Raw genomic sequence first — 99,943 nt, 5'->3', positions numbered from 1 at the left:
CGAGCGTGACTTCTGGATCACGGTTCTCCGCAACGCGGATCACGTCGTCGCGGAACTCCTTGGGGAACGGCTTGGGCATGATGACATCCTTCCAGGCCAGCCCTCTCGGCTAGCCACGTTCGATGTCACCTGTTCCTGCATCAGACCCTTCCTCCGGTGTCAACGATGTCGTGTCTGACTTGCCAGGTGTCTGACTTGCCAGGTGTCTGACTTGCCGGGTGTCTGGTGAGTCTGGCCGTGTGGGTGCGGCCTTCGGGATCAGGGTGTACGCGAATTCTGGGGTTCTTCTCGCGATCGCGCGGTGGGGTGGAAGGCATTGTGGAACCTGCGCAGCAGGCTGCAGGAAGCCAGGTCAAATTCAGGCCAGTCCCAATGGCGGACCACTCATCTCAAACGTGGGGAAAAGCCTCTAGCCTGCCCGGTGGTGCGCGAGCTCAAGCTCGATAAACGCCGCAATCATCGCACGGTACGCCTGTTCGACGACCTCTGGCGATGCGCCAGCCTGTTCCGCGAGGCCGCGAACCTTGAGGATGACCTGCTCCACGCGATCCGGGGCGCGCACCGCCCGCTCATCCTTCTTGAGGGAACCTGCAGCGAGTACCCATTGTTGACGCTCGGCGATGAGCTCCACGATCCGGGTATCGAGTGCGTCGATCTCATTCCGAACTTCTTCGATGCTCGGCGTTGCAGCTTCGGTCATGCGGTCGAGCTTAGCGATTACCTGGGAAGTGATTCCTGCGATGTTGGAGAACCAAATCGAGTCGAGGGCTGATCGGCACCCCTCAGTACGGCCCCAACCGGCAAGGGGGTGCTCAGGTCTCCCGAATTGAATCCGGAGCCCCGCCGGTCAACGCGGACTGGTACCGGGGCTTCGGGACTGCGGGACGACGCGTCGCCGACGTGGCGTGCCTGATCGCGCGGCTCGAGGTTGCGGGGGCGATCGCCGAGGTGGTTCAGCCCCAGTGGGCGATCGATCAGATCCTGGACACCGCATTCACGCACTTCGGCTTGATCATGGGGCACACGCCATGCTTGACCAGGTCAGGGGCGACGCGTCCAAGCTTTCCCCCTACGCGCAGGCCTTCGCGGCGCTCGGGAGCGAGTACGCGGGGCGGGGTACCCTGGTGGACTCGCTCGTCAAGGACGGCGCGATTCAACGTGAGCTTGACCGCACCATGTCCGGCTATGACGCGCTGATCACCCCCACGACGGGCCTGGAGATGTTCGCCGCGGAGGAGAACTACCTCGACGGATTTAGCGTCGATGGGACGCACTTTGCGCACTACCTCGCCGGGACGCTCCGGACGCCGTTCAACATTGCAAACCGGTGCCCTGTGGTGGCGGTGCCCACGGGGGTCTCCGACACGGGCGTGCCGACGAGTGTGCAAGTCGTTGGAGCGCCATTCGATGAGGCGACCGTGTTCGAGGTCTCATCGATCGTTGAAGAGCTGACGGATCCTATGCGGTACCCGTTCGAGTGATCCCCGCTCGGGGGAGCGGTGGGGTGCCGCGCGGCTTGCGCGGCACCCCACCGCTGTCCCGCCGAGGCCTCAGCGTCGACGGCACGCGACGCGTGGCCCGTCGTTCTGTGCGGGTGTCATGAGGGACAGGGCGGAGCGCTAGGCGTCTGGAGTCCGTCGCCGCCGGGCGCTCATAGCGGCACCCGTGCCGGCCGCGGTGAGGAGCGTACCGAGCGTCACCAGGCCAACGAGCGCGGGAGCGCCGGTCTGCGCGAGTGTCGGCTGCGCCGGAACTGTGGTGCCCGCCGGTGGCGAGGTGAGAATGGGCTGGGTCGTGTCCTCTTTTTTGTCTTTGTCTTTGTCTTTGTCTTTGTCTTTGTCTTTGTCTTTGTCTTTGTCTTTGTCCTCGTCGTCGTCCGCGTCGTCATCATCATCGTCATCGGGGTCCGTGCTCTGCGCGAGAACCGGAACTTCAATGCGCGCGTGACCCGTGACGGTGTAGTCCGCAAAGGGGCCCGCAAGGAGGTACCCCTCCGGAACTACCAACTGGTTTGAGACGATTGTTGACTCCGGTTCGAGTCCGGGGAAGGACTGCGTGGCTACCGGGACACCGTTTTCGGTGTAGGCAACGGTCACGTCGTAGAGTGCGCGGACAAGCTCAAGCGTGAGTGAGAGATCGCTCGTGACCTCTACCGGTTCGAACGGCTCGGCGAGCTGGTAGTTCGTGGGGACTGTGAGCTGGGGCTCATCGATGGTTGCCCGATGCTCAACTTCGGGGAAGGCCTGCGTAGCGACCTCGGTGCCGGAGAATACGTAGGAGATGGTTACCTGATGGGGGAGATATTCCAGCGGGATGTCGTTCCTGTAGAGCCCCGACTTGGTGATGTCCACGTAGATTTCCTGGTCCCAAGTTCGAGAAAATCGAAACCCTTCCGGGGGTTTAAGGAGTGCCTGGAAGTCGACGGAGCTCCCTTTCTCCAGGTGCTCACACTGGATCTTTTTCAGTGTGCCTTCAAAGGTGAAGTTGAACTGGACGTCGACATCGATGGGAGGACACGTGTATTCAGGGTCCAGGGGCTCCTCAGCTCGGAGTTCAGGGGGTGCGGCCTGCGCCGCAGCCGGGAGGAGCCCCCACAGTGACCCCACGAGCACCACCAGGGACGACGCTAATACTGCGAGTCTCATCGTGAACGAACGAGGGTGATTTCGGCCCAGCACTGTCATGCTTCTCCTTCGAGGTGTTGCAATGCCCCGGCCCGTTTGCCCCTCCGGGAATGCGCGTAGCCCGCAGCAACTCGTGCTTCCGAATGCAGAGTAATATTGCGGACGCCTTGGTCCCCGATTGTGTGCGCGAACTTGGCACCAGATTTGAGTGGACACTCATGGTCTGCAGAACTTGATACCCGGGTTTTCATATTTGAGGCTGAGCAGTCAGCCCGGGTCTCGTGGTCATCTCCAGGCCGAGGCTTGAGTAGGGTTCGCTCGAATGTACTCAGCACACGCTGTGCGCGCCGGTGGTCGCAGGCAAGGTGAAGCGTGTTCTCGCGCTCGCTTTGGTGATCCCGCCCCGTCTCACCACACGAGTGTCCCGGGGGTCCCGCTGCCGAGAGTCGATCAGCCCCGCCGGGGAAGGGTGAGCATCCGTCCGGTCTCTCGGCGCAAAAGATGCCTCGACCAGGCAACGCCCGGTAACCTGGGATGATCCCGGAGCACATCCGCAGCCGGGACGGTCGCGCACCCGCCGGTCGGGGGATCACCTGGCGCGGGGCCCGGCCCAACTCGCTGGCCGACAACGGCCATTTTGGGGAGACGCACGTGAGTGAACTAGCAGCCTTCGACCGCCGCGAATCTGAGGTCCGGGGGTACATCCGCTCGTTCCCCGTGCTTTTTGAACGCGCGAACGGCTCGGTGCTCAGCACTGCGGACGGCCGCGACTATCTCGACTTCTTCGCGGGTGCCGGCGTGCTCAACTACGGGCACAACAACCCCAAGCTGACCGAGCCGCTGATCGACTACCTCCGCGACGGCGGGATCCTGCACGGGCTCGACATGGCGACCTCGGCGAAGCGGGACTTCATCGAGGCATTCGAGCGCCGGATCCTGGAACCTCGCGGCCTGGACTACAAAATGCAGTTCACAGGGCCGACCGGAGCGAATGCGGTGGAGGCGGCGCTCAAGGTTGCGCGCCAGGCTACCGGCCGCTCCAACGTCGTCGCCTTCACGAACGGCTTCCACGGGCTGAGTCTCGGGGCGCTCGCCGCCACGGGCAACGCCAAGTATCGACGCGCCGGGGGCATCGACCTCGGTGGGGTCACGCGACTGCCCTACGACGGCTATCTCGGTGCGGACCTCGACACCCTTGACCTGTTCGAGAAGATGCTCACCGATCCGGGATCCGGGTTGGACCTGCCCGCCGCCGTGATCGTGGAGACCGTGCAGGGCGAGGGCGGCATCAACGTGGCGAGCCCCGCGTGGCTGCAGCGCCTCCGCGAGCTGACGGCCGCCCACGGCATCCTGCTGATCGTCGACGATATTCAGGCGGGCGTGGGCCGCACCGGAGCGTTCTTCAGCTTCGAGGAATCGGGCATCGTCCCCGACCTCGTCACCGTCTCCAAGTCGATTTCCGCCTCCGGACTGCCGATGTCGCTGCTGCTCATGCGCCCCGAGGTGGACGTGTGGGAGCCCGGCGCGCACACCGGCACCTTCCGCGGCAACAGCCTGGCCTTCGTGAGCGCCCGGGCCGCCCTGGACACCTACTGGGCGGACACCGCATTCGTGGAGCAGATCGCGGAGCGCAGCACGCAGCTGCGCACGGCGCTCGACGCCATCGCCACAGAGTTCCCGGAGGCAGGCTTCGTGGTCCGTGGGCGCGGCCTCATGTACGGCCTGGCCTCGGTGAGTCGCCCCGAGCTCGCGGGTGCGGTCTCCGCTGCGGCGTTCGAGCACGGTCTCGTCATTGAGACCTCCGGTGGTTCCGACGAGGTATTGAAGTTCCTCCCGGCACTGACGATCACGGCCGAAGAACTCGACGCAGGACTCGCGATTGTTCGGGAGTCGCTGCGCGCGGTCGGCGCGTAGCTCGCGCTCAGAGCGACGCCCTCGCCTCACTGTGGCGAGGGCGTTGCGGCGCAGTGCCGCTCACCTGAGCGGCCAGGGTCGGGAGCTCAGCTGCAGCTGAGCTCCCGACGGAGCGGCGACTACTTGTAGCCGATCATGTGGGCGATCGCGATGACCAGGACCGCGACGATTGTCTGGGCGAGTAGCAGCGGCCACACCCACTTCACCCATTTGCTCCAGGAGATCCGCGCTACGGCAAGCGACGCCATGAAGAATCCGGCTGTGGGGAACACCATGTTCCCGATCCCGTCCGCGAGCTGGTAGGCCAGGACCGCGGTTTGGCGAGTGACTCCCACCATGTCCGCAAGCGGTGCGAGGATGGGCATCGTGAGCGCAGCTTGGCCACTTCCCGAGGGGACAAGGAAGCTGATGAGTCCTTGAACGAAGAACATCCCGACTGCCGCGACAGTCCCGGGGAGCGCGCTGATGGCGCTAGCGAGGCCCACGAGTAGTGTGTCGAGGATCCGGCCGTCCTGAAACACAACAAGAATGCCATACGCCAGCCCGACGACAAGCGCGCCCATCACCATTTCTCTCGCACCGGAAATGAACGCTTCGGCGGTGCCGTTTGCACCCAGCCGGGCGATCACGCCCACCAAGATTCCCATCAAAATGAAGAGTGCTGAGAGCTCGGGCAGGAACCATCCGAACGCGGTGACTCCGACAGCGAGAGTCACGAGCGTCGCGGCCAAGACAAGCAGCACGGTCTTGTGGCGCGTGGTGAATACAGGGGCGACCCCAACGGACTGCGTCCGAATTTCTTCGGCGAGCGTATCTGCGCCCCAGAGCACGCTCCGGGCGGGGTCCTTCTTGATTCGGCGGGCATACAGCATCACAAACGTCGTAGACAGCGTGAGAAGAACGGCCCACAACGTGATCCGGAGCCCGATACCCGAGAAAATGGGCAGACCCGCGAGGCCCTGCGCGATACCGACAGTGAACGGGTTCATGAATGCCGCAGTGAAGCCCGCGCTACCGCCCAGGAGCACCACGGCAGCACCAACGATCGAGTCGTAGCCCAGCGCGACCGCGATTGGCACCAGAATGGCGATGTACATGATGGACTCTTCCGCGAGGCCAAGCATGGCACCGCCGAGCGAGAACAGTGTCATGAACACGGGGATAAAGAGGATCTCACGCCCCCGGAGCTTCTGCGCGATCGCGCTGACCCCCGCATCGATTGCGCCCGTCGCGCGAAGCACGCCGAACGACGCTCCAATGATGAAGATATAGAAGACGATGCCTGAGGCACCGATCATTCCGTTGTAGATGGCGGTCAGCGCCGTCCATGGCGTCGCGGGGTGTGCGTCGACCGGATGATACGTCCCCTCAACAACGGTGTCTCGGCCCGCGATCTCAACCCGATCAAACGCCCCGGCCGGGATGAAATGGGTGAGGATCGCAGCGAGCGCGATGATTCCGAGGATGATGACGTACACGTGAGGGATCTGAAGCCGACGCCTCCGAGGGGTCTGCACCTTCGCGTCTGACATCGTTGTCACTGCCTGCTCCATGATCACTCTTTCCGAGCCCCGGTCTGGCGGCTCTCCGAGACGATTCAATGCGGTTTGACCGCGACCGGCCATCCCGGAACACGTGCAGCCGTGCATAGAATCTATGCACGGCTTCGTCGTGACCGCCTGCCGGGCAGCCTGTAGTGTGAGCCGCGTGGATGATGCCGTCGGACTCAGGAACTTCCGTGCAATCGAAGCCGTGGCGCGGACCGGATCTGTGGCACGTGCCGCCGAATCCCTGGGCTGGAGCCAACCCACCGTGCATCATCACCTCGCGCGACTCGAGCGCGCTCTCGGAGCGCCTCTTGTCGAGAAAGGGCCAACGGGATCACATCTCACCCCGATGGGCATGCTGGCCCGGCAGCACGGCGCCGATATCTTGCGTATTTGGGACAGCCTGCAGCAGGAGATCGTGGCGGCTCAGCGTGAAGACCAGCTCAGCGTCAAGCTGGGTGCGTTCCCGACAATTGGATCCAGGATCCTTCCGCTGATCAGTTCACGGGTCACCCAGCGTCCCGAGTGGCAGCATGCGCAGGCTGATGGTAGCCAGCCGCGCCTGGAGATCACCGTGGACGAGTCCGCAATCATTCAGCGACGAATTCTCGAGGGCGACCTTGACCTCGCAATCGTCTTTGCGGAAAGTGACCTTCCCCCACACGATGCGCCTGACATTGATGTTTCGCTTTTGTACTTGGAGCCTGTCTGGCTGTGCCTACCCGCCACTCACAGGCTCGCGCAGCAGACACTCACCGTCGACGAATTGTTCGCCGAGCTCCGGGATGAGCCGTGGGTGTTCGGCGGCGACCCGCTCGACTACTTCGATCTCCAGACTCGGAAGCTGTGCGCGGAGTTCGGCTTTGAACCTATTGTCGGCGCGCGCACGAGTCAGTATGCCGCGGTGATCCGCATGATCGAATCCGGTATGGGCGTCGCGGTGCTCCCGGAAAGCGCCATTGACCGGTCGGCTGGGGTATTCAGGGCTCGCATTGATCCCTCCCGACTCACACGGAAAATCTACCTGTTGAGCCGCCGGCGATCCTCCGCGATGCTGCCATCAGAGGTGCAAACTCCGCGGCAGCTGCGAGAACGGGAACGGCTCGCCTTTGCCGTGAAACACGTGATCGAAGAGATCCGCCTCAGCATGAGTGAGCTGAAGGATCTCGACGAGCATTGAGGACAGTCTGCTCCAGAGACGGTGGTGTCGCACCGTCTCTGGAGCCCCATGGTGTCGTCTCTAGCGAACCCGGCGCGGATTGGCGGCGGTCCACAGCACTTCTGTGAGCAGCGTTGTCGCGGGAACAATGTCCTCGATGTCTGTCCACTCCTCAGGGCTATGGCTGATGCCTCCGCGACTCGGGGTGAAGATCATGCCCGTCGGCACTTCACGCGCCGTGATCTGCGAATCATGGCCGGCGCCGCTGTGGAGGGTGGCGGTCGGTATTCCGAGATCGGTTGCCAGCCCTTGGATGAGCGTGACGACCGATTCATCCATATCCGTGGCGTTGTCAATGAACTCTTCGGCGAAGGCGTGGTGAACCCCACGCGTGACGGCAACGGACGCGATTTCCTGTTGGATCTCCGTCCAGAGCGCGCGAAGTGCGCTCGACTGGGGGTGACGAACATCGCACGTGAGCCGAACGTGGCCGGGGATCACGTTCGCTGAACCCGTGCATTCGAGAGTTCCGACGGTCACGACGGCGAGTGGATCGCGCAGCGCGAGCTGCTCCAGCCGCACCATCACCTCCGCGGCGGCAGCGAGCGCGTCCTTTCGCTTCAGCATGGTTGTTGTTCCGGCATGATTCTGTTCCCCGGAAATTGTTACGGATGCGGTGACCTGGCCGACGATGCTGGAAACAACCCCCACAGGTATTCCGAGGTCTTCGAGGGTGCCTCCCTGTTCCACGTGCAGTTCGATGAACATCCCCACGTCGTCGCGAGTATTGGCGAGCACCCCGTCGAGAGACATGCCGTGTCGGTTCCACACATCGGTCAGGAGTTCACCGTCCTCATCGCGGAGCCCCGCCGCGTCCTCACGCGCGAGCTTTCCAAACATCGACCGAGAACCGAGCATCGAGAGCGGGAACCGGCTGCCCTCCTCTTCGCAAAATGCCACCACCTCGATCGAGTGTTCCGGGCGTTGGTTCTGATCTCGGATCAGGGCCTTCACCGCCGAGATCGCGGCCACAACCCCGAGTGCGCCGTCAAACATGCCGGCGTTTCGGACGGTATCAAAATGGGATCCGGTGAGGACAACCGGAGCGGAAGAATCTGCGCCCTTGAGCGTACCGATGAGGTTCCCCACCGCGTCAATTCGCGTTTCGAGCCCGGCATCGTTCATCCACTCGGAGAGGATGTCGCGGGCTTCGAACCACCCCGCGGAGTAGACGGGCCGAAAGAGTCCGTCGTGTTCCGTTCGGCCTGCCGCGCCGAGCTGAGATACCCGGGCTTCGAGCTCCTGTGCATCTATTGTGAAACTCACGTTTCGCCTCCATTGATCTGGCTGGGCCTCTCCCCGCCGAGCGGGAGAGGGGAAAGAATTCGCGGTTGCCCTCCGGACGACTGCGAACGAAGCCAAACTAAGCGCTGTCTCGGGTGCCGGGCCATCGTGTTTTCCGTGCACGTCGGAATAGTGACTATGTTGACGTGCCGTGCGCAGCGGCCGTGCGCACCGGGCGTGCAGGATCGGCATGATGGAGATCCGTTCTTCGTTCCGGCGCGCGCAGGATCGCCGATGGGAGGGCCGCAACCCCAACATCGAGCCCCCAACATCACGAGCACAATCTCCTCCTGAATGGATACGAACACCCCGAGATGCCCGACACAATGCGGTGCACCGCAAGTGAAATAATCGCTGGAGTGGCAGCTGTGCCGCGCGGGAACCGGGGAGGCAACGTGAGCCTGGCGATCCACCCACGGCGTGGGCGACGCAGTGCGAGGTTCTGGCTTCGTGCATGGCTCGGCGGTCCGCTGTTCTGCGGCCTGCTGCTCACGGTGCTGTCGGGGTGCATGACCGGGGACGGGACCCATGCTGCGTTCACACGTGAGTTTGCGGGGGATCCCGCAGTTGTCGACCTCGATCTGTCCAGTGCGGACAACATGCCCTTCACGGGCGGCGTGGGTGGCGAGGTGACGCTGCGCAGCGATCTGGACGATGCGGAACTGCGTACGGTCGTGGATCGTGTGCGTGAGTTTGGTGCGGAGCACGGTGCAGTCGACGGCACCACCGCGGCGGATCAGGCCGTCTCGGGGGAGCCGTCGCGCGTGCGGATTACCCTGCTGCTCGATGGGTGGCGGTTCCCGGTGCTCATGGACGCGCAGGCGGGTGACGCGCTCCTGGGAGTAGTTGCGGAGCTTCGCGGGGACGCGCGCGTGGAGGCAGGCAGCTTCAGCTCGCAGAACTTCACGAATGCGGCCAGTTCAGCACGGCTCGAAGCCGCCGATAGCGGGGCGGCGTTCGCGCTGCTCGGAGAATCACCAGAGCTGTTCGCGACGCTCGGCAGGGTGCCGGAAGTGACCGTGGCGACGGCACCGAGCGCCGCGGAGCGCGTTGTGCTGACGGGTGTCCCCGGGCCGTGGCTCGAGCGAGCGGGTGCAGGATACGCGGCGCTCCGTGCGGCAGTCCCGCTCACCGCGTTCGAGGCCGATCCTTCCGCGGTGACGGTGACGCTCGCCAGCGAGGCGGACCTTGAGCGCGCCGAGGGGCTCGCCCGCGCGACGCTGCAGCACGGCGACGGCGGGAGCGTGTATTTCCAGAGCGATCTGGTGACGCTCTTTCCCGGGGCAACTGGGGGAGCGGCCCGAACGCTGCTCGCGGCTCTCCCGGCGGATGCCAGGGCAGGCATCGAATCCCTGTGGACCGACGACCGAGCACTCCAGATCGGTGCCGCCGACGCGCAGCGTCTCGCCGACATCGCCGCCGCAGTGGACGGGAGCGCCGCCACGGACGGGCTCGGCCCGGTGACGATCGCAGACGGGCTCGGCCCGGTGACGATCCGTGTGGGCCCGGCAGCCGAGCCCATGCTCGCGATTCAGGGTGACCCGGGTGCGCTCACCGAGCAGGCGGCGACCGCGATCGCGCTCGGGGAACGTGGCGAGGTGGCCCGGGTCGTACTGTCCCCGGGGTTCTCGATTGAAATTGTGACGAGCGGCACGCCAAACGATGCGGACCTTGCCGCCTACGCGCGCCAGCTGAAAGCGCTCGCGGAACCGGGGGATCGGGTCTGCGTTGATGCAGCGCAGCGGGGCTCGTTCTGCGTCACTGCAGCGGAGCAGCTGACCTCGGCGGAGCTCACCGAACGCGCGGCCCGGGACGGGCGTCCGTTTGTTGACGCGTGGAATGCGCGGCCGTGAGCGCCGGATCGCGGCATTCAGTAGGCCGCGGCGAGCCGCCTCAGCGCGCTGCGGCGGTGCCTTCGCCCTCCAAGCGGAGGCTTCCCTCGACCATGCGGAGTGCGACTCCTGCGAAGGCCCCCGCTGCGTTCGCGACGATCGCAACGCACGCGGGCGCGTCGAGCTCGGGGTGCTGATTCAGGATGTAGTAGGAGAGCGAGTCTTCCAAGGCTACGAGCGATCGGGCCGCGTCGATGACCGGAATATGCATGATGAACTGTCCTGAGCGAACGCCGTTCTCAAGCACGTCTTGGTAGAGCGACACCTGCGCGTCGAACAGCTGCTGCATGAGGCTCGCATACCCAGGATCGCGCACCGAGATCCCCTCGAGCTCGCACAACAGACGCACCGATGCGTCCGCCGGCGAGGTGGGCATGCCGCTCTCGATGAGCGTGATCAGCGCCGCAACCGGATCGCTGACCCCGTCCAAGGTATCGAGTCTGTGACGGTGCCAGCGCTGGCTCGCCTCCTCGTAGATCTCTTGCACGAGCACGTCGATATCGGGGTAGTGGTAGAGGATCGCGGCGGGGGTGACCCCCGCCGCCGACGCGATGCCCTTCAGCTTGAACGAGCGGAGCCCGTGCGCGACAAGCTCGCGCTCGGCTGTGCTCTGCAGTTGCGCTTTGCGATTCATTTCGGGGGAAACCTCAACCTCTCAGCGATGTGCTGTTGTAACTCTACGCGGACTCAGGTGCCGCTGCCCGCGCCATCACTACGTACCGAGCACGCGTGCGAACTGTTGTGCGTAGCGCGACTCCTCGTTCGAGCTGAGCGCGCGGAAAACCTTGAGGCGCGCTTGCAACTCCGCGTCCGGAAAAATCAGTGGGTTATCAACCAACGACGGATCGACGTGCTCCATAGCCTCGCGGGCACCCTCGACCGGCGTGATGTACCCGACGGTCGCAGCCACGCGTGCCGCAATCTCCGGATCGTAGTAGTAGTCGATGAGCTGCTCCACCTCGCGCACCCGCTTCGAGCCGTTGGGCACCGTGAACGAGGTCACATCGGTGTTTCCGCCCGACTCCGGCACGATGAACTCCCACTTGTCGCCGTTCTCCGCGTTTAAGACGTCGATCTCCCCGCCCCAGGCGAGCGTCGCGATCGACGCTCCGCTGACGAGATCCTGCACAAATGATCCGCCCTTCACCGCGGAAATCTTGCCGTCGCTCAGGTTGCGACTCAGCCACGTCATGGCGTTCTCGAACTCGGCGTCACCCCAGTCTGAGGACTCGATATCGACGCCCTGCTGCAACATGATGAGGCCTGCGGTGTCGCGCATCTCGGTGAGCATGCCGACGCGCCCCTCGAAGATCGGGTTCAGGAGGTCGTCAAGGGTGCGAACGTGCTTCGCGTACTCCTTGCGCACCGCGATTCCCGTCATGAAGCCCTGCCAGGGGACTGAATAGCTCCGCTCGGGGTCAAAACTCGGGGCGGCCCAGGCCGGCTTGAGATTCGCGAGGTTCGGCATGCGTGCGTGGTCGAGCGCTTGCACCTGCCCGGCGGCATGCCAGCGCGCGATCAGCCAGTCACTTACGACAACGGTGTCGTAGCCAATGTCCTGCTCGAGCTGGAGCTGATCCTTCACGACGGCGTTGAACGTGTTGTTGTCATCGATGTCCTCGAAATAGTTCACCGCGATGCCGGATGCCGCGGTGAACTCCTCGAGTGTGGGAAACGTTCCGGATTCCGGATCGTAGTCGAGGTAGTAGGTCCAGTTACCCCAGTTGAGTTCGGCGGCGTCGGATCGTGGGGCAGCGCACGATGTCAGCAGGGACGTGGCCCCCAGGCCCGCCCCGATCCCCAGGCTGTATTTCAGGAGACTACGCCGAGAAAGTGCGAATTCTGAGATCCTTCGGTGATCGGTCATGAGTGGTCCTTTGTCTCTGGGGCAGCGCTAGTCGATGATGAAAAACTCGTTGGGCGTGCTCTGCAAGAACTCCGCGCCGTCCTCCGCGACGATGAGGGTGTTGATCCCCATCGTGAGACCCGCGTTTTTCGGGAGGTAAAAGTTTGCCTCGTAGTTGAGGACCTCTCCCGCCACGAACCGGGCGGCCGAGTCAGCGTCTTCGTCATACACGAACTCCCCCACCCAGTCGGGTGGGAACGCGATTCCCAGTTCGTAGCCGCCCACCCACCAGCGGTTTTCCCAGAGGCCACGCTCCTCGTAGTGATCCTGCAACTGTGCGAGCAGTTCCGCCGCGCTCGCGCCCGACTTCAGATGCGTGCGGACAAGCTCAAGCGCGTCGAGGGAGCGATCGATGTAGTCCGCAATCTGCGGATCGGGTTCACCCACTGAGAAGGTCCGGGCCATGTTCGCGTGGTAGCGATAGAACACGCCACTGACGTCGACGTTGACGATGTCACCGGGCATGATCTTGCGCCGCGAGGCGAGCCCGTGCACACAGGCGCTCTTCGCACCCGAGGAGACCGGCATCGTGATCCCGGGGTTCTCCCCGCCCGCCTTGGCCATCGCGTAGACGATCTCCGCGTACACGTCGAGCTCGGTGACGCCCGCGCGGAGCGTGTCGCGGGCCGCCTGCATGCCGATGTCGGCGATACGCTGCGCGGTGCGCACGTGGGAGAGCTCCTGCGGGCTCTTGACTCGGCGAACGCCACGGGTCAGCGCCGTTGCATCCACAACGCGCCCTCCCGCAGCCTCGATCGCGGCCTGAAACTCGGCGCTCTGGTTCGGGTTCGGGCGATAGCTTCCCTTCTCGAGCCCGATCACCGCACCATCCGTCACCCAGCGCTCGGCGGTGAGTTCACCGATGATGCTCTCCAGCACGTCGGTGTCGCCGCTGACGCGGACGTCCTCGGAGACCGAGGTGATCCGTGTCAGGAGCAGTTCGTCTCCGGTCTCGAAGTGGATCCAGTTGTCATGATCAACATGGATCGCCACACCGCTGAACGCTGGCCAGATCGTGGGTGACTGGCCGTGATACCACTCGGCTTGATACCCGGTCGCCCAGCAGATGGCTTCGGGGGAGGACAGGTACAGGACGTCGATGCCGGCTGTGGACATTGCCTCGCGGAGCCGACGGTGCCGGGCACGGTACTCGCCGATCGAGAACCCGAGATCGGTCTCGGGATACGCGGTCGCGAGGAACTGTTCTTTGAATGAGAGCCTGTGTGCGGACATTGTTAGAACCTCCAGAATCGAGCGAGATAGCTCTGTGCAAGACGGATGTCTGCGTCGCCGTGGCGCGGATCATCGGGGAGATACCCGACGGGATCGTCGAGTTCGGGGGCGAGGCCGAGCAGCCCCTCGCAGGTGGCGTGGAGACAGTACGCGGCGTAGGAGAGGTGGTAGCCGCCCTCTTGGACGAGGACGAGGCGTCCATCGGTGAGCTCGTCGGCGAGCTCCCGCATTCGCGATCCGATCGCGTGGAACCCGTCCATCGTGAGCGCTTGCCGCCCGTTCGGGTCGACCGCGCTCGCGTCCTGTCCGGACGAGCAGATGATGAGCTCGGGATGATACTGACGAAGCACCGGGGCGATGACCTGATCGATCGCCGCGCGGTAGGCTGCGTCCCCGGCCCCCAGCGACAACTCCATATTGATGTTGAACCCCATACCGCCGTCAACTCCGATTTCCGCGGGGGATCCGGTCTGTGGGTGGGTCGCGCTCCACGTGCCGTGCCGCATGTGGAGCGAGGCGTACAGGACATCCGAACGGGTGTAGAAACACTCTTGCGTGCCATTGCCGTGGTGCGTATCCCAGTCGATGATGGCGATGCGCTTGAGGCCCGCCGCGCGGGCACGTTCCGCCATGAGCGCCGCGTGATTGAACACGCCGTAGCCTTCGGCTTGCTGGGGTTGGGCGTGATGCCCGGGCGGCCGAACGAGCGCGTAGGCGAGGGACGTGTCGCCGGTGAGCACCGCGTCGACTGCGGCGAGTGAGGTGCCAGCTGCCGCGAGGAGGGCCGGCCAGGCCTCCTCCGAGAGCACCGTGTTGGACTCGATGTACCCGCCGCCGCGCGTGATGAAGTCTGCAACCTCCCGGATGTACTCCTCGGGATGTACGGTGCGCAGCTCGTCGTGAGAGGCGAGACGGCCATCGCGCCACTCGATGCGGTCCGCGAGCGGGCCGTTGCGTAGTACAGCCCGCATGTTGCGCACTCGGTCCGCGTTTTCCACGTGCGCTTCAGTGACGTCGAGCAGGGGCGATGCCGGAACCTCTCCGAACGCGGTGCCCGTGTCGTTCAGCAGCACGCGCTCATCCCAGAAGACAGTGAGCTTTTCGGTCATAGCGTTCCCTCCACAGCGACGGACGATCTGCAGCCAAGCTACACTAAATTTAATTTAGATCAAGAGCGCGGCGAGAATTTTTTGACCCGAGCAGCCCGTGGGAGGGCTCGGGGTGTCGCCTCGGTTGCGGTAGTAGGTGATTGTGTGAAAATGCACTCTGGTCAGGTGTTTTTGAATAGGCTATGATTAAGCTAACGCATCTGGGTGGCCCGGATAGTTCGGGTTGAGTCCGCGCATGAAACGTGTCGGATTCCCTGTCTTTGTGGCTCGACTCTGGGGGCGTGCGTTCGGGGTTTCCCCTGGGCGAATTGGTCTGGTCCAGAGGGGGCCCGGGGCGCAGACCAAGCAGCGTGGGGCCCATAGGGAGAACACCATGACTCAACTTTTGGCTGACAAGGTTGCAATTGTGACCGGGGGTACGAGCGGGATCGGCCTGGCGACCGTCGAGCGTTTCCTCGAAGAGGGTGCGCAGGTGATGATCGCTGATATTCAAGACGACGCCGGTGCCGAGATTGTCGGCCGGCTCGGGGATCGTGTCGCGTACACACACACGAACGTGATGCAGGAGGCCGCGATTGAGGCAGTCGTTGCCGCGACCGTCGAGCGCTTCGGCAAGCTCGACATCATGTTTAACAACGCTGGCGCCCAGGGGGATCAGGCGCCGATCATGGAGCTGGGGCAGGAGGGCTTCGAGCAGACGCTTTCGCTCCTCGCGAGCTCCGTGATGTTTGGCCACAAGTATGCCGCGCGCCAGTTCCGCGAGCAGGGTACGGGTGGATCGATTATTTCCACGGCGTCCGCTGCGGCGTTCCAGGGCGGCTGGTCTGCCGCCGCCTATACCGTGGCAAAGCACGGCGTTGTTGGCGTCGTGAAGCAAGCCACGCCCGAGCTTGCCCCGTTTGGCATTCGCTCAAACGCGATCGCTCCGGGAATCATCATGACCCCGATCATGTCCCGCGGATTCGGGATCCCCGAGGAAAACGCCGCCGAGTTCGTGGCGTATCTCTCCGAGAAGCTCGGCCCCACACAGCCCAGTGGTCGCGTGGGTACGCCGGAGGATATTGCCAAGGCGGCGGTGTTCCTGGCGAGTGATCTCTCCGAGTTTGTGAACGGTGTGGTGCTCCCTGTGGATGGCGGCGTCACGAGCACGAACCTCGGCAGCTTTACTGATGATCTCACCGCGGCCGGCATGGCGTACCTCAACCGCTAGCCACCCGCATATCTCCGGCAGCCAGGCCCACGTTTCGTGGGCCTGGCTGCCGTGTGTTTGGGGGCCGAAACGCGACCGAAATGCGGGCGCTATTCCGACATGCGAAATTGTAGGTCCGGGATCCGAGAGAAATCGTTGACTTGTCATTCGAGTGCGTGGTACATCTGGGGTACTCCAAAGACGGAGTACCTGGATCAGCAGACAGGGAAACACTGAGCTGGCACCCACGTGGAGCCGGCAGTCGGTTCCACCGTATGGATGGAGTCAGCACATGCCACAGTCAACCGCGCGCCTCTGGATCAAGAACCCGCTCGGGATCTTCACCGGGACGGACGCCGACGCCGCCGGCGGGATCGTCATCGAGGGATCCCGGGTCAGCGAACTCGTGCCCGCCGGGGGAGCGCCCGCGACCCCGGTCGACCAGGTGTTCGACGCGAGCCGCCACGTCCTGATCCCCGGCCTGATCAACACGCACCACCACTTCTACCAAACTCTCACCCGCGCCTGGACCCCCGTCGTCAGCGCGGAGCTGTTCCCGTGGCTGAAGGGGCTCTACGGCGTGTGGGCGGGGCTCACGCCGCGAGATCTGGAACTCGCCACGACCGCGGCACTCGCCGAGCTGCTGCTGTCGGGCTGCACCACCGCGGCCGACCACCACTATCTCTTCCCGAACGGGCTCGAGGACGGCATCGACGTGCAGGTGGGGGCCGTGCGTCAGCTTGGGATGCGCGCCACGCTCACCCGAGGCTCGATGTCACTCGGCGAGAATGACGGCGGCCTGCCCCCGCAGAGCACCGTGCAGGAGGCGGACGTGATCCTGGCGGACAGCGAACGACTTGTCGGGGCCTACCATGAGCGTGGTGAGGGAGCTTTTGTCCAGATCGGGCTTGCTCCGTGCTCGCCGTTCTCGGTGACCACCGGGGTGATGCGCGACACTGCGGCCCTGGCCGAACGCCTCGACGTGCGCCTCCACACCCACCTCGCCGAAACGCTCGATGAAGAGGACTTCTGCCGCGAAGCGTTCGGGCTGCGCACAGTCGACTACCTCGAGAGCGTCGGCTGGCTCTCCGATCGCACCTGGCTCGCGCACGGGATCCACTTCGACGACGCGGAGATCGCGAGGCTCGGCGCGGCCGGAACCAGCGTGTCCCACTGCGCCACCTCGAACATGCGTCTCGCCTCGGGTATCGCACGCACCCTGGAGCTCGAACAGGCAGGCGCGCCCGTCGGACTCGGCGTTGACGGATCAGCCTCCAATGACGGATCAAACATGATCCAGGAGGTGCGCCAGGCCCTGTACCTGCAGCGGCTGCGGTACGGTGCCGCGGCGGTCACCCCGGAGCGTGCACTCGGCTGGGCGACCGCCGGATCAGCCAAGGCGCTGGGGCGCTCAGACCTGGGCACACTTGCCCCGGGGATGCAGGCCGACCTCGCAATGTTCACCCTCGATGAGCTGCGCTTCTCCGGCAGCCACGATCCCATCGCCGCGCTACTGCTGTGCGGTGCAGAGCGTGCCGACAGGGTGATGGTGGGCGGCACGTGGCGAGTCGCCGACGGCCAGATCGAGGGGCTTGACGTTGCCCAGCTCATTGCCCACCACAGCGAGGCCGCCCGCGGCCTGCTCTCCCGCCATCGCGCATAGCCGCGCCCCGAGTCCCTTCTGCACCAACCCCAACCCCAACCCCAACACGACAAAGAGGTCGATATGAACCAGAACACCGTGGCCGTCGACCGGCCAGAAGACGAAAGACTCCCGTTCGGAGCCACGCTCGCCTACGGGCTGCAGCACGTGCTCACAATGTATGGCGGCATCATCGCCCCGCCGCTCATAATCGGGTCGATGGCGGGCCTCAGCGGGGCCGAGATCGGCGTACTCATCACAGCCTGCCTGTTTATGGGCGGCCTCGCGACGATCCTGCAAACCCTGGGGGTCCCGTTCTTCGGTTCACAGCTGCCGCTTGTGCAGGGCGTATCGTTCGCTGGCGTGGCCACGATGGGGGCCATCGTCACGAGCGGCGGCGGGCTTCCCGCCGTGCTCGGCTCCGTGATCGCCGCATCGGTGATCGGGCTCCTCGTGGCGCCCGTATTCGCGAAGATCATCCGGTTCTTCCCGCCCGTTGTTACGGGAGTGGTGATCACCACAATTGGTCTGACACTGCTGCCGGTTGCGGCCGGCTGGGCAATGGGCGGGGCCAGCGATGCGCCCGACTTTGGGTCGCAACAGAACCTCTTGCTGGCGGCAATCACGCTCGTGGTCGTGCTTGTCCTGAGCAAGATGCCGATCGGGGCGATCTCGCGGCTCGCCATCCTGCTCGCGATGGTGATCGGCACGGTCATCGCGGCGTTCATGGGAATGGTGGACTTCGGCGGTGTGCTGGATGGCCCGATCTTCGCGATCCCGACCCCGTTTGCGTTTGGGATGCCGACCTTTGAGATCGCCGCAATCATCTCGATGCTGATCGTGATCCTCGTCACGCTCACGGAGACCACCGCGGACATCATTGCGGTCGGCGACATCATCGGTACAAAGGTGGACTCCAAGCGGATCGCGGCGGGCTTGCGTGCCGACATGCTCTCGAGTGCGGTGTCCCCGGTGTTCGGGTCGTTCACGCAGTCCGCATTTGCGCAGAACGTGGGCCTGGTGGCGATCACCGGCGTCAAGAGCCGCTTTGTGGTCACGGCCGGCGGTGCGGTGCTCGTGGTGCTCGGGCTGCTCCCGGTACTGGGGCGTGTGGTTGCCGCAATTCCCACACCGGTGCTCGGTGGTGCAGGTATTGTCCTCTTCGGGAGCGTCGCGGCGAGCGGGATCCGGACCCTCGCCAAAGTGGAGTATCGCGGCAACATGAACCTCATCATTGTGGCGGCCTCGCTCGGGATTGCGATGCTACCGATCGCAGCGCCCACAATCTACGATCAGATGCCCGACTGGTTCAACACGATCTTCCACTCCGGGATCAGTTCGGCGGCTGTCGCCGCAATTCTCCTGAACCTCCTGTTCAACCACCTCGGAAGCCGGGCCGGCAAGGATGCGTCCGCGCTCGCCGCAGCGCCCACACGGAGTATCCCCGTCGCGTATCTGGAAGCGTTCGAGGACGGCGACTCCGTGATCGACGGGAAGATCGTGGATCGCGAAGGCAACGAAGTGCGGCTGGATCAGCCTGCGCACTGATCACTGAAGCGCTGATACATCGCAGTGTTCCGGCGCGGGGTGCGGCAGTATGCCGTGCCCCGCGTCTGTGCTGTGCCCGGCGTCTGTGCTGTGCCCGGCGTATGTGCTGTGCCCGGATGCGATGTAATGGATGCATGCTTCGCCCCCGTCATGCCACCGCACTTGTCCTGACGTTCGCCCTCCTCCCGCTCGCGGCGTGCAGTCCGCTCTCGCTTCCCGCACCCCAGTCGGATGGCCCGAGCCCTGAGGAGCGAATCGCGCAGGAGGCAGGCGTCGAGGTCGAGCCTGGGCTGGCGCGTTGCGATTTCTCGAACGACGACGCGGGGGTCCCTGGCAATGGGACGAGCACCGGCGCCTTCGGCACGCTCGATACCGCGGAAGTGCGCGAGACCGCAGGGGCGTACGAGGTGACCTTCACGGGTGACCTCTTGGATCCGGCGCTCCTGACTCCCACCTCTGATCTCAACTTCAGACTGGACCTGGGTGAGACCAACCCCAATCAGGTCATGCTGTACACCGAGTACGTGGACGGTGCGCTCGGGATCACCGGAACTGTTGCGGCGGGGATCGCGTTCTCCCAGGACACGGCTGCAGAACTCACGCCGGGCGCATTTACGGCTAGGTACCCCAAAAGCTCCCCCGACCTCGCGGGTTTTGAACCCGTGACGTGGCGCGCGGGAGTGGAATACTCGAGCGGCGAGGCGGGCGTCGAGCCTGTCATTCTGTCCTGCGGTGACGGCCGGGAATGGAACTGGCTGCCACTGGCGGGGGCAGCGGGCGAGAGTTGATCACCGAAGGAAACTGTGCTTAGCGGGCACCGCGCTGCGCACGGCCGCGGCTGCATCAGGGCCGCTCCGCCCGCTCGCCGCAGCTGCGGCCCGGTCACCCCCAGGCGTGCGCACCACAAGGTGCAGCGTACGGGCGTGGGCCTCGGCAGGCACCTGGAGCATGACGAGCTTGCCGGATTCCAGATGCTCGTGAACGAGATATCTGGGAAGCACGCTCATGCCGGCACCATCGATCGTGAGCCGAAGCAGCGCCCGCAGATCCGGCACGGTAGCTCGGGGAGTTACACGAGTGGGTGAGCCTGCGAAGATGCTCCGCCAGTACTGACGGAGCACGGGGAGCTCGGGGCCGTAGGCGAGCACGGGGATGCGCTCAATATCCTGCGCGGCACGATCCAGCCAATGCGGCCTGCCGACAAGCACGAACTCTTCTGCGTAGAACGCCTCCGAGCGCAGCCCCTGTCCGCGCACGGGCACCGTCGCGACGAGCGCGTCAAGGTCCCCGCGCCTGAGTGCTGCGATCAGCTCGGACTCGGGGCCAGCTTTCACGACGACGCCAAGGTTCTTGCAGGAGCGCGCACATAATCCGGGGAGAAGGACCTCGGACAGGAAGGCCGCAGGTCCGCCGATTGTGAGGGGGCACGCTGCCAGCTCCGACGTAAGGTCCTTGGGGCCCAGCCCCGGAGCCTCGAGAAGGTCGGCTGCCCGGCGTGCCAGATCGGTGCCGCGGGAGGTCGCGTGCACTCCCGCTATGTGGCGATTCAGGAGCCTGGTCCCCAGCTGTCGCTCAAGCCATGCGAGCCGTTCCGAGATCGTTGCACGGGGCAGGCCGAGCTCATTGGCCGCGGCGGCGATCGATCCGGCACGGTAGACCGTGAGGAACACGCGCAGCACGCTCGCATCGATTTCGACCGGGAGGCCCAGCGAGGTTTCGCTGCCCAGCGCGCTACACATGTACACGCTGCCGGTAGCTGACAGGCGAAGTGCCCCAGTGCGCGGAGAAACGGCGACTCGCATACCCCGGGTCGTGCCACCCGACGGCCCGGCCGGCCGCGCTGACCGTGAGCTGTGTGGTACGCAGGAGGTAGGCCATGCGCTCTGCTCGCAGCCGCTGCAGGTAGCTCATGGGGCCGAGCTGGAGGTCCGCGCGAAAGGCGCGTGTGAGCTGAGACGCTGAGGTATTGAGTGCCGACGAGAGTCGCGCGAGCGTCCACGGCTGGTCGAGCTGATCGTGGAGCAGCGACACCGCGTGGCTGACGCGAGTGCTGTAGCGGAGCATGTCGCCCCCGAGTTCAGCGTGTTCGTGCGCGATCGGTGCAGTGGCGATCGTGGCTGCGGTGCCCCAGAACCGAATCAACTGATCCATGAGGGCAATGAACTCTGACAGTTGCCCGAGGAGTGTGGGTTGCGGGCGCTCGGCGATACGGGTGAGCGTATGCTGCAGTGCGGTTGCCTGGGGTGCGGTGAGTTCTCGGGCCAGTGCGGAACCACGCGTCGCGAGCGCTCCCAAGACCGGCTGCATCGTCGTGGCGAGCATCGGGTGGGCCGCGGCCATGCCTAGGAGCTCGGTCGTGAGATAGAGATTCGTGAAGTGTAGATCGGGTGAGGTGCCGTAGGAGTGCCAGCTGTCCGGGCCGAGCAGCACTAGCGTACGGGGGCGCAACGGGTGCACGCCGGTTTCCGTAAAGTGTTCGCCCGTGCCGTGAGTGATGAGTGCGAGCTCGGCAAAATCGTGGGTGTGCGCACACATCTCGCGATGCAGTGCGATGTGTTCCGCGGCCATAAGCGCGGAGTGGCCGGGGAGTACCTCGGCGTCGGAGAGTGTAAACACTGTGGCAATCAAGCTTTCAAGGATGAGACTGGGTCGTGGTGGAGAGTGGTGTCGGATCTGCTGCGGACGCTGGGTCGGGTTCGCCGAGGCTGAGCTCGTCTATCTCTTGGCGGCTGAGGGTCCTGCCCGACTGGGCGAGCGTCTGAGCGCGTGCGATGATCTCGGAATCATAGATATCCGCGGGGGTGTCTCGCCGCCAGTAGCCGACGATCTGTGAGCTCGCTGCCGTAAATCCGGCCTCCCCGCGCAGGTATCGGCGTAGTGACTTCAGCGTTCCGGCCTCGCCGGCGGCCCATACGTAGTGCGGTGCGAAACGTGAGACTTCGGTGCGCACAGCTGCGGTGAGTGCGGCTGGGTCCGTGCCCGTGGTGATCCACTCGGTCAACCCCGACGCTGGATCCTCCAACTCACACCGCTCGTGTGCATCGTCCACGCGCAACAACACACGAACCGTGGCCTGCCGGGGCAATGCGCGGAGCGCGGTCATAATCGCCGGCAGGGATGATGGGTCGCCGATGAAGAGCATGCGTTCCGCGGAAGCGGCGGCGGATCCGGCTGCGTTGCTGAGCAGGAGGAGTTGCCCGGGAGTAGCCGTCGCTGCCCAGCGACCCGCTGGCCCGTCGGCGTGGATCACAAAGTCGATGTCGACTTCGGAGCACTCGGGACGGTGCTCGCGCACGGTGTAGGTGCGCATCACTGAGTTTGCGCGGATCTCATCGAGTGCCGCGGTCACGGGGCGCGTGAGCTCGGTATGCGGAAGCCATACTTTGATCTTGGGGGCAATACCCGAGCACACGAAGTCACGCAAACCGGCTCCACCAAAGGTGATCCGGATGAAGCGGGGGCCAAGGGCGCGTGCGGCGATGACCTCAGCGAGATACATCAGGAAGCGGGGAGGGGTGGTCGAGGGCATGGGGCTCCAGTGCTTGAGGTAAGTGTAGCCTTACCTCACTCTGGCAGCCGCGGTCGGGATCATCCATGCACCTGCGCGGCGGGACCTTGGACGATCCGGTCAGGTTGGGGGCGTGAGTCGCGAGGGCCTCGACGGACGTGATGCCTTTTGTGACCGCGGTGCGAGCCGTGTTGAAAAACGACGTGACACCATCAATGAACTTAGTCTAATGTTGGATTGTGATTAAGTTACCCCGAAGCTTTCGATCCGACAACGCAGCGGATCCTCTCCACACCGGAACGCGGCGCGAAGCGCCCCGGCGCCCCCTGGGGCTCGCCCTTGCGGCAACGCTGGCTCTCAGCGGCGCTGGGCTCGCCACAGCGAACGCCGCCCAGGCCGCTCCGCTCCCACAACAGGCCGAGTCTGTCGCCGAAGCTGCCGCAGCGGTCACCACGAGCACGGCACTCAACATCGGAGTCAGTCCGACTCGCGTGGGAGAACTGCTTGTCGCCTCGGCTGTGGTCACTCTCAACGGGCCAGCGCTGCTCAGCGGTGAACTCGTGAGCTTTGAACTCGACGGAGTGGTAGTCGGGCAGAGCCCACTGATCTATTTCGGTTCCGGGAAGTACGGCACCCTCATCCCGCTCGTGCTCACACCCGCCGCGGGGAGCCACGAACTTGTGGCCCGGTTCGCGGGAACGGCCGACGCGCTCGCTTCGGCGAGTGATCCGACGGCATTCAGTGTTGCGCAGATCAGCACCCAGACGCAGATCACGAGTGCACCCGCCTCCGCCACAATCGAGGCCCCGATCGACGTGTCCGCGCGGGTCAGCGCGGACCGTCAGGGCCCCGACCCTGACGGGCTCGACGGATCGGCCGTGCTGCTCGCAAACGGCTCACCGCTGATGACGCTCGACCTCGCAGCCGACGGTTCGGTTGTGTTTGACGATGTGGTCGTGCCCTGGGGGACCACCAACTTGAGCGTCGCCTACATGGGCGATAGCCGCGGCAACTACGCGAACTCCTCCTCCCCGTTCTCGACCTTCACGGGGGATGTTCTGGAGACGGCCACGACGCTCGCACTCTCCGCGCCGCAGATCCGTGCGGACGGCGCTGTCGCGCTGACCGCGACTGTGCAGTCGGCGGACGGCACTACGGTGCCACGCGGTGCCGTCGAGTTCTTGGTTGACGAGGGAATCGTGCATACGGGCCAGCTCGGTACGGACGCAGAGACGGCACCCGGCACGGCCCTTGCGGTCTTCACGCTGAACCCTGCGGAACTCATGCTCGGTGCACACGAGCTGACCGCTCGGTTCGTGCCGGGAGACGGCTTTGCTGACTCCGCGAGCGTTCCCGCTGCGCTGCGGATCTTGGGGGTAGAGACCGCCCTCACGCCTCACGCCATCGAACTGCGGGGTACCCCAACTCGGCCCGCGCAGGTTGACGTGACGGCGCAAATCGTCGACGCCGGATCTGGTGAGGATGGTACTGGCAACGGTGGATCCGAGAACCGCTCCGATGCCCCCATCGATCTCCCCGCGGGCACTGTGCAGGCGTACGTGGGCGTGCAGCCGCTTGGCGATCCAGTTTCCCTCGAGGAGGGGACTGGAACCGTTGTCCTTGCCGGACTCCCTGTCGGAGCGCACGAGGTTGAGCTGCGATTCACCCCCGGATCGCCGCAGCTGCTGCGGAGCGCCGCAACCGTCGTGGTGACCGTGACCGCGGACACCACGCCGGATGACGCGGTGAAGCCGGATGACGCGGTGAAGCCCGACGACAAGCCACAGCCGAAGCCGCATGCGAAGCCGAGCGATACGGCGGTGCGGCCCGCTGCGCTCGCGACGACCGGCGGACAAGGGGCCACACCGGTGCTGCTCGGTGGTCTCGCGCTCCTGGGCGGGGCCGCCGCGCTGATCCTGTCCGCGCGACGCCGGAGCTAGTCCACAGTGTTCCGCGTCCGCTGCTGTGTTCCGGCCACGGGGTCTCCGTCGAAGAGACACGCGGCCGGTGACAGTAGCGGCCGCGGGACGCTGGATTCCCCGCGGCCCACTACTGCACCCTCATGGTGGGGAGCCTCTCACGCGCGAGGGATTGGGATACTGATTTGCGAGACACCGGGTGCGCGAGGAGCTCCCGCACCGCGAGGAGGAGACCGTGCAGTTCACCGCGTACGTTGCAGGTGGAAGGACCGACGGCCCTCCGGGCGAGGAACGAATTGTTCGGCTGCTCGGCCCCGCCGTTCCCGCGTGGGACCGACTCCTCGCTGGTTGCGCGGAGCTTTCCCCGGCCGTGCAGGTGTCCTGGAAGTACTATTTGGACGGCGGGTGGCTCTGCCGGGTGCAGCGTGGCACCAAGAATTTAGCTTGGCTCGCGCTTCGCGAAGGGTATGCGACGGTCACCTGCTATTTCGCGGAGCGATACCGGACACAGCTCGCGGCAATCCCCGGCTGCGCCTGGGTCTCGACCGCCCCTGTGCTGGGGCGGCTGCTCCCGGTGCACCTGGAGCTCCGCGCCGAGGGCGACGCGGATGTGGCACTGCGAGTGCTTGCCACGAAGGGGGAGTAGCGCGAGCCCGGGCTTCGGTCCGACACCCGGTTGTGTGGCGCGGTGCCCAGATGGCGCGTTGGAGGGGCGCTGATGCCTGAGGGGCTCCGTGAACGGAAGCGGCGGCAGACGCACGAGCGGCTCGAACACGCCGCCGTCACTCTCGCAGTCGAGGAGGGGGTGAGCGCGGTCACCGTGGACCGGGTGTGTGAGACGGTCATGGTGTCGCGCAGCACGTTCTTCAATTACTTCGCTTCGCTCGAACACGCGATCTTCGGCAGCCCCTTCACATTCGATCCCGCACGAGCGGAACACGTGTTGAGCGCGCACCCGGACGACCTCGTCCTCGCCGCACTCGAGTTGATCGTCGAGTCCGTGCAGGGCGGCGAGCCGAGCTTAGTTGGCCCCCAACGCGTCGCACTATTCCTGCGAGAAGCGGGCGTCGGCCGGCCCGTGATCCACGCCCATGCAGAAAGCCGGAAACGGCTCGCGCGAGTCCTGGCCCGGTGGCTCGACGCACACCCAGACCAGGCGCGCTTGCCGGGAGTTCCGAGCGAGCGCGAGGCAGACATGTCCGTCAGGCTCGCGCTCGCTGTGGGCAATGCCCTCCTGCGTGATGCCAGCGAATACCGCGGGGATTTCCCCCTTGACCTCGGCGACTACGCCACTGAACGGGCGCGACTCGCGACGATCCTCGGGGCCACCGGCGTCACCTGAGGTCCCGGGGGCGCGGACAACCACTCGGTTTCGTGAGTCACAGGCGGTCGGCAAGCCGGTCAAGTCTGAGCGCTGGGACTGGGCGCATTGCCGAGCGGAGCGCCCGCAGGAGGAGACCCGAGTGTCGCACAGTATGGGTCACCACCGTGGAGCCGGAGTCAACTTGCGTGCCAGAGTCGGAAGTGTCGGGGAGCCGGGCGTCCTGGAGATCCCACTCGCCGACTTCCACGCCACCGACGACGGTGAGGACCCACACGATACGCTCGGCGCTCGTCTCCGCGTACCGGAGAGTCGCCGGCCCGGGAACTCGGGTGGTGACGCGATACTCCCTACCGATCGTGGCGACACGATCCGGCGCGGCAACGCCGAGCAGCGCAGGGTTCCACTCCGCTAGCTCGGCAATGCTCGTGAGTACGTGGGCCACCCGGGCTCGGGGTGCCAAGATCATTCGGTGTGCGGTGAACGCGGTCATGCGACGCTCCTGTCGTGACGCCCCTCACGGCGAGCAGCGGTGTGCCGCGCGCTCGTGCCCCGCAGCCACAGGGTACTCGCTGGGACGCCACCTGCACAGTCGGAGATTAGGCCTCGCTGCCCTCGGGACTGTCGGGGAGGAGTTGCTGCAGGATCGTCGCGTGGCGCAGCAGGAAGGCGCGCTCATCAAGCTTCTTGCGGCGCAGCCACGAGGTGACCTCGGAATTGTGCTTGCTCGCGTTGCATGACGCACAGGCGGGAACGACGTTCCCGAGTGTGTAGCGCCCGCCACGGGAGATCGGCTGCACGCAGTCCCGTTGCAGGGCCGGTCCGGTGCCCTGGCAGTACGCGCAGCACCCCCACGCTTCGAGCAGGATCGCCCACTGCTCATCTGTCAGATCGTTGTCGACACGCGCCAGTCGCGTGCGGCGGCGCGTCGCGTAGCGGGCGCGGGTCGCCGCGGACTGGGTTGCGGAATTGCGTCGGCGAGGTGGCACCCCCTCACTCTGGCACGGGTATCGGCTCTTGTCAGATCGCCGAGCGAGTGTCACGATTGCTCTCACCAGGGATGGGCGCTACCGCGGTTTGACGCCGCATGGATCGTGTGTCCCGTGAGGCGAGGGAGCCGGGACATGTACACCAGCACCACAGCTCAGAAGCGGCGTCGGATCATGCGGCTTGCGGCGCTCGCCGCAGTCGGGCTTGCAGTGGGAGGCGCGACGCTGAGCGGCTGTGCACCCGGCGGCGGAACCGCAGATCCGGCAGCGGATGATTCGGCCGCGAGCCCGAGTATGATCCAGCGACCCAGCGCCCCCACAGGCGCGCTGCCGGAAGAATTGCAGGATGCCCTGGACGACGCCCTCGAACAGACACGGGCGAAGTACTCCGTGCCCGGAGCAGTCGCCGGGGTCTGGATTCCGGGTGAGGGGTCATGGACCACCGCGGTGGGGCTCGCGGACATGGCGAACGCGGAACCCGCAACCGAAGACATGAGCTGGCCGATCCGAAGCATCACCAAGTCGTACACGGTGACCCTGCTGCTCCAACTCGCGGACGAGGGCAAGCTCAGCCTCGACGACGCCCTCGACTCGTACGTGCCCGGGGTCACCCACGGTGACGAGATCACCCTCCTGCAGCTTGCGAACATGTCGAGCGGAATCGCCGATTACGTCACCGAGGCGTTCATGAGGGAGTTCGCGAAGGATCCGACACACGTCTACACGCTCGCTGAACTGAACCAGGGGGTCGTCGGCCAGCCCGCGCAGTTTGATCCCGGCACCGAGTTTGTGTACACAAACGCCAACACCAACCTGCTGGGCGCGGTCATCGAAAAAGTCACGGGTCAGCCCTACGCTGAGGCTCTGCAGAAACGCATCCTCGACCCGCTGGGGCAACGGGGCACACACTACATCACAGACGTCGTCGACTGGGCCGAGCCGCATCCCGTGGGGTACCAGCCTGATCCGGAAACCGGGGAACTCGCCCCGCAAGACCAGAACCCCTCGATCCTGGGGGCAGCAGGGTCGCTGTTCTCCACGCTCGATGACGGTCGGGTGTGGGCCGAGACGCTGGGATCCGGCGCGCTGCTGCAGCCCGAGACACAGGTACTGCGGGAGATCGGGCACGAGATCGAGAAGCCACCATACGACCTGTATGCCGTGGGCATGGGGGAGACGAACGGGTGGCTGGGACACAACGGCGAGGGCGTCGGCTTCACCGCGGCCACCTTCCACGACCCCGAGTCCGGTGCGAGCATCGTGGTGTACATGAACGCGTCCAACCTGCCGGATCACGCACATCCCGCTGATCAGGCCTTCCGAGCGCTCGCCGCAGTGGTGCGCGATCGCGGGTGAGCCTGTGCGCGGCGCGCGCCGCGCGCTGTGCGTTCGAGCCCGAACGAGAACCACGGAGATTCACGGTTACGACGGAGATTTTCTGCCCGTTTGAGGGCGCGCCCCGTGGATCTCCTGCGCGGCGGTGAGGGGAAACCGGTCTGAAGTGTGACCTGGCAGTACGCGGCTGCACCCTCCCCGGCGATACGGAATAATGGGCGTATGACCACCGCCTCGCGTCTCCCGCACCTGGTGCGGGGCGCGTGCGCGGCGACAATTGCGACCTACGCGGCGCTGTTCTCACACGTCTTGGCGGGCGGCGCGATGCCGGCCCCGCTCGGGATCGTGGCCCCGCTGCTGTTGTCGCTCCTCGTGTGCGTGCTGCTCGCCGGACGTAAACTCTCGCTGACCAGGCTTTCGATCTCGGTCATGGCGAGCCAGACGCTGTTCCACACGCTCTTTGTTTTGGGGGCGGTGCCCTCGAACGGCGCGGGAGTTCCGACTGGCGGCCCGCACCAGAATCACGGACAAATGGCGATCGCCCTCCCCGCGATCTCAGGTGAGACCGTGGAGCTGATCCAGGGCAGCACGGTGATGTGGGCGTCACACGCGATCGGTGCGGTAGTCACGATCCTGTTCCTCTACCGAGGTGAGCGCACGATCCATCGTCTGCGAGTCCTCGCCGAGCGCATTGGTCTCTGGCTCGGGCGTCGGCTCCAAGCCCCACTGCGCGCGGTTCCCGTACGCCCTCCGGTCCGTGTGCAGCCTCGGCCGGCCCGCGGCTGGACGGTGCTCGCGCAACTGCGTGCCTCCGTGCTGATCCGACGCGGCCCGCCCGTCCTTTCCGGGCTCTCTCGCTGACCCCACCCGCTTCAGGTACCTGACGCGGGTGTCGCGCGTGCGCCCATCCGCTTCCCTGATTCTTGCCCGCTGCGGTTGTCACCGCAGCGGGGCGTTTGCCTGCGCCCATTTCTGTCGCAGCGCTGCGCACATGACCGCCTGAAAGGCGACAACTCAATGAAGAACACGTTTTCACGCACAATACCTCTGACCGCGGCCCTCGGCGTCGCGCTGCTCGCGATCGCAGGCTGCGCTCCAGGGGGAGGACCGAATTCCGCAACGGGAAGTACCGTTGCGGTGCAGAGCGCCGCAAAATCCGTGACGCTGACCGACGCCTGGATCAAGTCCGCGGCGGCCGGTGACATGACCGGCGCATTCGGGGTACTTCAGAACACCACGGCTAGCAATGTGACCGTCGTCGCGGTCCGCTCGCAGGCCGCCCACCTGATTGAGCTCCATGAGACCGTCCCGAACGAGTCGGGACAGATGGTCATGCGCGAGGTCGAGGGAGGTTTCGTGATCCCCGCCAATGGTCGCTTCGACCTCGAACCGGGTGGCAACCACTTTATGTTGATGGACCTGCCCGCGGCTCTCACCGCCGGTGAGGAACTCGTCCTGACGCTCGAGTTCGCGGACGGATCGACGTCCGAGATCACCGCACTCGTGAAGGATTACACGGGCGCGAACGAGAATTACGAGAGTGGTGACGGGGACACCTCGGAACCCGCCGACGAGCACAGTGAGCACTGAGTCGCGCCATGACCACGACACAGTCTGTACCCGCCCCGGGCCCCGCCCCCGCGGCCGCGCCGTCCGTTGCCCCAAAGTCCGCGAAGCCCCAGCGTGGTTGGTTCGCCCAGCTCCTGCTGCGGCTCCACTTCTACGCTGGCGTATTCGTCGGCCCGTTCATCCTGGTCGCAGCGGTTTCGGGCGGGTTGTACGCGCTCACGCCGACAATCGAGCAGGTCGTCTACGCCGAGACGCTTCGCGCACCCGCGAGTGACACTCAACTGTCGCTCGGGGACCAGATCCGAGCGGCGCAGCAGTACGCCGGAGACGACGCGGCACTCACGCTTGTGCGGCCCGCGGCGGAATCTGGACGCACCACCCGTGTGTTGTTCGCCGACCCCTCGCTTGATGCGGGGGTGTCCCGAGCGGTATTCGTCGACCCCGCAACCGGGGAGATTCGCGGGGATCTGCCCAGCTACAGTTCAAACGAGGAGCTTCCGTTCCGCACCTGGGTCTCGGGCCTGCACCGCACGCTCCACCTCGGGGAGGTCGGTCGGATCTACAGCGAGCTTGCGGCCTCCTGGCTGGGCATCATCGCACTCGCCGGATTCGGGCTCTGGCTCGTGCGAATCCGGAAGTCGCGGACGAAGAAGGACTTCGTTCGTCCCAACCGGAAGTACCGCGGATACAGGAAATCGCTGAGCTGGCACACCTCGATCGGGGCGTGGGTCCTGCTCGGGGCGCTGTTCCTCTCGGTCACAGGGATCACGTGGTCGCAGTTCGCCGGGGGCAACGTTGGTGTCGTGCGTACGGCCCTGGGCGGGACCACACCCCGGGTAGACACGAGCCTGGACGGGAACGCACCCGCGGCCGACGAACACGCCGGTCACGGTGCGCCAGCGACCGCGCCAAGCGGTGAGGCGAACCCCGACACCTTTGACGCGATGCTCGCGATTGGGCAGCGCATCAACGTGAATGCGAGTCAGGTCCAGATCGAGCCGCCCTCCGCCCCTGGACAGGCGTGGGTCGTCAAGGAGATCAAGTCGAACTTCCCCACGGAAGCCGACGCGGTGGCGATCAACGGCAGCACGATGGAGGTTGTAGATCGCGTGGACTTCCGCGGATTCTCACTGCTGGCGAAGCTCACGCGGTGGGGGATCGACCTCCACATGGGCGTGATGTTTGGGTTTGTCAACCAGCTCGTGCTGTTCCTCGTCGCCGTGGGGATCGCCTGGCTCGTGGTTCTGGGATACCTGATGTGGTGGCGACGCCGACCCACGCGAACCTCAGCACTCGAGTTCGCAAAGCCGCCGCGTCGCGGCACGCTGCGTGGTGCCCCCTGGTGGGGGATCGGGCTTGTGCTGCTCGGGGCAATTGGCATCGGCGTGATGCTCCCACTTGTCGGGTGGACGCTCGCCGGGTTCGTGGTTGTTGATACGGTCGTGGGCTGGGTGCAGCAGCGCCGGGCCGTAGCGAACGCGCGATAGGCGGGCCGGGGTGCAGGGGTTGTCCCTGTGCCCCGGTGGGGCGCGCTGGTGCTCCTGAACGTCTCAGTGCCTTAGCGCCTCACTCTGAACACGGAGATTCTCGATTCCGCAGGAGATTTTTGGCCGATTGGGCGACTTGGGCGTGAATCTCCGTGTTTTCGGTGCGAGCGGCTGCCGGGGCGCCGGGGATGCAGAGGGCCTTAAGAGCGCGCGGGCTTGGCCAAGTAATGTCGTAGCCGAGCGCGGTACTGGCCAGGCTGAGTATGTGAGAGGTTGGGTGCGGTGGGTGCGGTGCGGTGCGGTGCGGTGCGATGCGTCCGGGTGGCCCGCGCTCATCGCGGAGATTCACGATCCTGCAGGAGATTCTCGATTCCGCAGGAGATTTTCGGCCGATTGGGTGATTTGGGCGTGAATCTCCGTGTTTTCGGTGCGGGCGGCGGGCAGTAGGCAAGGGGCGGGCGCGAGTCAGGCCCGTAGTTGATCGCGGAGCGTGGGGCCCGCGTAGCTCGAGCGGAACACCCCGCGCCGCTGCAGTTCGGGAACCACGCCTGAGACGAAGTCCTCGAAGGAGGAGTGGTAGAGCGCCGGGAACACGATGAACCCGTCCGCGGCTTCGCTGCGGAACAGGTGTTCGAGCTCATCCGCGATCGCTGCTGGGGTGCCAACAATTTGGGGGTGGAGCTGGTTCATTGCCTGCTCGCGGGCGAGATCAGCGACGGTGAAGCCGCGCCGCTCGCTCACAGCGCGGAGCATGTCTTCGAAACCGGTGCTGCCGGTGGCCCCGCGGTGCGCGTCGAGCAGCGCGACCGCGGATCCCTCGGGGTCGAGCGTGTTTGCGTGCAGGAGCCTGGCGAGTTTAGTGAGCGCTTCGGGCAGGTCGATGGCGGCCTGCAGCTCTGCGAGCTTTGCCTGGGCCGCGGCGTCGGTGCCGCCGACGATCGGCTGGATGCCCTGAAGTACCCGAACCGAGTCCGGATCGCGGCCGTAGTCGATGCGGGCTCGGTCGCGGAGTTCGGTGCGCATGGCGCGCATTTCTTCGGGGGAATCGCTGATCGCGAAGACTATTTCTGCCCACCGCGCGGCGAAGTCGCGGCCGCGAGACGACGACCCCGCCTGCATGAGTACGGGCTCGCCCTGCGGACTCCGCGGCAGGGTGATCGGGCCGCGAGACCGCAGCCCCTCGGGGATGCGGTGGACGCGTTCTGGGTCCGCAAACTCACCGCTCACGCGATCGTGGACAAGCGCGCCGGGTGCCCACGAACGCCAGAGCTCGCGCACAGTCTCCACCACGGTGTCGGCGTGGTCATACCGTTCTGCGGGTGAGGCGATCCGAGGCTGTCCCATGTTGCGTGCTTCAGCATCCGTCGTGGAGGTCACGATGTTCCACGCGACCCGGCCTCCGGAGAGGTGGTCCGCGGAGAGGAGCTGCCGGGCGATCGCGTACGGCGGCACGAAACTCGTGGACACTGTGGCGCCGAGGCCAAGATGTGTCGTCGCGCCGGCAACGTGAGAGATGAGCGTGATCGGGTCGAAATAGATGCTGCCCTTGCCCGCGGTGCGGAGGGTCGTCGCGTACTCACCGTGCCGGTCCTCCGGGACGGCCAGCGCGTCGGCGAAGAAGATCATGTCGAAGCAGCCGCGCTCCAGGGTGCGCGCGAGGTCGGTGAAAAAGGCGCCGCTCAACCAGTCGGTGCGAGAGAGCGGGTGTCGCCAGTTCTCCGCATACTGGCTCGTGGGTGGGTTCACCATGGCGACAAGGTTGAGCTGAGTGCCTGGGGTGCGGCCCGCGCTCACGCGGTGCCCCCGCAGAATGCGCGCCGCAGCGCAGCGCGTGTGGCGCGATGGCTCTCGGTCGGGGTTTCCGCGCCTGGTGCTTCGGCCTGTGCGGACCACCGGATCCAGCCGTGCCGCCAAGCGGTGATGCCCACTTCAGTGAGCAAGGTGAGTTCCGCAAGCGAGACCTCGGGGAAGACCCCTGTGAGGCGCTCGGCCATGCGTTCGGCGATCTCGGCGTCCTGCGCCGCCCCGTAGGCGCGCAGTTCTGGCTCGGAGTGGAGAAGCGCCGAGACGCGGCGGTGAACGGTCAGCTCGGGGTCGCCCTCAAAGGACAGGACCTGGTCACCGACCGCGTCGATGATGGCGACGATATCGGCGGGGTCGGCGGGGTCGGCGGAGCCGGGCTGGGGGAGGGGGATCTCGGCGAGTGCGTCGAGGTAGCGGCGGTGCCCGGGGAGCACGGCCTGCTCCTTGCACGAGAAGTAGCGGAAAAATGTGCGGCGTGAGATCCCGGCGTCGGCGGCGATCTGCGCGGTGGTCATGCGGTGGAGGCCGTCGCGCTCCGCAAGTGCGAGCGCCGCAAGGTGAATGCGCCTGTGCGTCTCACGGTAGTGGCGTTCCCGCACACCCTCCGTGCCCGGGGAGCCGGTGGGTGGGGCGTCGGATTGTTCGGGCACGGCACTCCTTGGATTGCGGGTCTCGATACTCACGAATCTATCTGATGTGCGGGGCCACTTACGAAATTGTGGCACAGTGTGCCATGATGTACGTCTGATGAATGCCCCCGATGTGAAAGCGACCCCGCTGCAGTGACTCCTTCCCCCTCCGCCCATACCGCCCCGACTCCCGTTGTGCCCGAGGCTGATGAGTCGCCCGCACAGTCGCCTCTCAGCGCCAAAGCAATCACCGCGGCCATCGCGATCCTCGCGGTGTCCGCGTTTGTGATGATCCTGAACGAGACTGTGCTCAGCGTCGCCCTCCCGCAGCTTATGCGCGAATTTGAGGTGAGTGCCACAACCGTGCAGTGGCTCACCACGGGATTCCTGCTGACGATGGCGGTGGTGATCCCAACAACGGGCTTCCTGCTGCAGCGCTTCACCCTGCGTCGCCTGTTCCTCGTCGCGATCTCCCTCTTCCTCGTTGGCACCGTGCTTGCGACCGTCGCCCCCAGTTTCGCTGTGGTGCTTGTCGCCCGGGTGCTGCAAGCCGCCGGCACCGCGATGGTGATGCCGCTGCTCATGACCACAACTCTGACGCTCGTCCAGCCAATGCACCGCGGCACCGTCATGGGGTTGAACTCGATTGTCATCTCGGTGGGTCCCGCAGTGGGGCCGACCCTCTCCGGGATCGTGATCGAGGCGTTCAACTGGCGCTGGGTATTCGGCTTCATGGTGCCGATCGCGGTGGCGGCGCTGCTGATCGGGGCCACGCTGATGCCCCGGATCGGCGGTGGCGGCCGCGCGGCTCTTGATCTCCCCTCCGTGGTGCTCAGCCTGCTCGGCTTCGGCGGCCTGGTCACCGCTACGTCGACGGTGTCGGATCTCGCGAACGGATCCCTCGTGCCGCTTGTCGCCGGCGTCGTCGGTATTGGGGGACTCGTGTGGTTTGTGATCCGCCAACGGTCCCTGGTCGCGCGTGGATCAGGGCGCGCGCTGCTCGATCTCTCGCCCTTCACGCAGCGCAGCTTTACGCTCTCAGTGGTGCTGGTGATGGTCGCTATGGGGACCATGCTCGGGACCGTCATCGTGCTGCCGATGTTTGCGCAGTCTGTGCTGGGGCTGAGTGTGCTCGCCACCGGGCTGATGCTGCTGCCTGGCGGCGTGACGCAGGGGCTGCTCTCGCCGTTTGTCGGGCGGCTCTACGACGCAGTGGGGCCGCTGCCGCTTGTTGTCCCCGGCACGATTCTGCTTGCGGCCGCGGAGTGGTGGATGGTGACAATCGACGCGGGGACCACCGTGCCCACGATCATCGCCATGCACGTGCTGTTCTCGATCGGGATGTCGCTCGTGCTCACCCCGATGCTGACCCACGCGCTGAGCGGGGTGCCGGTGCGCCTGTACGGCCACGGCAGCGCGATCGTCAACGCGCTTCAGCAGCTGGCCGGAGCCATCGGAATTGCCGCGATGGTCGGCGGGCTCGCCTGGGGTGCGGCGATGAGCGGCGTTGCGGGCCCCGCGGGTGAGGCCGCCGGGGTGCGAACGGCGTTTGTGGTCGCCGGGATTATCGCCCTGATCGGTGTGGCGTGCGCTCCGTTTATCGGTCGGCGCTCAACACCTCAGGGTGCGTAGCGAGCAATTCACCTTGTTCCTGCCAGGAGAGCCCCACGATGCTGAGGATCACCTTGACTGCGGTCTCGGCCCCAGCGGTCTCGGCGACGCGCCGCTCGCGGAGCGTCGCCCGGGCAGTCTCCTCGATGAGGAATGCCAGGAGCTCAGGGGTCATGTCGCGGCGGAACGCGCCGGATCCGACACCCTGCTGGGTGAGCACAGTGAGGCGCTGGCGCAGCGGCTCGAGGGCCTGGGCAGTGGCGTCTGCGTATGCGTCCTGCGCGGAGATGTGCGCCGAGGCGCGCACCGCCTGGGCGGCGTTCCACAGCCGGGCCGCAAGCTGCGCGAGGGCCACACGGGGATCATCATCTGACGCGGCGGTTGCGATCTCGCGAAATTGGCGTGCGCCGACGGCGATGACCTCGTGGAGCAGCGCGTCCCGGTCGGGGAAGTGGCCGTAGAGCGCGCGCCGTGTGAGTCCTGCCGCCTGTGCGATCGCGTCGAGCGAGGCCGTCGGTTGTTCGGCGAGAGCGGCTTGCGCCGCCCACAGCAGGGTCTCCCGGTTCGCGGTTGCGTCGCGCCGCCGCGAACCGGGCAGGAGATTCGTGGCCGGGCGTTCCCGGGCGAATTGGGCTGACATGCGGCTCCGTCCTACATCAACTTGCTCGACTCGAGGGCTTCCATGAGCCCCCGATTGAAGGAAATGAGAGGGCGGCGCAGCACCAGACCGAGCAGGAGCGCCGGAAGTGCGAACAGTGCGAGCGTACCGAGGGCCACCCAGTAGTCAGCTGCATAGATGCCTGCGACAGCGGCGCGCAGTGCGTCGATGGCGTAGGTAGCTGGGAGGAACGGGCTGATGTTCTGGAACCAGACGGGCAGCAGCTGCAGCGGGTAGGCCCCGCCGGATCCGGAGATCTGGATCACCAGCAGCAGCACCGCGAGCGCCTTGCCCGCGTTTCCGAACGCCACGACGAAGGTGTAGATGATCAGTGTGAACACCAGGGAGATGACCCAGCCCGCAAGGATCATGAGGAGTGGGTGCGCTGGCTCGATTTGCACGAACAGCACAAGTCCAGCGGTCACCAGCGTGCTCTGGGCGAGGCCAACGAGGGCAAAGATCCCGTAGCGGCCCAGATACTTCTGCGTGGGGGAGAGTTCCGGTTCGCCGGGCAGCATTTCCGGTGTGACGTCCACACGAATCGTGACGGTCATCAGGAGCGCGCCGACCCAGAGCGCGAGTACCGTGTAGAGCGGCGCCATGCCGGCCCCGAAGCCCGCGATCGGGAACACGGCGGTGCGGTCGACCCGGAGTGGCTCGGCGAGCGATGTCGCGAGCACACCGGGGTCCGAGCCGATGATCTCGGCGACCTCCGAGAGGTCGCCCGTGTCCGCCGCCTTTGCGAGCGCGCGTTGTAGCTCGCCGAACGTGTCAGCGGTCTTGTTGAGTGAGGAGGAGAGCTTCTGCGTCGCCTCGCTTGCGCTGCTCAGCACGGACCGTACCGAATCGCCAGCGCCGGAGAGGCGTGACGCCGCCCCCGAGAGGTCTCCGCGGATCTTCGCGATATCGGCGCTCACCACGTCGAGGGTGCCTGCGAGCTGATCGAGCTGCGGCTTCAGCCCGTTCGCGTAGGCGTTCTGGGCGTCGGCGACCGCGGCCTTCGCCCCCGCGATCGCGTCGGCGATGCCCTGGCGTGACTGCTGCGAGGACGCGCTGCCGTCGGTAATATCTTGCGCCGCCTGGGTGAGGCGGTCGCGCACGCCTTCCTGGCGTGAAATCGCGTCATCGAGTCGGCTGAGGACCCGGGTGAGTTCGGCCTGGGACGCCTCGGGGAGCGCGGGTGCGACGTCGGCGGCGAGGCGATCCCGCAGCGATGTGGTCTGGTCGATCTGCTGCTGGACGCCGTCCGCGAGTGACCGGAGCAGCTGCGCCTGGCTCGCGCCGGTGGCATCCGCGCTGGCAAACAGCTCGTCGATTCGCGCCCCCACCGCGTCGTAGCTTCCGGCGGTAGCCGCAAGTGCCGAGCTCAGCGCTTCGGTGGCGCCCTGCAGCGTAGCCTTGAGCTCTTCGGCTGCGGCGGCCCCGCTCCCCACAGCTGCGGAGGTGTCGGAGAACGCGCCGCCCGCGGTGGAGACGAGCGATTCTGCGCTGTCGACGAGTGGCAGGCCGGAATCCACGAGTGTCGTGAGTGTATCGGCGGTGCGGGCGCTGGCCCGAAGCTGGGTGCCGATATTGCTGACGCGCGATTCGACGCGGGCGAGCGCGGCCTGAGTCTGATCGTCGGTGAGGTAGTCGGACACCGAAGTGATGAGGCCGAGCGCCACATCTCCGAGGGTTACCGTGAAGGCCTCGCTGATCTGCGCAGACACCCCCTCGGCCCCCTGCTCCGTGATCTTGGGGGCGAGCGCGTTTTTCTTCTCGTTTGTGTAAAAGTCGATGCTTGTGCGATCCGCGCCGTCGGCGTAAAACGTCATCATGTCAGTGCTGAACGAGGGCGGGAGCACGATGGACGCGTAGTAGGCGCCGGAACGGGTGCCGTCGATCGCGTCCTCTTCGGAGGTGATGACCCAGTCGAGCTGCTCATTTGCGCGCAACTCGGAGAGCACCTGCTCACCGACGTTGAGCGTGATCGGCATCAGCTCGCTCTGGTAGCCGGTGTCCGCGCTCGCCACGGCGACCTTCAGGCGGCTGGTGTTCGCGAAGGGATCCCAGCTCGCGATCACGTTGAACCAGGTGAACAGGGACGGGATGATGACCAGACCGAAGATCACGATCGACGCCATGACGTTGCGCGTGGCGTGCCGCACATCGCGGCGGGTCAGTCGCAGGATCGCGCTCATGCGTGCGGCCCTCCCATCGAGGTATCGGTGCGGCGCAAAACGAGTGTGGGTGCATCAGGATCAGGATCGGGATCAGGATCCGGCACAGCGGACTGCCCCGCTTCGTCCGCTTCGTGGAGCTCGGTGCGTTCAGTGAGCATTGCGGTGCGGAGCTCGGAGTCCTCGAGGTTCCCGACCTCCTGCGCGCTTGCGAAGCTCTGCCGGATGTACTCGATCACCACGAGGAATCCCATGATGAGCAGGCACCAGAACACCCACACCCCGAGCAGCGGGGCCTTGCCTCCGGGCAGCGCCCACGCGATGATCGCGAGGGCACCGAGCCCGACGGCACCCGTGATGAGCGTGCCTCGGAGCAGCGCGGGATAGTGCTGGGTGAACGGCTTGGCACGGCGCTCCAGATCCGCGCGGTACTCGCTGCGGTTGCGGAGCGCATGGATCACGTCGGGCAAACGGTACCCGGAACCCACGACCTGGACCTTTTCGCCGATCAGGAGATCCGTCGCCGCGATCTCGCGGTTGAAGAGCCTGTTGAAATTCGCGAGGCGGCGCCGCAGGATCATCCCGAGGAAAAACGCGACGGTCCCCATGAGTGCCAGGACACCCACGAAGCGCCAGTAGTGGCCGCCGTAGAAGCCGGCGATCGTCTCCCGCATCGCGTCGATGCCGTAGGAGAAGGGGAGGAGCGGGTAGATCGTCCGGAAGAAGCCGGGCATGAGTTCGATCGGGTAGAGCCCCGAAGCGCCGGGGATCTGCATGATGATCAGCAGCACACAGAGGCCGCGGCCGATATGGCCAAACGCGACCGACAGTGCATAGATGATGCTGACGTATACAAGCGCGGTGAAGAGTCCGGTCCCCACGTAGGCGAGCGCGCTTGCTGTTTGAATGCCAATCACGAGATTGCCGAGGCAGACGATAAGCGCCTGCAGCATCGCGAGCGTTCCGAGCAGCATGAACCGCCCCAGGTATGCCTGGCGCACGGTGAGGCCGGGAATCCCTTCGGTGTCGACTTCGACCTTAAAGATCACCATCAGCACAAACGCGCCGATCCACAGTGACAGGTTTGTGAAAAGCGCCGCCATCGCTGAGCCGTAGTTCTCGATCGGGAACACGACCTTCTCGTCAACAGTCACGGGTGACGCGATGAACTGCGCGATCTGTTCGGGGTCGAGGCCGGTCACAGTCTGGAGTGTGTTCCACTCCGATGCCGAGCCGAGGGCGAGGACGTCGGCACGGGCGTTCTTCACTCCCGTCGCGATGTTCGAGAGGTCAGAATCGAAGTTTCCGACAGCCGCCGAGGTAGACACAAGCTGGGTGTCGAGACCGCGGAGGAGCTCGTCTGCCTGGGTGAGGGTCGCCTGCTGTGCCCCGATCGCCGCTCCGAAGGCGCCGGCGCTCGACGACAGCTGAGACATTGCGGCGTTGACGGCCGGCACGGTGTTCGTGATGATCGAGCGCATGTCACCAGCGGCACCGGCGGTGCCCTGCATCGCGTCGTTCAGTGCGCCGCTCGCGTTCCGGATCGACTGGGCGGCGTCGGCGGCGCTCGTGTTCAGAGCCGTGAGGTCTTGCAGTGTGGTCTGATGGGCGGCGTTTTGGGCCTGCAGCCCGTCGAGTGCTGCCTGCAACGGGGCGGTCGTCTCCGGGCTGAGCCCCGAAGTCGCGAGCAGCGCCTGGAGCTGCGTGATCGTGGCCTCGTTCGCCTCAACGACCGCGGTGACGGCGGTGATCGATGAATCGACGCGGGATCCGACCTGGTCCAAGCCGTGAGTGAGCTCGGTGACGGAGGTGTGCGCGGACGCGGTGGCGTCGGCGAGCAGGGTGGTGCCGGTCAGGTATGCCGAGCTTGCGGCATCCGTGAATGTGACGACCTGCTGCTGGGTCTCGACGATGATCGACTGGGCTTGCGCGACGGCGACTTTCACGTCCGCGAGGGTGGTATCCAGATCCGCAAGGGTTGTGCGAGCCGAGCCGAGCCCTGCGCGGGAGTCCTCGATGCCCTCCTGGAGTGTGGCGATGCTCGCGCGGGCCTCGCTCAGCTCCTTCGTGGTCCGGTCGAAGGCGTTCAGCGAGTTCGTCCGGGCGTTCAGGAGCTTGAGCTCAACCGAATCGCCCGCGCCCTTCACCGCCTCGGTGGCGGCCTCGGCCACCTGCTCCTTGAAGGCGGTGGTGATCTGCGCGTCGAGAGTGGAGGCACCCACGTCGGTGATCTTCGGCGCGATCGCGCTTGCCTTCTCGTTCACGAAGTACTTGAGCGCCGGCTGTGTGAACTCGCCGGTCGTCATGCTGAGGAGATCTTCGCTGAAGTCCGCGGGGATCACGATGGCTGCGTAGGCGTCACCGCGCTTCACGGCGGTGTGCGCGGCAGCCTCCTCCATGAACTTCCAGCCCAGCTGGTCGTTCTCACGAAGCTGCTCAACGACCTGCTCGCCGATGTTGACCTCGCCGGTCAGTTCGGAGTCGGCTCCCTCGTCGAGGTTCGCCACCGCGATGGTGATGTTCGCCGTGTTGGCGTAGGGATCCCAGAACGCGTTGATGTTGAACCAGGCGTAGAGCGCGGGCGTGACGAGGATGCCGATGACGATGACCCACGTCTTGCGAACGCGGACCAGCCTCATGACGTCCCGTTTGAATACCTGCCAGCTGTGTCTCACACAACGACTGTAATAACTTGCACACCAGTGTGCAAGTTAAGTGGGAAATGTCGTGCTTGTTGTTCGCTCAGGGCTGCGCGTGCAATGCCGCGGTCCCGAGTGGCACCACCATTGGACTCCCGGCCACCGGATCCGGCACCACGAGGCACTCGAGGTCGAACACCTCGCGCACCAGCTCCGCTGTAACGATTTCGTGTGGCGGCCCCTCGGCGACCACCCGGCCGTCCTTCATCGCGATGATGTGCGTGGCATATCGGGCGGCGTGGTTCAGGTCGTGCAGCACCGCCACGAGCGTGCGCCCCTCGCCGTGCAAGCGGCGAAACAGCTCGAGCAGCTCGATCTGGTGGGCGATGTCGAGGAACGTGGTGGGCTCGTCGAGGAGCAGGAGCGGCGTCTCCTGCGCGAGTGCCATCGCGACCCACACGCGCTGCCGTTGCCCGCCGGACAACTCGTCAATCAGCCGCGTCGAGAGGTCCGTTGTGTTCGTGGCGGCCAGAGCCGCCGCAACCGCGCGGGCATCGTCAGGAGACCACTGCCGGATCAACCCTTGGTGCGGATACCTGCCACGGGAGACGAGATCCGCGACCACGATTCCATCGGGGGCGAGTGAAGACTGGGGGAGCAGCCCCACGCTTCGGGCAAACGCCTTCGCCGGCATCGCGTGAACGGCGCGGCCATCAAGGATAACGTGGCCTGCGCTCGGACGAAGCAACCGGGCGAGCGCGCGCAGCAGCGTGGACTTGCCGCAGGCGTTGGGCCCCACGATCACGGTGAACGAATCGTCGGGGACCGCAACGTTGAGGTGCTCTGAGATGACCCGCTTGTCGTAGGCGAGCGTGACGTCGGTGCTGTGCAAGCGCGACGTGAGGTCAACGGGGGTCAGGGGATGCATGGGCAGGCTTTCCGGGAGGTGGTGGGGTGGGGTGAGTGGCTGGGAGCGGTGAGCAACGCGCTAGCGGCGACGGGTCTCGCGCACCAACAGCCAGATGAAGTAGAGGCCGCCGATCGACACGGTCACGATGCCGACGGGGAGCTGGAGTGGAGCGAACACGCGCTGCGCGAGACAATCGCTCACGACGAGCAGGAGCGCACCGGTCATTCCCGCGGCGATCAGCCCGACTCCGGCCGAGCGGGTGAGTCGACGAGCGATCTGCGGAGCGACAAGGGCAATGAACGCGATAGGACCCGCAGACGCGGTGACGAGCGCGGTGAGTGCCACGCCGACGAGGATCGCGGCGAGCCTGGCCGTGGTGGGGCGGGAACCGAGGGATCCAGCCGCATCATCGCCGAGTTCGAGCACCCGCAGCGCCGGTGCCAGTGCAAGGGCGGGAACCAGGAGCACTGCGAGTACCACCAGCACGGGAAGCAGTGTCTCAATTGTGAGGCCGTTCAGGGACCCGCTGCCCCAGACCGCCGCCGTGAGCTGTTCGCCTGGTGCGGCTTTCAACATCAGATACGTATTGAAGGCCGAGAGCATCGCCGAGACGCCGATGCCGACGATGATGAGCCGGAACCCCTGCACGCCGCGTCGATACGCCAATACGAACACCACAAACGCCGTCAGGATACCGCCGGTCAGGGCACCGAGCGCGACAGCGAAGTACCCGCCGCCGGTGATCAGTAGCACCACGAGCGCGCCAGAATAGGAGCCCGCTGAGAAGCCGATGATGTCCGGGGAGCCCAGTGGGTTTCTGGTCAGAGACTGAAATATCGCGCCGCTCATCCCGAGTGCGAGCCCGAACAGCCCTGCGAGCAGCGCGCGCGGCAATCGCCACTCACGCACCACCAAGATAGTGCCGTCATCCGCGGTGCCGAGGAGCCCGCCGAGAACCTCGGAGAGCGGAATATCGGTGCTGCCGGAGCCAATTGAGATGATCATGACCGCGCAGGTGAGTGCGGCGAGTACCGCGGTGACAACCACACCGCGAAGCGACACCGTGAACGACCACAGTTTCCGCTGCGCGGTGACCTGACGGCTCCCGAAGTCAACAGGGGAGCCGGGGGCAGGGACGGTCGACGTACTCATAGGGCGCTCACGTTTCTGCGACGGGCAAGGGCGATCAGGACGGGGGCCCCGATGAACGCGGTCACGATGCCGACTTCGAGCTCACGCGGTGCGAGCACCACGCGGCCGAGCACATCAGCGGCGAGCAGCAGGAGCGCCGCCCCGACGGCTGAGAACGGGATGATCCAGCGCTGATCCGGCCCGGTGAACCAGCGGACCACATGTGGCACCATCAGTCCCACGAACCCGACCGGTCCGGTCGCCGCCGCGGCGGCACCGGCGAGCAGCGTCACGGAGACAATGACAAGAATTCGGGTGCGCAGCACGTTGGCCCCCAGCGACCGGGCCACATCATCTCCGAGTGACACAGCGTTGAGCGGCCTCCCACTGCCGAGCGCAATGAGCAGCCCTATCCCAATGGGAAGCAGGACCGCCTCGAGGGTGTCCCAGCCTCGCCCCGCGAGGGATCCTGCGCTCCACCGCAACACGTCCGAGAAGCTGTCGGGATTGAGCATGGTGATCGCAGAAGAGAATCCGCCGAGGAGCGCGCCCAGAGCCACGCCGACAAGGGTGAGCCTGACCGGGGTCGCGCCGAGTGAGCCAATCGATCCCAACGCGTAGACCAGCACCGTGACCACGACAGCGCCGAGAAACGCCAGCCACATGTACTGGCTGAATGAGGTCACGCCAAAGAACGCGACCCCCACAACCACGGCAAAGCTCGCACCCGCGCCGACCCCGAGGATTCCGGTGTCGGCGAGCGGGTTGCGTGTGAGCGCCTGGATCAGTGCGCCGGCCACGCCGAGCGCCAGGCCGATCACAAGTGCGAGGAGCGATCGCGGAAGCCGCATCTCATGCACGATGTACGAGGCCTCGGAACCATCCGCGTGCCAGAGTACCCGCCACACGTCTCCGAAATCGAGGGAGCGCGCACCTACCCAGAGCCCCAGCGCCAGAGCCATGGCGAGGAGGATGCAGCACGCACCGAGGAATAGGGCGCGCTTCGACGCCGTACCCGGGCCGCGGTGATCCGGCGCCGATGTTGAGCGGTCTGCGGGCGGCCTGTCCCGGGGCGCAGTAGATGCCGCAGTCTGGAGCATCGGCCTAGAGTCCGAGCTCGGCGAGCCGGGTGTCGTAGCGATCTCGGTTGAGTTCCTCGTCATTCCCATCCCAGATTGACTGCAGCGCCTGCATTGTGGTGGCATCGAGAGATTCGTAGCGTTCCAGCCACTCCTCCTGCTTGTCGCGCCAGTAGCCGATCACCGCGTATTGCTTCGGGGCGAGGCCGCGCTCGTGGCGCAGGTAGCGCCGGGCATCGCGCAGTTCACCGGCCTCACCGGCTACCCAGACGTAGCAGTCATCGGTGATGGGTATCGCGCGTAGCGCTTCGGTGATTGCGGAGGGGCCGACACCGTTGCCGCGGCCCACGACCCACTCGACCTGTACGCGGTCAGTGCCGAGATCCTGTCGATGCGAGTCCTCCGCGATCTCAACGGTTGCCACTGCGCGCACACCGGGGGCGAGCTGGGCGGCGAGACGGGCCAGCGCCGGAATCCCGGTCGCGTCGGTCACAAACACCTGCAACTCGGCATCAGCCGGCGGCTCGTACAGTCCGCGCGGCTGCCCAAACGCCACGCGGTCGCCGGCCTTCGCGTGCGCACCCCAGGTGCCGGCGCGGCCATGACCGTGCACAACGAGGTCGACGTCGACTTCGCCAGTGTCCGCATCGTGGCGGCGAATCGTGTATGGCTCGATGTGGGCGTCACTATCCGGGGGCTCGTGCCACGCTCCTGCCGCGTCCTGGTACGGGAGAGACAGCTCGCCACTGGGGCCGGGAAACCGGACGCGCACAAACTCGTCGCCGATGCCGGTGGTGGTGAATCCGGTGAGGCCGGGGCCGCCAAAGGTGACGCGCACCATCCCGGGGGTGACCCAGGCGGTGCGCGTCACCTCAGCGACAAAAAGAGTGTCACTCACTGCGCGGCATCGACCTTCGACTGGATCTCGGCGAAACGTTCCTCAAGATCGTCGAGGTTCTGCAGCGCCCAACCGAACGATCCCGTCGGACCACGATCGATGTAATCAAAGACCATGCCGTTCTGGACTGCGGGCAGATTGTTCCACAGCGTGTTCTTCGCGAGCGCGTCGATGTTCTCCTGGGGGCTGTCGCGCAGCAGGATGATGTCGGCATTGCTCAGGCGTCCGAGTTCTTCGTAGGAGAACCACTCGGGGAAACCGTCCTTGGTGACCTCGTCGTCCTGCTGCTCGCGGAACTTGGCACCGAGATCGCGCAGTATCGGGGTCATGAAGTGCTTGCTCCCGTAGGTGCCCCACTCGTCAGGGTCCGGGCCCAGCAGGGTAAACGTGTTGTTCGCAAGGATGTCTGCGTACTTCGTCGCAATTTCGTCACGTCGCTCGGTGTACTCGTCTACGAGGGGCTGAAGCTCAGCCTCCTTATCGAAGATCTTCGCGAGCTCGACCGAGCGGGTGCGCCAGGCCTCGCCGTCGCGTGCGTTGAACGTGATGATCGGGGCGATCTTTTCGATCTCGGGACGCATCGGGTCATCGAGCGGCAGGAAATCCTGTGTGGCGAGTACGAGATCCGGCTTCGCCTGCACGATCGCCTCGAGGTTCAGCTCGTAGTATTCACCGATGGAGTCAGCACCCGCTTCTCGGATTGCTTCGCTGTACTCCAGCGGGATCGCGTCACCTTCGGTGTCGGTGAAGTAGCTGTTCACCACGCCCACGGGGGTGATGCCGATGTCCTGCAGGGCCGCGGGCGTGTAGAAATCGATTGATACTACCCGTTCGATGTCCTGGGGGATCTCGACGGCTCCGAAGTCGCTTTCGTAGGTGCGGGTGTCGGCGGCAGTGTCGCCGCTGGGAGTCCCGCAGGCGGCGAGTGCGAGGATCGTGGCCGCGGCGGCAAGGCCGCCCAGCACCCGTCGCGTTGATCGGGCTGAGGGGAAGAGGGACATCATGCTCCTGCTCGGTACATCAGAAACGTCAGACAGGAGTGATCCCATCTGACGTAGGTAAGGGTGACCTTGGTTACTGTATTCGCCTGCGCGCGTGATTTGGCGACAAGCTGTACCGGTTTCGGAACACGCTAGGCCCTGAGTACGGCGTCAGTTCGCGTGTAGGCTGCGGGTGTTTGCCCGGTAAGCGTCCGGAAATGGTCGATGAAGGTCGACGTGTTTCGGTACCCCAGGCTCCGAGATACGCGGGCGACCTGGTGTCCATCTGCAAGCTCGCGGATTGCGAGTTGAAGGCGGGCCAAGATCCGCCACTGCGTGAATGTCATCCCGGTCTCGCTCGTGAACTGCCGGGCGAGCGTGCGCGAGTGCATGCCGCATATCGTCGCCCAGTCGCTCGTTGTGCGTTTGTCGGCCGGATCGGCGAGGATCGTGCGGGCAATGCTGCGGAGGTGCGGACTACTCGGCATGCTGAGGTCGAAGGAGACCTGCGGTGCCGGGGCGAGGAGGTCGAGGATCACCCGCTGCATCCGGAGCCGCGCTTCGGCGTCGAGATCGGCATGCAAGTTGTGCTGCAGGAGTGCGCGGAGCGGCTCGGTAATTGCCACTCCAGTCACGTGGTTCGGCATTGCGCTGAGCTGACTCGCGTCCGTCGCGAAATAGGTGGCACGCACCTCAGCGCCGGCTTCAGCGGACGCTCGGTGCGGCAGGTGTGCCGGAATCCACACGCCAAGTTCCGGCGGCACAGCCCACACGCGTCCGTCGGCTTCGAGCGTGACCATTCCCCGATTAGACCAGAGCAGTTCGCACTCGACGTGCGCGTGCTCCAGCCAGTCGACCGGGCCGGCGACATCGAAATCGATAGTTGTCAGGAGGAAGCCGTCGGGGATCCAGGGAATCTCCATTGCGGTCACCTCGGGCAGCAGCGGGGGCGACGGGCGCAACGTCAGCACGGGGTCTCCTTTGGGGGTCGGCTCGGAAGATCTGCGGTCCGGACGGCAGTGCCGCCCGGACCGCACTTCGGATCGGGTTATTCGGGGAACGTTGCACCCACCGCGGTGCGTGCGGTGCGCGAGCGTCGGGTGCGCGCGAGTGCAAGTGATACGCCGCCGACGATTAGCAGGGCGGCCGCACCGAGCAGTGCGCCCTGCGCGGGATCTGCGCCCGTCCGTACGAGGCCCGGGGCCGATGCGGTACCCGCGTTGCCGGGGGTGCCGGGCTTCGTGGTTGCGGTCCCGTCCGTGCTTGAGTCCGTGCTCGTTCCCGGGTCCGTGTGGGTCCCCGGATCCGTCCCCGGGTCCGTTGCCGGGTCGGTAGCGGGGTCCGTCCCTGGATCCGTTGCCGGGTCGGTGGCGGGGTCCGTTGCTGGGTCGGTGCCCGGCACGGTCTCGACCTGGGAGGTGCCGAATGACACGGGATCGCCAGCCTGGCCCGCGTAGAAGTCGTGGAGCTCTGCGGGCTGGATCGTGTCGAGGATCGTGGTGGCCTGCGCGGTCCAGCTCGCCTGATACGTCGCGTCGCCCGCGGGTGCCGCGCCCGGGCCGCTGGGGTCTGCGGCAGCGGCTGAGCGGCTGCCGATCGCCGACGACACTACCGTCGGTTCGGTGAGCGCGATGCTCGCGACATCCACGCGGGATACCGTGAGGTCGCCCACCGTGGTGGTTGTCGAGAGCTCTGCGCTGAGGATCCCCGGCGCACTCGGGTCGGTGATCGTGACGTGCGGGTTCTGCAGCACGATGTCGAAGTCGTGCAGGGCGCTCTGGAAGCGGATCCGGCCCTCATACTTCAGCACGCCCGTGCCGGTTTCCGGGTCGTAGCTGCTGCCCGTGGCGAGGGGGAAGTGGAAGAGTCCAGCGTCGTCGATCGTGGCGTGTGCGCTGTGGTGGGTGGCCCCCTTGGCGACGTTGGCCACGTAGTCGCGCCAGGACTTCTTCAGGCCCCACACGAGCTCGCCGGTGACCGGGGTCTCGGTCTCCCCGCCCTCGCCGGGCTTGGGTGCGTCCGAATAGGTGACGGGGATGAAGAGCTCCTGCGCCGGATTCGTGGCGCTTGCCGCGCCGCCCGCGTAGCTGTAGACACCGAACTGCCCGTTCGTCGGAACCTCGCTGGGGGTCGCGGCCGTGATCCGGCCCTCGAACGTGCCGGTGGTCGGGTCAAGGATGATCGCCTGTGCGCGCATCGTGGCCTGGAGTGGCGCGGGCATCGCCGCGATCACGGATTCCAGCAGCACCCACTTGGTGTTGGTGCGCACCTGGGTGCGGTTCTCGCTGGGGGCGTTTTCCGACGGCTTCCAGGGGGATCCCACTGCGCCGAATGCCACAAAGGTGCCCTGCGGCTGGTTGTTCGGGATGGGGAGCCCACTGCCGTCGCCGCCGGGGTTGTTCGCCTCGGGGTCGAAGCCGGTGCCCCGCACCACGATCTCGTCCCCGGGGTTCACCGTGGTGGTGCCGAGCGGGGTCTGCCCGTCCGCCGCGAAGAGCTCGATCTGCGGGGTCTCGCCTGTTGCGGTGCCCTCCGGGAGATCGCCGATCACCTGGAACGGGAGCGGCGCCTTCTGCAGGTTGAGCGTCGAGGCCCCGGTCATGTAGTGGAACGCGCGGACGGCGTCCGGAAGGCTATCGACGTAGCTCTGTAGCCAGGAACCGCCCGATTCGTGGGTCTGCTGGACGCCCTCGGCGTTGCGGTAGTGCTGGCCGGCGAAGACGGGTGTACCCGTCAGCTCCCCGTCCGCGATGTGCGTGTCGGTCATGGTGAGCACGGTCGTGCGCACAGGATCCTGTGCGGGGGAGGGGGTGCCGCCCATGCTCGCACCGGCCCCCGAACCAACCTCGAAGCTCAGGGCAGCCGTGCCGTCGGCGGCGACCTCAAGGATCGGGGCTGAGAAGAACAGATCCGGCCCGCCCATCATCCGAACCGGGTTGACGGTGAGCGTTCCCGCGTCGGGCCAGGTGATGGTGCCAGCCCCGGTGGCGGGGTCGAGCGATCCGGCACCGTCCGCGAACGACGCAATGCGATAGTCCCGGCTGGATGCTCCGGGTACGGCTCCGACGACCTCAGCTTCGGGTACCGAGACGATCGATACGCCGTCCCCCGACGCCTCCATCGCCCAGGGGCCGAACACCCCGTACTGGGCGTAGGAGCTGTAGCCCCAGTCGAGCTGGAGGCCAGCGACCTGCTGATCGGCGGCCTGCGCGGCCGTCGCGGTGAACACCCCCGTGGCTCCGATCGTCAGTGCTGCCAGGCCCGCGAGCGTACGCGCGCTACGTCGGTGTTTCCGTGCTGAGTCCTTCACGCCATCTCCCCATTGTCCGATCAAGATAAGGACATCCTAAGCAACATCTGCTGTGCGGGGCGAATCCCTGTTCCGCGTCTGGCGGGCCGGGACGCTGGAGTCCCGGGCCTGTCCAGCTGGCCGTTCCGCTAACGGTCCCGCCAAGCCGCCCGTCAAAGCGACGCGTTTTGCCCAGAATGAGCGATTTTTCTCGATATTTGGCACGTGTAGGGGAAAAGGCATCGCTGAGGCGGGTGGGAAGCGCCGGGAAAGCCGCACTCGCCGCCGCACGACTTCAGGACTGTGCGGCACGCGGCACAGCGTTTACTTCCCGGGGTGCGCTGGCGCAGATTGGCGCTGTGGCGCTATGCCCTCATCTGGCAGAAGCCCATGTGACGGGAGGGGCTGGGGCGACCGGACAGCGTCGCGGTACTGATGTCGTTTCTTGCCGACAAGATCCCCCGCTATGCGAGTATTTCGTGCTCCTGAAGCCACATCTCGAGCACTGCAAGCGACCACAGAGTGTTGCCACCACGTTGGTCATGGGTCCCGTTAGGGTCTGCGAGAAGCGCATCAACGCGGTCTCTATTGAGCATTCTGCGTCGGCGGGCTACGGAACTTGTCATCACATCTTTGACGGTGCGCAGCACCGCGGTGTCGAGCCTGCGCAGCCCTGGAACTGGAAAGTAGCCCTTGGGGCGATCCACAACGTCACGTGGGAGCATCCGTCGACCGATTTCTTTCAACGGCCCTTTTCCGCCCTGGGCCGCTTTCACCGCTGGCGGGCACAACGCGGCGAGTTCCACGAGGTCTTGATCAAGGAATGGCACTCGCGCTTCAAGGCCTGCGGACATCGTCATGCTGTCGACACGCTTTACGGGGTCGTCCGGCATGAGCCCGTGTGTGTCGAATCGGAGTACCGCATCCATAGCGGTCTCGGCACCAGGGAGTCCCACCTCTGCCTCGATATATCGCTGGCTCACGTCTTGCGGGAGGTGCAAAGAAGGGTCGATGAGGCCGTTCACCTCCGCATGGCAGCGGTCCCGGAACACCTCTGAGAACGTCTCAGCCGCCTCAGCTCGGGCCGTCTGGGCCGCAGCCAGATGGTAGTCATAGCCAGCAAAAACCTCGTCGGCTCCCTGTCCTGACTGCACGACTGTGCTGTGCGGGCGTGTTGCTCGCGCCAGCAAATGGAACGCGGTGACGTCATGTGACGCCATCGGTTCGGTCATCGCCGCGATCGTGTCGGGGATCGCCTCGGCGAGTTCCGCCTGCGAAATGTGTATCCGGTGATGCTGGGTGCCAAATTGTTGGGCTACCCGATCTGAGTACGGGAACTCGTCACCCGCGTCATCTCCGACGCTCTCGAATCCGATGCTGAACGTATCGACCGGACGTGAGCTGTGTGCGGCGGCAAGCGCAACAAGGATGCTGGAATCCAGGCCTCCAGAGAGCAACACGCCGACAGGCACATCGGCGACAAGGTTCCGCTCCACCGCGGTGCGGAGGGCGCCCGCGATGGCGTCGGCCCAGTCTGCGGCCTCCCACGTTGACCGTTCCGGGTCCCTTCGGTAGGGAGGGTGCCAGTACACGTACTCTCGTGAGGCACCCGAGGACTCGATCACCATCACGGTTGCCGGTGGCAGCTGACGTACGCCCCGCAGAATTGTGCGAGGCGCGGGCACGATCGAGTGCCAACTGAGGTAGTGGTGCAGTGCGATCGGGTCGAGTGCCGTGTCAATGTCACCGCCGGCGAGCAGCCCGGGCAAGGTTGAAGCAAAGCGGATTCTGCCCGGAATCTGGGTGAGGTACAGCGGCTTGATGCCGAGTTGGTCCCGAGCGAGCAGGACACGATCCCTCACCTCGTCGAAGATGGCGAAAGCAAACATTCCCCGAAGATGATCGACGCAGTTCTCACCCCAGCGTGCGTAGGCGTGCATGACGACTTCGGTGTCACTTGTGGTCCGGGGAGTGAATTCGTGGCGGAGATCGGCTCGGAGTTCCGCATGGTTGGCGATGTATCCGTTGAACACGATTGTGAGACCGAGCGCCTCGTCCCGCATCGGCTGCGCCGCCCGATCCGAGAGGTCGATCACCTTCAATCGTCGGTGACTGAGTGCCACCCAGCCACGCGACAGTGTGCCGCTGCCATCGGGGCCGCGGGCGGCCATCGCCGCCGCCATTTGTGCCACACTGTGTGCATCAGCGATCGCACCTCGTGTGTTCAGCTCTCCAGCGATTGCGCACATACATGTGTCCTTCCAGTGCAGGGGTTCTCCGGTGTGCCCCGCGTCGAGGGGGCCGGCGTGCACGTGTCTGAGACGCTAAACACGCCAGCGCGGGAACATCAGGGCCTTGACTCTGATACTCAAACGTGCTGTCACCGGAAAAGGTGTCGTGGAGGGCACCCACCCCGCTCGGGGCTGTCCCGGGCGCACCCGCCGCGCCGTGGGCGGTCTCTGCACCCTGGGAGTAATTGGCCGTCCCCCCAGCTGACAGGTCATGATGGTTGGCATGGGGTTTCTGTATTACAACGGGGTTACTGAGTTCGAATTCGATGATCGAGTGCTTGCGCATGTGAAGGCCGCGGTCGGGACGAAGCTCCGCCGTCAGGAGTGCTTTTTTGTGAACTGGACGAATCCAGCAGAGCAGGGGAGTGGTCGAGTCACCATCTGGGTGTCGCCATCGATCCCGCTGATTTTCAGGTTCTCAGGAAATACACCCCCCAAGCTCAATGCGAAGTGGGTGCACGTCCTCGTCGAATCGGCAAATACACCACGGGGCATGACGGTTATCCGTGAAGACCAGGTCGACCCGGCGTTCGCTGCGTTGGCCGCAGCACAGGAGGGATGACACACAGCATGGGTCAATTGCACTACGGAATCCAGGACAGCGTCTTCGACTTTGAGGATCGGCTGCTGCATCACCTGAAAATTGTCATCGCGAACAAGCTCCGCAAGGGTGAAAGTTTCGTGTTCAGCTGGCAGACGTCTGCGTGCGGGGCGGGAGCTGCGCTGTGGCTACACCCGTCAATCCCGCTCCATTTCACGTTCGACAAGCTCGCGCACGCTGGCATCAATAAGGAGTGGGCAGAAATGCTGAGCTTCCAAGCGAATAGCCCAGCAGGCCTGACGCTTGTCGACGAGCCCGCTGGGGATCCTGCGGGAAGGTGATCGTGTCGGCTAAGCATCAGTGCGGAACCCGGCGGCTTTGTGGGTGCCATCGCACCACGGTTTGATGTTCGAGAGCCCGCACCGGCACAGCGCGACCGTGCGCCGGTGCTGCGGGATCGGCCCCCCGTCTGCCGTGCGAATATGGAACGCTCCGCGGACGATGAGTGGCCCGTCGGGGTAGGGAACGATGCTGGGGCGCTCGCCGCGGTCGTCACCCGGGCGTTCTCTGTCCGGTGCGTCTTCGGGTTCAGGACTCTCAACTTCACTCACTGTGCAGTCCCGACTCGGAGCGCGGAACGCCCGGCCTCCCACCGATCAAGCATGTGCTGGCCCATCGCACCGTCGACCGCGAGGCAGGCCGCCGCCCCGAACATGATGTCGGGAAGCAAGCTGGGGCGATCCTCGGCAAGGGCACCGGCGAGGTCCCGGCCCGCGATCTGCTCGTGTACCGCGTCTGCTTCGACGTGCTCGTCGAAATAGTCGGTCACATCGGGGCCGTATCCGAGACGCCGAAAACCGTCGCCCGTGTGTCTATTGGGGATTGAGGACGTCATCTCAAATGCGGCGAGATGACCCACGATGGCCCCGAGGAGTCGCCGGTTGAGGCCAAACATCGACATTGCGTTCTGTGAAGCGAGAGTGACTGCAGGTACTGCATCAATGTAGGCGCCGTAGCGGCGATCCAGCCCAACGGCTGTCAGGGTCCGAGCGAATATTTCAGCGTGGACGCGCTCCGGCCTCCCGCCACCGTACTCATCAGACTGGATCTCAACGAGGGCGGCCTTTGGTCGTCCGGTGAGGCGCGGAATCGCCCATGAATGGGGATCCGCCTCTCTGAGTGTGTAGATCGAACGGTGGATGAGGAACTCTCGGGCCTGGGCCTGGTCCGCCTGCCTCGCGAGGTACCGCGCGACACTCGGGCCACCCGTTTCTGTCGTCAGGGCGAACAGGGCGGCTGCGACGTCCGCAGCGCGCGGCTCCGGGATCGGGGGGAGCGGGACCTCGGCTCGGAGTTGCTGCTCAAACGCGCGTTCAAGCGCGGATCTGGCTGTGAGGAGCTCTGGGTCCCATTCACTATAGGGGTCGATATCTCCGAAGGCACCGTAGGCGGATGCGTAGAGCGTGTAGAGCGCGAGTTGGAGATCCTCATCACGCCACACATCTGTAGCTTCCGCGAGGGCGTCTGCAACGAAAGGTTGGAGATCACGCTGTGCGGCTCGATCTCGGTGAGTCAGCGCCGCGAGGACCGCGCGGCTCACGGGCCCGCGAGGAGAAAACGCCGTCTGCGGGAGCGCATCGGGGAGGGTGGAATAGGACATGGGCCTCCAATCGGGTCTCATTGGGAGTGTGCGGCAGCGGTGTGAAATTGCCCACCCCCTTGACACTCCTGGCTTCGCGGGATATCGCCGCGTATATCGGCGGGATTCGGCTGAGAAGTCAACCCCCCAGACGCGGTCGAGAGCGGTGCATACGCTCGAAAGAGTCCCACCGAACACCGCCGGTTGGGGCACATTTTCCGGCAGTATCCGTCAGTCAGACGTGGGTCGGACGCCTCGTGCACACGTGCCTGGGTGCGCCCACGCAGGAAGGACCATGATGCCCACTATCAGTAGCGACATCGACATCAACTTGCCCGTTCGTACCGTGTACAACCAGTGGACCCAGTTCGAGACCTACCCCGCGTTCATGACTGGTGTGGAGGCGGTGCGTCAGCTCGACGACACCCATCTTTCCTGGGACGTGGCGGTCGGAGGCGCGGAGCGCGGCTTTGAAACCGAGATTACGGAGCAGATCCCCGACGAGCGCATTGCTTGGCGCAGCACGGACGGCCCGACCCATGCGGGTGTCGTGACGTTCCATCACCTCGAACCCGAAAAGACACGCGTGCGTGTGCAACTCGAGTGGGAGCCGGAGGGCTTTGTCGAGACGATGGGCGCGGTTTTCCAGCTCGACGACGCGCAGGTCGCGTCGGATCTGCGCGAGTTCGCGCGGCTCATGGAGACCCAGGGCTTTGCGACCGGGGCTTGGCGCGGCCGAGTGTGAGAGGTGATAAATGTTCCGAATCAGAAGCTGTAGAGAGGAGCCACCATGAGTGAAATTTGGGAACGCAACGAGGAACACAGCGGCGAAGAAGAACTCGTCGCTACCGCTCAGCGTGATGGTGAGGCACCGGCTGTGACCCCGGGTGCCGAACAATCCGTTCAACACCCCGAAGGTGACAATCCCCGAGATGCGCTGGAGGTGCAGGGTGAGGACGTCGCTTCCTCACCAGCGCGCCGAGGCCACCAGGACCGAGATTGGAGTCGAAGCGATGACCACAGCAGCCAGTAACCCGCTTCCCGATACCGCCGTGTGTGACACTTGCGGCAATCGCTATGACAAGGCGTTTACGGTGACTCGCGACGAGGTAGTGCAGGTATTCGACAGTTTCGAGTGCGCTATTGAAGCGATGGCGCCTCGCTGCGCACGTTGTGGCTGCAGGATCTTGGGACACGGCGTCGAGAGCGCATCGCACGTGTACTGTTGCGCGCACTGTGCGCGAGAAAACGGTGACCCTGGGCTCGCAGACCGGGCTTGAGGCGGCGGCCTCATACGGGGAGCCCCACCGGAACGTTCCGGTGGGGCTCCCCGTGAGTGTGGCTATGGCGTTACCCCGCCCAACATTCCGCCGCCTACCACGGCGGTGATGCCGACCGACGCGAGTACGCCGAACACGACGCCCCACATAATGATCGAGATGATCTGCCACAGAATGACTTGGTTTTTCGGGGCACCGAAGGACACCATCGCGGCAGACGTGATCTGGCTGGGTAGGAATACCTGGCCGAGGAGGCTAACCCCGGGGACACCGTATCTGTCGAAACGTTCCTTGAGCTTTGCACGGCGCGGGCTGAGCGGCCTCGCACCGCGGTTCTGAGTCGCCTTGGCGCGGACTCCATGCGCCGTGAACACGAACACGAGCATCGAGATCACGTTCCCCACGATTGCCGCAACGACCGCAATGATCGGGTTGATCCCGCCGATCACACCGATTGCAGCCCCGAAGTACGACTCAACAAAGGGAATCGCGGAGATCAGGAATACTCCAAGCCACTGGAACACCTCGGGGAGTGACGCGGTGAAGTCCTGCAGGGTGCTGATCATGATTGCCTTTCGATGGAGGGCTGGGTGCGGCGGAGCGCCCGTGAGGCTGCTGCTGCTACTGCTGCTGCTGCTGCGATACCTCTAGCCTTCCGGAGCGTGATCGTTCGCAGTAGTGTCACGGCGTCATGGCTGCGTATGACGCAGGAGATCAAGAACTCATGACATCTGTCACACGGGGTGGAGGCGCGCTGTGGCGCAGGGCACAAGCCTCTAGGCTGTGGAAGATGTCCACGTCGTCGCACACGCCAGCCCCCGGGGTCGGGGTGAATGCTACCTGGAACTACACACTCGGTTCGATCGTGGGCCTGTTTGTCGTGATGGACCTCCTCATCACGCTGAGTATCCTGGCGGCTTACCGTGAACTCGGCGGCGGCGTGCTCCTCTCGGTACTCCTGCTCGCCGTAGTGTCAGCGGCTGCCCGGGTACGTTACTGCTGGTTCCTGCGCGCCGGGACTGGTCACGGAATCCCGCACCGGGGCTGGACGATCGCGCTCCTCGTTCCGGCGGTGGCGTCGTGGGGCCTCGCGTTTGTGGTGCCAGAGGTCGCGGTTTTTGCGGCCGTGCAATTGTGGTTCTCCGGGGTGCTGTTCGCATGTTTCCTGCCGCGGCTCGCGCGCTGGATCATGTGGGCGGGGTTGCTCGCACTGACAGTTGCGCCGTTGCTCACCGCACCCTCTGGCGAGGGGCCCGCACTCGGCGCACGGGACGGGTACCCGCAGTGGTTCGTGCTTGTCTATGGCGCAATGCTGCCGCCCATGCTGCTATCAAGCCTGTGGTTGTGGCGGGTGGTGCGACGCCTCGACGACGCTCGTCGGCTCGGAGCTGAACTTGCAGTGACGCAGGAACGGCTCCGCTTCGCCGCGGACCTGCACGATATTCAGGGCCACCACCTGCAGGTGATCGCCCTGAAAGCCGAGCTGGCGGAACGCACGCTCGAACTGGGGCCCGAGCAGGCAGCCGCGCAACTTGGAGAGATACGGCTTATCGCGAAAGAAGCGATGGAGGAGACTCGCGCTCTTGTGGCCGGGCTCCGGGAAGTTGCGCTCGCGGACGAACTTGAGAACGCCCGGGAAGTGCTGAGCCTCGCGGGCGCGGAGTGCACGCTCCGCATCGATCCAGTCTGGGGCGGTGGCGGGGGCAATGATTCAGGCGTCTGCCCACAGCTCCGGGACACGGAGCGGGTACTGGCGTTTGCAGTGCGAGAAGCAACGACAAACATTCTGCGGCACAGTTCGGCCACCCAAGCAGAGATCTCGCTCTCCGGGGTGCGCGGGGGCGCGGAACTTGTCATCACGAACGACGGCGTTACTCCCGGAGAGGGTGCGGGTGGTGCAGGATCCGGAATCGCTGGGCTCCGGAACCGGGTGACCGCCGTGGGCGGCAGCGTAACCGCGGGCTTCTTCAGAGGTGCGGGCGAGTCAGCGGGCGTGGACACCGTAGCGCGGCCCGGCACCGAGTTCACAAGCTTCGAAGTGCGGGTCTGGGTGCCCGGGGCAGGGGAATGATGCAACAACAGAGCCAGACGACACCGCAGCACGACACGGCACCCATTCGGTTGTTGATTGCTGACGACGAGCACCTGATCCGCAGCGCGCTTGAGGCACTGCTTGACCTCGAGCCGGACATCGAGGTTGTCGGCGGGACAGACAATGGGGAATCCGCCGTGGAGCTCGCGCTTGAGCTCACGCCGGACGTGTGTCTTCTCGACCTCGAAATGCCGCGCGCCGACGGCATCGAGGCTGCCGAGCGGATCGGCGTGGAGCTGCCGCAGACGCGCACAATTATTGTGACCAGGCACGCGCGGCCCGGGGTGCTGCGGCGAGCACTCGCCGCACACGTGTCTGGGTTCGTGCCGAAATCAACTCCGGCTGGCGAACTGGCTCGTGTGATTCGCGACGTCGCCGCCGGGAAGCGGTACATCGATCCCGAGATCGCGGCCGCGGCGCTCACGGCCGAACGCTGCCCCCTCACGGAGCGCGAACTCGACGTGCTGCGGGCTACGCGCGTAACTTCGAGTGTGCAGGACATCGCTGAACAGCTGTTCCTCTCACCGGGAACGGTCCGGAACTACCTCTCTGCGGCCATGACGAAGCTGGGCCTCCAGAACCGCCAAGACGCTGCAGAACACGCGTGGCAACAGGGGTGGATCTAGCTCTGCGGGCGAGACGGTGATGCGTCTATTCTGAGTCGTGATCGAGTGCCAACGCGGCGATGACTGCGCGCAAGGCGGCATCGATCGCAGCGGTGAGCACTGCGACGGGATCTCCGGCGCATGCGAGTTCGGTTGTGCGTGGCGCGGCGTTGCCACAGATGACGCTCAGGTAGACCGTTCCCGCAGGGCGACCCTCCTCCGGCCCCGGCCCCCCGACCCCCGTGATACCCACTGCAACGTCAGCACGCAGCAGGTTTTTCACGCCGGCGGCCATAGCTCGTGCGGTACGCGCGTTGATCACGGGGCCGCGGGGGACCCCGAGGACCTCGAATTTGACGTCCGCGTGGTAACAGACGACCGCCCCTCGATACCAGTCTCCGGAGTGGGGTCCCGCGGCCAACGCCGTGGACAGTTGCCCGCCGGTGAGTGATTCTGCGACGGCAATGTGCGCCCCGCGCTCACTCGCAAGCTCCGCAAGCTGAGCAACGAGCTCGTCGATCTTTCCGTCTGTCGCGTTTTTCGCCATGGTTCCTCCTACGCGCCGAGCGCCCCGACGGCGTGCGCGATGACGAGCGTTACGAGGACGAACGACATGAGTCCTTGCGCGGTTGCCAGGATCTTTGCCCGGGGGCGCAACGGGACTCCTGCGCCGGGACCGAAAGACATCGATGTCACCGCGGCGTCGTACCAGTAATCGACGTAGCTGGGGCGCCAGTTGCTCACCGGGCCGGATTGCTCGGAGACCTCCCTGCTCGTGTCATCGTCTTCATCCTGCGGGAAGCGGAAGTCCGCTGGCGGCAGCTCCGAGCGAGGCCGCTGTCGCCGGGCGGTCGGACCGCCCCGATCGAGTTCCCAGAACAACAAACTGAAGGCGATGAAGTTTGTAGCCCAGACCTGGGCCGCTGCGGCGAGCAACTCTGGCCCGTCACCGGGTTTGGTTGTGACGAGCAGCATGACAGTGTGGGAGAGCGCCACGAGGTTCGCGCTGACAAGGAGCGTGGCAAGCGCGAGAGATGCGACGCGGAAAATTCGAGTATTTCGATGCGTCCGGGCTGGGTTCACAACGAGGATGCATCCGAGAAGCACCGCAGCGATCCCGATGATGCAGAGTCGGAGCCAGAGTGGCTGGATGCTGTTGGGAAGAAACCCGTAGAGCAGCATCGCGACCAGCGTGGCGATCGCTGCGGGGAGGCGGTGCTCGCCGCGCGCATTCTCTCGGACTTGTGCGCGGTTCTCGCTCTGGTTCACATTCCCTCCGTCCCTCCCGCTGACCCGGAGTTCGCCCCACTGGCGGACCTCTTCCTCATCTATTCTCGGGCAGGGTTCACACGGCAAACAATCCATTGACAGCGCTGGTCAGCGGAGCTATGAACCGCTTTTCAGTGGCAGTGAACAGGGATTTTAGCGAAGTGCTGCGGCTTTTGTCGACCCCCTCCACGGGACGTGCCCGGGTACCTACGCTGAGTGTTTACGCACACAGCGAGTCCAGTCGTCGTATGTCAACTAGACCGGAGGATGCACATGGTTCAGAGTCCGCGGCTTCTCGGAATTGAAGAAGAGTTTGCTTTGCTGCACCCCGAAACCGGTGCCCCCGTCCCAGGTTCAGCCGAGCGGCTTATACGTGAGGCACCGCCACAGACGCCCTTGGAACACGAGTTCCTCGACAGCCAGATTGAAACTGCGACACCGCCGTGTCTTTCCGCTGCTGACGCAGAGGCACGTCTGCACGAGCTTCGGGCGGGTGCCCAAGCGCTCGCCGAAACTAACGGCCTCCTCCTGGCGGCAAGCGGAACCCCACCGATCGAGTCCACGCCGGATCTTGCAGCACAGATCACGGAGACCGACAGGTATCTCATGATCGCGAACGATGCCCGCCGGGTGGCGAGGTCTCACTACGTCAACGGCATGCATGTGCACACGTCGATCGAGTCTCGCGCGGAGGGTGTGCGCGCCCTGAACGGTCTCGCGAGATGGGCGCCGCTGCTGCTCGCAATGACTGGAAATTCGCCGCTGTGGGGTGGCGCGGACACTGGATTCCATAGCTGGCGTCACTTGACCGGATGTTCGTGGCCGCTCAACGTGTTTCCCGCCCATTTTTCTTCTGCGGCGGAGTACGACGCGCGAGTTGACCGGTTGATTCAGGCCGGCTTGATTCGGGATCGTGCCCTGGTGAGTTGGCTGGCGCGGTTGTCGTCAAGCTACCCCACGATCGAACTGCGCCTCGCCGACGTGCAATTGGATCCCGCGCACGCTGTGGGGTTTGCGGCACTCGTACGTGCACTTGTTGAGACGATTGTGACCACGGACACTCTGCACGACGACCGCCAGCTCGGAACTGACGAGGTGAATGCCTCGTTGTGGCGCGCAGCGCGGGACGGGCTCGATCATACGTTGGTGGATCCGGGGGAGTGCCGGGAGATCGAAGCGATGACGTGGCTGAACGAACTGATTGAGTATGTCGCCCCCGCACTGGAACGGTTCGGGGATACCGATCGCGTGGAACAGTACGTCGAGGCCTTGCGGGTGCACGGCGCTCCAGCCGCGACGCAACGCCGTGCCTTTCAGGACGGTGGTATCGCCGGTGTGCTGCAACTCTACGCCCGGACTCCCCCGCTCCCACGCGTCCACACACACCCGCATCCTCATGAAACAGTCTGAGGAGCCTGCACGAGAAGGAGAGACAATGCCACAGCAAAAGACGCCCCAGCTCAAGGATCCGGAACTGTATGAGACTCTGCGCGACGAGGGCGCGAGCGCAGAGAAAGCCGCCAGGATCTCGAACGCGGCAGCACGGGACGGACGGGGCACGGTCGGACGCCGCGGCGGCCGAGCCGAGGACTATGAAGACCGAACTGTCCCCGAGCTGAAGCAGCGCGCCAAGGAATTGGGATTGCGAGGATACTCCCGACTTCGCAAGGCAGAACTGATCAGCGCGCTGCGGGATCACTGAATTCCTGATCGCTGAAGCCAGTACGTCCCAAATCTCGCTCGGAAGGAGCCTCAACATGTCACTGTCTGACCCCCGCACGAAGTACTGGTCCACAGGATTCCCTGAACAGGAGCAGTCCCTACCCGGCCTCACAGAGAACATCGTGCCATCACCCGATCATGGTGAAACGGGATACGTCGGGCATGGGCGGCTGGATGGACTCCGCGCCCTGATTACCGGTGGTGACTCCGGTATCGGGCGAGCGGTCGCAATTGCGTATGCTCGGGAAGGAGTCGATGTTGCCCTGTCCTATCTCCCGGAGGAGCAGCGTGACGCAGAAACGACCGCCGAACTCGTGCGGGCAGCTGGACGCGGTGCGATCCTGCTCCCCGGCGATATTCGGGCAGAGTCCGTGTGCACAAGCGTTGTGGAAGAGACAATCTCAACGCTGGGCGGGATCGATATCCTGGTGCACAACGCTGGGTATCAGAAGAATAGACCCGGGGTCGACACGCTCAGCAGAGACGAGATCCTGCGAGTCCTCGAAACGAACCTGCTTGCGCCGCTGCTCATCACTCGTGCGGCATCCGAGAGGTTGCAGCCGGGAGCGAGCATCATCTTCACGGCCTCTATTCAGGCCTTTGCGCCGTCCCCCTCACTCGTCGATTACGCTGCGACCAAGTCGGCGCTCGTGTCCTTGACTCGGTCACTTGCCGCAGAGCTGGGGCCTCGGGGTATCCGCGTGAACGCTGTGGCTCCGGGACCTATTTGGACGCCCCTGATCCCGGGCACCGGATGGGAAGATGCGCTGGGGAGTTTCGGGCAGGACACGCCATTAGGGCGAGCGGGACAGCCGGCTGAGCTTGCGGGTGCATACGTGTACCTGGCGTCTGACGACGCGTCGTATACCTCCGGGGCTGTTCTCCCCGTGACCGGCGGGAAACACCTCTAGGCGTCCCCCTTCGACGGGCAACCCGCAGCCGCAGCTTCCACTCGCATCCCCGCGTCTGTGCGCGGGGATGCTGCCGCGCATCTACGCTTAAGGCATGACGGCAACTCTTGTGGCACAGGGCATCGCGGGCGGCTACGCGCATCGCACCCTCTTCGACAACCTCGATCTCACCGTCGCCCCGGGTGACGTGGTGGGCGTTGTTGGGGTGAACGGTGCCGGAAAGTCAACCTTCCTGCGCATTCTCGCCGGTGAGTTGCAGCCGCAGGAGGGTGAGATTCATCTGGCCCCGAGCGATGCATTTGTGGGCTGGCTGCCGCAGGAACACGAGCGGATCGCGGGGGAAACTGTGGCTGCGTACGTCGCTCGGCGTACGGGCTGCGCGCAAGCGACCGCCGAGATGGATGTGGCAGCGGCCGCGCTCGGAGACCCGGCGCCCGCAGCAATCGGTGCACCGGATCCCGCCGACGTCTACTCGACTGCGCTTGAGCGGTGGTTGGCGAGCGGTGCCGCGGACCTCGAAGACAGGCTTCCTGGCGTACTCGCGGAGTTGGGCCTGGGAGGTAGCCCCGGTGCGGGATCCAGCACCGGATCAGGTGCCGCCGTTACCGAGGAATCCTTGATGACGGGCCTCTCGGGTGGGCAGGCCGCACGCGTGGGGCTTGCCGCACTGCTGCTGTCCCGCTTCGATATCGTGCTGCTCGACGAGCCCACGAATGATCTGGACCTCGACGGCCTGGAACGCCTGGAACGGTTCGTGCAGGGGCTGCGCGGCGGTGTGGTGCTGGTGAGCCACGACCGTGAGTTCCTTGCACGCTGCGTCACTCGGGTCCTGGAGCTCGACCTCGCCCAGCACAGCACGCGCGTGTACGGCGGCGGCTATGACGCATACCTGGAAGAGCGGGCCATCGTGCGCCAGCACAAGCGTGACGACTATGAGGAGTTCGCGAGTAAAAAGGCGGATTTGGTGGCTCGCGCCCGAACACAACGTGAATGGTCGAGCCAGGGCACCCGGAACGCGCTCAAGAAAGCGCCGGATAACGACAAGATTCGCCGCCGCGCCTCCACCGAGTCGAGCGAGAAGCAGGCGCAAAAGGTGCGCCAAATGGAGAGCCGGATCCGGCGACTCGACGAGGTCGAGGAGCCCCGGAAGGAGTGGCAGCTCGAGTTTACGATCGGGGCTGCCCCGCGCTCGAGCGCCGTGGTCGCGACGCTGAACGCCGCTGTGGTCCGACAGGGCGACTTCACGCTCGGGCCGGTCTCACTGCAGCTCAACGCGGGCGAGCGCGTTGGGATCACGGGGCCGAATGGGGCGGGCAAATCGACTTTGCTGCGCACGCTCCTCGGTCGGCAGGAACCGGATGAAGGGTCTGCGGCGCTCGGCTCATCCGTAGCGATTGGTGAGGTGGATCAGGCGAGGTCGTTGTTCGCCGGTGACGCACCGCTTTCCGACGCCTTTGAGGCGCTCGTTCCGGAGATGGCCTCAGCCGAGGTACGCACCCTGCTCGCCAAGTTCGGGTTGAAGGCCGATCACGTGCTGCGGCTGTGCGGCGAATTGTCGCCGGGCGAGCGCACACGTGCCGGACTTGCGCTCTTGCAGGCGCGGGGCGTCAACGTACTCGTGTTGGACGAGCCCACGAACCACCTCGATCTGCCCGCGATCGAGCAGCTCGAAGAGGCGCTCGAGAGCTACGAGGGCGCGCTCCTCCTGGTGACGCACGATCGTCGCATGCTCAGTACCGTTCGCTTGGACCGGCACTGGCACGTTGAGGGCGGCGTCGTCACGGAACGCTAGGTTCCAATACCGTTGTTGCCTGGATCGGCGGCTGGCGTCGCAATTGCGAGAATGGGGTCGGTGGTGGGCTGTCGGGTGGGCGACCCGCCACGCTCTTCAACCGTGACCGCAACCGCATCGCCGGGCCGGAAACCGCCAGCGAGGACCGTGGCGTTCTGCTCGGCGTCAGGCTTCATGATGCCGAGAGACACCGGCTGAGTGCCACGGACGATCCAGAGTTCAAAATCGCGGTTCGATTCGATCTGCGGCAGCCCATCGGCGACGAGGATCGCCTGACCCACGGAGTCAGACCAGTGCAGGGTCGCTTCGCCAGCCCCGGCGATGCTCACCGTTGACAGCTCGGCATCTGGCGCAGCAGACACCTGTTCGAGTGCCACGGCGACCGGATCTCGAGGAGCGAGCAGGCCACTGAGCGGGAATGAAAACGAAACGGCGAGTAGGACCGCGACGATCCCAGCGACAAGCAACCATCCGACACTGCGCCGCGATCGCCGCGCATCCGAGTCGTCTGGGTCTTCGAGCGGGTCGGCATCCTCGAGTTCTGGGATCCGGGCTGCCGTGGAGCGGGAGGGGGGCGACGCGGCGACCGGGGGCTGCGGTGAGGCGGCACCGGGAATGAAAGCCGGAGGCTCCTCGAACTGCGGGGTTGTGGCGATTGCGTCCAGGATCGAGGCGCGCGCGGCGGCGGGGGGCGTGGCAGGTGCGGCCACCGCCGAGAGCGCCGCGGCGGTCGCGCGGTCCGCATCGACGATGCGCTGCCACTCGGGGTGGGCGGCGAGCGCCTGCGAAAACGCCTGCTCCTCGTCTGGCGAGAGCGCGTGAAGGGCGCGCACCGCGGAGAGCTCACTGAACTCATGCTCGTTCATCGCGTTCCCTCCAGTGCAACTCGAAGCCGGCCCAGGCCGTCCCGAATTCTCGTCTTGATCGTGCCGAGCGGTGTCTCCAGGAGCACCGCGATCTCGCTGTGGCTGTACCCACCAAAGTACGCGAGCACGATGGCACGTCGCTGGGGCTCAGGAAGGGCATCAAGTGCGTGGACCGCGCGGCCCCCATCGACGAGCAGGGCGACCTCCTCGTCGACCCCTGGAACGGCGTCGGAAAGCTCGCGGGCCCCGGCAGTCAGATCACGGCGCCGGGAAGCTTGGGACGCGCGGACACGATCCACAGCTCGGCGGTGCGCAATCGTGAGGAGCCAGGTGCGTGCGCGGCCTCGGTCAGCGTCGAACGACTGTGCCGTCTGCCACGCTTCGAGGAACACCTCTTGCAGTACTTCTTCGCTCTGCGCTCGGTCAACGAGTACCCGCAGGATCAACCCGAACACCCGCGCTGAGAGGAGGTCGTAGAGGGTGGCGAAGGCGCGCTGATCGCCAAGCGCTGCGCGTCGCAGTGCCGCGTCGGCCGGATCGGCTGTGCCGCCATCCTCCGAAAACTCGACCCCATCGATGACCATCGCCTCCAGCATGCCTTACTCACCTCCTATTTGTCGTTGTCTGCGCCACGCGAGTCTTAGCCGAATGTGAACGAGTACACCTCGACGCCGGGTGTGACCATGAGGTCGAGCGTGCCGGAAGCGGGGTCGTCTTCTGCAACGAGTCGAATGGATCGAGGGGTGCCGCTCACCTCGAGTGTTCGAGTTCCCCCGCCCGCAACATCAACGGTGACGGTCCCCGTCCCAGCAACAACAGTGCGCACCTCCTGACCCCGGTAGTTCAGGCGGATGGTGCCCTCAGATTTGCCGCCTGGGGTGGCAAATTGGGTCTCGATGTCCCAGGTGCCGTCGAGTGCGAAGGTGTCGTCGGGCTGCGTCTCCGGGAAGGTGAATTCGCCGGTCCCGGCGCGGTACTCGCCCGCGCCAGCATAGTTTCGGTCTTTCGACGAGCCGAGGAATGTCTCCGGGGTTGTACTCCCGAGCTCCGGTGTCGCGTCGCTGGTGCGTGTCTCTGCTGGGAGCGTCGCACCCGGGTTGGCGTCCTGCAGCAGTTCGCGGATCAGCTTCTCTGTGACCGCATAATTCCCTTCACCGAACGAGATGTGGCGCACCGTGCCCGCGGCATCGATCAGATAGTGGGCGGGCCAGTAGCGGTTGCGGTAGTTTGTCCAGGTCGAGAGTGAGTTGTCGAGAGCCACGGGATAGTCGATCCCGAAGTCCTGCATCCCGGCCTCGACGTTGGCGCGTTCTTTCTCGAAGGCGTACTCGGGGGAGTGCACGCCAATCACGGTGAGCCCTGCGTCACGGTAGGCCTGGTCCCACGCGACAACATGCGGCACTGATCGCTGGCAGTTGATGCACGAGTACGCCCAGAAATCGATGAGTACCACCTGGCCACGGAGCGCTGGGAGATCAATGGCTTCCCCATTTGGGGTGTTCAGCCAGGCTTCGATCCCGCGGAGCGCCGGTGCGGTTCCGCACTCCGCAAGTTCTGGCGCGTTGTTTGCGCAGCGGTCCAAGTCGCGGTTCTCATCAGTGACAAGACCGCCGAGTTGCAGCGCGTTTTTCCCGGCGTCACTCTCTGCGAGGTCGCGCTGTAGGCCAGCCGTGTAATCGGGCAGGAGTCGCTGCAGCGTCTGGGGAAGATTGAAGGCGAGCCCGATTGCGAGCGCGATGAGGGCGACGCCGCCAACGATCCGGATGGTGCGCTCGCGCTTGCGGAAGCCACGAATGCGTCCGGCGACGCTGCGGCCCGCGAGCGCAAACACGAGGAGCGGGATCGCGACGCCGAGTGCAAACGACACCGTGAGGAGCACGGTTTCCACTCCGATCGTTCCGGTCGCTCCGGCCACGATGATCGCGGCGAGCACCGGTCCCGCGCACGGGACAAAGACTGTGCCGAGCGCGAGCCCCATGCCGAAACCGCTCCCGCCGTCGCCCACTTTGCGCCGAGGGAGACGCTGGAAGGGTTTCTCGAGGAGCTGTTCGAACCCTGGGAACAGCATGCCCACGCCGATGATGGCCAGCACGGCGACTCCGGCCCAGCGGATTGTGCTCTGCGGGATCGAGAGCAGCCCGAGGAGGAGGGAACCCAGCAGCGTCACCAGGGAGAAGCTGATGACGAGCCCAGCGATAATCCAGTACGGCCGGCTCGGTTTCGCCGGAATCACCTCCGGGGCCTTCCCGGGGGCCGCGGGTTGCGCGCCCGCGGTGAGGAAGATGACAGGGAGCACCGGCAAGATGCACGGCGAGATCCCGGTGATGAGTCCGCCGAGCAGACCGATGAGCACAGTATCCATGAGAAGCCCTCTCTGTTGCGAAGTGGTTCGGTGCGGGGGCCGGATCGGATTGCTTTTCGACGGTCTGGGGTGTGAGCGGACTGGCCAGGAAAAAATCTGCAAGAAAGTTGCAATCCGATCCGGTCGGGGCTCCGAAGACGTTCACAAGCCGCGGGAATCCGCGGATTGATTTCTGAGGAGGAACCATGTTCACGAAGAAGAAGACCCTCGGCACCGCCTTCGCCCTCACACTCATCGGGGCAGCCACACTGACGGGCTGTTCGATGGGGGCGTCCTCGGACGCGGGCACGGAAGATTCCGCTGCACCGAAGCAGTCGGAAACTCAGGCCCCGGACACCTCGACCGGAACGATGGATCCCGCAGCGAACCTCGTCGGATCGGGCTGCAGCGCTTACGCGGAAGCGGTCCCTGACGGTGCCGGATCGATTCAGGGAATGTCCCAAGATCCCGTGGCTGTGGCAGCATCCAATAACCCGATGCTCACCACGCTCGTGTCCGCGGTGAGTGGCCAGCTCAACCCCAAAGTCGACCTTGTGGACACATTGAACGGCGGCGAGTTCACTGTATTTGCTCCGGTCGATGACGCCTTTGGCAAGATCGACGCTGCCACGATCGACACGTTGAAGACCGACAGCGAGCTCCTCACCCAGATTCTCACCTACCACGTGGTTCCGGGTCAGATCGAGCCGAAGGACATCGCGGGATCGCACGAGACTGTCGAGGGAGACAGCCTTGAAGTCACAGGTTCCGGCGACACGCTGCAGGTGAACGGTGCACACGTGATCTGCGGCGGCGTGCAGACCGCGAACGCGGTTGTCTACCTCGTCGACAGCGTGCTGATGCCGCCCGCTGACGCGCAGTAATCCCGGGCGCAACGCGCTCTGTCCGCCAGCCTGTGTGGGGCGGACAGAGCGCGTTGCGCTACCCGAGACGCATCGGAACCACAGACACGCCGTATTCGCTCCGCAGCTCCGCAGCTCGCCGTTCCTCGGCGACACCCTGACCAGAATCGTACGTGAGCCACACAAGTACGTTGCGCTCCCCAGCCCCGACAAGTTCCTGCACTGTCGAACGGACGAGATCTGGATCTGACGACGCAACGAGCAATGCTGGCTGGAACTGTTCCCGATCGAGTCCTGCGATGAGGTCTAAGGGTGCCGGAGTGCGGGGAGTTACTTGAATGGGCAGGAGGTGTGGAGTCGCGGGGACAAGACCGCGGGGCGGGGGCGGGAGCGTGCGCGCCAGCTCGGCGATGGATCGAAAGAGGTCGGAGCGGCCCCCCAAGTTCTTGAGGAGGAGCGGCGTCACGCTGAGACGAGGCGGACCCGGTTCCCCGCTTTCCAACAACGTGAGCTGTTCCGCGAGCACGGCTCCCAACTCTGGGCTCGTGATGATCTGATCGTCTGCTGGGTACTGCGCTCGAACCCGGCGCCGGTAGTCGGCGGGTGACTCGCCAAACCAGGATCGAAAAGCACGCGTGAGGTATTTCACATCGGAGAAGCCACACTCGGCAGCGATCTCTGCCACTGTAAGGTCGGTGCTCACCAGTCGGCGTTCCGCTGAACTGACCCGCAGGTACGTGAGAAGATCACTAAAACTGACGGCCGTGGCCTCCCGCACGATCCGCGAGAGAGAGTCTTTCCGGTAGTGCTGGTCTTGTGCAATCTGGCCAAGGACGTCTCGTGATGCGAGCCGATCCTGCATTGCGGAGACGATCGAACGGAACTGGTGGCGCCGCGCGGGAGTGAGCTCCCGCTGACGTTCGTAGTAGTCCTCGAATGCATACCCCGCAGCGAGCTCGGTGAGTAGCGAAGCGGCAGCATCATTTCGGGATGTCGAGTCAGCGAGGATCGCACGGAGGATGAGCGCACGCAGAGACCCCTCAGCGCGGCGAAACCGCGGAAGATCAAACGACTCGCACGCATAGATTACGCCTGAGAGACCGGGCACGGCATCCGAGAACGCGTCAAGTTTGATCTGGAGTATCGCAGTGACATTTTCTTCGCTCCCCACGAAGACATGCGGGTCACCCTCGTTCAGAACGGCGTAGTCGCCCTGGCCCAGCACGAAGCGCTCGCAGCTCACGGTGACCTCAAGCTCGCCGCGCAGAACCAAGACGATCTCAAGTACCCCGGAGTGGGTGTGCAGCGACGTCCGCCGCACCTGTGCGTAGGTCACTGAGACGCGTGAATCGTCGGTATCCATGGTCAGATCAGGATACGGCGGCTCCTGCTACCAGACGAACTCGCCATCCTGTACTGTCAGCTTGCCGTCGCAGTAGACCCGGGCATGGTTGCGCACGTCGTAGACAACTTCGGCATTCACCGTCGGATCTGCGCGGAGCACCAGGAGATCCGCGAGCTTTCCAGGTTCCAGCGTCCCGAGGACATGAGCCATGCCGACAGCCTCAGCCGACACCGAGGTTGCCGCGTGTATTGCCTGCGGCACGGTCATCCCGTACTGGACAAGCGCCTTGAATTCTCGGGCACTGTATTCACCGTATTTCGTGAGCGGCTCGTACACGGTATCCGAGCCGAGCGCGATCTTGACGCCGGCGGCGAGGGCTGTGCGGAAGCTTGCTTCTGACGCGGCACTGTATGCGGCCCCGAATTCCTCGGTCCGCTCTTGGTAGAGGTCCCGATACAGGAAGGCCTCGGGGCGGACAGGCTCTCGCGGCTCGTCGCCCAGTGGGATGAAATCCTTGTACCAGTTGATGATGAGTTCGAGCGTGGGGACCAGGATGGTCCCGTGCTCCACCATCTTCCGGGCGAGAGCCTCATCGATGTCCTCGCCGTGCTCGATCGTGTCGCAACCCGCATCAATTGCCATTTCGATCGCTTCGCGGTTTTCGGCATGGGCCGCAACAATGGTGCCCTTTTGACGGTGTGCCTCATCGACGCACGCACGGAGCTCCTCCATTGAGTAGTGCACGTCATCGATACGATCGTGGGGCCAGTTGTCGCCTCCGCTCACCCACACTTTGATCGCATCGGCTCCCTCGCGGAGATTGCGCCGCACGGCCTTGCGAACCTCTTCAGGGCCATCGGCAATGATGCCCCAGACGCCATGTTCTGCAACGTACTCCGGAGTGAATTGAAACAGGTCACCGTGCCCGCCGGTTCGCGTGAGGCCGGGACCGCAGGCCACCACTTTCGGGCCGGGGATCTGCTGCTCAAAAAAGAGCCGCTTCAGATAGAAACCGTTCCAAGAAATGTCCCGGACTGTCGTGAATCCTCGTTTCAGAAGCTGTTGCGCTTCGTACACAGAGCGCATCGCCTTGAGCCCCATGGGTTCCGCGGCGACGCCGATCTCCTGATCATCCATCTCGGCACGTCCGCCTGAGAGGTGCACGTGGGCATCGATCAGACCAGGCATGACAAAGTGGCCCGGGAGGCGGATCTCTTCCACCCCGTCACGTGGGGTGTACTCCGTCATGTCGCCAATGCGGGCGATCCGATTCCCGTGCACTTCGAGGTACGCATCTTCACGTGTTGCGGCACCGGTTCCATCAACGACTGCGACGTCGCAGATCACGAAGCTTGGTCGTGTACTCACTGGGATACCTTTGCTTTCTGTAGAGAGGGGTATGCGGGAACGAACTGTTGCTACCCGTTGAGCATTCCGACGAACGCGTCAACGTAGCTTTTCGTTTCCGCGGGTGTGAGCTGCCGGAAATCGAAGATTCTCTGTGCGTCAGTATCGGAAGGGAACAGTAGCGGGCTCTTCGCGAGAGCTGGGTCGATTCGGGCGAGCGCCTCTTGGACTCCGTCGATGGGCGGCACCGTTGCGGTGTAGGCAACTACCTGAGCCATGACCTCCGGCTGATAGTAGAAGTCGATCAAACGTTCAACATCTGACATGCGGTCTGAACCGTTCGGAACCTGAATGGAATTCACATACTTGAGGCCCCCTGGTTCGGGGATCACGAACTTGAACTGTTCTCGTCCGGCTTCTTCATTGAGTACTTGCACATCGCCGGACCAGCACATTGCGGCCCAAATGCGTTCCGTCTCAAGGTCCTGGGTGTACGAGTTCCCGGTCGCCTGGGCGTACTGTCCGCGCTGCAATCGTTCTTGGATCTCCGCAAGCGCTCGCTCGAATTCTGCGTCTCCCCAACCGCTCGACACATCGACGCCCTGCTCGAGGAGTGTCAGGCCTATTGTGTCAATCATCTCGGTCAGAATCCCCACACGTCCGTGGAGTTCGGGTGCGCCAAGGTCTGAGAGGCTTTGAACGCCCTTCGGATAGAGATCCACGTTGTAGCAGAGGCCGGTTAGCCCACCCTGCCACGGGATGCTGAACTTCCGCCCGGGGTCAAAGCTCGGATTTTTCATCAGGTCAGACAAGTTCGCCAGGTTGGGGATCCGGCTGTGATCGAACTCCTGGACCTGCCCTGCCTCAATAAGTCGGCCCGTGTAGTCATCCGCGAAATTGAACAGGTCGTACCCGGGGAATTGGTCCTGCTCGAGCTGTTCGCGAATCTTCGCGTAGAACGTTGCGCTGCTATCAATATCCTCGAGATAGTCCACGGGGATTCCGGACTCTTGGGTGAACTGATCAAGCGTCGGGTAGGAACCGGTGGTCTCGTCGTAGTCCATAGTCACGGTCCAGTTTCCCCACACGAGCGGTCGCGGGCTGTCGCTCCCCGCACACGCAGAGAGCGAAGCAATACCCAGGGCACCCAACCCAACGCCGCCCCATCGGAACAGCTCCCGGCGGCTGAGTTCGAACCGCTGTGAGGAACGCACTGTGCGCATCACTGCCCACCTTTCTGGCCGCTGCAATTCTTTGGATACCCAGAGCGTACGGTTGGGCCGGTTGCCTGGGGCATGCCGATTCGGGCGCCTCTGCATGCCGATCAGGGCCGACCCGGGGAACAACGGCATGGGGCATGCGGACACCACATCTGATGAACAGGAAAAGGCTGTTAGGCTTTTCGAGAGATGGGGTCCGTCTGTACTCGCTGCGCTCGACTGGGAGAGTCAATGGCTATCGTGAACACCGCACCTGCGGCAGCTGAAGAAACAGCTGAGAATGAGCGTTCCGCCGCGGATCGCTTTATGCGCCGCCTCCTGCGCGTCTCCGAGATCAAAAAGACCCCGTTCATCGACCGGGATGCGCATCGCAACTTCCGCGTTGCGATCATCATCTCGGGCGTACGGTGCTTGATCACGTACCTGCTGATCCCGATTCTGGTGCCGATCGTGGGCGTCGCCGGGGTGCTCGCCGCGCCTGTCGGCATCGTGCTGTGCGCCATCGCCGTTGTGAACGGTGTGATTAGCGTGCGGCGATTCTGGGTGAGCGATCACCGCGGCAAGTGGATGTACACGTGGTTCATGGCGTTTGTGTTCGCCGTGCTTGCGGTCGCACTCGTATCGGATATCACTCGAATTGTGAGCCCCGCATGAGTGCCGCGCCTGGTCCCCACACCGATGGGGCACTGAACTCCGACTCGGCGCTTGACCCGGCTACCGGGGGCGCTCACGCCGCGGAGACGACGGTTCCCGAGGAAGGGCCAGAGAAGCTCCCCATGAACACCTGGGTGACCCTGGGGCTGTTCGCCGCATTTGTCGTGGCGTTTGGCACCTGCGCGTCGAGCTTCATGTTCAACTAGCGTCCCGCGGGCGCCGCCTCTTGTCGGCGGAATCCTTCTGGGGGATACTGGTGACTGGTACGCGGCACCGCTGGGGGATGGATTTCTGTCCAGACTGTCCCAGTGGGAGGCTCCGCTATGAAATTTCTCCAGGTGAACTACGCTCGCACACTCGGCTCGGCGGATCCGGCTCAGCGGGAACGGAACCGCCTCGCCGCTGAGCACATCAGTGAGGTCCCGGGGCTGATCTGGAAGATTTGGGGATCTGACGACGAGCGCGGTCAAGCAGCGGGTCTCTACCTCTTCCTGGATGAAACGTCGGCGCGGGCCTGGGGTGAGGGGCCGATGCGTACCTCATTGGCGGCGATGCCCGGGGTGAGTGACATTCGGGCGAGCTACTTTGACGTTGACGAGGCGCTCAGTGCACGCACGCGCGGCCCCCTGTCGGCACCGGACGCTACGGCCCAGTGATGGATCCGCTCGTGGACCTGAGCTCCTACCCGCTTGTCGATGCGCTGCGTGATCGCCGCTCCCGTCGTTTCGGCGTCGGCATGACAATTCCTGATGGACCCCTGGCTTTTACCTCTCAGCGTGAACCGCAGCCGCTCACGGATGAGGAACGTGCATTGCTCGTGTGGGCGGCGACAGGGCTCACGGGCTGGCACCTCGGCATGCCGCACACAGCGTCCGGGGATGCCCACGCCGGAGCCAACTACCCGCTGCGACTTGCGGGACGGACTTCGCCGAGCGCGGCTGGGGTGCAGGCCTCTGAACTTGTCATCGCGGATGATGACGGGGTCTCCATTACCCGGATCCGGGAGGCCGGGCCCGCGGAACTGCGCGCGGTGAGCAACGCGGCCTCTCTCCGCGAGCTTGTTGCCGTGACAACCGCGCTCACCGAACAGGTGACCGAGACGCGACTCCGGGTTCCGCCGCGGGCGCCGCACGTCTCCGCGCATAATCGCTGGGATGTGTTGCAAGACGGCACCACCCTGTTTGTCCCGGTCACCGACATGACTGAGTATTTCCTGACGTTCCTCAGCATCGTGACGGGCGAGGGCGTCGTACTGTGGGATCCGGCGGCAGATGCGCCCGTGGGGAACCCCGCCGAGTTGCTGGCGCTGGGGCGCGTACACGACTCGGCGCGGGTGCCGCTCGCGGCCTTTGAACAGCTCGTATTTCAGCAGGCGAGCGTGGAGTCCGGGATCCTTGGCCACAATGCACAATTGATGCAGCAGGCGATGGGGCTGGGCGGCTGGCTATTTGGTGGCGTGGACTCCGGCGCGCTCCTGGGGGCCCACGCGGCGCAGGGCGTGCCGGGGCTCGGGTTCGACCTTGTACACAGTATCGCGGGCGTGGCCGCGAGGCCGGTGGGGTTGTCGGGGCACTTCGAGACGCTGCATCCGTTCTATCACGGTGGCCCGGACGCAATTGTCGCGGCGTTTACCGAACTGAAGTTCGGTGCGCACGGCGCGTTCGGGACCGGCCTCGGAGCCTCGGACGGACCATTCCGCCACAACGCTGGGGTGCGGGCCGAGACGGAACGATTCGATGACGCGACCCTGCGGTACCTCTCGAGTGTGCTGGCGACGCTGATCGAACGATCTGGCGGCTTTCCCGAGACGATTCCTACGGTGCTCACCTCGGTGTACCTGCAGTCGCAACACATTGATCCTGACTTTTACGCAACGCACTACCGGCACGCACTGCCTGCGGCGCAACAGGAACATCAGGAGCGCTGGCACTCAGACTGAGCGAGACGACGTTACGCGCTGAGTCCGTAGCTCACGGAGCGATCGCGCTCGGTGAAGCCCAGCCGTGTGTACATGGCGAGCGCGCCGCTCGGGTTGTCTGCATCCACGTCGAGCTCCACGCTTGAGAAGCCCCGTGCTTCGTGCGCGCGGAGTGCTGCCGCGATGAGCGGCGTGGCGAGTCCCGTACCCCGCCAGGCGCGGGTGACTCCGATCGCGTCGAACTTACTGAATCGCTCCCCGTGCAGCACCCACTCCTTGCGGTTGACCTGGGAGAGCACAAAGCCCGCCACGCGGCGCGGGTCGCGCCGCGTGCCCCGCCCGGCCAACGCGAGCAGCGAGATTCGGGATGCAAATGTGCCGTCGCGACCCTGGCGACGCCAGTCGCGCCGCGAAATCGGGGTGAAGCCCCAGTGGTCCCGAAACGCATCGTTGAGCGCGATCCGGGTCAGCTCGGAGTAGCGGAGGGAAAACGGGCGGAGCTGGATCCCGGTGGGGAGCGGGCGCTCGGGAATCGGCGGTGCCGGCACGGCGGACGCGGGTGCCATGGTCCCCAGAGGGCGGCGCATCCGCAGCCAGGATCGAACTGGCGTGTGGCCTGCCGCGCTGTACAGTCGCGCGGCGGCGGAGCTCGGGGTGTGCGCGAAGGTGGTGAGGAGCGCCGGGGTGTCCGTGGGGTCGGGGCCGCCGGCCGGGGGTGAGGTGAGTGCCAGGAGCGCCCGGCCTCGGTCTTTCTGCCAGGTGAGGAGCGCATGTCCGATTCCGTGGCCGCGGATCTGTGGATGCACGGTGCCGTCGAGCCGGATCTCGCGGTGTACCGGGATCGTGCGGTCGGAGTCGGGTGCCGGGGGATTCTCGCGGACGCACGCGCCGTAGGCGAGTGCTGCCCCGCCTGGGCCGATGGCAATGATCCCGTCACGTCGCGGGACAAAGTTCGGTTCGTCGAGCAGTAGGGCGACTGCAGCGCGCTCGTGGCGGGCGTGGGGGTGGTCGATCCGCCCCGCCGCCTGGTGGAGTCGATGGAGCAGCGTGGCGTCGGTCTTGCGCAGTGGGCGCCAGTGCAGTGAGGTGGTGCCCGCCCGGAGCGGAAGGTTGGAGAAGGCTCCCGCCGAAGCGGGGTCAGAGTATGGAGTGTGCATGCGGGTGGGTCCTTTGAGTCGCGGGCGATGCGGTAAATCTATCTTTTCTGCTACGATCGTGTCAATAAAGATAGAAAATTCACGGAAAGGGTGGCCGCAGTGGATGCAGCACAGAATGTCGATCCGGCGCGCAGCGAGACCGTGTTGCGCATGACGACGGTCGACAAGGTTGTGGTGTGGGTCGTGTGTGGTGGTGCCGGAGTGGGGCTCGGATTTGTGCTTCCGTGGGTGCTGCAGCACGTCTCGACGTGGCCCATCCCATACCTCGACGTGCTCAAGTTTCTGGGCTCGTTTGAGCACCCCGTGATGGTTGTGGGTCGTCCTGCGGTCTTGGGGGTCGTTGGCTTGGTGATCGCGTGTGTCATCACGTACCAGAGTGCAGTTCTGACGCTGAGCGACGGGCAGATCCAGATTCGTGAGGGTGATGATGTTCGCGTTGTGGCGCGTGAGCTTGTCGGCGGCGTCTACCGTCACGGCGGCAAAGTGCGTATCGAATCGGTGGAGGGGCGCGTACTGTTTGACGACGACGTCGAAGGGGGCAAAGCCGTGGTTGCCGCCGCATTCACGCGGCACGGCTACCCCTGGGAAAGCGTCGACGCACGGACGCCGGCGGCGAGCCAGTGAGCGCGATACGGTAGCCATATGACTGTCGAGACTGTGGCGGATGCGGCGCCCCTAGAGGTCTCGCCCCGCACCGTGATCGAAGGCTGCCTGGGGGTGAGCGGGCGAACTCAGCTCGACTTCCTCTATGACGTGGGGCTCGAACTTGGCATTCCCGAGCAGCGCGTTCGGCTCGCGATCCGGCGCATGGAAGCCGCGGGATCCCTGCGCCAGGTGGGGCGCGGGCGCGCCGGACGTCTGGAGCGGACGGAGGCGGCCACCGCAGTGGCCGCCGTGGAAGATCAGCTCGTCGCCTTTGCGTTTACGCAGGACGAAGGTGGTGCCGCGTGGGATGGCCGCTGGTGGATACTCGCATTCTCGATCCCCGAATCCGAACGCTCAGAGCGGGACGCCGTGCGCGGCGCGCTGACGCTCCTCGGGGCCGTGGCGCTCGCGCCAGGGATGTACCTGTCGCCGCACGAACTCGGCCCGGAGGTGGCGCGGCTCCTCGCGCTCAAAGGCTTCGACTCGCGTCTCATCGTGGCCGCAACCACGGAACTCCACATTCCGGGGTGCGTAGCAGCCGCAGAGATCGCGGAACAGTACTGGCCGGCCGCACCGACGCTCGCAGCTTACGCGCCGCTGGAACGTGAACTCGCCCGGGCGGAGCGTGCTCGCCCCGGGGGGCCGGTCGCGATCGCGGCGCAGGCGTTGCGATTGAGCGAGGCGCTGGATCAGGCGCTGCGGGTCGATCCGTTGCTTCCGCGTGAGCTCCGTGCGGGCAGCTGGCATCCGGAGGCGGTGCGGCGACGTTTCCTCGCCGTCTGGGGGGAGCTGCGGGCGCTGGCCCCGGAGCTGCCCATGTTTGAGGAGTAGGGGCTACGCGGCGGTGTCGGATCGTCGCGCGCTCGCGACTGCAGCAATTCCGACTGTCAAGGCACCCAGCGCCACGAGGGCACTGAACGCGAGGCCCGCGGTGATGAGGCCGAGCTGCGTGGCGAGCAGGCCGACACCGATCGCGGGGATGGCGAGGAACACGTAGAGTCCGGCAAAGAACGCGGAGGAGACGCCGCCCCGCTCGGCTGGCGGGACCTGCTCGACGGTGCTCGCAATGCCGGCGTTCAGGCACAGGCCGCTCGATATGCCGAGCACCGTGGCAGCGATGAGCAGCGGTACCAGTGTTTCGGTCGCGAGGGCGAGTGCGAGGATCCCCGCTCCCGCGGCGAGGCCGCCGCACCCCACGGGAATCGCGACTACGGGGCGCAGTCGCCGAGCGATGAGCTGGCCGGACGCCATGCCCGCGAAGGTGAGGAACACCACAAAGCCGGAAAGCGCGGGGCTCGTGAGCCCCAGGTGTCGGGCAAGGAATAGGGCGGAGACGGCCGTGAGGACTCCCGCGGTTGAGAAGCCGATCCCGCCGGCGCAGACGGCGCGGGTGAACGTGCCCCGAATTTCCGCGGGAACATGCAGGCGCTGTGGGCGGATCCGGAACCGGCCGCGCTGAGCCGGGGTAGGCACCCATCGTGCGAGGCTGAGGAGTGCGATCAGGGTGAGTGTGAGGTGCGCGGCAAACGGCGTCACGAGTGGTTCGGAGACCGTGGACGCGAGGACGCCGGCAACGAGCGTTCCGAGCGCGAGGCCGCCCGAGTTCGCGGTGACGGCCACGGTCGCGGCTGTGGCCTTGCGGTCGGCGGGGAACAGGTCGATGATCGCGGCCGTCCCGGCACCGCTCATTAGGCCGGCACCGATTCCGGATACGACACGCGCGACAAGGAGGAGGGGGAGGCTGGGTGGGATCAGAAACAGGACGGCGCTGGTCAGGGCCAAGCCGACTGCGATGAGGAGAACAGGCCGGCGTCCGAGCTCATCCGAGAGTCGACCGAAGAGCAGGAGCGCTCCGACAACGCCGAGCGCGTAGACCGCGAAGAGCACCGTGACGGTGAGTGGTGTGAAGTCGAGCTGGGCTGAGTAGATCGCGTAGAGCGGGGTGGGGAGCGTGGTGCCCATCATGGTGACGGCAAATGCGAACGCCGTCGCGACGATCGCGCGCCGGGCGGTGGCGCCCCAGCGGGGAGTGGGGGGAGTGGTCATGCGGAATCTTCCTGGGGTTCGATATGCGGAATAACGAGACACTGTGTATCGCAAGCGTAGTGATTGGATTGCGAGACAGCAAGTCTCGAAAGTGATATTGTCGACGCATGGCCGAGAACACCCGCCCGCTGGGGCGCCCGCGTAGCGAAGATGCGCGGCTCGCGATCCTGCACGCCGCCGACGACCTGCTCGTCTCCGAGGGATACGCGGCGCTCACGATGAAGGGCATCGCTGAAAAAGCGGGGGTGGGACGGCAAACCGTCTATCGCTGGTGGTCGTCAAAGGCTGAGATCCTGCTCGAAGCGAGTGCCGCCGACGCGATCCGGGAACTCACTGTCGTGACGACAGGCACCCCGGACGCCGTCGTCACCGAGTTCCTGGAGGCGCTGTTTTCGTTCCTGACCGCGTCCGACGCGGGGCTTGCCTATCGCGCACTCTTAGGGGAAGCGCAGCACGACCCTCAGGTCGCCGCGCTGCTCGGCAACCAGGATGTACTCGGCGACGCTGCGCGCGCGGTGATCCGGCGTATCCGGGACGCAGCTCGGATCGATCCGGCGCTGAGTGAAGACACTCTCGCGGCAGAGCTCGTTGGTCCGACACTCTTTCGCGTGCTCGTGGGCGAGGCCAGCGGTGATGCGCCCTCGCGCCGCGCCCTCGCGGACCGCATCCTCCGTCGTTAGTCGAGCTCAGCCAGTCGGAGCTGGAGCCACAGAGTTAGCGTACGGTCGGGATCCTCCAGGTCGATGCCGAGCCGCGCCGTGGCCTGACGCATGCGGTAGCGCACGGTCTGCTCGTGCACGTTCAAACGTTCCGCCACGCGAGGGGCGCTCCCGCGTTCCTCGAGCCAGGCGAGGAGTGTGGCGCGTGTTTCGGCCTCACCGGACCCCAGCAGGATCTCGGTCTCGGGGAGCCGGAGGTCTGTGGACCTGAGCGCGTCGGCACACTGGCGAAGCACGAGCTGGGGCTGCACCTCGTCGGGAGTCGCGACCGTGAGGCGCATGGATCGGGCGCACTCGGCGACGCGAACGGCGCGCTCATAGTCCTCGGTGAGCGATGTGCTGGGCCGCCGAGGGTAGCTGAGCCCGCAGTGGCAGGCAGCCCCAACGAGGCGTTCGAGTTCGGGGAGCAGGCGCTCGAGCGAGCGCACCACGGGGCCGGTCGAACTCGTGGGGAGCAGTGCGACGACCTTTCCCTCCATGACGCTGCAGATGCTGCCGGGGAAATACACGGACAGGTGGCGGGACGCCGCGGTGCGGATCTCGCTTAGGTCGCCCTCAAGGATCGCCCCGCTGTCGATCGCGAGCACCAGGCAATTCTGGTCCGGCCGGATGCCCAACACTGTCGAATCGTTCTCGTGCGGCGTCCCTGCGAACAGGCGCCGCAACGCCGTCTCCTTGGAACGCTCGTCGCCGTGGTCGAAGCGCCAGGCGTCCACGATGTACCCCGAGGCAAGCTCCGCGGCGCTCCGCAGTACTTCTTCCTTCTCTGGTGATAGCGGGGTACTGAGTTCGTCGCCTGCTGGATCGATGACCCAGATGGACCCGAGCGGAATGTTTCCCGCTCGAAGGGGGAGCGCGGCCCGCGGCGCGAAGCCGTTTTCGGTCGGAAACCTGGAGATGCCATCGGCGGCGAACACCTGACGGTACCGAATCTCGTTGAGGGGACCGTCAGGTGTGCGTCGCGTGAGGATGCCGTTTGCGCGTAGAGCGTCGATTGCTTGCCCGGGAAGCGCGGAATAGGCGAGGATGTTGCGGCGGTGATCTTCGATTGCCACGGACCCCCCGAATGCCTGCGCGACGGAGTTCGCGAGCGAAAAAAGCCTGTCGCCCGAGTTCGTGCCGAGCTGGAGTCCGGCCCCGTGCTCGCCAAGCAGCCGGCTCACGAGTGCATCAAACTCGCGCCAGCCCACCGTGGGTGTGAGGTCGAGCAGGTGGATGTCATGCTGCGCGCACGCCGCTACCAGGGCGGCTCCCTCCGGCCCGCCAGCGGCGCGGGCCACGATCCCGCTCGCGCGCGCTTCCCGGAGGCGCGCGCAGAGAGCGTCGAGGCGCTCGGCACCGAGTTCGGCGTGCGCGGTGAGCATGATGAGTTGCCCCGCAAGCTGCTGATCGCCGAGGTCAGTGTCGTAGTACGCGACTCCGAGAAGCGCCGCTGAACGACGTGACGCGTGCAGCACGGTCAGCACGCCGTGCCCCATCTGGCTGACAAGACTTCCTATGGGAAGGCCGTTCGAGAGCGGGGGAAGCGCACTTGTGCGCGGAATCGATAACACCACGGGTAAACATTAGCGAATCCGATAAGGATTGGGGTGATTTCGGTTTCTACAGTCGGTAGAGACGAAACAAAGGAGTTCCCCAGTGGCAGGTAGCGGGTTTCACGATCCCCGGTTTGAACGGATCTTTCCCCCCAACGCAGCGGTGCGCGCCGACGGCGTCCTCGAGGTCGGCGGCTGCTCGGTCCCGGCGCTCGCCGAGGAGTTCGGTACGCCGCTCTACGTGATCGACGAGCAGGGCCTGCGTGATCGCATGCGTGCCTACCGTGAAGGCCTCGCCGCGCGTTGGCCCAATAGCCAGGTCGCGTTCGCTTCGAAGTCGTTCCCGGTGCTTGCCGCCTACGCCGTCGCCGCGGCTGAGGGGCTCGCGATCGACGTGGCCGGTGCCGGTGAGCTGCTGCTCGCGCTCGAATCGGGGGCCCCGGCCGAGCTGATCCACCTGCACGGCAACGCGAAAAGCCACGAGGAACTCGTGCTCGCGGTCGAGGCCGGGATCGGCGCGATTGTGCTCGATGGCGAAGCCGATGTGGAACGCCTCGATGCGCTGCTCACCCGGCCCCAGGATGTCCTGATCCGGATCATCCCCGGTGTGGACCCGAATGTACCCAAGGCAATCTCAACGGGCGGCGTGGCCTCGAAATTCGGTCTGCCGATCCCGCAGGCGAAAGCACTCATCGCGAAGCTCGAGGCACACCCGTTCATCAACGTCGTGGGCCTGCACCTGCACATCGGCTCCCAGGTGCTCGAAGTCGAACCCTTCGAACGTGCCGTTGAAGCAGTGCGCGAACTCGGCGAGTTCCCTGTCTACAACATCGGCGGCGGCCTCGGCGTCGACTACAACGTGACCCACCACGCGCCGAGCCTTGACGAGTACCTCGACGCGATTACCGCCGCGGCAACGCGTGTGCTTCCGGCCGGTAGCCGCCTCATCATCGAGCCCGGCCGCTCGCTCGTAGCGCGCACCGGAATGACCGCCTACCGCGTCAACAACGTCAAGCACACGGGTGCCACCTTCGTTGCCGTCGATGGCGGCCTCGCCGATCAGATGAACGTCGCGCTCATGAACATGGAGTTCACGCCTATCGTGGCGGATCGCGCGAACGCGACGCCCGACACGACCGCGCAGCTTGTTGGCCGTCAGTGTGAGTCCGGCGACCTGCTCGTAGACCGCGCCGAACTTGCAGCCCCCGCGACTGGCGATACGATCGTCCTCGCCGCGACCGGTGCCTACGGCTACACGCTTTCCAATAACTATAACGGTGCGCTCAAACCCGCAGTCGTGTTCTGCCGTGAGGGTGAGAGTCGCCTCGCGGTACGCCGGCAGACCTACGCCGAGTTCCTCGGCCACCACGTCGGCCCCAGCGAAGAAGCCTGGGCGTCCTAACCGGCCGCCCGCATCGCCTCGGCGCTCCCTCCACACCACAACCCACCCCGAACATCCCCACCAGTCATTCCCCAAGGAAGAGGAACCTCATGAAGAAGCTCGTACAGATCTCCGCCGCCGCAGCGCTTGCCGCGATGCTCGGCCTCACCGCCTGCTCCGGTGGAGACACCGGCGGCACCGCGAGCCCCTCCGCTGATCCGGCAACGCAGGTCACCTCCGGTGTCGACGAGGCTGCAGCAGCGGCCCTCCCCGAGTCGATCCGCGAGGCCGGCGTGATCCGCGCCGCCGCCGGTATCCCGTACCCGCCGTTCATCATGCTCGACGGCGAAAAGCAGAGCGGGCTTGATCCGGATCTGGCCCAGGCGCTCGGTGAAAAGCTCGGCGTCGAGTTCAAGATCTCGCACCAGGCGTTCGAGACCGTGATCCCGTCGCTGCAGGCCAAGAAGTTCGACATCATCATGTCGGGCATGAACGACACGATCGAACGCGAGGCGACCCTCAACTTCATCGAGGAGATCTACGCCGGATTCACCATCGTCGTGAAGCAGGGCAACCCCGAGGGCATCACCGGCCTCGACGACCTGTGCGGTCACCCCGTGGCCGTGCAGAAGGCCAGTGCGCAGCTCGAACTGTTGAATGAGCTCGCCGCCACCTGCAAGTCGGAGGGGAAGGGTGAGCTTGTGATCCAGCAGCTGCCCACCGCCCAGGACCCGCAGACAGCGCTGAAAGCTGGCCGCGTCGTCGCCTACCCGGTTGACGCCCCCGTCGCCGCGTACACAGTCGCCACCGCGGGCGACGGCAAGGACTTCGAGATGATCGATGATCCGGAGTTCCCCGCCGGCATCAACCCCGTATACACGGGCATCGGCACGCTGAAGGAGAACACCGAACTCACCGAGGCACTGCGCCTCGCCCTGCAGGCACTGATCGAGGAAGGCGTGTACCAGGACATCCTCGACACCCACAACCTCGGGAAGTTCGCGACGGACAAGGCCATCGTCAACGGCGCGTCAACGGAAGGCTAAGACCGAACCATGAGTACCTCAACTGTGACGGCACCGGCGCAGGATCGGAGCTTCGACATCGAAGCACTCCCGCTCCGGCGGCCGGGGCGATGGATCTGGGCGCTCGCCCTGATCCTGTTCGCCGCCTGGTTTGTCCAAGCCCTCTGGACGAATAAGAACATCGATTACTCCGTGGTGGGGCAGTACATGTTCAACCCGGAGATCGTTTCCGGCGTCGGCGTGACGCTGCTGATCACCGCGATCGCGATGATCATCTCCACAGTGCTCGCCGTGATCCTGGCGGCAATGCGCCTCTCAGGTAACCCCGTCGCGGTCGTGTTCTCCTCGTTCTACGTGTGGCTCTTCCGCGGCACCCCGCTGCTCGTGCAGATCGTGATCTGGGGCTACTTTGGCCTCATCTTCGAGAAGATTTCTCTGGGGATCCCGTTCACCGACGTGGTGTTCTGGGAGATCGACACGAACGTCCTGCTGACAGCCTTCGTGGCAGGCATTATTGCGCTGACGTTGAACGAGGCCGCGTACTCGGCTGAGATCGTTCGTTCCGGCATGCTCTCCGTAGACGCCGGGCAGAAGGAAGCCGCGGCATCGCTCGGGATGAGCCCGCTCGCGACGTTCGTGCGCATCTTGCTGCCGCAGGCAATGCGTGTGATCATTCCGCCGCTCGGCAACGAGCTCATCTCCATGATCAAAAACACCTCGCTGCTCTCGCTGATCGCGGTGATGGAGGTGTACACCCGCGCCACGCAGATCTCGGCGCAGAACCTCAAACAGGTCGAGCTGTTGATCGTCGTGAGTATCTGGTATCTCCTGATCGTGTCGATCCTCTCGATCCCGCAGTTCTACCTCGAGCGCTACTTCGGTCGTGGGGTGGAGCGCAACGCGCCGGCCTCGCCGCTGCAGAAGGCGCGCGAAATGACGGGTGCGATTGCCGTCCAGTTCCAGGGAAAGAAGAAGGGGGAGCGCAATGGCTGAGCTCAGCGATACCGCCCTCGTCCAGCTCCGCGGGGTGCGCAAGCACTTCGGAAGCCTTGAGGTGCTGAAGGGCATCTCGATGGATGTGCACGCCGGCCAGGTGTCGGTGCTGCTCGGTCCGTCAGGCTCGGGCAAGTCAACGCTGCTGCGTTGCATCAACCACCTCGAGACGATCGACGGGGGTCGAATCTCGGTCGACGGCGAGATCGTCGGCTACCGCCCCGAGGGGGAGCGGCTGCGCGAAATGCACCCGCGGGAGGTCGCACGCCAGCGCCGCTCCATCGGTATGGTGTTTCAGCGGTTCAACCTGTTCCCGCATAAGACCGCGCTCGAGAACATCATCGAGGCACCCATGGTCGTCTCTCGTCGGAGCAAGGCGGACGCGATCGCCGAGGCGCACACACTGCTGCGCCGGGTCGGCCTCGATGCGTGGGCGGACCACTACCCGTCGCAGCTCTCCGGCGGCCAGCAGCAGCGCATCGCGATCGCCCGGGCCCTCGCGATGAAGCCGAAGCTGATGCTGTTTGACGAGCCGACTTCCGCGCTGGATCCCGAACTCGTTGGCGAGGTGCTTGACGTGATGAAGGAACTCGCAAACGAGGGCATGACGATGATCGTGGTGACCCACGAGATCGGGTTTGCCCGAGAGGTCGCCGATCAGGTCGTGTTCATGGACGGCGGCGTGGTTGTGGAGAGCGGGGATCCTGCAGACGTGATCGACAACCCGCAGCACGCCCGCACCCAGGGCTTCCTGCACAGCGTGCTCTAACGCTGGCCCTTCCCCGGCCCCTCCGGGCGCTCTCCCCGCGCCCTCCGGGTGCATCGATGGGTGAGTTTCTGGGGCTTCCTGAAACCGAAGCCCCGGAAACTCACCCATCGATGCGTATTTAGGGGGCCGCGAGGGTGAGGCGGGGCCAGGTCGCGGTGTCGCGGAGGAGTTGCCGGTCGTGACTCGACACGACCACGGCGGCCGGGGTGGCCTGGAGCGCCTCGGTAAGTTCATCGACGAGCGCGATCGAGAGGTGGTTGCTTGGCTCGTCGAGCAGTAGTGCGTGCGGGCGACTCGCGAGCACGAGGGCGAGGCTGAGCCGGCGCTGCTGGCCCATCGAGAGGTCCCCGATCCGTTTCCCGGCGTCGCGTGAGCGCAGCAGCCCGAGAGACGCGAGCCCCACGGCCGACGCCGGATCGAGCACTCCCCGCGCGATGAGCACTTCCACGTGCGTAGCGAAGACCTCGCTAGCGCGCCGATCGGCGGGCAGCGCGCTCTCCTGCGGCAGGCTTCCCACCCGCGCCGTGCGGGCGGCGCGTATCGTCCCGGAGCTCGGGGTGAGAGCACCGTCGAGGAGCTGCAGGAGCGTTGTTTTCCCCGCACCGTTCGGGCCGGTTACGAGGAGCCGGTCCCCACTTGTGAGTGCGAGGGATACGGGAATGCTCAGGCGCCCCGCGACCGTGACCTCGTCGAGCGACACGAGTTCGACCCCCGCCCGTGCAGGGAGCTCAGGGAATGAGAAGTTGAGGGGCGGCTCGGGCAGCGAGATCGTGTGTGCCTCAAGCTCTTCCTGCCGCCGGTGCACGCTCTGTACCAGGCCGCCGGCTCGCGTTGCCCGACCGTGCTTGTTCGTTCCTTTCTCGGGTCGCCACCCGGAAACGAGTCGGTTCTGCGCGGCGCTCAGGCTGTCCTGAAGGCGAGTGTGCTCGGCCTGCTGGCGTTCGTATGCCTGTTCCCACCGAGCCTGGGCCGCTGCGCGGCCCTCTCGGTACCCGGCGTAGCCACCGCCCGAGATCCGGGGTCGGCCGTCGGGCGTGGGATCGAGATCAACGATCGTCTCAGCAAGGTCCGCAAGCAGGGCCCGGTCGTGGCTGACGAGCACCACGCCGCCGCGCCGCTCGTGGAGGTGTGCGGTGAGGAAATCGAGCCCATTCCGATCGAGGTGGTTTGTGGGTTCATCGAGCAGGAGAAAGTCGTCGTCGGCACCGAGCACACACGCGAGCCGGACCCGATAGCGTCGGCCGACGGAGAGTGCGGCGAGCTCTCGTGTGAGATCCTGCTCCGCGCCAAGCGCCGCGAGGGCGATCTGGACGCGGCGTTCGGCGTTCCACGCGTCGTGCGCCTCAACATGTTCAAGAGCGGTCGCGTAGCTGGCGTTTGCCTCCTCAGAGCCGGCCGCGAGTTGCGCCGCGGCCGTGTCGAGCTCGGCAAGCGCCGCGAGCGGATCCGCGATTGCCTCGGCGACGGCGTCCCCCACCGTGCAACCCGGCGGGGCAGACATCTCCTGCTCGGCAAGCGCCACGGTGCCGATCCGGCGCACGGTCCCGCTCGTCGGGGTCAGCGACCCGGCGAGCGCGTGCAACAGTGTGGACTTACCACGGCCGTTCTCGCCAATGATCGCGATGCGTGACGCGGGTGTGAGGGTGAGATCCACCCCGGTCAGAACTTGCGTGGTGCCGCGGGTGACGGAGAGGTCAGCGGCGGTGATCTGGGCGCGCTGGCGCGCGGGAATTCGAGGGGTCGTTGGCATTGTGCAGTTCTTCCTGCCTGGGCGTACCCGTCGCAGCGCGACGCTGGGTACACCAATTAACGGCGACCGATGAGGTCTGAATGAGCGTGAATCCGCGCTCGGAGTGACTCGACGAGCGTGAAGTGCGGGCTCAGCCGCTACAGGAAGATCAGATGCATCTCCCCAAGATACCACCGCCGCCACAGAACCCATCTGGCTGAGAAGCAACTTTTTTGTGACGAATCTCGATCTGCTCTCGTCTTATTGGTGTCGCTGATCTCAGCAACCCGCGCCGCACGGCGCGGTCTCATCACGAAGGAGACGCTCATGGCACAGGTATCGAACACGACTGCACCGTCCACGACGGGAAAGATCGCTCCGGCGGATGCTGGTGCGGGACTCGCCGGAAAGACAACAATCGAAGACGGTGTGGTCGCGAAGATCGCGGGCATTGCCGCCCGCGAGGTCGCTGGCGTCTACGCACTCGGCGGTGGTGCGGCGCGCGTTGTCGGTGCAATCCGCGACGTGTTGAACACGACGGATCTGACTCAGGGCATCAGCGTCGAGGTGGGTGAGACGCAGGTTGCGGTCGACGTGACGATCGTCGCGGAGTACCCGGTCTCACTGCAGCAGGTCGCAGGCGACGTGCGCGCAGCAATCTACCTGGCGCTGCGCGAGCTTGTTGGTATGGACGTGACCGAGGTCAACGTCACGGTCAATGACGTGCATATCCCATCGGACGATGATCAGGCCGCGGGTGAGGGTGCACCGGAGGCGCGAGTCCTGTGAGTAGCGGGACGATCGGTGCTGTGGTCGGCGCGGTAATCGCGCTGACCTGGGTCGTGCTCGGGTTTTGGGCCGCCGTCCTTGTTGGCGCGCTGATGCTGCTTGGGGCGACGGTGGGGCGGGCGCTCGATGGCCAGATCGACGTCCGGGCCCTTGCCGATGTCTTCCGCGGCCGGAGGTCATCGTGACCGAGGCCAGCGTCCCACCCGTCGAACCTCGCGAGAGGGGGCTGACCGTGCTCACGCCCCGTGCCCTAGAACGGTTGGCGATGGCCCTGTCTCGGGACGCCGCAAACGTACCGTTGCGGAGTGTGCGCGTGGCCCTCTCGGATGCCGACGGAGCACTCCGGGCTGGCGTTACCGTCCCGGTGGCCCTGTCGGGTACACCGGCGGGCACGTTTGCCGAGCGCGGGGCAGCAGTCCGTGACGCAGTGATCAGCGGGATGCGAGACCTCGCGGACCGGCATGTTGCCGCGGTCGACGTGCGCTTCGCGGGGGTGGACCGCAGCAGTCCCCGGAGGGTGAAATGACTGAGCTCTCGGCTGTGTACCGGCGGGTGCTCCGCCGGGAAACCCACGCCTCGCGGACCGCGCCCGCGGTCGCCGTCGTGAGCGTCCTGCTTGTGGGGATCCTGGGCGCGGTTGCCGCCGTGGTCTGGGGGAGCTTTGACGCTCGGATCCGTGACGGGCTCGCGACAACGCTGCAGGAGCTGAGGCTCGCTCCCGCGCTTGCGCTCGCCGCAGGGATCGCGATACTCCTGCTCGGCCTGCTGCTCCTGGGGGCCGGTGTGCTCCCGGGCCGGAACTCACGGCGACAGCGGACGAGCGCGCGGATCGGGGTGTTGTGTGACGCCACCGTGCTTGCGAACGCGGTGGCGGACGGAGTCGCGATGCGATGCGGGATCGGGCGGGGACAGGTGAGTGTGAATGTGGGCACGCGCGCGGTTGCCGTGCGCATCACCCCGACAAGCGGTGTTCCGCAGGATCCCCGGAGCGTGACGCGTGCCGCGGAGGCGGTGCTTCGTGACGCGGGGTTCCCCGCTTCTGTCCGAGTTTCAATCGCGTCTCAGGGGGTGCTCGCATGAACTCGACGAACCGGATCCTCAATCGTGTCGTACTGTGCCTGGCCGGCCTGGTCTTGGCAGTCATCGGAGGCGTCCTGGTGATGATATCGGTGTGGCCGGACGCGATCTCGCGTGTTCTGCCGGGGTGGGACGACTCGGTGTCGGACGCACGCGCAGCGGTGTCTGCTGTGGTGAGCGATCCGCAGAACACGGCTGTGCCGCCAGGCCTCGTGGCATGGGGAGTTGCTGGAATCCTGGGAGTGCTTGCGCTGCTGATCTGGTTTCTCGCAACGCGCGGCGGCGGACGAACGTCCACGGTCGCCAGGGCGGCCGAAGTGGGCGGAGTGACGGCTGTCGATCGCAGCGTCGCCGCAGAGGTCATTGGCGACGCGATGCGCGACTGCCCGGGCGTGATCTCCGTGCAGATCGGAGCCTTTCGTGTGCGCCGCGAGCCCGCCTTGCTCCTTCGAGCCACAACCCAGCGGGGGGCGGTGCTGTCGGAGGTCGTGACAGCCGCCGAGACCGCAGCCGCGGAATGGGATGCGCTCGTCGGTGCGTCGATGCCCGTGGTGCTGCATCTCGCCGGGCCGGGGGTCTGGCACCGATGGCGCTCCGCCGTCAGGGTGCGGTGAGGGTGGGAATACGCTGCGGAGTTCGTGCTCGCAATGTTCAGGAACGCGGTGAAGAATGACGGTCCGGGACTGTCGGACCTCCAGGGAGGGGGAGACATGGGTGCTCACGCCCACGAACACGCGCTGGCCGGTGCCGATGATGCGATTGTCGCGGGACGCGCCGCGGACGGCGATACGGTTGCCTTCGCGGTGCTGGTGCGGCGACACACACCGATGATGCGGGCGTATGCGCGACAGGTGCTCCCCGGGAACGCCGAGGTTGACGATGTGGTGCAGGAGGTCTGGGTCACCGCGTGGCAGCGGATGGGGGAACTCTCGGACCCCGCTCGGGTGCGGAGCTGGCTGATGCGGATCACCGGGAGGACGGCAATCGACCGGATTCGAGCGGCTCGGGTACACCTCGACGTTGACGACCTGGAACCGACAGCGCCCGCGCACACCTCGCCAGCTCGAATCGTTGAGGGGCGAAGCGGCACGGCAGCGTTGAGCGCAGCACTGCACGAGCTCCCAGACGCTCAGCGAGCGTGTTGGGTGCTGCGAGAGATCGGAGAATGCAGCTATGAGGAGATCGCTGAAGAACTTGACGTTTCGGCATCGACAGTGCGCGGTCTACTGGCCCGCGCCCGGAAGTTTCTCCTGGTCAGAATGGAGGAATGGCGATGAGTGAAAATGACCGCCTGGACGGGGTGGAGGCCGTGCCTGGAAGCTTCGATGAACTCGACGGGCACACGCTTGAAGAGCTTGCAGACTACTTGGAATCGGGTCGGGAACCCAGGAATCCCGCAATCGAGGCCTCGCCGGCCTGCCGTCTCGCGCTGGATGCGCTCGCGAAGCTGCGCGGGTTTACCGCCGAGGCGATGGCCGCGGAGGTTGCAGCCGAACCCGCTCCTGACGAGGGGTGGGTGCAGGGCATTCTCGCGGGTATCGCGCACGATGTGCGCGCCGGACGGAAGATCCCGATCGCGCCGACTGAACCCGTGCCATCCGAAATCCTGTGGTCTGAGTCCCGGCAGTCTGGCGTAGCTGAGATCCAGAACGGGGCCGTTGAGTCGGTCCCGGAAGTGCGCCTGGGGATGACCGAGGGAGCTGTCCGAGGTGTGATCCGCTCTGCGGAATCTGCGGTGTCCGGTGTGCTGATCGGGCGCTGCCATTTTGACGGTGAGGTGACTGAATGGGGGGCACCCACCAGGATTCTTGTCGATGTGAGCGTGCAGTACGGGGTGCCGATCCACTCTCGGGTCGCACGGCTCCGACACGAAATAGCGGCGAGACTGGCGCACCATACAGAACTGAATGTCTCCGCTGTGGATATTCGCGTGAGAGATGTGCAGTGGTGGCCCGCCCGCGCCAAGGAGGAGAAATGACGGAAGATTTGCGGATGCTGCGCGCCCAGATTGATGCGCTCGTGCGGACAATTCCCGGGGTTGTCGAGCTGTACCCGCCAGGTTCGTCCGCGCTTCACGCGCTGGCAGCGGGCGCAGTGTCGGCCGTGAACGGTGCGGACCCCGGTTCCCCCGTGCGCGTGAGCGCCGTCGAGGAGTCGCTGCTTGTTGAGGTCGCGCTTGGGGTCGGAACCGCACACGCGACGCCTCAAGTTGTGCGCGCGGTGTACGGGGCGCTCCAATCAGAGCTCTCCAATTGGGGTGTGCAGGGCGCGCAGCTTGAGGTGACCGCCGTGCATGTGGAGTCGGGAGCGTAGCTTCCGGGCCCCTGGTCTAGTTCGCGGGCTCGGTGTCCTGGGGGCCGGTTACCGCACCTGGCATTGCACACACGTCGCCCTCACACACGCCCACACCGCTTGCTCCCAGCATCGTAAACGGTGCTGGTGCCTGCGGTGTGATGTTCGGCGCGGGATCCGGCGCGACCTCGGGGGTGAGTTCCGCGGCGCTCATGCTGAAACCCGTTCGTCGCGAACCTGGGTGAGTGCCCGCGCGAAGGTCTCGGGTTCCTGGGCGCCGGAGATCGCGTATTTCCCGTCGAGGACAAAGAAGGGAACTCCCTGGATGCCGTAGCTTTGCGCCTGCTGCACGTCGGCCTCGACCGCTGCGAGGTACTCATCGGCGGTGAGGGAGCGCACCACGTCGGCCCGGTCGAGCCCGATTTCAGCCGCGAGGTCCGCGAGCGCATCAATATTCCCAACGTGGACCCCGTCGGTGAAGTATGCGGACATGAGCCGCTCCTTCATCTCGGCCTGCCGGCCACGCTGCTTCGCGTAGTGCAGGAGCTGGTGTGCGGTGCGGGTACGGGTGCCCTGTACGCGGGAGTAATCCATGGTGACCCCGACTTCCGCCGCGGAATCGACGACGCGCCGCCCCATCGCCTCGGCCTGTTCGCGGGAGACCCCCATCTTCTTCGCGAGTTTCTCCGCGTGCGCGCCCGGGGCTTCATCCGTGGCTTCCGGATCGAGTTCGAACGAGTGGTAGGTGATCTCAACAGGAATGCCGGTTGATGTCACTGCAGCCTCAAGTTTCCGCTTTCCGATGTAGCAGAACGGGCAGGCAATGTCTGACCAGACATCGACGGTAATGGGTGCGGTCATCTCGTCCTCGTCTCTTGGCGCGCTCTGCGCTGTGCGTGTCGAACTGGGTGCCGGGCCGTGGGTGGCGGCCTGATAGCAGATCCAGTATGTAACATACACATAAATTGTATCTTACAATTGTGATGGTTGGGTGGGGCCCGAACACCGAAAGGGAAGTCACGAATGGACCGATCGATTGCGACACTCGAACTCGAGGCGATGGTGCTCGTGCGGCATCTCACACTGGCATCAAGCCGATGCGAAGCCAGCAATTTGGACCGCAGCGCATACACAATTCTGAGCTGTCTGACCTGCGGTGGATCAATGACGCTCGCGCAGCTGAGCGACACGATCGGGCTGGACACCTCAACGCTGCACCGCCAGACAGCGGCGATGCTCCGGACGGGGCTTATCGAGCGAATTCCTGATCCGGACGGTGGACTCGCGCGGAAGTTTGTCGTTACCGCGGAGGGGGAGCGCCAGCTGTCTGAGGCCTGCCGCGAAAACATGGGTCGCCTCATGCGGGCCACCGCCGACTGGTCGGCCGCCGAGCTTGACGTGTTCGCGGGATATCTCACACGATTCAATCAGGCGATCGAGGCCGCCGATCAGCGGCCCTGGCCGCGGCCTCTCGCTGGTGAGACCAACGACCAGTCTGAGCAGGAGCCGCGCGCGGAGACCGATGCGACGGCCCCCCTGAGTGCCCGGGAGGGGGCAGCGCGATGAGGCTCTCGGTGGTGGATCTTGGCATCGTCGCACCGAACACCGACGAATCGCAGGCTCTCGCGGGGTCCGTGCAGTTTGCCCGCGACGTCGAGGCGCTCGGCTACCATCGGATTTGGTTTGCGGAACACCACGCCAGCCGCATGGGGGCCTCCCACCACCCTGAGCTGCTGATCGCTGCGGCCGGCGCACAAACGACACGTATTCGCGTCGGATCCGGCGCGGTGCTCATGAACCACTACAGCGCGTTCAAAGTGGCAGAGATGTTCCGGCAGCTCGAGGCGATGTACCCGGGGCGCGTGGACCTCGGGATGGGGCGGGCCACGGCGGGCCCCGTACTCGACATGGCGCTGCAGCGCGACCGCGAGCATCCCGCGCAAGCTGACCACACGCAGCAGCTCGCCGAGACGCTGGCATGGCTGCACAATGATTTCCCACCCGAGCATCCGTTCGGCACGGTGCAGCTGATGCCGTCGGTGCCGCACCTCCCGCACACCTGGCTGCTTGGCTCTAGCCCCAGCGGATCCAATCTCGCCGCCGGACTCGGGATCGGCTACACCTTTGCCGGGTTCATCAACCCCGCGGGGGCGGCACCGGCGCTGCGCCACTACCGCGAGCAGTTCCGCCCGCGCGGGTACGGCCTCGACGAGCCGCGAGCGATTCTCTCGGTGAACGTCACCGTGGGGGAGACTGCGGCCGAGGCTGCCCGGTTGGTGAGTTCTCCGAAGGCCTACTATGCCCGCGTGGGCAGCGGCGATGTCTCCTCCCTCATCCCCGCGGCGGACGTCGCGGTGCGTGAACTCACGCAGGCGTGGCGAGACCAGCCCACGAGCATCGTTGACGGGCAGTGGCCACAGTTCGTCGCTGGCAGCCCGTCGCAAGTTCGCGCCACGATCGAGCAGATGGTTGAGGAGAGCGGTGCGGACGAGGTGATGGTGCAGTCCATGGTGCCGGATCCGGGGGAACGCCTGCGTTCTCACGAGCTGCTGGCGGAAGCGCTCGGGGTGACGTCGCTTGCCTGATCCGAGGCCGCGTGTCAGGGTACACGTAGGCGCAGCCGAGGGCGGTTGTGCAGAGGTAGCCTCTGGGAAAGGACCGCGTTCATGGATCCGATCAACGTAGGATTTCTTGTTGGGAGTATTTCTTCAACCTCGATCAACCGCCGGCTGGCCCGGGCGCTTGAACGGCTGGCCCCCGAGGCGGGGTTGAGGTTGACAGAGATTCCCATCGAGAGTTTGCCATTCTATTCAGCGGACCATGACGCGAGTATCCCCGCCGAAGCTGCGGTGTTGAAGCGAGCTATCGAAGAGTCCGATGCGCTCATGATCGTGACGCCCGAATACAATCGCTCGGTCCCGGGAGTCCTCAAAAACGCCCTTGATACGGCGAGCCGCCCGTGGGGGCAGAACAGTGTGGCGGGGAAGCCTGTGGCGATTATCGGCACCTCCGCGGGGCAGCTGGGTACGGCGGCTTCGCAGCAGCACCTGCGCCTCATTCTGTCTTTCCTGGACGCCGCCACGATGCCTCAGCCTGAGGCGTACGTGCGAATGCGGGAGGGGCAGATCGCCGTGGACGGGTCGATCGCCGATGAGTCGTCACGCGAGTTCTACCTGGCGTGGCTGAGGTCCGTGCGGGAGCATTACGCGAGCGTGCTCGGGGGCTGAGTTTGGCCGATCCAGTGATGCCGGGGCGCGCACGTCGCGCTGGCGCTACACCCATTTGGCTCGCGGCTTTCTCATGAGATTGTCAGCCGTGAGCGGAATGTCTGCTGCCGGCATCTGTTGGAATAGATGCAACTGCATTTATTATCGAGAGGATTCACCGCTATGGCTTCACTGAACGTTGGCTTCCTGGTTGGCAGCATCTCATCCACCTCAATCAACCGACGCCTGTCACAGGCGCTCGTGGCGTTGGCCCCGCAGGCTGGGCTGACGCTGACAGAAATCCCGATCGCCGGGCTGCCGTTCTACTCGGCAGATCACGACGGTGGCATTCCTGTGGAGGCCGCGGAGTTCAAACGGGCCATCGAGTCGGTCGATGCAGTGATCGTCGTGTCGCCCGAGTACAACCGCTCCGTCCCTGGTGTGCTGAAGAACGCGCTCGATACGGCGAGCCGCCCGTGGGGGCAGAACAGTTTTGCGGGGAAGCCGAGCGCGGTGATCGGCGCATCTATCGGCCAGATCGCTACTGCCGCAGGGCAGCAGCACCTGCGGCAGATCTTGTCCTTCCTGGATTCGCTCGCCATGCCGCAGCCGGAGGCATACGTGCAGATGCACGAGGGTCTGATCACCGAAAATGGTGAGGTGACCGACGACTCGACCGCTGAGTTCCTGCTCGCCTGGCTGCGCGCTGTGCACGCGCACGTGACCAAGCAGATTGCGGGCGCGAACGCCGCATAGGCCAGTCGCGTAGGCACGGGCGTTCCGTGTTGCTGTGGGGTTCGACCGTTCGAGGTCGGACCCCACAGCCGTTTCGGGCGTGCCTGGGCGGCGACACGGTGTGGCTTGGGGTGGGGAAATATCGCGTTGCCAAATACCCCAGGGGGGTATAAGGTTGTGGCTGTACACCCCCTTGGGGTTCAAGCGTGAATGGAGGCCGTGTGATGGCGACAAACGAGTACCAGGTGACCGGAATGACGTGCGGGCACTGCGAGCTGTCGATCCGCGAAGAGGTGTCTGAGATCCCCGGTGTCGACGCTGTCGAGGTCAGCGCCCAGACTGGCAAGCTCTCCGTCACCGGGAACGCCGCCGTGACTGACGCGCAGGTGCTCGCCGCCGTGACCGAGGCGGGCTACTCGGCGGTTCCGGCAGCATGAATACTGCAGCGCGCCTCGGGCTGTACGGGATCGGCCTCGTGGTCGCGTTTTTCGCGGCCTACGTGATTGCTGGTGCGGTGGTCCCCGATGCATTCGTCGCGGACTGGATCCAGCAAGCCCACACAGTCACCCACTAGTTCTCGCCATGCGCGACGCGCTGCGCCCGCGGGCAAGCGCAGAAAGGCACTCACACAATGAGTAGTGCAGACCCACTTACTGCCGGATCCGGTGTTGAACTTGAAATTGGGGGCATGACGTGCGCCTCGTGCGCCATGCGGATCGAGAAAAAGCTCAACAAACTTGACGGCGTCACCGCGACGGTCAACTATGCCACGGAGAAGGCAAAGGTGACCGTCCCCGAAGGCTACGATCCGGCACTGCTGATCTCCGAGGTTGAAAAGACGGGCTACACAGCCGTGCTCCCGAAGCCCAAGGGCGAGCGCCCCGTCGCAACGGACGCGGAGCAGGGCGAGGACCCGGAGCTCACGTCGCTGCGGCACAGGCTGATCGGGTCCGTGATCCTGACAGTTCCCGTGATCGCGATGGCAATGGTCCCGGCCTGGCAGTTCATGTACTGGCAGTGGGCCTCGCTCGCGCTTGCGGCCCCGGTGATCGTGTGGGGTGCGTGGCCGTTCCACAAGGCGGCATGGGCCAACCTGAAGCAGGGCGCGGCCACGATGGACACGCTCATCTCAATGGGCACCTCTGCAGCATTCCTGTGGTCGCTGTACGCGCTGTTCTTCGGGACGGCCGGAGTGCCGGGCATGACGCACCCCTTCGAGTTTGCTCTCGCGCCGTCTGACGGTGCGGCGAACATCTATCTCGAGGTGGGGGCCGGGGTGACGATGTTCATTCTCGCGGGCCGGTACTTCGAGAAGCGCTCCAAAAAACAGGCAGGCGCGGCCCTCCGCGCGCTGCTTGAGCTCGGAGCAAAAGAGGTCTCCGTGCTGCGCGGGGGCGTCGAAACGCAGATCCCCGTCGAAGAGCTCAGCGTTGGCGACGAGTTCATCGTGCGGCCCGGCGAGAAGATCGCTACCGACGGTGTGGTGGTTTCCGGGACCTCCGCGGTCGACGCGTCAATGCTCACGGGTGAATCTGTGCCCGTCGAGGTCGCCGAAGGAGACACCGTCACGGGGGCCACCACAAACGCTGGCGGACGCCTGGTGATCCGCGCGACGCGGATCGGATCCGACACCCAGCTCGCACAGATGGCGAAGCTTGTCGAGGACGCCCAGACGGGCAAGGCCGAGGTGCAGCGGCTCGCCGATCGCATCTCCGGGGTGTTCGTTCCCATCGTGATCGTTATCGCGGCCATTGCCTTGGGCGGTTGGCTGGGTGCCGGGTTCCCGGTGTCCGCGGCCTTTACCGCCGCCGTTGCCGTGCTTGTCATTGCGTGCCCGTGCGCGCTCGGGCTCGCGACCCCCACTGCCCTCCTTGTCGGCACGGGTCGCGGCGCGCAGATGGGTGTGCTCATCAAGGGACCTGAGGTGCTCGAGTCCACTCGCAAGGTCGATACCGTGGTGCTCGATAAGACGGGTACGGTGACCACCGGCAAGATGACCCTCGTTGATGTGGTCTTGGAAGCCGGCGTAGATCGCGCGGAACTGCTGCGGCTCGCCGGAGCGCTGGAAGACGCGTCCGAGCACCCGATCGCCCAGGCGATCGCGAAGGGGGCGACCCAGGAAGTCGGGGCGCTGCTCGTGCCCGAGGACTTCGCCAACATCGCGGGCAAGGGGGTGCAGGGCATTGTCGACGGTCACGCAGTGTTGGTGGGCCGAGAGACGCTTTTGGCCGAGTGGTCGCAGCAGCTCAGCCCCGAGCTCGTCGCCACAAAGGCCCGCGCCGAGGGTGAGGGCAAGACTGTTGTCGCCGTTGGATGGGACGGGGAAGCCCGCGGCATCCTCATCGTGTCTGACACTGTCAAAGCGACGAGCGCTGAGGCGATCGTGCAGCTGAAGGCGTTGGGGCTCACCCCCGTGCTGCTGACGGGTGACAACGAAGCGGTCGCTCGTCACATCGCCGCCGAGGTGGGGATCGACGAGGTCATCGCCGAGGTGTTGCCGCAGGACAAGGTCGACGTCGTCACCCGGTTGCAGGCCGAGGGTAAGGTCGTCGCGATGGTGGGTGACGGGGTGAACGACGCCCCCGCTCTTGCGCAGGCCGACCTCGGCCTCGCCATGGGCACCGGCGCGGATGTCGCGATCGAGGCATCGGACATCACCTTGGTGCGCGGGGACCTGCGCAGCGCGGTTGACGCGATCCGGCTCTCTCGGAAGACGCTGAGCACGATCAAGACGAACCTGTTCTGGGCCTTTGCCTACAACGTCGCCGCGATCCCGGTGGCCGCGCTAGGCATGCTCAACCCGATGCTTGCGGGTGCGGCCATGGCACTGTCCAGCGTGTTTGTCGTGGGCAACAGTCTGCGCCTGCGCGGCTTCAAGTCTGTCGCGAAGTAACTCCAGAGCAGGCCCCGGAGCCATCGCTCCGGGGCCTGCTCTGCGCCAACGCCCCACTTTTCTGCTGTACCCAATCCGAAAGGCAATCATCACCATGACGAACGACACTCAGGCAGCCGGGAGCTGCTGCGGATCCAGCTCAGCAAGCGCGACCCCGGAAGTTCCCGCTGAACGCAATCTCCTCGGCGGTGCGGCCGATGACATGACAGTCTGCCCGGTGATGGCGGGCACTCCCGTGAGCAAGGCGCAGGCCGTGGCGGTTGGCCTGTTCCGTGACTTCGAGGGCGAGCGGTACTACTTCTGCTGCGCCGGCTGCGGTCCCGCGTTCGACGCGGACCCGGCGAAGTACGCGGCCAGCATGGCGTAGAAACCTCGGCACACCACTGACGTGAATGTGCTCACGAACGGCCCGTCCCACCCTGAGCGGTGAGACGGGCCGTTCGGCTGTGTCCAGAGGTCTTCGGTCCCGTAGGGTGGGGCGGTGACCTCACCAATTCGCAGGGCGACCTCGGCCGACATTGTGACCGCCGCGGCGACGCTTACCGCCGCGTTTGACACGTACCCGTGGACTCGCTGGAGCATCCCCGAGGATGGCTACGCAGACCGCTTGGAGCGGCTGCAGGCGATCTATCTCGCCCACGCCATGCAGCACGGAGTTGTGCTGATCACTGAGGATCTCGCTGGGGTGGCAGCACTTGTGCCGCCGGGAACCCCGGAGCTGCCGGATCGGCTGCAGGCGGAAATAGCGGAGCTGATGGGGGATCGCCTCGCACCGATGCTTGCGGCGGAGCTGCCTCCGCACCCAGATGACTCGTGGGATTTCGCCACTGTCGGTGTGCACCCCGAACACGCTGGGCGGGGGCTCGGGTCTGCGCTGATCACGGAGGCGCTGAGCTGCGCGCGCGAATCAACGACGCCGAGGATGTCTCTCGAGACATCCTCCCTGAGTAACGTGGCTCTGTATGAGCGCCACGGCTTTACCACGCGTCACCGTACCGAGATCGAGCGGGGTCCAGTCGTCTTCACGATGGCGATCGAGCTGTAGCGGGGAGCGGTGCGCGGCGAGCGCTGCGCGGAGTTGAACTGTCGGGATCACCGTGTGCACGCCGAAGCGCCCTCCTCGCCTGCACCGCTGAGGTGTGGGCGAGGAGGGCGCTTCGTCGTGGGCCGGCGCTATGCCGCGTTCGCGTGTGCCGGCGGGGTAGTGACGGTGCGCGGTGCGCGCATCGCGACAGCCGTGATGAGCGCACCGAGCAGTGCGACGATCGTGGCCCCGAGGAACGCGGCCGAGTAGCCCTGGGTGAGCGTCTCCGTGCTCGGAGCGACCCCGGTGATGCCCGAGACAATCGCTGTCAGGATCGCGAGTCCGAGCGCGGAGCCGATCTGGTAGCTCGTGCTGACAAGGCCTGAGGCGACTCCGGTCTCCGCGGGCGGCGCCGCGTTGATTGCGGTGCCGAGCGACGGTACGAACGCCAGTGACATGCCGAGCGCCGCGAGCAGGGAAGCCGGAAGGACATCGACTGCGTAGCTGCCGTCGGGGCGGATGAACGACAACCAGGCGAGTCCGCCCGCGAGAATCACGAGTCCACTCACGATCATCGCCTTCGCGCCGAATCGGGCAAGGAGTCGGGGGGCGAGGGCGACCATCACGATGACCACGAGGCCGGTCATGGGAAGCAGGGCTGCTCCGGCTGCGAACGCGCTGGCCCCGAGTACCTGCTGCAGGTAGAGGTTGAGGAAGAACCACATGGAGACCCAGGCTGCGCCGAGCATGAGCTGTGCGTTGTTGGCTGCGGCCAGCATCGGAGCGCGGAGCAGCCCCAGTCGGAGCAGCGGGTTGCGGCTGCGTGCCTGCACCACGAAGAACACGATCAGCAACAGCACGCCGCCGCCGATGGCGCCGAGCGTGGTCCAGGTGAACCAGCCGGCCTCGGCCGCGTTGACCACACCGAAGACGACGGCCGCGAGCCCGGCGGTGACGGTGATGGCACCCGTGAAATCGATGGAACCGGCTGCCTTGCGCGGTGTGCGGGGGAGCGCCGTTGCGGTGAACGCAAGCACCGCGAGTGCGAGCGGGACGGTGATGTAGAACACCCAGGGCCAGCTTGCATATTCGGTCAGGACGCCGCCGAGAAAGACTCCGGCGGAGCCGCCAATGGGTGCCGCGGCACCGTAGATCGCGAATGCCTTCGGGAGATCCTGGGTGCCACCAAACAGCATCATGAGCAGCGTGAGTGCTGCGGGGGCGATCAGTGCGGAACCGGCCCCCTGCACTACGCGGCCCACGATCTCCGCGCCAACCGTGGACGCGGCACCGGCGATGAGGGAGCCTGCGATCAAGACGAGCCACCCCGTGACAAAGATCTTCCGGGCGCCGAACAGGTCAGAGAGTCGGCCTCCGAGGAGGAGGAGTCCACCGAACGTCACGACGTAGGCGTTGAAGACCCACGAGAGCGACTCCGGCGTGAAGCCCAGATCACGTTGGATATCGGGGAGCGCGACACCAATGATCGAGGTGTCCATAATGACGACGAATTGGGCAGTGGCAATCAGTGCGAGGCCGAGCCATCGCTTCGCCGATGAGGCGGTGGTTGGACTGGACATGGTTCCTCCTGGGGTCACACCGGATACCCGGCTAGGGTATACCTTATACCCCCAGGGGGTATCTGTGTGCGTGTGTCGAAATGTGACGGCCGGAGTGTCTTGCCTGGTGAGGGCGCGCGGGCGGGGCCGCGTCGCCCCTGATACGCTATTCATCTGATGAATCTGTACCGGCAGGCCGACTGGGCCGCGAGCGTGACCCACCCCGCCGCGGTGGGTGCCCCCTACCTGATGGGCACCGGGGTCGTATCGAGCACCGGTGAGTGCCACCGCCCCATCGCGCCGCCGCATCGGCATCTCGAGGCCATGCTTGCCTGGTGCTACCGGGGGACAGTGACGGTGCACCTCGAAGACGCGGTGTGGAGCCTTGCCGCCGGACAGGGCGTTTGGATCCCCGCCGGAACGCCGCATACCGCGCGGCACGATCGTGAGGCGGTGGGGTGCTACACGTATATCCCCACGGCGGCGCTCAGGACGCCCGTCGACGAAGTGACCCGCGTGCGGGTGCCCCGGGCCGTGCAGGAAATGCTCCTGCACCTGGGTATCAATGACATGGATCCCGCCCTGCGTGTGCGCACGCAGGAGGTGCTCATCGAGATGCTGGAGCTTCCCTCGCATCGCGCTGCGGACCGCT

Annotated in this window: 100 protein-coding genes (1 of these 100 only partly in view); 56 read left to right on the top strand and 44 right to left on the bottom strand. The window is 65.4% G+C overall.

The annotated features are described in order from the left end of the window. Positions 1-409: 409 nt before the first annotated feature. A complete protein-coding gene (locus FM113_RS10415) occupies positions 410-700 on the bottom strand; it encodes a chorismate mutase (RefSeq protein WP_087014359.1) in 291 nt (96 codons plus the stop codon). Positions 701-1,028: 328 nt separating this feature from the next. Between FM113_RS10415 and FM113_RS10410 the strand changes: the two genes are divergently transcribed. Beyond that, positions 1,029-1,481, top strand: a complete 453-nt coding sequence (locus tag FM113_RS10410; RefSeq protein WP_087014357.1) for an amidase family protein — start codon at positions 1,029-1,031, stop codon at positions 1,479-1,481. A 138-nt stretch (positions 1,482-1,619) separates the two neighbouring features. Here the strand turns inward: FM113_RS10410 and FM113_RS10405 are convergent, their stop codons facing one another. Then, complete coding sequence (locus tag FM113_RS10405) at positions 1,620-2,351, bottom strand: hypothetical protein (protein ID WP_140393339.1); 732 nt, start codon at positions 2,349-2,351, stop codon at positions 1,620-1,622. 924 nt (positions 2,352-3,275) lie between these two features. On the opposite strand from FM113_RS10405, the gene ectB reads away from it, so the two are divergent. Continuing rightward, a complete protein-coding gene (gene ectB, locus FM113_RS10400; RefSeq protein ID WP_254908959.1) occupies positions 3,276-4,538 on the top strand; it encodes a diaminobutyrate--2-oxoglutarate transaminase in 1,263 nt (420 codons plus the stop codon). A gap of 119 nt (positions 4,539-4,657) precedes the next feature. Here the strand turns inward: ectB and FM113_RS10395 are convergent, their stop codons facing one another. Continuing rightward, entirely contained in the window at positions 4,658-6,070 is a 1,413-nt protein-coding gene (locus FM113_RS10395) for a YfcC family protein (protein ID WP_087014409.1), read from the bottom strand. Between the two features lie 175 nt (positions 6,071-6,245). Between FM113_RS10395 and FM113_RS10390 the strand changes: the two genes are divergently transcribed. After that, on the top strand, positions 6,246-7,265 hold the full coding sequence (locus FM113_RS10390) for a LysR family transcriptional regulator (RefSeq protein WP_176387168.1): 1,020 nt from the start codon (positions 6,246-6,248) through the stop codon (positions 7,263-7,265). A gap of 60 nt (positions 7,266-7,325) precedes the next feature. Here FM113_RS10390 and FM113_RS10385 read toward each other — a convergent pair whose 3' ends face one another. Further along, positions 7,326-8,570: a Zn-dependent hydrolase gene (locus FM113_RS10385; protein ID WP_176387167.1), complete on the bottom strand. Its 1,245-nt coding sequence runs from the start codon at positions 8,568-8,570 to the stop codon at positions 7,326-7,328. 377 nt (positions 8,571-8,947) lie between these two features. Here FM113_RS10385 and FM113_RS10380 point away from each other — a divergent pair, with 377 nt between their 5' ends. Further along, positions 8,948-10,441, top strand: a complete 1,494-nt coding sequence (locus FM113_RS10380) for a hypothetical protein (RefSeq protein ID WP_176387166.1) — start codon at positions 8,948-8,950, stop codon at positions 10,439-10,441. Positions 10,442-10,481: 40 nt separating this feature from the next. On the opposite strand, the gene FM113_RS10375 is transcribed toward FM113_RS10380, so the two are convergent. From FM113_RS10375 to FM113_RS10360, 4 genes are all read right to left on the bottom strand, one after another. Further along, a complete protein-coding gene (locus FM113_RS10375; RefSeq protein WP_087014345.1) occupies positions 10,482-11,114 on the bottom strand; it encodes a TetR/AcrR family transcriptional regulator in 633 nt (210 codons plus the stop codon). A 78-nt stretch (positions 11,115-11,192) separates the two neighbouring features. Continuing rightward, positions 11,193-12,347, bottom strand: a complete 1,155-nt coding sequence (locus FM113_RS10370; protein ID WP_087014343.1) for a PotD/PotF family extracellular solute-binding protein — start codon at positions 12,345-12,347, stop codon at positions 11,193-11,195. A 27-nt stretch (positions 12,348-12,374) separates the two neighbouring features. After that, positions 12,375-13,619 (bottom strand): Xaa-Pro peptidase family protein, encoded by a 1,245-nt coding sequence (locus FM113_RS10365; protein WP_087014342.1) that lies wholly within the window; start codon positions 13,617-13,619, stop codon positions 12,375-12,377. 2 nt (positions 13,620-13,621) lie between these two features. Further along, positions 13,622-14,728: a hypothetical protein gene (locus FM113_RS10360; RefSeq protein ID WP_087014339.1), complete on the bottom strand. Its 1,107-nt coding sequence runs from the start codon at positions 14,726-14,728 to the stop codon at positions 13,622-13,624. Positions 14,729-15,101: 373 nt separating this feature from the next. Here FM113_RS10360 and FM113_RS10355 point away from each other — a divergent pair, with 373 nt between their 5' ends. The 4 genes from FM113_RS10355 (at position 15,102) to FM113_RS10340 (ending at position 19,895) form a co-directional block, all read left to right on the top strand. Continuing rightward, positions 15,102-15,938, top strand: a complete 837-nt coding sequence (locus tag FM113_RS10355; RefSeq protein ID WP_087014337.1) for an SDR family NAD(P)-dependent oxidoreductase — start codon at positions 15,102-15,104, stop codon at positions 15,936-15,938. Positions 15,939-16,209: 271 nt separating this feature from the next. Further along, positions 16,210-17,580: an 8-oxoguanine deaminase gene (locus tag FM113_RS10350; protein ID WP_087014335.1), complete on the top strand. Its 1,371-nt coding sequence runs from the start codon at positions 16,210-16,212 to the stop codon at positions 17,578-17,580. 63 nt (positions 17,581-17,643) lie between these two features. Then, on the top strand, positions 17,644-19,107 hold the full coding sequence (locus tag FM113_RS10345) for a nucleobase:cation symporter-2 family protein (RefSeq protein ID WP_087014333.1): 1,464 nt from the start codon (positions 17,644-17,646) through the stop codon (positions 19,105-19,107). Between the two features lie 134 nt (positions 19,108-19,241). Further along, positions 19,242-19,895 carry a hypothetical protein gene (locus tag FM113_RS10340; protein WP_087014331.1) on the top strand — a complete coding sequence of 218 codons (654 nt, stop codon included), beginning with the start codon at positions 19,242-19,244 and terminating at the stop codon, positions 19,893-19,895. On the opposite strand, the gene FM113_RS10335 is transcribed toward FM113_RS10340, so the two are convergent. From FM113_RS10335 to FM113_RS10325, 3 genes are read right to left on the bottom strand one after another with little or no spacing between them, the layout of a single operon-like run. Then, positions 19,896-20,846 carry a LysR family transcriptional regulator gene (locus FM113_RS10335; RefSeq protein ID WP_176387165.1) on the bottom strand — a complete coding sequence of 317 codons (951 nt, stop codon included), beginning with the start codon at positions 20,844-20,846 and terminating at the stop codon, positions 19,896-19,898. It abuts the gene before it with no gap. Further along, positions 20,839-21,723 (bottom strand): AraC family transcriptional regulator, encoded by an 885-nt coding sequence (locus FM113_RS10330; protein WP_140393337.1) that lies wholly within the window; start codon positions 21,721-21,723, stop codon positions 20,839-20,841. The genes FM113_RS10335 and FM113_RS10330 overlap by 8 nt, the downstream gene beginning before the upstream one ends. 16 nt (positions 21,724-21,739) lie before the next feature. Next, positions 21,740-22,636 (bottom strand): siderophore-interacting protein, encoded by an 897-nt coding sequence (locus FM113_RS10325; RefSeq protein ID WP_087014324.1) that lies wholly within the window; start codon positions 22,634-22,636, stop codon positions 21,740-21,742. 218 nt (positions 22,637-22,854) lie between these two features. On the opposite strand from FM113_RS10325, the gene FM113_RS10320 reads away from it, so the two are divergent. From FM113_RS10320 to FM113_RS10310, 3 genes are all read left to right on the top strand, one after another. Next, positions 22,855-24,555, top strand: coding sequence for an Ig-like domain-containing protein (locus FM113_RS10320; protein WP_087014322.1), 1,701 nt, complete (start codon positions 22,855-22,857; stop codon positions 24,553-24,555). A 214-nt stretch (positions 24,556-24,769) separates the two neighbouring features. Beyond that, positions 24,770-25,180, top strand: coding sequence for a DUF3788 family protein (locus tag FM113_RS10315; RefSeq protein WP_176387164.1), 411 nt, complete (start codon positions 24,770-24,772; stop codon positions 25,178-25,180). A 72-nt stretch (positions 25,181-25,252) separates the two neighbouring features. Continuing rightward, entirely contained in the window at positions 25,253-25,876 is a 624-nt protein-coding gene (locus FM113_RS10310) for a TetR/AcrR family transcriptional regulator (protein WP_087014317.1), read from the top strand. 37 nt (positions 25,877-25,913) lie between these two features. Here the strand turns inward: FM113_RS10310 and FM113_RS10305 are convergent, their stop codons facing one another. Together FM113_RS10305 and FM113_RS10300 are read right to left on the bottom strand one after the other, a co-directional pair. After that, a complete protein-coding gene (locus tag FM113_RS10305; protein WP_087014315.1) occupies positions 25,914-26,348 on the bottom strand; it encodes a hypothetical protein in 435 nt (144 codons plus the stop codon). Between the two features lie 106 nt (positions 26,349-26,454). Next, positions 26,455-26,844: an HNH endonuclease gene (locus FM113_RS10300; protein ID WP_087014312.1), complete on the bottom strand. Its 390-nt coding sequence runs from the start codon at positions 26,842-26,844 to the stop codon at positions 26,455-26,457. A gap of 135 nt (positions 26,845-26,979) precedes the next feature. On the opposite strand from FM113_RS10300, the gene FM113_RS10295 reads away from it, so the two are divergent. The 4 genes from FM113_RS10295 to FM113_RS10280 all read left to right on the top strand — a co-directional run bounded on the left by FM113_RS10295 (position 26,980) and on the right by FM113_RS10280 (position 31,235). Further along, positions 26,980-28,200 (top strand): serine hydrolase, encoded by a 1,221-nt coding sequence (locus FM113_RS10295; protein WP_087014310.1) that lies wholly within the window; start codon positions 26,980-26,982, stop codon positions 28,198-28,200. Positions 28,201-28,401: 201 nt separating this feature from the next. Then, positions 28,402-29,040 (top strand): hypothetical protein, encoded by a 639-nt coding sequence (locus FM113_RS10290; protein WP_087014308.1) that lies wholly within the window; start codon positions 28,402-28,404, stop codon positions 29,038-29,040. A 156-nt stretch (positions 29,041-29,196) separates the two neighbouring features. After that, the gene (locus FM113_RS10285; protein ID WP_087014306.1) at positions 29,197-29,769 is read left to right on the top strand and encodes a copper chaperone PCu(A)C; all 573 of its coding nucleotides are present in this window, start codon (positions 29,197-29,199) and stop codon (positions 29,767-29,769) included. 8 nt (positions 29,770-29,777) lie between these two features. After that, the gene (locus FM113_RS10280; protein ID WP_087014305.1) at positions 29,778-31,235 is read left to right on the top strand and encodes a PepSY domain-containing protein; all 1,458 of its coding nucleotides are present in this window, start codon (positions 29,778-29,780) and stop codon (positions 31,233-31,235) included. Positions 31,236-31,700: 465 nt separating this feature from the next. Here FM113_RS10280 and FM113_RS10275 read toward each other — a convergent pair whose 3' ends face one another. Together FM113_RS10275 and FM113_RS10270 are read right to left on the bottom strand one after the other, a co-directional pair. Further along, positions 31,701-32,984 (bottom strand): NtaA/DmoA family FMN-dependent monooxygenase, encoded by a 1,284-nt coding sequence (locus tag FM113_RS10275; protein ID WP_087014407.1) that lies wholly within the window; start codon positions 32,982-32,984, stop codon positions 31,701-31,703. A 41-nt stretch (positions 32,985-33,025) separates the two neighbouring features. Further along, positions 33,026-33,688, bottom strand: a complete 663-nt coding sequence (locus FM113_RS10270; protein WP_217895994.1) for a TetR family transcriptional regulator — start codon at positions 33,686-33,688, stop codon at positions 33,026-33,028. A gap of 174 nt (positions 33,689-33,862) precedes the next feature. On the opposite strand from FM113_RS10270, the gene FM113_RS10265 reads away from it, so the two are divergent. Continuing rightward, on the top strand, positions 33,863-35,299 hold the full coding sequence (locus FM113_RS10265) for an MDR family MFS transporter (RefSeq protein WP_254908958.1): 1,437 nt from the start codon (positions 33,863-33,865) through the stop codon (positions 35,297-35,299). Here the strand turns inward: FM113_RS10265 and FM113_RS10260 are convergent. The 11 genes from FM113_RS10260 to FM113_RS10210 form a co-directional block, all read right to left on the bottom strand. Beyond that, on the bottom strand, positions 35,265-35,918 hold the full coding sequence (locus tag FM113_RS10260) for a TetR/AcrR family transcriptional regulator (RefSeq protein ID WP_087014301.1): 654 nt from the start codon (positions 35,916-35,918) through the stop codon (positions 35,265-35,267). The two genes, FM113_RS10265 and FM113_RS10260, sit on opposite strands and share 35 nt — an antisense overlap. Positions 35,919-35,929: 11 nt before the next feature. Then, positions 35,930-38,116 carry a YhgE/Pip domain-containing protein gene (locus FM113_RS10255; protein WP_087014299.1) on the bottom strand — a complete coding sequence of 729 codons (2,187 nt, stop codon included), beginning with the start codon at positions 38,114-38,116 and terminating at the stop codon, positions 35,930-35,932. Then, complete coding sequence (locus FM113_RS10250; RefSeq protein WP_087014297.1) at positions 38,113-40,770, bottom strand: YhgE/Pip domain-containing protein; 2,658 nt, start codon at positions 40,768-40,770, stop codon at positions 38,113-38,115. Before FM113_RS10250 ends, FM113_RS10255 begins: the two co-directional genes overlap by 4 nt. 67 nt (positions 40,771-40,837) lie before the next feature. After that, a complete protein-coding gene (locus FM113_RS10245; RefSeq protein WP_087014295.1) occupies positions 40,838-41,662 on the bottom strand; it encodes an ABC transporter ATP-binding protein in 825 nt (274 codons plus the stop codon). A 60-nt stretch (positions 41,663-41,722) separates the two neighbouring features. Next, positions 41,723-42,796 carry an iron chelate uptake ABC transporter family permease subunit gene (locus FM113_RS10240; RefSeq protein WP_087014293.1) on the bottom strand — a complete coding sequence of 358 codons (1,074 nt, stop codon included), beginning with the start codon at positions 42,794-42,796 and terminating at the stop codon, positions 41,723-41,725. Further along, positions 42,793-43,737, bottom strand: a complete 945-nt coding sequence (locus FM113_RS10235; RefSeq protein ID WP_254908957.1) for an iron ABC transporter permease — start codon at positions 43,735-43,737, stop codon at positions 42,793-42,795. The genes FM113_RS10240 and FM113_RS10235 overlap by 4 nt, the downstream gene beginning before the upstream one ends. Before the next feature lie 142 nt (positions 43,738-43,879). Further along, positions 43,880-44,752 (bottom strand): siderophore-interacting protein, encoded by an 873-nt coding sequence (locus FM113_RS10230; RefSeq protein WP_217895992.1) that lies wholly within the window; start codon positions 44,750-44,752, stop codon positions 43,880-43,882. Further along, positions 44,749-45,756, bottom strand: a complete 1,008-nt coding sequence (locus tag FM113_RS10225; RefSeq protein WP_087014288.1) for an ABC transporter substrate-binding protein — start codon at positions 45,754-45,756, stop codon at positions 44,749-44,751. The genes FM113_RS10230 and FM113_RS10225 overlap by 4 nt, the downstream gene beginning before the upstream one ends. Before the next feature lie 128 nt (positions 45,757-45,884). Beyond that, positions 45,885-46,703 carry an AraC family transcriptional regulator gene (locus FM113_RS10220; RefSeq protein WP_087014286.1) on the bottom strand — a complete coding sequence of 273 codons (819 nt, stop codon included), beginning with the start codon at positions 46,701-46,703 and terminating at the stop codon, positions 45,885-45,887. Between the two features lie 77 nt (positions 46,704-46,780). Further along, positions 46,781-49,042 (bottom strand): HtaA domain-containing protein, encoded by a 2,262-nt coding sequence (locus FM113_RS10215; RefSeq protein ID WP_087014283.1) that lies wholly within the window; start codon positions 49,040-49,042, stop codon positions 46,781-46,783. A 443-nt stretch (positions 49,043-49,485) separates the two neighbouring features. Next, on the bottom strand, positions 49,486-51,270 hold the full coding sequence (locus tag FM113_RS10210) for an N-acetylglutaminylglutamine amidotransferase (protein ID WP_087014281.1): 1,785 nt from the start codon (positions 51,268-51,270) through the stop codon (positions 49,486-49,488). Positions 51,271-51,535: 265 nt separating this feature from the next. Here FM113_RS10210 and FM113_RS10205 point away from each other — a divergent pair, with 265 nt between their 5' ends. Both FM113_RS10205 and FM113_RS10200 read left to right on the top strand, forming a co-directional pair. After that, positions 51,536-51,874, top strand: a complete 339-nt coding sequence (locus FM113_RS10205) for a hypothetical protein (RefSeq protein WP_087014279.1) — start codon at positions 51,536-51,538, stop codon at positions 51,872-51,874. Beyond that, complete coding sequence (locus FM113_RS10200; RefSeq protein ID WP_254908956.1) at positions 51,871-52,194, top strand: hypothetical protein; 324 nt, start codon at positions 51,871-51,873, stop codon at positions 52,192-52,194. Before FM113_RS10205 ends, FM113_RS10200 begins: the two co-directional genes overlap by 4 nt. 9 nt (positions 52,195-52,203) lie before the next feature. On the opposite strand, the gene FM113_RS10195 is transcribed toward FM113_RS10200, so the two are convergent. After that, positions 52,204-52,383: a CDGSH iron-sulfur domain-containing protein gene (locus FM113_RS10195; protein ID WP_254908962.1), complete on the bottom strand. Its 180-nt coding sequence runs from the start codon at positions 52,381-52,383 to the stop codon at positions 52,204-52,206. Between the two features lie 77 nt (positions 52,384-52,460). Beyond that, positions 52,461-53,513 (bottom strand): iron-containing redox enzyme family protein, encoded by a 1,053-nt coding sequence (locus FM113_RS10190; RefSeq protein ID WP_087014276.1) that lies wholly within the window; start codon positions 53,511-53,513, stop codon positions 52,461-52,463. A gap of 274 nt (positions 53,514-53,787) precedes the next feature. On the opposite strand from FM113_RS10190, the gene FM113_RS10185 reads away from it, so the two are divergent. Together FM113_RS10185 and FM113_RS10180 are read left to right on the top strand one after the other, a co-directional pair. After that, positions 53,788-54,237 (top strand): SRPBCC family protein, encoded by a 450-nt coding sequence (locus FM113_RS10185; RefSeq protein WP_087014274.1) that lies wholly within the window; start codon positions 53,788-53,790, stop codon positions 54,235-54,237. A gap of 45 nt (positions 54,238-54,282) precedes the next feature. Next, positions 54,283-54,525 (top strand): hypothetical protein, encoded by a 243-nt coding sequence (locus tag FM113_RS10180; RefSeq protein ID WP_087014271.1) that lies wholly within the window; start codon positions 54,283-54,285, stop codon positions 54,523-54,525. 309 nt (positions 54,526-54,834) lie between these two features. On the opposite strand, the gene FM113_RS10170 is transcribed toward FM113_RS10180, so the two are convergent. Further along, entirely contained in the window at positions 54,835-55,338 is a 504-nt protein-coding gene (locus FM113_RS10170; RefSeq protein ID WP_087014268.1) for a small multi-drug export protein, read from the bottom strand. A gap of 224 nt (positions 55,339-55,562) precedes the next feature. Here FM113_RS10170 and FM113_RS10165 point away from each other — a divergent pair, with 224 nt between their 5' ends. After that, entirely contained in the window at positions 55,563-56,843 is a 1,281-nt protein-coding gene (locus FM113_RS10165; protein WP_176387163.1) for a sensor histidine kinase, read from the top strand. Continuing rightward, entirely contained in the window at positions 56,840-57,490 is a 651-nt protein-coding gene (locus FM113_RS10160; RefSeq protein ID WP_254908955.1) for a DNA-binding response regulator, read from the top strand. Before FM113_RS10165 ends, FM113_RS10160 begins: the two co-directional genes overlap by 4 nt. 25 nt (positions 57,491-57,515) lie before the next feature. Here FM113_RS10160 and FM113_RS10155 read toward each other — a convergent pair whose 3' ends face one another. Beyond that, positions 57,516-58,016: a CinA family protein gene (locus tag FM113_RS10155; protein ID WP_087014262.1), complete on the bottom strand. Its 501-nt coding sequence runs from the start codon at positions 58,014-58,016 to the stop codon at positions 57,516-57,518. Between the two features lie 8 nt (positions 58,017-58,024). Then, on the bottom strand, positions 58,025-58,738 hold the full coding sequence (locus FM113_RS10150) for a hypothetical protein (RefSeq protein ID WP_087014260.1): 714 nt from the start codon (positions 58,736-58,738) through the stop codon (positions 58,025-58,027). 273 nt (positions 58,739-59,011) lie between these two features. Between FM113_RS10150 and FM113_RS10145 the strand changes: the two genes are divergently transcribed. The 4 genes from FM113_RS10145 to FM113_RS10130 all read left to right on the top strand — a co-directional run bounded on the left by FM113_RS10145 (position 59,012) and on the right by FM113_RS10130 (position 63,163). Continuing rightward, positions 59,012-60,148 carry a YbdK family carboxylate-amine ligase gene (locus FM113_RS10145; RefSeq protein ID WP_176387162.1) on the top strand — a complete coding sequence of 379 codons (1,137 nt, stop codon included), beginning with the start codon at positions 59,012-59,014 and terminating at the stop codon, positions 60,146-60,148. A 25-nt stretch (positions 60,149-60,173) separates the two neighbouring features. Continuing rightward, complete coding sequence (locus FM113_RS10140; RefSeq protein ID WP_087014256.1) at positions 60,174-60,440, top strand: Rho termination factor N-terminal domain-containing protein; 267 nt, start codon at positions 60,174-60,176, stop codon at positions 60,438-60,440. A 55-nt stretch (positions 60,441-60,495) separates the two neighbouring features. After that, complete coding sequence (locus tag FM113_RS10135) at positions 60,496-61,371, top strand: SDR family oxidoreductase (RefSeq protein ID WP_087014253.1); 876 nt, start codon at positions 60,496-60,498, stop codon at positions 61,369-61,371. Between the two features lie 94 nt (positions 61,372-61,465). After that, positions 61,466-63,163 carry an ABC-F family ATP-binding cassette domain-containing protein gene (locus FM113_RS10130; RefSeq protein WP_087014251.1) on the top strand — a complete coding sequence of 566 codons (1,698 nt, stop codon included), beginning with the start codon at positions 61,466-61,468 and terminating at the stop codon, positions 63,161-63,163. Here FM113_RS10130 and FM113_RS10125 read toward each other — a convergent pair. From FM113_RS10125 to FM113_RS10115, 3 genes are read right to left on the bottom strand one after another with little or no spacing between them, the layout of a single operon-like run. Further along, a complete protein-coding gene (locus tag FM113_RS10125; RefSeq protein ID WP_087014249.1) occupies positions 63,160-64,029 on the bottom strand; it encodes an anti-sigma factor in 870 nt (289 codons plus the stop codon). The genes FM113_RS10130 and FM113_RS10125 overlap by 4 nt on opposite strands. Then, entirely contained in the window at positions 64,026-64,625 is a 600-nt protein-coding gene (gene sigK / locus FM113_RS10120; RefSeq protein WP_254908954.1) for an ECF RNA polymerase sigma factor SigK, read from the bottom strand. The genes FM113_RS10125 and sigK overlap by 4 nt, the downstream gene beginning before the upstream one ends. 44 nt (positions 64,626-64,669) lie before the next feature. Continuing rightward, entirely contained in the window at positions 64,670-66,391 is a 1,722-nt protein-coding gene (locus tag FM113_RS10115) for a cytochrome c biogenesis protein CcdA (RefSeq protein WP_087014247.1), read from the bottom strand. Between the two features lie 185 nt (positions 66,392-66,576). Here FM113_RS10115 and FM113_RS10110 point away from each other — a divergent pair, with 185 nt between their 5' ends. Further along, on the top strand, positions 66,577-67,254 hold the full coding sequence (locus FM113_RS10110) for a fasciclin domain-containing protein (protein ID WP_087014245.1): 678 nt from the start codon (positions 66,577-66,579) through the stop codon (positions 67,252-67,254). A 58-nt stretch (positions 67,255-67,312) separates the two neighbouring features. Here FM113_RS10110 and FM113_RS10105 read toward each other — a convergent pair whose 3' ends face one another. Genes FM113_RS10105 through FM113_RS10095 form a run of 3 tightly spaced genes read right to left on the bottom strand, consistent with a single transcriptional unit; the run spans position 67,313 to position 71,148 of the window. Further along, the gene (locus tag FM113_RS10105) at positions 67,313-68,596 is read right to left on the bottom strand and encodes an AraC family transcriptional regulator (RefSeq protein WP_087014243.1); all 1,284 of its coding nucleotides are present in this window, start codon (positions 68,594-68,596) and stop codon (positions 67,313-67,315) included. Between the two features lie 27 nt (positions 68,597-68,623). Then, the gene (locus tag FM113_RS10100; RefSeq protein WP_087014241.1) at positions 68,624-69,946 is read right to left on the bottom strand and encodes an amidohydrolase family protein; all 1,323 of its coding nucleotides are present in this window, start codon (positions 69,944-69,946) and stop codon (positions 68,624-68,626) included. A 50-nt stretch (positions 69,947-69,996) separates the two neighbouring features. Beyond that, positions 69,997-71,148 (bottom strand): PotD/PotF family extracellular solute-binding protein, encoded by a 1,152-nt coding sequence (locus FM113_RS10095; RefSeq protein ID WP_176387161.1) that lies wholly within the window; start codon positions 71,146-71,148, stop codon positions 69,997-69,999. A gap of 228 nt (positions 71,149-71,376) precedes the next feature. On the opposite strand from FM113_RS10095, the gene FM113_RS10090 reads away from it, so the two are divergent. The 4 genes from FM113_RS10090 to FM113_RS10075 all read left to right on the top strand — a co-directional run bounded on the left by FM113_RS10090 (position 71,377) and on the right by FM113_RS10075 (position 73,738). Continuing rightward, positions 71,377-71,799, top strand: coding sequence for a hypothetical protein (locus tag FM113_RS10090; RefSeq protein ID WP_217895991.1), 423 nt, complete (start codon positions 71,377-71,379; stop codon positions 71,797-71,799). Continuing rightward, the gene (locus FM113_RS10085) at positions 71,796-72,005 is read left to right on the top strand and encodes a hypothetical protein (protein ID WP_087014237.1); all 210 of its coding nucleotides are present in this window, start codon (positions 71,796-71,798) and stop codon (positions 72,003-72,005) included. The genes FM113_RS10090 and FM113_RS10085 overlap by 4 nt, the downstream gene beginning before the upstream one ends. A 117-nt stretch (positions 72,006-72,122) precedes the next feature. After that, positions 72,123-72,455, top strand: coding sequence for a YdhR family protein (locus tag FM113_RS10080; RefSeq protein ID WP_087014235.1), 333 nt, complete (start codon positions 72,123-72,125; stop codon positions 72,453-72,455). Positions 72,456-72,466: 11 nt separating this feature from the next. Beyond that, complete coding sequence (locus FM113_RS10075) at positions 72,467-73,738, top strand: hypothetical protein (protein WP_140393336.1); 1,272 nt, start codon at positions 72,467-72,469, stop codon at positions 73,736-73,738. Between the two features lie 11 nt (positions 73,739-73,749). Here the strand turns inward: FM113_RS10075 and FM113_RS18160 are convergent, their stop codons facing one another. Then, complete coding sequence (locus tag FM113_RS18160; RefSeq protein WP_176387160.1) at positions 73,750-74,874, bottom strand: N-acetyltransferase; 1,125 nt, start codon at positions 74,872-74,874, stop codon at positions 73,750-73,752. A 99-nt stretch (positions 74,875-74,973) separates the two neighbouring features. On the opposite strand from FM113_RS18160, the gene FM113_RS18155 reads away from it, so the two are divergent. Together FM113_RS18155 and FM113_RS10065 are read left to right on the top strand one after the other, a co-directional pair. Then, positions 74,974-75,498: a hypothetical protein gene (locus FM113_RS18155; RefSeq protein WP_176387159.1), complete on the top strand. Its 525-nt coding sequence runs from the start codon at positions 74,974-74,976 to the stop codon at positions 75,496-75,498. Between the two features lie 18 nt (positions 75,499-75,516). Beyond that, positions 75,517-76,350: a hypothetical protein gene (locus FM113_RS10065; RefSeq protein WP_087014229.1), complete on the top strand. Its 834-nt coding sequence runs from the start codon at positions 75,517-75,519 to the stop codon at positions 76,348-76,350. 3 nt (positions 76,351-76,353) lie between these two features. Here FM113_RS10065 and FM113_RS10060 read toward each other — a convergent pair whose 3' ends face one another. Beyond that, positions 76,354-77,565 carry an MFS transporter gene (locus FM113_RS10060; protein WP_087014227.1) on the bottom strand — a complete coding sequence of 404 codons (1,212 nt, stop codon included), beginning with the start codon at positions 77,563-77,565 and terminating at the stop codon, positions 76,354-76,356. Between the two features lie 107 nt (positions 77,566-77,672). On the opposite strand from FM113_RS10060, the gene FM113_RS10055 reads away from it, so the two are divergent. Then, complete coding sequence (locus FM113_RS10055) at positions 77,673-78,245, top strand: TetR/AcrR family transcriptional regulator (RefSeq protein WP_087014225.1); 573 nt, start codon at positions 77,673-77,675, stop codon at positions 78,243-78,245. Here FM113_RS10055 and FM113_RS10050 read toward each other — a convergent pair. Next, complete coding sequence (locus FM113_RS10050) at positions 78,242-79,840, bottom strand: CdaR family transcriptional regulator (RefSeq protein ID WP_140393335.1); 1,599 nt, start codon at positions 79,838-79,840, stop codon at positions 78,242-78,244. The two genes, FM113_RS10055 and FM113_RS10050, sit on opposite strands and share 4 nt — an antisense overlap. Before the next feature lie 82 nt (positions 79,841-79,922). Here FM113_RS10050 and lysA point away from each other — a divergent pair, with 82 nt between their 5' ends. The 4 genes from lysA (at position 79,923) to FM113_RS10030 (ending at position 83,987) form a co-directional block, all read left to right on the top strand. Next, positions 79,923-81,221 (top strand): diaminopimelate decarboxylase, encoded by a 1,299-nt coding sequence (gene lysA, locus FM113_RS10045; protein ID WP_087014221.1) that lies wholly within the window; start codon positions 79,923-79,925, stop codon positions 81,219-81,221. 89 nt (positions 81,222-81,310) lie between these two features. Then, positions 81,311-82,246, top strand: coding sequence for an ABC transporter substrate-binding protein (locus tag FM113_RS10040; RefSeq protein WP_087014219.1), 936 nt, complete (start codon positions 81,311-81,313; stop codon positions 82,244-82,246). Positions 82,247-82,255: 9 nt separating this feature from the next. After that, positions 82,256-83,218, top strand: a complete 963-nt coding sequence (locus FM113_RS10035; protein WP_087014217.1) for an amino acid ABC transporter permease — start codon at positions 82,256-82,258, stop codon at positions 83,216-83,218. Then, on the top strand, positions 83,211-83,987 hold the full coding sequence (locus FM113_RS10030) for an amino acid ABC transporter ATP-binding protein (protein ID WP_087014215.1): 777 nt from the start codon (positions 83,211-83,213) through the stop codon (positions 83,985-83,987). The genes FM113_RS10035 and FM113_RS10030 overlap by 8 nt, the downstream gene beginning before the upstream one ends. Positions 83,988-84,105: 118 nt before the next feature. On the opposite strand, the gene FM113_RS10025 is transcribed toward FM113_RS10030, so the two are convergent. Continuing rightward, positions 84,106-85,737, bottom strand: a complete 1,632-nt coding sequence (locus tag FM113_RS10025) for an ABC-F family ATP-binding cassette domain-containing protein (RefSeq protein ID WP_087014213.1) — start codon at positions 85,735-85,737, stop codon at positions 84,106-84,108. Between the two features lie 306 nt (positions 85,738-86,043). On the opposite strand from FM113_RS10025, the gene FM113_RS10020 reads away from it, so the two are divergent. The 8 genes from FM113_RS10020 to FM113_RS09985 all read left to right on the top strand — a co-directional run bounded on the left by FM113_RS10020 (position 86,044) and on the right by FM113_RS09985 (position 89,895). Further along, positions 86,044-86,505 (top strand): Asp23/Gls24 family envelope stress response protein, encoded by a 462-nt coding sequence (locus FM113_RS10020; protein WP_087014393.1) that lies wholly within the window; start codon positions 86,044-86,046, stop codon positions 86,503-86,505. Then, positions 86,502-86,690 (top strand): DUF2273 domain-containing protein, encoded by a 189-nt coding sequence (locus tag FM113_RS10015; protein ID WP_087014211.1) that lies wholly within the window; start codon positions 86,502-86,504, stop codon positions 86,688-86,690. Before FM113_RS10020 ends, FM113_RS10015 begins: the two co-directional genes overlap by 4 nt. Beyond that, entirely contained in the window at positions 86,687-87,031 is a 345-nt protein-coding gene (locus tag FM113_RS10010) for a hypothetical protein (RefSeq protein ID WP_176387158.1), read from the top strand. The genes FM113_RS10015 and FM113_RS10010 overlap by 4 nt, the downstream gene beginning before the upstream one ends. Beyond that, positions 87,028-87,585, top strand: a complete 558-nt coding sequence (locus FM113_RS10005; protein WP_087014207.1) for a hypothetical protein — start codon at positions 87,028-87,030, stop codon at positions 87,583-87,585. Before FM113_RS10010 ends, FM113_RS10005 begins: the two co-directional genes overlap by 4 nt. Next, entirely contained in the window at positions 87,582-88,196 is a 615-nt protein-coding gene (locus FM113_RS10000; RefSeq protein WP_087014204.1) for a hypothetical protein, read from the top strand. Before FM113_RS10005 ends, FM113_RS10000 begins: the two co-directional genes overlap by 4 nt. Positions 88,197-88,292: 96 nt before the next feature. Then, a complete protein-coding gene (locus FM113_RS09995) occupies positions 88,293-88,859 on the top strand; it encodes an RNA polymerase sigma factor (protein ID WP_087014391.1) in 567 nt (188 codons plus the stop codon). Beyond that, a complete protein-coding gene (locus tag FM113_RS09990; RefSeq protein ID WP_087014389.1) occupies positions 88,856-89,560 on the top strand; it encodes an Asp23/Gls24 family envelope stress response protein in 705 nt (234 codons plus the stop codon). The genes FM113_RS09995 and FM113_RS09990 overlap by 4 nt, the downstream gene beginning before the upstream one ends. Next, positions 89,557-89,895, top strand: coding sequence for a hypothetical protein (locus tag FM113_RS09985; protein ID WP_087014202.1), 339 nt, complete (start codon positions 89,557-89,559; stop codon positions 89,893-89,895). The genes FM113_RS09990 and FM113_RS09985 overlap by 4 nt, the downstream gene beginning before the upstream one ends. A gap of 16 nt (positions 89,896-89,911) precedes the next feature. Here the strand turns inward: FM113_RS09985 and FM113_RS18150 are convergent, their stop codons facing one another. Both FM113_RS18150 and FM113_RS09980 read right to left on the bottom strand, forming a co-directional pair. Beyond that, entirely contained in the window at positions 89,912-90,088 is a 177-nt protein-coding gene (locus FM113_RS18150; RefSeq protein ID WP_176387157.1) for a hypothetical protein, read from the bottom strand. Further along, positions 90,085-90,735 (bottom strand): DsbA family protein, encoded by a 651-nt coding sequence (locus tag FM113_RS09980; protein WP_087014200.1) that lies wholly within the window; start codon positions 90,733-90,735, stop codon positions 90,085-90,087. The genes FM113_RS18150 and FM113_RS09980 overlap by 4 nt, the downstream gene beginning before the upstream one ends. Positions 90,736-90,897: 162 nt before the next feature. Between FM113_RS09980 and FM113_RS09975 the strand changes: the two genes are divergently transcribed. From FM113_RS09975 to FM113_RS09940, 9 genes are all read left to right on the top strand, one after another. Next, positions 90,898-91,440, top strand: a complete 543-nt coding sequence (locus tag FM113_RS09975) for a MarR family winged helix-turn-helix transcriptional regulator (RefSeq protein WP_087014198.1) — start codon at positions 90,898-90,900, stop codon at positions 91,438-91,440. Further along, complete coding sequence (locus FM113_RS09970; protein ID WP_087014196.1) at positions 91,437-92,459, top strand: MsnO8 family LLM class oxidoreductase; 1,023 nt, start codon at positions 91,437-91,439, stop codon at positions 92,457-92,459. The genes FM113_RS09975 and FM113_RS09970 overlap by 4 nt, the downstream gene beginning before the upstream one ends. 81 nt (positions 92,460-92,540) lie before the next feature. Further along, positions 92,541-93,101 (top strand): NADPH-dependent FMN reductase, encoded by a 561-nt coding sequence (locus FM113_RS09965; protein ID WP_087014194.1) that lies wholly within the window; start codon positions 92,541-92,543, stop codon positions 93,099-93,101. A gap of 162 nt (positions 93,102-93,263) precedes the next feature. Next, positions 93,264-93,836, top strand: a complete 573-nt coding sequence (locus tag FM113_RS09960) for an NADPH-dependent FMN reductase (protein ID WP_087014192.1) — start codon at positions 93,264-93,266, stop codon at positions 93,834-93,836. 203 nt (positions 93,837-94,039) lie between these two features. Then, positions 94,040-94,252, top strand: a complete 213-nt coding sequence (locus tag FM113_RS09955; RefSeq protein ID WP_087014190.1) for a heavy-metal-associated domain-containing protein — start codon at positions 94,040-94,042, stop codon at positions 94,250-94,252. Continuing rightward, positions 94,249-94,389 carry a hypothetical protein gene (locus FM113_RS18145; protein WP_176387156.1) on the top strand — a complete coding sequence of 47 codons (141 nt, stop codon included), beginning with the start codon at positions 94,249-94,251 and terminating at the stop codon, positions 94,387-94,389. The genes FM113_RS09955 and FM113_RS18145 overlap by 4 nt, the downstream gene beginning before the upstream one ends. 57 nt (positions 94,390-94,446) lie before the next feature. Beyond that, positions 94,447-96,708 carry a cation-translocating P-type ATPase gene (locus FM113_RS09950; protein ID WP_087014189.1) on the top strand — a complete coding sequence of 754 codons (2,262 nt, stop codon included), beginning with the start codon at positions 94,447-94,449 and terminating at the stop codon, positions 96,706-96,708. A gap of 94 nt (positions 96,709-96,802) precedes the next feature. Then, complete coding sequence (locus FM113_RS09945; protein ID WP_087014187.1) at positions 96,803-97,075, top strand: YHS domain-containing protein; 273 nt, start codon at positions 96,803-96,805, stop codon at positions 97,073-97,075. Between the two features lie 114 nt (positions 97,076-97,189). Continuing rightward, positions 97,190-97,753, top strand: coding sequence for an N-acetyltransferase (locus tag FM113_RS09940; RefSeq protein ID WP_087014186.1), 564 nt, complete (start codon positions 97,190-97,192; stop codon positions 97,751-97,753). A gap of 128 nt (positions 97,754-97,881) precedes the next feature. Here FM113_RS09940 and FM113_RS09935 read toward each other — a convergent pair whose 3' ends face one another. Continuing rightward, positions 97,882-99,312 (bottom strand): MFS transporter, encoded by a 1,431-nt coding sequence (locus FM113_RS09935; RefSeq protein ID WP_087014184.1) that lies wholly within the window; start codon positions 99,310-99,312, stop codon positions 97,882-97,884. A 156-nt stretch (positions 99,313-99,468) separates the two neighbouring features. Here FM113_RS09935 and FM113_RS09930 point away from each other — a divergent pair, with 156 nt between their 5' ends. Next, positions 99,469-99,943 carry the 5' portion of an AraC family transcriptional regulator gene (locus FM113_RS09930; protein WP_087014182.1) on the top strand. Its footprint extends 368 nt past the window's final position, so 475 of the gene's 843 nt are visible here — the first part of the coding sequence; its start codon is at positions 99,469-99,471; the stop codon falls past the right edge of the window.

The organism is Leucobacter sp. 7(1), from assembly GCF_900163635.1.
GTDB lineage: Bacteria > Actinomycetota > Actinomycetes > Actinomycetales > Microbacteriaceae > Leucobacter.
Note: the sequence above shows the minus strand (reverse complement) of the source record. Positions and strands in the feature narration are given on the sequence as shown.

Excerpts from the sequence above, each read along its gene's own strand:
- FM113_RS10350 (WP_087014335.1), top strand. The coding sequence starts at position 16,210 with ATGCCACAGTCAACCGCGCGCCTCTGGATCAAGAACCCGCTCGGGATC.
- FM113_RS10000 (WP_087014204.1), top strand. The coding sequence starts at position 87,582 with ATGAACTCGACGAACCGGATCCTCAATCGTGTCGTACTGTGCCTGGCC.
- FM113_RS10345 (WP_087014333.1), top strand. The coding sequence starts at position 17,644 with ATGAACCAGAACACCGTGGCCGTCGACCGGCCAGAAGACGAAAGACTC.
- FM113_RS10035 (WP_087014217.1), top strand. The coding sequence starts at position 82,256 with ATGAGTACCTCAACTGTGACGGCACCGGCGCAGGATCGGAGCTTCGAC.
- FM113_RS18150 (WP_176387157.1), bottom strand. The coding sequence starts at position 90,088 with ATGAGCGCCGCGGAACTCACCCCCGAGGTCGCGCCGGATCCCGCGCCG.
- FM113_RS10065 (WP_087014229.1), top strand. The coding sequence starts at position 75,517 with ATGACTGTCGAGACTGTGGCGGATGCGGCGCCCCTAGAGGTCTCGCCC.
- FM113_RS09995 (WP_087014391.1), top strand. The coding sequence starts at position 88,293 with ATGGGTGCTCACGCCCACGAACACGCGCTGGCCGGTGCCGATGATGCG.
- FM113_RS18145 (WP_176387156.1), top strand. The coding sequence starts at position 94,249 with ATGAATACTGCAGCGCGCCTCGGGCTGTACGGGATCGGCCTCGTGGTC.
- FM113_RS10370 (WP_087014343.1), bottom strand. The coding sequence starts at position 12,347 with ATGACCGATCACCGAAGGATCTCAGAATTCGCACTTTCTCGGCGTAGT.
- FM113_RS10190 (WP_087014276.1), bottom strand. The coding sequence starts at position 53,513 with ATGTCCTATTCCACCCTCCCCGATGCGCTCCCGCAGACGGCGTTTTCT.
- FM113_RS10335 (WP_176387165.1), bottom strand. The coding sequence starts at position 20,846 with ATGTGTAGCGCGCTGGGCAGCGAAACCTCGCTGGGCCTCCCGGTCGAA.
- FM113_RS10410 (WP_087014357.1), top strand. The coding sequence starts at position 1,029 with ATGCTTGACCAGGTCAGGGGCGACGCGTCCAAGCTTTCCCCCTACGCG.
- FM113_RS10280 (WP_087014305.1), top strand. The coding sequence starts at position 29,778 with ATGACCACGACACAGTCTGTACCCGCCCCGGGCCCCGCCCCCGCGGCC.
- FM113_RS09975 (WP_087014198.1), top strand. The coding sequence starts at position 90,898 with ATGGACCGATCGATTGCGACACTCGAACTCGAGGCGATGGTGCTCGTG.
- FM113_RS10145 (WP_176387162.1), top strand. The coding sequence starts at position 59,012 with ATGGTTCAGAGTCCGCGGCTTCTCGGAATTGAAGAAGAGTTTGCTTTG.
- FM113_RS09960 (WP_087014192.1), top strand. The coding sequence starts at position 93,264 with ATGGCTTCACTGAACGTTGGCTTCCTGGTTGGCAGCATCTCATCCACC.
- FM113_RS10185 (WP_087014274.1), top strand. The coding sequence starts at position 53,788 with ATGATGCCCACTATCAGTAGCGACATCGACATCAACTTGCCCGTTCGT.
- FM113_RS10290 (WP_087014308.1), top strand. The coding sequence starts at position 28,402 with ATGACCACCGCCTCGCGTCTCCCGCACCTGGTGCGGGGCGCGTGCGCG.
- FM113_RS10165 (WP_176387163.1), top strand. The coding sequence starts at position 55,563 with ATGTCCACGTCGTCGCACACGCCAGCCCCCGGGGTCGGGGTGAATGCT.
- FM113_RS10210 (WP_087014281.1), bottom strand. The coding sequence starts at position 51,270 with ATGTGCGCAATCGCTGGAGAGCTGAACACACGAGGTGCGATCGCTGAT.
- FM113_RS10170 (WP_087014268.1), bottom strand. The coding sequence starts at position 55,338 with ATGATCAGCACCCTGCAGGACTTCACCGCGTCACTCCCCGAGGTGTTC.
- FM113_RS10295 (WP_087014310.1), top strand. The coding sequence starts at position 26,980 with ATGTACACCAGCACCACAGCTCAGAAGCGGCGTCGGATCATGCGGCTT.
- FM113_RS10275 (WP_087014407.1), bottom strand. The coding sequence starts at position 32,984 with ATGGTGAACCCACCCACGAGCCAGTATGCGGAGAACTGGCGACACCCG.
- FM113_RS18160 (WP_176387160.1), bottom strand. The coding sequence starts at position 74,874 with ATGCACACTCCATACTCTGACCCCGCTTCGGCGGGAGCCTTCTCCAAC.
- FM113_RS10125 (WP_087014249.1), bottom strand. The coding sequence starts at position 64,029 with ATGAACGAGCATGAGTTCAGTGAGCTCTCCGCGGTGCGCGCCCTTCAC.
- FM113_RS09945 (WP_087014187.1), top strand. The coding sequence starts at position 96,803 with ATGACGAACGACACTCAGGCAGCCGGGAGCTGCTGCGGATCCAGCTCA.
- FM113_RS10095 (WP_176387161.1), bottom strand. The coding sequence starts at position 71,148 with ATGCGCACAGTGCGTTCCTCACAGCGGTTCGAACTCAGCCGCCGGGAG.
- FM113_RS10115 (WP_087014247.1), bottom strand. The coding sequence starts at position 66,391 with ATGGATACTGTGCTCATCGGTCTGCTCGGCGGACTCATCACCGGGATC.
- FM113_RS10110 (WP_087014245.1), top strand. The coding sequence starts at position 66,577 with ATGTTCACGAAGAAGAAGACCCTCGGCACCGCCTTCGCCCTCACACTC.
- FM113_RS10240 (WP_087014293.1), bottom strand. The coding sequence starts at position 42,796 with ATGAGTACGTCGACCGTCCCTGCCCCCGGCTCCCCTGTTGACTTCGGG.
- FM113_RS09985 (WP_087014202.1), top strand. The coding sequence starts at position 89,557 with ATGACGGAAGATTTGCGGATGCTGCGCGCCCAGATTGATGCGCTCGTG.
- FM113_RS10060 (WP_087014227.1), bottom strand. The coding sequence starts at position 77,565 with ATGACCACTCCCCCCACTCCCCGCTGGGGCGCCACCGCCCGGCGCGCG.
- FM113_RS10025 (WP_087014213.1), bottom strand. The coding sequence starts at position 85,737 with ATGCCAACGACCCCTCGAATTCCCGCGCGCCAGCGCGCCCAGATCACC.
- FM113_RS10055 (WP_087014225.1), top strand. The coding sequence starts at position 77,673 with ATGGCCGAGAACACCCGCCCGCTGGGGCGCCCGCGTAGCGAAGATGCG.
- FM113_RS10130 (WP_087014251.1), top strand. The coding sequence starts at position 61,466 with ATGACGGCAACTCTTGTGGCACAGGGCATCGCGGGCGGCTACGCGCAT.
- FM113_RS10090 (WP_217895991.1), top strand. The coding sequence starts at position 71,377 with ATGGCTATCGTGAACACCGCACCTGCGGCAGCTGAAGAAACAGCTGAG.
- FM113_RS10365 (WP_087014342.1), bottom strand. The coding sequence starts at position 13,619 with ATGTCCGCACACAGGCTCTCATTCAAAGAACAGTTCCTCGCGACCGCG.
- FM113_RS10375 (WP_087014345.1), bottom strand. The coding sequence starts at position 11,114 with ATGAATCGCAAAGCGCAACTGCAGAGCACAGCCGAGCGCGAGCTTGTC.
- FM113_RS10085 (WP_087014237.1), top strand. The coding sequence starts at position 71,796 with ATGAGTGCCGCGCCTGGTCCCCACACCGATGGGGCACTGAACTCCGAC.
- FM113_RS09955 (WP_087014190.1), top strand. The coding sequence starts at position 94,040 with ATGGCGACAAACGAGTACCAGGTGACCGGAATGACGTGCGGGCACTGC.
- FM113_RS10020 (WP_087014393.1), top strand. The coding sequence starts at position 86,044 with ATGGCACAGGTATCGAACACGACTGCACCGTCCACGACGGGAAAGATC.
- FM113_RS09935 (WP_087014184.1), bottom strand. The coding sequence starts at position 99,312 with ATGTCCAGTCCAACCACCGCCTCATCGGCGAAGCGATGGCTCGGCCTC.
- FM113_RS10340 (WP_087014331.1), top strand. The coding sequence starts at position 19,242 with ATGCTTCGCCCCCGTCATGCCACCGCACTTGTCCTGACGTTCGCCCTC.
- FM113_RS10160 (WP_254908955.1), top strand. The coding sequence starts at position 56,840 with ATGATGCAACAACAGAGCCAGACGACACCGCAGCACGACACGGCACCC.
- FM113_RS10255 (WP_087014299.1), bottom strand. The coding sequence starts at position 38,116 with ATGAGCGCGATCCTGCGACTGACCCGCCGCGATGTGCGGCACGCCACG.
- FM113_RS09970 (WP_087014196.1), top strand. The coding sequence starts at position 91,437 with ATGAGGCTCTCGGTGGTGGATCTTGGCATCGTCGCACCGAACACCGAC.
- FM113_RS10080 (WP_087014235.1), top strand. The coding sequence starts at position 72,123 with ATGAAATTTCTCCAGGTGAACTACGCTCGCACACTCGGCTCGGCGGAT.
- FM113_RS10310 (WP_087014317.1), top strand. The coding sequence starts at position 25,253 with ATGCCTGAGGGGCTCCGTGAACGGAAGCGGCGGCAGACGCACGAGCGG.
- FM113_RS10040 (WP_087014219.1), top strand. The coding sequence starts at position 81,311 with ATGAAGAAGCTCGTACAGATCTCCGCCGCCGCAGCGCTTGCCGCGATG.
- FM113_RS10105 (WP_087014243.1), bottom strand. The coding sequence starts at position 68,596 with ATGGATACCGACGATTCACGCGTCTCAGTGACCTACGCACAGGTGCGG.
- FM113_RS10395 (WP_087014409.1), bottom strand. The coding sequence starts at position 6,070 with ATGTCAGACGCGAAGGTGCAGACCCCTCGGAGGCGTCGGCTTCAGATC.
- FM113_RS09950 (WP_087014189.1), top strand. The coding sequence starts at position 94,447 with ATGAGTAGTGCAGACCCACTTACTGCCGGATCCGGTGTTGAACTTGAA.
- FM113_RS10205 (WP_087014279.1), top strand. The coding sequence starts at position 51,536 with ATGGGGTTTCTGTATTACAACGGGGTTACTGAGTTCGAATTCGATGAT.
- FM113_RS10355 (WP_087014337.1), top strand. The coding sequence starts at position 15,102 with ATGACTCAACTTTTGGCTGACAAGGTTGCAATTGTGACCGGGGGTACG.
- FM113_RS10225 (WP_087014288.1), bottom strand. The coding sequence starts at position 45,756 with ATGATGTCCCTCTTCCCCTCAGCCCGATCAACGCGACGGGTGCTGGGC.
- FM113_RS10285 (WP_087014306.1), top strand. The coding sequence starts at position 29,197 with ATGAAGAACACGTTTTCACGCACAATACCTCTGACCGCGGCCCTCGGC.
- FM113_RS10325 (WP_087014324.1), bottom strand. The coding sequence starts at position 22,636 with ATGCCCTCGACCACCCCTCCCCGCTTCCTGATGTATCTCGCTGAGGTC.
- FM113_RS10180 (WP_087014271.1), top strand. The coding sequence starts at position 54,283 with ATGAGTGAAATTTGGGAACGCAACGAGGAACACAGCGGCGAAGAAGAA.
- FM113_RS10415 (WP_087014359.1), bottom strand. The coding sequence starts at position 700 with ATGACCGAAGCTGCAACGCCGAGCATCGAAGAAGTTCGGAATGAGATC.
- FM113_RS09965 (WP_087014194.1), top strand. The coding sequence starts at position 92,541 with ATGGATCCGATCAACGTAGGATTTCTTGTTGGGAGTATTTCTTCAACC.
- FM113_RS10360 (WP_087014339.1), bottom strand. The coding sequence starts at position 14,728 with ATGACCGAAAAGCTCACTGTCTTCTGGGATGAGCGCGTGCTGCTGAAC.
- FM113_RS10140 (WP_087014256.1), top strand. The coding sequence starts at position 60,174 with ATGCCACAGCAAAAGACGCCCCAGCTCAAGGATCCGGAACTGTATGAG.
- FM113_RS10305 (WP_087014315.1), bottom strand. The coding sequence starts at position 26,348 with ATGACCGCGTTCACCGCACACCGAATGATCTTGGCACCCCGAGCCCGG.
- FM113_RS10005 (WP_087014207.1), top strand. The coding sequence starts at position 87,028 with ATGACTGAGCTCTCGGCTGTGTACCGGCGGGTGCTCCGCCGGGAAACC.
- FM113_RS10135 (WP_087014253.1), top strand. The coding sequence starts at position 60,496 with ATGTCACTGTCTGACCCCCGCACGAAGTACTGGTCCACAGGATTCCCT.
- FM113_RS09990 (WP_087014389.1), top strand. The coding sequence starts at position 88,856 with ATGAGTGAAAATGACCGCCTGGACGGGGTGGAGGCCGTGCCTGGAAGC.
- FM113_RS10200 (WP_254908956.1), top strand. The coding sequence starts at position 51,871 with ATGACACACAGCATGGGTCAATTGCACTACGGAATCCAGGACAGCGTC.
- FM113_RS09980 (WP_087014200.1), bottom strand. The coding sequence starts at position 90,735 with ATGACCGCACCCATTACCGTCGATGTCTGGTCAGACATTGCCTGCCCG.
- FM113_RS10260 (WP_087014301.1), bottom strand. The coding sequence starts at position 35,918 with ATGTCAGCCCAATTCGCCCGGGAACGCCCGGCCACGAATCTCCTGCCC.
- FM113_RS10245 (WP_087014295.1), bottom strand. The coding sequence starts at position 41,662 with ATGCATCCCCTGACCCCCGTTGACCTCACGTCGCGCTTGCACAGCACC.
- FM113_RS10155 (WP_087014262.1), bottom strand. The coding sequence starts at position 58,016 with ATGGCGAAAAACGCGACAGACGGAAAGATCGACGAGCTCGTTGCTCAG.
- sigK (WP_254908954.1), bottom strand. The coding sequence starts at position 64,625 with ATGCTGGAGGCGATGGTCATCGATGGGGTCGAGTTTTCGGAGGATGGC.
- FM113_RS10030 (WP_087014215.1), top strand. The coding sequence starts at position 83,211 with ATGGCTGAGCTCAGCGATACCGCCCTCGTCCAGCTCCGCGGGGTGCGC.
- FM113_RS10235 (WP_254908957.1), bottom strand. The coding sequence starts at position 43,737 with ATGGCTCTGGCGCTGGGGCTCTGGGTAGGTGCGCGCTCCCTCGATTTC.